Genomic DNA, 113652 nt, shown 5'->3' on the forward strand with positions numbered 1-113652 from the left:
AAAGCTTCAAAACTCAAAATGTAAACGCTTCAAAAAATGCTGGACAAATGGAATGATGGAATGATATATTGTTTCTGTGAGAAACAATATTATTTATAATGGATATTAAAATACAAAAAGGATGGGATATGCGATGACTAGAATCGAAACAACGCTTCAATCTTTTGACGGTACACAGCTTTATTTCAGCAAGGATACTGTGGAGAATGCAAAGGCTGCGGTAGTCATCGTACACGGATTGGCTGAGCATGCCAGCCGGTATGATTATGTGACAGAGAAGCTGAATGCACGCGGATTTAACGTATATCGTTTCGACCATCGGGGTCATGCCAGATCGGAAGGGGCACGCACATTTTATAGTGACTTTCATCATTTGATTGATGATGTGAATGCTGTAGTGGAGGCTGTGCTGCAGGAGATCGGAGATACTCCGCTGTATATTATTGGACATAGCATGGGCGGCTTTGCTTCTTCATCGTTTGGAACGAAATATCCGGGAAAAGTGAAAGGCATCGTGTTGTCGGGAGCACTTACCCGTTACAATACAAAGGTGGCTGGAGAACTTCCGATGGAGCTGCCAGCAGGCACATATTTCCCGAACGAACTCGGCAACGGGGTATGTAGTGACCCGGAAGTGGTATCCGCTTACGCCAATGACCCGCTCGTAGAGAAGCAGATCTCAGTGGATTTGTTTAACAGCCTGGGTTATGGCGTGGAATGGCTTAAAGAGAACGCCAAACAATTTGTTGATCCAGTGCTGGTGATGCATGGAGCGAATGACGGACTCGTAAGCGAAAAGGATTCTCGGGACTTTTACGGAGATATCGCTTCAAAGGATAAAACACTGAAAATCTATGCCCATCTCATGCATGAAATTTTCAATGAAACGGCACGGGATGAAGTCATTGAAGAAGCTATTGCATGGATTGAAAAACGCCTCTGATTTCAGTAGAGTAAAAGAGAGAGAATTTGAGGACGAAAGGGATTACGAATGAAATTAGATTGGATGGGTGAACATCGCGAACTTGTCGAGAAGATCATCAAGTACGGCAATGCTTACTCCAACACCTACAAGCTTCAGCGAAGCTACGGAACAGATATGACGTTCTCTGCTGCTCAGATTCAGACACTCGAATATATTTTAGAGGCAGAGGATCAGGAAGAGAAGATGTCCGAGATGGCCGCGCGTTTGGGCGTTAGCCGCAGTACCTTTTCCAAAAATGTGAAAAACCTGACCGAAAAAGGGCTGCTCGAAAAATATCATTTAAGCGGCAACCGCAAAGATATTTACGTCAAACCTTCGGACAAGGGCCGAGAGGTCTACATGAAATATACTGCGTTTGTGCGTGAGCTGTGTTTCGATGATATTTTCAAGCTGGCAGACCAGATTACGGAGGCTGATAAAAAAAGCTTTATTCGCATCATGGATCTGTTAGCAGATGTGCTGCTCTGGTACGGTGAAAAAGAACAGGAGCCGCGCAAGCTCATTAAGATTGAGCCGGACAACTCATAAGCAGCTATGCCGATTTCGAAGGCGGTTCAGTGAACGCTCACGCTGGACCTGGCTAACGCACTACAACAAAATTAAATTCCCTCAGGCTGTTAGTGGCTCTGGGGGGATTTTTTTGCGTTCTGGCCAGTCTACGCCCATTCCCTCCGCGGATGTCGGTCATACAGTATAAAATGCCTAATGCAGAATTACTGTTAACAATCGACAATGTAAGGAGTGGAATATGTGAAGTCAAAAACAAAATTGACTGGACGTGTCATCTTTAAAGGGGAACCGGGCTATGAAGCAGCGCGGAAAAACTGGGACCCGCATACCGACAGGTATCCTAAAGTATTTGTTTTTGCCCAAAAAACGAAAGATGTCTCCAATGCCATCAAGTGGGCTCGTGAAAATAACGTTCCGATCCGGCCGCGAAGTGGCAGACATGCGCTTGAGGTTAATCTGTCGCAGGTCAACGGTGGGATCGTCATTGATGTTAGTGATTTGAATACAATCAAGCTGGACAAAAAAAATGGAACGGTTGTTGTTGGAACAGGAAACCGAGTGGGAAGGATTGCAAATACTCTCGCCAAGCAAGGATTCATTGCTCCTTTTGGTGACAGCCCAACCGTCGGAATCGGGGGAATTACCTTGGGCGGGGGAATTGGACCACTCCAGCGCACCATAGGTCTCATCAGTGATAATCTGCTTGAGGTGGAGATGGTGGATGCGAACGGAAAAGTGATTCGGGCCAATAAACATCGCAATGCTGATCTTTTCTGGGCCTCACGGGGAGGCGGCGGCGGTAACTTTGGAGTGTATACCCGTTACAAATTCAAGGTGCGTCGTGCTCCAGCGAAGGCTACTGTATTTAAAATCACCTGGCCGTGGGCTCAATTCGAGAAGGTACTTAAAGTATGGCAGAAATGGGCTCCATCGGTGGATACCAGATTGGGCAGCGAATTGTCCATCGGACCGAAAAAGGGTGGCAATGTCATCATGGAGGGGCTGTTCTTGGGCTCCAAAACAGAGGCACTCAGGCTATTGCAGCCAATTACGAGTGTTGGCACACCGACGAGCTCCATTGTTCGGTTGTTACCGTATACGGAAGTTGTAAAGTTTTTATTGCTTCCTGATCCAATCGAGACTCAAAGGTTCAGCAACCAGTTCTCGTCCGGTTTTGGACGAAAACCATTCCCCGACAAAGCGTTTAAATCCATGCGAGCATTTTTGGAAAATCTGGAAGAGGGACCAGGCGGATTCTATTTCCTCAACTGGGGCGGAGCGGTAAGCCGCAAATCACCTAGATCAACAGCGTTCTTCTGGCGCAAAGAGAAGTTCTACGTGGAATGGAACAGTACGTGGCTCAAGCCATCCCATGCCGCTAAAAATATCGCACTTGTTCGTCAAACTCGCAAGAAATTACAGCCGTATATCGAGGGTTCTTACATCAACGTTCCCGATCAGGGGATTAAAAATTCAGGGCAGGTATACTATGGTGCCAACTACGCCAGATTACGTAGGGTGAAAGCCAAATATGATCCGAAAAATGTGTTCAACAATCCGCAAAGCATCCCTCCGGCACGCGGTCTGTAGTGATGCAATAAGCAGAAGCCGGTATAGTGGAAAAGGAGCCGCATATGCGGCTCCCGGACTCTACTCGACGATCTTGCGTCCCATTTTACGTACAATATTTTGTGCTGCTAGCCCCTTCTTCGCATCCTGCTAGCTGGACAAGCACTTGCCTGTTATTTCTTCTGATTAGCCAGCCACCCCATCAGCGTTACGGCTTTACCTTTCATTTTGACAGGTTTGCCATTGAAGTCCTTGGAGATGTCGTTGTTTAACACAGGAATCCAGGACCAGTGTCCGTTGTACTCATACGGAGCGTTGTCGCCGTTGCCTTTGGAGTACACCCCACTCATATCCAACACTTTATCAAAATAGGAGTAATGAACATTTTTGGCTCCCGCAGCGATCAAGCGTTTGTAGGTAGCTGTTGACGTTTTGGATGTATCCACCGTCTGATCTGCTCCTGCAGCTGTGAACCAGATCGGAATATTTTTCAGCTTGGCTATATCCTGTTTGGTTAACCAGGAATCGTCGTATGCTTCAGCGGAAGGATAAGCAGCCGCGAAGTAATCGGGGTTGGCCAGCAGCATGTTCAGGGTCATAAATCCGCCGTTGGAGCACCCGCCAATGTAAATGCGATCCGTATCAATATCTGCAGCATGCTGTTTAACATATTGTTTGATCAAAGCAGTTAGTGACTTGGTATACATACTCTTTCCATCCTTGGTGTACTGCCCTGTGCCGTCATTCATCCAGAAGGTCGGGGTTTGAGGAACCAGCACAGCGGCATCCCCAAAATATTTCTGGATCGATTCATCAGCTAATGCGGTTACTTTGTTGCCAAGCAGAGCAATTCTCGGGTCGGTTCCACCTTCACCTGCACCGTGAAGCCAGATGATCAACGGTTTTTTCTTGCTGGTCTCAGGCATATATGAGGCATAAGTCAGCTGAATCTCACCGTATTTGGAGTCCTTGTATTTGAACTTGCCTGTCAGGTCAAACGGCTCAACACCTTGCTCAATCATCGTGTGAGGTGTATCCGGTCTTGTTGTCAAATAATCAATAACATTTCCTGCCTGATCCTGAAGGGATTTTTGCTGAATGATCGTATATTGCAGGTCAACATATCGATTGGTAAAGGACTGCAGATCGAACATAAACGGGCTGGCGGTCATCAGATCGGGATGCACTTTCATCTCAATTGTAATGTATTGGCCGCTGGACATGGAGATTGGATTGCCATTTTTATCGGAAAGGAAGGCTTTCTCTATCGTTCGGCTGCTGCTATCCGATCCATCATACGTTTGCTGTGTTTGAAAATTAATCATCGGATAACTCCGTTCTGCGAGTACCTTAAATGTGTCTTTGGTCAGTGAATTTCCTTGAATGGTGGTACCTGTATCCAAAATGATCTTGTAAACACCAGGCCCCCAATCATATCCTTTGGTTACGAGAGAGTAGGAGAGTGGAGAGCTTGATTCAGCAGAATTGTTTGCGCTTACATTAGTGGAGACGAGCAGGGAGGAAGTTAGAGCCAGAGCCAGAAAACCTGACAGCAAGCTTTTTTTCATATTCATCAGCATATACCTCCAGATGGTTAATTGTATGTAGATGCTAACATTGTATCATTTCAGGAGGGACATGGGAAATACGAGCACCTTTTCCAGCTTTATATTACGCAAAATCGCCTGAAACTCACCCTATGGTGAATTCCAAGCGATTCTGCAAGATGTGAGGCTTTGTATTTCGTAGATTTCTTTAAGACGATTACTGTTTAACTGCTTCGCCTGCAAATACTTCTACGTTCATCGGTGCAGCCATAAATGCTGCAGCTTGTTGAACAAAAGCCTGGAAGTGAGCACTTGAGTTATGAGCCGCTGTTGCAGCTTCATCTTTCCACAGCTCGATCATCGTGTAGCTTTGTTCACGTTCTGTGCTTTTAACAAGATCATAGCTGATGTTGCCTTCTTCTTGGCGTGTTGCAGCAATCAATTCTTTGGCAGCGTTCAGAAAAGCTTGCTCTTGAGCGGCTTGTACTTGCAGATGTGCATGAATGATAATCATGGTGAAAAACCTCCATTGAATTGAAATAAGTGAAGCTGGTTATTGGTAATAAGAGCAGCTCTGAATTTGAACAATGATCAGTGTGCTTTAATCCGGGTCTTTCTAGAAAAAATGTACTTTTGAACTTATGCCCAGGTTGTAATTGTGTCTACTGGCAGACGGTAAGAAGGGTGACCTTCTTTGGCCGATTTACCAATCGAGATCAGCATTACCGGCTGATAGCGGTCTTTGTCCATGCCAAACGTTTCAGCGATTTGAGCTTTTTCGTAACCACCGATTGGATTGGTGTCATAACCGTGAGCACGTGCAGCGAGCATCAATTGCATGGAAACCAGACCAGCATCAATCAGGTTCACGTCACGCAGATCGGAAGCAGGCATATTGTCATAATAAGGTTTAACCACTTTTACTTGCTGTTCTGCAACTTCTTTTGGCATAAATCCGTGCTCAACGGCTTTACCAAAAATCTCTTCCAGATACTCGCCATTGTTCATGTCGATGAATACACCGATCACTGCAGCAGAAGTCAGCACTTGATTTTGGTTAAAGCGTGCGAGCGGGGCAAGCTTCTCTTTACCTTCAGGTGAATCTACTACAAGAAAACGCCAAGGCTGCATGTTCACGGAAGATGGGGCACGGGAAGCCTCTGCCAAAATTTCCGTCATTTCTTCACGGCTGATTTTCACTTCTGGATCATACAATTTGACGGAACGACGGCCGTAGGTAATTTCATTAAAATCATTTGTTTTTTGGAATTTGCTTTGTGTTGTAGACATGGAAATCTCTCCTCTATATATGGTTTAAAAATTGTTTTGCATACGTTCCAAGAAATCGGCGAGCGCATGAATCTCATCTTCACTGAAACCGTCCAGAATCTGATGAATATAATTGGTTTTCTCTGCTTTATATCCTTCAATCTGTTTGCGCCCATGGTCTGTCAGACGGACAAAAGTTACCCGATTATCCTCAGGATTTTTGCGTCTTGTAACCATCTGGTCGGCTTCGAGTTGTTTCAGGTGGCGAGTAATAGCAGCACTGTCGATGTTAATGATCTTCTGAAGCATAGACTGGTTAATCTCGTCAACCTGATCCAGCTCATGCAGAATTTCAAAGCGAGAGGAACTGATCCCGGTGCAGCGTTCAAACTTGGGACTGATTTTGTTCCCCAGCACATTCAGCAGATTAATGATCTGCTCTTCTTTGGAAACCATACGTGTCATGACTAGACCTCCCGGGTGAATCCAATCAACAACGGCGTATGTTAACAAATAATTAAAGTTGCCAGTATACAATGCCATTGCCTCATGATTCTGTAGCTACGCTCAATCGTTGATGGATCAATATTTGATACGTCAATCATTGATGGCTCAATTAATATATCATGTGATTTATCATTTTGCAACAGGTTTGTGGAAAGAATATTGCTTCTATAAGGTTAACCTTAGATGTATATTTTACTCTCTCCGGCGGTAAACGCGGTCGCCGTGAATTTCAATTCAACTTATGAGTGGTTCTCTATTTCTCTTTTGCGTTGCTGATGTGATTTCGATATACTTCTAGTTATTGATCAATTCATAACATATTGCAAAAAAAAAGGGGATTGCGAGATGGCAAAAGAAAAAACGACATCAATAAACCGGAGAGATGACATGATCTCGGCAGCAATCGAAGTGTTCGCGGAAACAGGATATTACCGGGCTACTACGGCTCAGGTGGCAGAGCGTGCACAGATCTCACAGCCGTATATATTCCGTTTTTTCAAAACAAAAGAAGAACTGTTATTATCGGCGCTGGAAGTATCATGGACTCGGGTGATTGACTCGTTCCGGAAGGTTGTCGAGACGGCTGAGCCTGAGCGGCTGGAGGCCGATTTGATTCGTGCTTATGAACAGATTATTGAATCCCATAAAAGTGAGATTTTGCTTCAGACCCAGGCTCAGACCATTCGGGAAGACGTCATTCGTCAGGCCATGCAAAAAGGGATTGGAGAGGTCAGAGCGATGGTACTGAAAGCTTTCATGGACGCGGGCATTGCTGAAGCTGAAGAGAGAACCAAAATTTTTCTAGCTGTTGGACTGCTTTGTAATATGTCTACTGCATTGGATATGCCGGAATTAATGGGCAAATAAAGGGGCAAGCCCTTTTTCTAAAATAGTTATTGATCAATCACTAAATATAGTTTATATTATTTTCATAGTAATTGATTGATCAATAATTATACGAAAGAGGTTGATTGAATGAAGCGAGCAATTGTCATCGGAGCAACAGGTGGAACAGGTGAGGCCATTACGAGGGAATTGGTGAAGCAGGGCATTCACACCGTTGCTTTGGGTCGTTCCAGATCCAAACTGGAGCAGCTTGGAAGGAAGCTCGGTTCACCAGCATGTCTGGAGATGGTACTTGGTGACGCAATGCATCCTGATGATCTGATCGAAGCTGCCCGTGACGTGGATGTAATGTTTCATTGTGCCAATGTACCTTATCAAGATATGGAAACCAGGTTAATTCCACTGGGCGAATCAGTGATGAAAGCAGCGGAAGATCTCGGCAAGAAATTGGTTGTGATTGATGGAATCTACCCGTATGGCAGAAGGCAAATGGACGAAGTAACGGAGGAGCACCCGAAGCAGCCCCATACACGCAAAGGTAAAACACGGCTTGCCTATGAGCAGATGTTGTTTAGTGACAGATGGAGCAGAGCACAGGTCATGATCGTTCGTTTACCCGACTATTATGGTCCTTCAGCCAATGAAGCCTCTTATCTCGGTTCGACTCTTGAAGCGATAGCCAAAGGAAAAATGGCCTTTTTTATCGGTAACATGAAGGTTGCAAGGGAATATGTGTATTTGCCTGATGCTGCAGATATGGTAGTGAAACTGGCTGGAAGAGATTCAGCATATGGACAGAACTGGAACATTCCAGGTACAGGTCTCATATCCGGTCAAAATATCGTACGAATTGCGCAGAAAGCTGCGGGAAGAAGGAAGCCTGTGATTGCACTTGGAAAAGTAGGATTGTCACTGCTGGGATTGGGCGTACCGGTGATGAAAGAGATTGTAGAGATGCTGTATCTGACCGAAGAGCCGCTGATTTTAAGCAGACGCAAATATGAGGAGCAGATTGGTCCAATTACGGCAACGTCTTTTGAAGAGGGCATCACGAAAACAATTCAGGCGATTCAGGAAATATAGAGAGGTGATGTTTATATATGTTTTTTCGGTGCCGTAGTAATTGATCAATCAATAACTACCTTTGAATAAAGGATGAAAAGGAAAACGTGATAATGCCCGTAGAGGTCGATGGTCAGCTCATATATCTTTGTTTTCGTGCGGACAAACAAGGACGCCCCCTATTTTTGGCTTTCATGACAATAAAGCTCCCATCACCTTCAATTGAGCAGGCTGTGCTCATATAATAACGCTAATAGTTCTTTAGTATTAAACCTGACAAGTGATTCATCGTCACGAAAGGATTGGTCTTCATGAGTCTGGAAGCATTGAATGAACGTGTGAGAAATGACTTGACGTTTCTGTCTTATGGCGGGGCCAGTTGGGTGCGAGCCAAAGAGCAGGCAGAGGGCCATGTGTATGATGTCGTTATTGTGGGCGGTGGTCAGAGTGGCCTTGGCGCTGCATTTGGTCTTCTGCGTGAACGGATATCGAACATCCTGATCATTGACGAGAATCCGGCTGGACAAGAGGGGCCTTGGGAAACCTATGCCCGAATGGTAACCTTGCGGACTCCCAAACATCTGACCTCCATTGATCTGGGCATTCCATCCTTGACATTCAGATCGTGGTGGGAGGCTCAGAACGGACGTGAGGCATGGGAAAAGCTTGACAAAATACCGCGCGGAGAATGGATGAACTATTTACGCTGGTATCGGGAGGTGCTGGAGCTTCCTGTGCGCAACGAGGTCAGGCTGAAGCTGATCGAACCCGCTGTTCATGCTCATGTGGAAAACGGTCTGATGGAAAAAAATATCGGGATTCATCGCCTTCATATCGAAGAACCAAGCACAATGAATAACGAAGGACCGGGCACAAAAAATAACGTTATCCTTGCTCGAAAAGTGGTGCTTGCAACCGGCATCCAGGGAGGGGGCGAATGGCATGTGCCTTCCATGATTGCTGACCGATTACCGAAGGAGATGTACGCCCATACTTCGGAAGTGATTGATTTTGAACGTTTAAAAGGTAAAAAGATTGCTGTCCTTGGCGGCGGGGCCTCCGCCTTCGATAATGCAAGTTATGCATTAGCCTCAGGAGTACAGGAGGCACATGTATTTGTACGGCGGGAACAGCTGCCTAGCGTTAATCCGATACGCCAGATGGAACAATCTGGCATGATTGAACGTTTTCACGCGCTGCCTGTCGCTGATAAATATCAGGTGATCTCCCATTTCTTCAAATATAATCAGCCGCCGACCAATGATACGTTTAATCGCGCAGCCGCCTGGCCCGGGTTTGTTCTGCATCTTCACTCTCCATGGCTGAGCGTGGATGCGAAGGAACAAGGAGTTCAGGTGCAGACGCCCCATGGGCAGTTTATGTATGATTATCTCATCATCAGCACCGGGCTGCTTAGTGATCCTGCGTTAAGGCCAGAGCTTGGACTGGTAGAGAAACATATCGCACGCTGGAAGGATTGTTTTGATGCTCCAGAGGAATATCGCAGTGCCTTGTTGGATGCTCATCCATTTTTAAGTCCTGGCTTTGCTATGACAAGCAGAACGGAGCAAGGGAAGCAGGTACTGCATGGACTGTTTGTTTTCAATTATTCGGCACTCGCGAGCTGCGGCTTATCCGCTTCTGCCATTTCGGGCACCAGAGCTGCCATTCCCAAGCTGGTTACTGCTATAGCAGATCAATTGTTTCTGGATGATCGTGAGGACATCTTACAGCAGTTTTATACCTATGCAGAGCAAGAATTCACGGCAGTCTGGAATCCGAATAACGTTCTTGCTGAGTAAAGACGCATGTGTTTAATAAACTTACCGTACAGTGTCAGAGCTGTGCGGTTTTTTGTTTTTGTAAACACCGTTTTGCAGGAGGCTTTAATTTATTGTAAAATGTCGTTTGGAACATGTTAAAGGCAGGGATCAGGAATGGAACTAATGAAACAAACCAAACAGATGAGTTATGATCAATTCAGAGCACATGTGAAAAGAGCATCGCGTTTACGCAATGTACCTTTGATCAAAATTGTAGCTTTTCAAGAAAAGTATATGAAGATTGAAGAAATGCAGTTTTTTGATGTGGAACAGAATTATATGAGTGTTCAGGCTTGTAACACGTTATGGATGAATCTGAAGGACAAATCGTTTCGTACGGTGGTGTCTCAATCGCTTCAGTTTTATCAGCAGATGACAAATCTTGGACGGCATTCTCTTGAGAATCTGATCCGGGAGTTATATGATACGGCTGTTCCGATTCTGCTGGATTATGATCCGTCCAGGTATTATACCCTGGAACAACTGGTCGAGATTTTGGCAACCGACGAGGATAAGCTGATTGAGCAGCTTGAGATGGGACGTTTCAAAGGAGCTTTCATTAATGAAGAGGGGAAATGGCTCAAGCCAAAACCGGAATAGTGAGCAACGAACTGCTGTAACTGTCAAAAATCCTGCAGCACTGCCGTCAGTAGCGGCGGTTGCTGCAGGATTTTTTCGAGCAGAGAACCTGTTTCTGGCAACTAACTGCAGGATACACGCCGAACGGCAAAACCATCCTTGCAGCGATTGGCAGGACCGGGAACAGCAAGCACTCGTTTGCCTTGCATCATGATGCCTTTGAGATTGGAACATAATTGAGGAGAACGTCCATTCAACCGGCAATGGCGGAACTGGATGGGGGTAAATCTGGACAAAGCAGCAGTAAAACCATCAACAGTAGGTGCCTCAACAATCCATTCTGCCGAGGCTTGTGGGCCGGAATAACGTTGTACCGTGCGGAATGTCCAGCTTTTACTTACGTTTTTCAACGTGATGCACCAGGTTTTACGTGTGATTTTCGTAATCGCCGCCTGCATTTTATCTCCCGGTGATACAGGGGAAGAAATCATTGTCTCCGCGGCGGGAAGTATCTCCCACCAGGCATAATATACCGGCTTGCCGTTAACCCAGTCATGACTGGTTCCGGTCTGAATCAGATCTGTATTATTGTAGCCATCAATGCCAATCCAGGCAGAGGAGTAAGAGTTCATGCGGGAGGGAAGCACATAAGGGACTATCCATTCTGCAGAAATTCGCTTATAGCTGCGGGGTGATCCACTCTTTGCATAACCGCTCCAGTTGGAGGAGATCCACCCGGGGTGAAGCGATGTGCTTTTTTGGGGCTGTTTGGGTTCACAAGGTTGTCGCCGTTTACGAATACGATCGGTCATCTCATGCATCACCTTTCATTAATCACTTCCAGGGTTTAGTGCAGTTGAGGCTTCTCATGCCAAATGCGATTGCGGGTTGTAATATCTAATGCATCTCTGTTGGCACGTGAAAGGTACAGCTGCTCAAGAAAACAAGTCGAATGGATGAAAGGTTTTGAAGGTTTTTAAATTATTTTGAATGAAAATGATTGTTTTTTACGGGATTTATGATACTATAGAAGCAGTTGGAGGAATGAATATGCTGACTGAAGAACGATATGCTGCAATTGTAGAGCGCTTACATTTACAGGGAATTGTGAAATTGCAAGAGCTGGTAGATGTGCTTGGCGTTTCTGAATCCACAATTAGAAGAGATTTGATTGATCTGGAAAGCCGTCAGATGCTCAAACGTATTCATGGTGGTGCTTCACTGGTGAATGAGAAATCATTAGAACCAGGCATGGAGGAGAAAACGTTCAAAAACATTCAGCAAAAAACAGTCATTGCCCGTTTGGCAGCACAGGAGATTCAGAATGGTGAATGTATTTACCTGGATGCTGGCACGACAACGCTGGCTATGATTCCTTTTATCGAAGCCAGAGATGTTACGGTTGTAACCAACGGACTTTCCCATGTAGAGGCACTGGTGAGCAAGCGAATTCGCAGCTACCTGCTTGGCGGTATGATGAAAATTCATACGAAAGCGGTCATCGGCAGCATTGCGCTGCAGAACATGGATAATTTCCGATTTGACAAGTGTTTTCTCGGAAGTAACGGGGTAGACCCAGAGATGGGGTATACAACGCCTGATCCGGAGGAAGCCTTGATTAAGAGGCGTGCACATCAATTGTCAGGAAAATCCTATGTGCTGGCTGATTCCAGCAAAATTGGGGATATTACTTTTGCCAAATTGTTTGATTTGGAGGAGGCGGATCTGATTACAGAACGAATGCCTGAACATTGGCGGACGGTAATCACCCAGAAAACTAAAATAATTGAGGGATAGCGATGATATATACGATAACACTCAACCCGTCCATTGATTACATCGTAGAAGTGGACGATCTGAAGCTAGGCGGACTTAACCGCATGAATCGGGACTTGAAACTCCCTGGCGGCAAAGGCATCAACGTTTCCCGTATTCTGAATCAGCTTGGGGCAGCCAATACGGCCATCGGATTTTTGGGTGGTTTTACAGGTCGCTTCATTAACGACAAGCTGCAGGAAGAAGCCATTCAAACCGACTTTGTCACCATTGCTGATGATACTCGCATTAACATCAAGCTGAAGCATGGGGACGAAACCGAGATTAATGGTCTTGGACCAGCCATTCGTGCAGAGGAGGCTGATCAGCTGCTGCATAAGTTATCTTCCTTGCAAAAAGAAGATATTGTCATTCTGTCCGGCAGTGTTCCGCCATCACTCGGTTCAGATTTCTATGATCGTCTCATTCATGTCTGCAAGCAGACGGGAGCCGAGTTCGTCATTGATACTACAGGACCTGCACTGATGGAAGCACTCATTCATCAACCATTGCTGGTCAAACCAAATCATCATGAATTAGCCGAATTGTTTGGCGTAACCATCGAGACTCGTGAGGAACTCGTTTCTTACGGTAGAAAATTGCTCGAAGCAGGTGCCAAGCATGTTCTGATCTCCATGGCCGGAGAAGGGGCATTGTTCATCACCGGGACAGATGTATATCATGCAACCGTGCCGAAAGGAAAGGTCAAAAATTCAGTTGGCGCGGGTGATTCCATGATTGGCGGATTTGTAGGTACGTATGTATTACAGGCAAACTTGTATGAAGCATTCCGCACAGGGGTTGCATCCGGCAGTGCGACGGCTTTTTCGGATGACCTCGCAGCGCGTGAATTGATTGAGGAATTGCGTGAGCAGGTAACGATTACCAAGCTGTAAACAGCAAGGTCATACCAGTGTACAAACTATTAACACATGAATAACGATCAAGAACAGTTACGGGCATGGCCTGCTGCTGCAGGCCAACCGAACTCAAGGGAGTGTTCCAAGATGAAAATCACTGATTTAATGATCCGGGAAGCGATGATCATGGATCTGCAAGCAACCACCAAAGATGAAGCCATTGATGAACTGATTGCGAGTTTGAACCGGAGCGGAAGAATTAATGATCCGGTGCTGTTTAAGGAAATGATCTACAAAAGAGAAGCGGAATCCAGCACAGGCATCGGTGGCGGTATCGCTATGCCGCACGCCAAAACAAAAGCGGTGAACGAACCAACGGTCGTTTTTGCGAAAAGCAGCAAAGGTCTTGATTTCGAAGCGCTGGACGATCAGCCTGCTCACATCTTTTTTATGATTGCAGCTCCTGAAGGCGCTGGCAACACCCATCTCCGCACACTCGCGGCTCTTTCAAGGCTGCTAGTTGATAGCGATTTCATCTCGGAGCTGATGAATACGAATACGCCTCAAGAAGTTAGCGCTTTGTTTGATGCAAAGCAGGCAGAGGCTGCTGCGAAGGAAGCTGAGAAAGAGAAAGCCAAAGCGGAGAAAGAAGCACAGGGGGCCGGGGCATCGAGTAGTGCTAACAACATAAAAAGCAACGCTGGTGTCATTGTTGGTAATGCAAATTCCGAGGATTTTGTTGTTGCTGTTACAGCCTGCCCTACCGGTATTGCTCATACGTATATGGCTGAGGATGCGTTGAAGAAAAAGGCTCAGGAAATGGGAATCAACATTCGTGTTGAGACCAACGGCTCTGAAGGAGCACAGAATGTACTGACTGCCGATGAGATTGCTCGTGCCAAAGGGGTTATCGTCGCAGCTGACAAAAATGTTGAGATGGATCGTTTTGACGGCAAACCTGTGCTGCAAAGACCTGTAAGTGATGGTATCCGAAAATCCGAAGAGCTGATTCGCAAGGCAGTCAACGGAGATGCACCGATCTATCGCAGTCAAGGCGGAAGCTCCAAGGGTGAAGCTGCAAGTGCTGGAAAAATGAGCGTGGGCAGCAAAATCTACAAGGATTTGATGAACGGTATTTCACACATGCTGCCATTCGTTGTTGGCGGTGGTATCCTGCTGGCGATCTCGTTCCTGTTTGAGCAGATTGCAAGTCCTGACAATCCCATTGTGAAGCTGCTGCAAACGATTGGTGGCGGAGACGGAGCGTTCCACTTCCTGATCCCTGTGCTTGCCGGATTCATTGCAATGAGTATCGGTGACCGTCCGGCCCTGATGCCGGGTATGGTCGGCGGTTTGATGGCTGTCAATTCCAATGCCGGTTTCCTTGGCGGTCTGGCTGCCGGTTTCCTCGCAGGTTATGTAATCCTTGGTCTGCGTAAAGCGCTGAAAGGTCTGCCTAAAGCGATTGATGGCTTGAAGCCCATTCTGATCTATCCAGTGCTTGGTTTGCTGATCGTCGGTGCAATTGCATATTACATTTTTGATCCGATTTTCGGTTCCCTGAACACATGGCTTGTAGATGCACTTGGTAATCTGGGGACAGGTAACAAAGTATTGCTTGGTCTGCTGCTCGGCGGTATGATGGCGATCGATATGGGTGGTCCTTTTAACAAAGCGGCTTATACCTTTGCCATTGGTGTATTTACCTCCAGCGGCAATACAGACGGCGCATGGATGGCAGCGGTCATGGCAGGCGGTATGGCTCCTCCGCTGGCGATTGCACTGGCTACAACATTTTTCAAATCCAAATTCACGGAGCAAGAACGTAAATCCGGTTTGACGAACTATGTACTCGGCTTGTCCTTCATTACCGAAGGTGCCATTCCATTTGCAGCGGCTGACCCGCTTCGTGTCCTGACATCCTGTATTATCGGTTCTGCGGTAGCAGGTGGACTTACACAGCTGTGGAGCATTAACGTACCTGCTCCTCACGGTGGTATTTTCGTAGCAGCACTGGCTAACCATGCCTTGCTCTTCCTGCTCGCGGTGGCTATTGGTTCCGTTATTTCCGGTCTCATTCTGGGATTGTGGAAAAAGGCACCGACACTTGTAAAATAAGAATTGATGATCTCATCAACAAATAAATGATGGCTCTCTAGCATCTCTCCAATCGAAAATCGATGGAGAGATGCTTTCTTTATATTTTCATACGACAGGCCATTTCACTTTACGCAAGGCATCCAGCAGCTCAGCAGGGGCATTCAGATTGTCACGTACCAGATCACGCGGTGTTAGAGCCATCCATTGGTTGAGAGATACATCCTCAAAACGGTCGCTGCGGAAGATTTCCAGAAACCATAACGTGTCTTTACCGGTATTCTGTATATAGTGTCCCATCGCTAAGGGAACATAGCCGACATCTCCGGCCCGGTAATCAAACGTACGTGCATTGCCTTCTCCGCCAAAAACCGTCATCCTGCCTTCACCTGTCAGATAATACTGCCATTCATCCGCATTGGGATGCCAGTGCAATTCACGCATCGCTCCGGGTTTGATCTCGACAAGGGCTGCAGCGACCGTGGTTGAGGCAGGAAAGTTGGTGGAGTCCACAATACGTACGCTTCCTCCGGGTGTAATCAGAGGCTCCTGGGCAAGCAAAGAATAGGTGAATGAAAGGGGAACCGTGCCGTAGGGAGATTCAACCTCCTGGCTTTCGAGTGAACCGGGTACAGTATCCTGGAAAATGTAAACCTGTTCCTTGGGCATGGACTGAAAAGCCGATTCAGGAACTCCAAAATTTAACGATAATACCTCTGGCGGAGTGTGAGCAAACCAGTCGGTGATTGAGAGTGTATTCAGGTCTGAGAAGCTCCCGTCATCAAACACTAATAAAAATTCACATCCGTTCTCCAGCCCCTGAATGGAATGAGGCAGACCTTTAGGGAAAAACCAAAGGTCACCCTGACCGACATCGGCAATAAAATTGCGCCCGTTCTGATCCACGGAAGTAATCCGGGCTGTTCCCCAAATCATATAGGCCCATTCGGATTGCTGATGCCAGTGCAGTTCCCTTACCCCACCTGGAGTCAGACTCATATTCACACCTGCGAGGGTGGTGGCAATGGGCAGATCACGCACGGTAATCTCACGTGACCAGCCGCCATGATTTAACTGCATGTGGGTATCGGAGAAGGACATTCTCATATTAGGTAACAAGCCATGATCCGTCTTGGGGGGCACAAGCATATCTGGATTCTGAATGTCTCGCAGCACGTCCCTTGGTCCGTAATCGGGCCCTCCTGCACCATCACTGCGAATGGGCTGCGGTATGATGAAAGGCTGGCCGCTGGGCTGTTTTCCTTTGCTCATGATATAACTCCTTCCGCTGTTGGCCTCAATCCTTTGAGACACGGCATTTTCACTATGATTACACCTATGAGCAGGGGCTTGGCAATTATGATGGACTTTGGAACTTATGCTTATAGATGTGCTCTACACGGTGCAGCACAGCAGCACTCTGCTCGGTAAAACGCAGGCGAGCTGGTTTATTGTTGACAAGATAACTGCCCGAGTCATGCGTGGTGTTTCCGAGCCCGGCGGCATATAGCAGGGATGCACCTCGCGTTGGAGGAGGGAAAAACAATTTCATGACAGGTTTGATATAGAAGGGTATGCCCGATAATTTATTAGCTCTTAATGTATTGTTCCCGCCAGGGTCCACACTTAGAAGATGTATACCGTCTGCCTTGGCAGCAGCTGCAGCTTCTTGAGTCCAAAGCGAAAGTGCGAGCTTGGATGCAGCATAGGGACCAAACAGCTTTTTAAAGGATGCAGGCTGTTCCAGAGTTTGAAGATTGAATGATTTCAGCATGCGAAAAGCAGTTGTGGAGGTGTTGACAACGGTTTTCATCCGTCCTTCACGCAGCAGAGGGTAAAGCTCTCGATAGATGATGTAAGGAACGACGGTCTGAAGCTCAAAATGAAGTTCATGACCTTGGGCTGAGTACAGAAGTCTGGGCGTGCTTCCCCCGGCATTGTTAAACAGGACATCAATGGCTTTGGTCTTGAAACGAATATGCTCAAGTGCAGCGTGAAGGCTGCTGTAGTTCGTCAGATCGGCTTGTACGGCGTACAGCTGGCCTGAGGCCAATGCGGCTTGAATGTCGGGGTGTTCAGGAAAGGCAGAGCGGTTCAGACCGATAACCTGCCACTGATCTGTCAGGAGCTTTCGTGTGAGCTCCAGGCCGATTCCTGATGTGGAGCCTGTAACAAGGGCTGTGCGTAACAAGTGAGTATTGTTCATAATAACCTCCATGAAGAATGTATTGTTATTTCGAAATACACTCTATAATTTGGAGTCGACTCCAAGTCAAGAGACAATTTTCGACTTGACTTGGAGCTGGCTCCAAATTGTATGATAGAGAGAACTATGTTTACAGGAGGGCTGATAATGAGTGGTCATATGATGTTTTCCATTCATGAGACGTCAGAACGGTCGGGTTTATCCAAGGATACCATTCGTTATTATGAGAAGATCGGGCTTCTTCCCCGTGCCGAGCGGAAGGCGAGCCGCCACCGCGTCTATTCCGAACAGGATATCCAGACGATGAGTCTGATTACTTGTTTGAAGAAAACAGGCATGTCACTGGAAGAAATGAAGCCATTTTTGCATATGTCGCTGGAGTCGGATCTTGATGATTTCCCGGATGAGCGGGAGATGCTGATCAATTATCAGCAAAAAGTAAAGGCACAGATCACATCGCTGCAGCAGGTGATTGATTTTATTGACGATAAGCTCGCTCAGCGCAGTATGTTCCCTGAGAAATGCGAAATCAATGATGAGCATTTGCTAACGGGATTGGAGAAAAAGAACACATTTTCTTAACTGAAAAAGGGGGCAGGCCATGACATTACAACAGCTGAAGTATGTGATTGAAGTTGCTACACACGGTTCCATGAATGAGGCAGCCAAACGGCTCTTCATCTCTCAGCCCAGTTTATCCAATGCGATTCGCGATCTGGAGCAGGAGATGCGTATAACGATATTTGAGCGCACGAATAAAGGCATTACCCTTTCCAAGGAGGGGGTAGAATTTTTGAGTTATGCACGACAGGTTGTAGAGCAGGCAGAGCTGCTGGAAAATAGATATTTGAATGCCAAGCCTTCTCCTCAGCATTTCTCGGTATCTACGCAGCATTATGCTTTTGCAGTGAATGCATTTGTACAGCTTGTTCAACAATATGGTCATGATGAATATGAACTTGCCCTGCGCGAGACAAAAACGTATGAGATTATTCAGGATGTGAAAAGCCTTCGCAGCGAGATTGGCATTCTATATCTGAATGAATTCAATGCCAAGGTCATTAACAAATTGCTGAAGGACGCGGGACTTGTGTTTACGAGCCTGTTTACAGCCAAACCACATATCTTCATCAGTGTCAACAATCCGCTCGCCAGACAGGCATCTGTGGCTATAGAACAGCTTCAGGATTATCCTTACCTGTCCTTCGATCAGGGGGAGTATAATTCTTTTCATTTTTCAGAGGAAATTCTAAGCACGTTATCCCATCCGAAAAGCATTCAGGTCAATGATCGGGCAACATTGTTCAATCTGTTAATCGGTCTCAATGGATATACCATCTCCACAGGAGTGCTCAGTGCAGATCTGAACGGTAACGAGATTATTCCGGTTCCGCTTGAATGTGAGGAGTCCATTAATGTCGGCTGGATCAGTCATAAGAGCACGTCACTTTCCAATCTTGGTGTTGCCTATGTGCAGGCATTACATGAGGCTACCCGGTCGCAGATATGATTCGCAAGTTAGTGGTAAGGATTGTAAGAATTCAGATTGTTTGAATAGAAGGGAGGTTAGAGGTTGAAAGTGTTATATCGGGATAAAAGTGAACAGCATGAGCTAACGGTATATGATACAAGGAGACTCTACGGGGAACAGGGGCAGTTCCGTGTACTGCAGTTCTCGGACGACGCGGTTCAAGGAGCGCTTGATCTGGAGCGGCCTTCAAGAATTGTGCTGGAGTATCCGCGGGCGATGCTGCATCTAATGGAACGCAATGATCCGCAGTATCATCGTGTTTTTGTGGTGGGGCACGGGATCGGCACCATCCCTTCTTATCTATCTGATCGACAGGTCAAGGTGGCTGAGCTTGATGCCGAGGTTGTCCGGCTGAGCCAACACTTTTTTGGCTATACAGGTCCGGATGTATGGATAGGGGATGGTCGCGAGTTGCTGGAGCAGGAAGAGTCGGGAACATATGATTATGTAGTCATTGATGCTTTTTCTGCAGCTGGCACACCAGAGCAGTTTACGAATCAATCCTTTTTTGCAATGGTCAAGGACAAGCTTGATGCAGATGGTGCTGTGCTGCTTAATGTGTTTGGCCGTTCTGGAAATGACAAGCTGGTCAATGCGATCTACACAACGCTTGGTACGCACTTTAACTACACTCGTGCCTTTGCACTTCCTGCGGAGCCGAATGAAGTACAGAATCGCATTCTGATCGGCAGCCACCGTCCGATTGATGTTCAACTGAGGCATATGGCCGGTTTTGTGGAACAACGTCTTGAGGAAGGTTATATCATTGAGGGGTGAGTGATACTCTAGTCAGGGGTGAGCGAGTCTTGGTCATTGGTGAGAGGCCCGGATTGTAATTTGTCATGAAATTGTCAATCGTATAAATAATATGTGAAGATATCATATGTTCTTTATTGATTCTTAACAACTTTAATATAAGATAGAATGGATATGCCTTTTTATGAAAATCCGGGGGAAGCAAACATGATTGTGAACAAAACAATATCCAGATTAAGCAGAAAAGTCAAAAGATTCAAAAAACTCAAAAAAATCAGTCTTACCGTTTTGCTGAGCGGGCTCGTCACGATTTCGGTGTTGATGACGTTGACCATCATGGTGATTACGTCATATACCACTCAGAAACAGGCGCTGATTGACAGCACTCTTTCGCTGAATTATGCAAGTGCAGTACAGATGAGTCAAACGTTAAACTCCTTGTTTGAATCGATGCAAAAGAGCTTGAAGCAGGGAGCAGACTATCTTAAAAATGTGGATTATACGGATAAGGAGCAATTAAACAACACATTGGATCTAATCCGCAAAAGCAGTGATTATTTCAACGCTGTTTCACTAATAGATGAGACTGGGCTGATGTTATCCATGTCACCGTACTCTCAGGTTAGTGTGGGTAAATATGTTAGCTCTGAAGCCGCCAAAGCGGCCGTTAAAGCAGAAGCCTCATACATATCAGATGCTTATCTGACACCGCGTACAAAGCGGAGAATCGTCTTTCTCAGCGAACCGGTCTTTGAAAAGACAGGAAAATATAAAGGCACGCTTAGTGGAAGCATATATTTGCAGGAGAATAATATACTCGATTTATTGTTTGGAAGTCAACTGAAAACCAACAACGGATCATACTTCTTTATTGTTGATCATAGGGGAAACACGTTGTTTCATCCAAATATTAGCAGAATCGGAACAAATATTAGTGAAAACACAGTGGTCCGTAAACTCCTGCAAGGTCAGACTGGCAAGGAGCAGTATATAAATCTGGAGGGGGTTAGCTCTCTGGCGGGGTACTACAAAGTTCCTGCAACCGATTGGGGAGTAGTTATCGTATCGCCAACTCAAATGGTATATGACCAGTTGAATCGTCAGATCGGACTGATGCTGCTCTACACCTCTATACCGTTTGTATTGCTGGCTCTCATTGTGCTGAGGGTTGCCCGCAAGCTTGTACAGCCTTTTGTGTTTCTGGCTGATCTGGTGCATCAGGTAGACAAGGGACAGACAGAATTACCTGTTGTAAAGCCGCACTGGAACCGGGAGGCTGATTTGATTACCCGTGCCATGCTCGGAGCTATAGCTAACTTCAGAAATAAAACTGATCAGCTCGTGTATGACGCGAGAACGGACATGTTAACCGGTCTGAATAATCGGAGAACCTTCGAAGAGGTTATACAAAACTGGATTCATGAGCACATTTCATTTGCCATCGTTGTGCTGGATATTGATCGTTTTAAGTTAATTAATGATACCTTTGGTCATTCAACCGGAGATGAGGTTTTGAAACAGATCGCCAGACTGATCCAGCTGTCTGTTCGACCTGAGGATGTTTGTTCCCGCTTTGGCGGGGAAGAATTTGTCGTGCTGCTGCGGAATTATGATTCGAAGATGGCCTATGAGACAGCTGAACGCATCCGAATTTCTGTTGAAGAAAGTGTACTGGCAGTTGATCGCACCGTAACTATATCGGCAGGTATTGCTGAATTTCCGCTGCATGCCCGGTCTGAAACCGAATTGTTCCACTTGGCGGATAATGCGTTGTATATGGCGAAGGAAGAGGGGCGTAATCGTACGGTTGTGATTCAGTCGGTAGAAAAATAGAACACAGATAAGCAGCAAACAGAAGTAGAAGCAGGCCCTTAATGCAGGGTCTGCTTCTATTTGTAAACTCTCCTGAGAAGAGTGTGCAAGAACATTAGATGAAAGAGGATAGAATTCGATCACATAAAGCCATGGTATGCACATTATCCCGGGCACTGGAGAGAGGAGTGGATTTTTCCTGACAGCAGGCGATAAAATGAGCCATTTCGCCAACGAATCCTCTAAGGTAAAGATCTCTCAATGCACCGGACATCGGGCTGTTTGAGGGGGTATATACTGAATCATGCTCCTCAAGAGATTTCCATGGCAGCAAATCTCCCTTACGGGAAGTATGCACTGTGAGTTTGTTAATCTCATCGGCCAGGGCAAATCCATTTTCAAATGTTACGAGCACACTTTCGCTTTCACGTGACCAAGCACTCATACCGGTAAAATAAGCGCTGCCTGTTATCCCTTTATCAAATATGAAGGAAATGCTCTGGTTTATATTTTTTCCGTCACGCACAGTCGTTCCCGTTACCTGCAGGGCTTCTCCAAACAGATAACGCATCAGATCAACCATATGTATGGCGGCAAGCTTCATAAACTGTTCCTCATTTTCACAGAAGGGCGTGCTGTCTACAGCGAATTTAATCTGGAATGAACGGACTTTGCCAAGCGTTTCGTCATCGATCAGTGCCTTGAGCTGCTGGTAAATCGGTGCATACCTTTTCATAAAACCAACCATGACGATAACTCCTGCTTGTTCTGCCGCGTTGGCAACCATCAAGGCTTCTTTCTCATTCCAGCCAAGCGGTTTGTCCACATATACATTGTGACCCGCTTGTATACATTCCATAACAAGTCTGGTTTGATCTGCAGGCTGCGCAACAACAACGACACCGTCACATGTTTCACGTTCCAGCATGAGCCCTGCATCATCGTAGGCGTGACCGGAACTGCCAAACCGGACCAGGGCAGCCTGAGAGCGCTCGTGGTGGCGTGTAGCTACAGCCTGAATGTATGCGCCTGCTTCAACTGCGGCGGGGAAAATATTTGTGGAGGCGTGAAAGCCTGCTCCGACAAAGCAAAGTTGTGATTTCATCTCATGCAAGCCTCCTATCCTTTTTTCTCAATTAGATCAAACTGTACGTTCCTAAACATAGGCGGTTTGCAAAGAACAAAAAAGGACAAATGTCCCATTAAGACAGGTGTATAAAAAAGTTGTTGCAATATATTTACGGAACATGTATACTCTGAATTACGGTAAAACAAGGAATTGCTTCACCGGATGCAATTTTCATCGTTGATGAGAAGCTGCAATATATGCGGTCGTGGCGGAATTGGCAGACGCGCACGGTTCAGGTCCGTGTGGGCTAACCCCCCGTGGAGGTTCGAGTCCTCTCGACCGCATCAGATAAAAAAGGTTTGTACAATACCCAATGTGGTGGTGTACAAACCTTTTTTTGTTTTCATGGCCTATACTCCTCGGTACGGCTCTGCCGAATAATGGTGGTGAGCAAGCCAAATAACATTCCAGCCACGCCACATAAGGAAACACACCACATCAGAGGCGACGGGGCGAAGCGAAACAGAAACGCAATACCGCTTCCGAATGTGGTACCTGCAAGGAAGCCGAGTGAGAGTCCGATCGGTTTGAGTGACTTCATGGTTTCACCTGTTTCTTTGGATAGGAGTATACAGCAACTGCACAATCTTCTGACTTATATGTGGAGGCGTGGAGAATATGTAAGCAGACATTCGCTGTATGATATCATTTTGTGGTATTTGCGGGAAAACTATGCATCAGTTATATCTATAAGTCTTCGAAATTAAGCGGGCTAATCTGGAGCGTTTGAACTGCTTGTATTTAAAAAGGCTTTGTCTTCCCTGAGGGAGACAAAGCCTTTTGGCTGTTCGCTGTTTTTGTAATTATTGGTTCCGGTGATCTTTCAGAATGATATCTGCGAACAAAATAGTTTTCGGAATGCGGAAAAATTGCTCCGCTTGTTCCTGAAACGCGGCAGAAGGCAGCGTTCCCTGATGCAGCCATTTGCGGAAAGTGCCGGGGTGAACCCCGATCCAGTGGCTGACATCTGTCACCGACAAATCATGGACCATACACAAGCCAGTCAGAATACGGTTGCTCACCGGGGAGCGGGTGACCGTTCGCTTCATAAAGCGCGATGGCTCGGGTTGACAGATAACAGGACTGTTACGCACGACTTCTTCATTGAAGAGAATATGGCGCGGATAGCCAAGCAACTGACAGGTTTTGTCCAGATTGGTGCTGCCGGGTATTCGCCCTTCATACACCCACGCGCTTACACTGCGTGAGGAGATCGAGAGATCTTCGGCGAGCTGAGACAATTTAATATCGTTGGCCATCAGCACGGCAAGAAGAACACGATTGCGGATTTGACAGCGTGTCGGTTTACGGAACCGCTTGACACGGACACCTTTTCCCAAATATTTACGGTTGATCAGAGACCACGCCTGGATGGAATGTTGTTCTGGTTGATTAGGCATATTTCCTCCGATTTTTTTTAACCAAATACTACAATAAAAAAAGAGGCACTTCAAGTGTCCCAGTTACCTGATTTAAAACCGAAAGTGCGTGATGTCAGATGAAAGAGGGAACTATGAACTAGACTTCACGCTAAACACATCCTAGTATATTCCTAGATTACAATGATTCACTAAAAATGATGGAATGATTTGTGCGGTATTTAAGGATAAATGATTCTGAAGAACTATTTATGGGTCTTTGGGACTTTTATGTGTTTTTTGCTGACATCACGCTGTTTTTGTCTCGGTATTCTCATTCGTAAACATGCTTTTTTTTAATTTGAAATGACTCTGATATGCGCAAATCTGAAATGATAAATCCGCATCCTCAGTAAGGCAGTTGAACTGTCACAATCTCTCATTCTCACATATATTGTAGAGTACTCCAAGCGAAGTTGAAGGGTACCTCGGAGAAAAGAAAACAAGGGAGAGGTGAGGAACGTGAGTCCAGCGGTGAGTACGTTTACTGCCATTTCAGGCGCGTTTATAACATTTGCTTTTGGAGGCTGGGATCAGCTGCTTAGTTTGCTTGCAATCGCTATGGCTGTTGATTATGTTACAGGTCTGGCGGCGGCTGTGAGGACGGGAACGGGACTCAATAGCAAGATTGGCTTCTGGGGGATCGCGCGTAAGGGATTGATGTTGACGGTTGTTCTGCTGGCTCACCGAATTGATCTGATCATGGGAACCGACATTATCAAAGGAGGGGCTATTTACTTTTATCTGGTGAATGAATTGATCTCAATTACTGAAAATTACGCCAAAATAGGATTGCCCCTGCCGAACAAGCTTAGACAGGCCATAGCTGTGCTTAAAAAACAGGAGGAACAAGGGCGTTTGCCTGACCGCGAATGGGCCAAGCCGGGGCCGTCTTCCACAAATCCTTCTTCAAATACAGAAACGGATACAGAACATGTTGTTGGAGCACCCCCCAATGAAGGGGAGAAACAGAGAAATGAAGAGGAAAAACCAGAGAACGGGAAGGCGCCTTCTGCTGCGCAGCCGGAATCCAGGAAGGGATCGCCGGATTAAATTTGTTGGTGTCAGGAAAACGCATGCAGGCATCCTTTCGTATTAGAGAGTGTTATGATATATTTTGGATACACGAAACATTGCAAGAACATCCAACTATATCAAATCAAACGAGGTGTTTGGCCAGATGATTAAACATATTGTCCTGTTCAAAATGAAAGATCGCTCTGCGGAAAGTATTGAAGCTGCTGCTCAGGTTCTTCGTAATCTGGAAGGCAAGATTGATGTGCTGATCTCACTTGATGTAGGGATTGACGTCCTGCGCTCAGACAGATCATTCGACATTTCTTTAACTGCGGAGTTTGCTTCACTGGAAGATCTTCAGGCGTACCAGGTTCACCCGCTTCATCAGGATGTGATCAAGTATATGAACGAGGTTAGAGAGCAATCCATTGCTGTTGATTATGAGTTCTGATCAGTCAGACATCTTACTACGGGTTTAAAGGGGAATCTGCATGAGCGATTTAAGAGACGTTATGGAATTTCTATATATTTTTATCGTGTTTCTGATCGCTTGCCCTGTTATGATCTTCTGGCTCAAGCGCAGAGGCAAACGAAATCGATAACTCACTGAACGGGAAGTGAATGAATGTATTATGTGAACAGGGAACAGATCGCCCGCCGGCTTCAGGCCGTACCTGAGGTGGCTGAAGGCCTCAGGCATGCTGTACAGGCATGGGACGGTGGTCTGGTGTTAGGAATGGTACAGGAGCGCTGTCTGCATCTGGCTATCGAAATTGTGACCGATGTGGGCAGTTATCTCATTGACGGCTTCATTATGAGAGATGCGAGCAGTTATGATGATATCATTCAAATTAACTACGAAGAAAAGGTGTTTGATGAATCTACGTATGACGTTTTGCGCGAGCTTGTCTTATTGCGTAAACCGCTCGTACAAGATTATTTCAGCTGGCAGCGTGAAGTGCTGCATCCGCTAAGCGCAGTTTTGCCGGAAATTTTGGAACAATTTTCTGACCAGGTCAGCGTTTATGTGGAAAAAGAACTTGGTCCTTTTCAGGGAAAAGAAGGCCAAGGGCCAGAGTAAGGAATGAGGGAAGCAGTATGGGAAATGAAGAATTCAAAGAAACCAAGGAATCTAAAGAATCCAAGGAATCGAAAGAAACCATCTCAGGTCGTGAAGGGGATGAGCTGTCTTCAGGTTTTCACCCCGTATACATGGTTGAATTTCTGTTCAGAGAGCAGCCGGAAATAAATCGGGATGTGCTGCAGGAGGCATTGATTAAACGCACAGGACAAGGCCGACTGGATGTCAAGCAGGGGGAGAACGAGCAGGACTCGCAAGAGATGCTCCTTTTCTATCATATGGCCCATAAGGTTGCTTTTCAGGAAGGCAGCATTCCGGCTCAGACCTGTATTCTTCCGGTACATGAGATTAAAGAGCGCAAGCGTTTTGCCGGGGCACTGCAGCAAGCCTGGCATTGGCCTGAGGCGGGACAAGCTGTAGCTTCTGCGAGGTACGCCATTCGTATTCACGATTTGTTTACGGCTGCCATGCCGCGCAAGAAACGTTTGGCTCTTTTCCAGAAGGCGGTACTGGCTGTATTGGATACGTTAGATTGTGATGCACTTTACTGGTATGGCAGCGACAAGCTCGTTGAGCCTGCAAGTTATGTCGAGTCGCAGGAACGTGAGGAGCACCTCTATGCAGCGATGAATGTGCGGATGTATCAGGCCGGAGGTACGGAAGAGCAGCGTGAATTAGTGATGGACACGGTAGGTTTATCAGCTCTCGGTGTGCCGGATGTGCAATGCCACTTCACGGGCCTTGAGCCGGATACAGTCGCTCAGACGCTGCTTGGCGCTGCATATTACATATTTGATCAGGGAGATGTGCTTCAGGATGGTCAGACATTAGGCTCATCCGGTGGACGTCGCTGGCGCTGTGAGCATCAGAGTGCTTTAATCGCACCAGGGAGATATGTCATTGATCTGGATCCGGGAGAAGAGCATGCTGTGCCTGTACAGCAGTCAGCCCGATAAAATGAAATAGCAATGGGCAGTCTAAGTCAGAGCAGGATAAGTTCACTTTTTTTCCAATTCAGAGTGTCAGATCAAGCCCTTCATGCTTATAATGCATCAACAGGGTAGGCATTAGCCCAGGGAAGCGGTACGTTGTGCTGCTGTGCAGACCGATGCCTAAATCAAACTTGAAGGAGAGATGAATCATGAAAGATTCGAACAAAAGCTTGTTATGGGGTGCTTTGATTGGCTCGGTTGTTGGTTCAGTCACTGCACTGCTGCTTGCACCGAAAACAGGACGTGAGCTTCGCAAGGACATCACGGACGGCGCTCGCCAAGTATCGGATAAAGGGCAGGAGCTGGCTTTCAAAGTTGGGGAGCAAAGCTCGCACCTCGTATCCAAAGTCAAGGAAACAGCAGATGTGGTTATCAAGGATATTCAGTCCTGGCGCTGTTCTTCGGATGGCAAGGAAATCCGGATCTCGGCCACAATTACGGATACAGACAAAGTAGAAGAGCATGCGCAAGGTCAAGCTCGGTCTGAGGAGATTCAGTCTCAGGAACAGGCGCAAAATCTGGCTCCAGAAGCTGTATCGGAAGAGCGGGAAACGGGTAATGTTGTTCAGCTTCCTGTAACTGACGAGTCCAAAGCCGAGAATTAAGAAGCTTGATTGGATATGAGCAGGCTTTCCCCGTTGCGGAGGAAAGCCTGCTTTGTTGTGTGTCCATTGCCCTGCATGACAGCAGGCTGTACGGATTGAAATTTGAACACGACGATGAAATCGGGTAAGATGTAGGTACCTTTTTGCCGATAATTTCATAGATTAGTCAGAAAGCTTTTGTGGTGAGTAATATAGGTAGAAGGCTTTTGGCATGTGTAACAGGTGCAAGTTTTTTTGATATGTGTTATGACTCAGAATGAATTTAATGAAGAAGGAAGCGGTGTGTTCGTGCAGCAAGCTATTGCTATATTAGACTCCGGTGTAGGGGGATTGACGGTTGCAAAGGAAGTGATGCGTCAGCTCCCGCGGGAAAAGATCATTTATTTTGGGGATACTGCCCGAACACCGTACGGACCCCGTTCGTCCGAACAAGTGAAACAATTTACGGAGCAAATCGTTGATTTTTTGATCCAGTTCAATCCGAAAGTGATCGTTATCGCCTGCAATACCGCGACAGCCGCCGCACTGGAATATATTCGGGCCAAGGTGAATGTGCCTGTGATCGGTGTGATCCACCCAGGGGCAAGAGCGGCCATTATGGCAACCCGGACCGGGCGAATTGGCGTGATTGGAACGGTAGGTACCATCGGAAGTGGAGCATATACATCGGCACTCAAGCAGCTGTCTCCATATGTGGATGTGGTCAGTCAGGCTTGTCCGGCGCTGGTGCCGCTGGTGGAGCAGGGTGAATTTCGTTCCGAACACACAACCCGTACGGTGGATCAGGCGCTAGGAGATATTAAAGGGCAGCCGATTGACTGTCTGATTCTTGGCTGTACACATTATCCGTTTCTGATGGATACCATTCAGGATGTGATGGGGCAGGACGTGAAGCTTATTAGCTCAGCTGATGAAACAGCAAGGGAAATCAGTACGATATTGTATGATAAACGCAAACTGGCCAGTGGGGATGAAACGCCTGTGCATCAATTTTTCTGTACAGGTGATCCACGGATGTTCCAGAACATTACAAAGCAATGGCTCGGGGAACAGATTTCCAAGACACCTGTCGTCTGGCAGGTTACGCAACTGTAATAATATGTTTTTGATACGTGCTTCAGCTATTTTCGGACCTGTCCTTACAGGTCCGTTTTTTTGTTTTCCAGTGGTGCTCATGTTTTCTGTATTCGTAATGTGATCGCCCCAAAGAAGTCTGCGAACGATGTCACATGACGGACAACCGGGCATGCATACGTATAATACAGACACGGTCAGGCAAGAACCAGGCAGGGAGAGTCGAGTCCGTGGGAAGGGGAAAAATATGGAACTGCAATGGATTATCGTGAACACAGGAGATACACTGCCGCGGATTGCTTCCGCATATCGGATGACCGAGGAATTGTTATGTGCACTGAATCCTGAAGCTGCTGCTCAGCCCTATCTGCTTGCTGGTCAGATGCTGCGTGTGCTGCCAGGGACGGGACGCAGATATGCTGTGCCCCCTGGAGAGTCTGTACACCAAACTGCGCAGCGTTTCGGGTTAACGGAGCATGAGCTGCGTGAGCAGAACCCCGAACTTGCGGGTATACAGGATTGGAGCGGCTGCTGCATCCATATTCCTGAAGCCGGGGGAGACAGAGTTGTGAATATCAAGGGCGAATATGGATATCGTGAACTGATGCAAGACATACAGCGATTGGAGGCGCGTTATTCCTGCATTAAATCAGGCTCGATCGGTACAAGTGTGATGGGGAAAGAGCTGCCTTATGTACGAATCGGCAATGGCCCGCGTCACATTCATGTGAATGCCTCTGTGCATGCCAATGAATGGTTGACTTCACCGGTGCTGATGAGATGTATCGAAGAATATGCTGCTGCCTATCATTCAGATGAAATGTGGCATTCATCCGATCCGAAGCGCTGGATGCAGGAAACGACGTTGTGGGCCGTGCCTATGGTCAATCCAGATGGGGTGGAGCTGGTTCAGGAGGGTGTGGTGAATCATCATATGTATGCGTCCCGATTACTCGAATGGAACGGCGGTCGTGCACACTTCACGCATTGGAAGGCTAATATCCGCGGAGTGGATCTTAATGATCAGTTCCCGGCTTATTGGGAAGAGGAGGTTGCGCGCAGAGGGGTTACTTCGCCTGGACCTCGGGATTATGCGGGAACCGCACCGCTAACGGAACCGGAGGCACAGGCGCTTGTGCAGTGGACACAGCAGCATGATTTTGCAGCAGTGGTTTCCCTGCATAGTCAGGGGCAGGAGATCTATTGGAATTACAGGGATCTGGAGCCGAGAGAGAGTGCGCCACTGTCGCGCAAGCTTGCCAAAGCTTCAGGTTATAAAGCCGTGAAGCTTGGCAGCAGCGATGCCGGGTATAAGGACTGGTTCATTCAGGCATTTGGAAAGCCAGGTTTTACGGTAGAAGTAGGTCTCGGTGTGAATCCGCTGCCTGTGGAGCAGTTCGATGACATCTGTGTGGAAGTAGGCAGGCTGCTGACAGCCCTGTTATCCCACGGGTCACGTGAAGAAGGGAGCTCTGATAGGAGATGAGCGGGGAAAGAGGTGTATTGGCTTGGACAACAACGGACGCCGTGAACGGTGTTCGTTGTTTGTTTTTTTTATAACAAGTGGCATTCTGTAGGTTATTCACATCAATGTTATTGCGATTAGCTGCAACTTTCTTTACAATAGATGCTGGAGTCTAAATGAATGCTGAAATTGTTGAAACCAGCAATGACAATATAGGAGATGAATCGAATGAACTGCAAAATTACTCGTAACGCAGCGAAAGTGTTGAAGCTTGAACTGGACAAGCCGGAGAACGAAGGTAAATTATTGCGTGTTGTAATTACACATGCACACGGAGATCACGCTCACTACGGACTTGATCTGGATACGCCTGGAGATAACGATACCGTGGTGTCTACAGATAAAGGCATTGACGTTATTTTGGAAAATGGTCAGCCTATGCTGGATGGCGTCAAAATTGATTACCTCTACTTGCCTCAGGAAGGGTTTGTGATCACAAATCCATCCAAAGGTAACCACGGCGACCACTAAGGGAGCAAAGAAGGGGAAATCATGGCTAACGATATCCGCGTATGCGAAAAATGTAATTATATTCGATTGAAGTCGATCGTGCCCAAGCTGGAGAAAATGGCGCCAGGCACAGAGATCAAGATCGGCTGTAAATCTTATTGCGGCCCGTGTGCGAAGCGTGCTTTTGTTTTCATCAATGGCCGGTATATCAGTGCTCCTACAGAAGAAGAAGTGCTGACGAAGGTTGCAAAGTTCATTAAGTAACCCAAAATCGGATATGCTGGATTCACCGGGGTATCAGCAATAAGTGGATGTTCCATATCTCGCGAAGGAGGGGCTTATGCCTCTCCTTTTTTTGCATTGTGGCTTTGTTTTTTCAGCCTCTGTTTTGATGGACATCTTCATCGGAATGGAGCAAAAATAGCTGAAAGGTATTCTCCCGAATTTCGATGGCAACTCTGATATCTCCTTTGTTCAGAATGTGCATATGGCCCAGGCGTTCCTCCTTCAGTTCCACCCAACCAGCGTCATGCAGCTTTTGGAAATAATCAACTGGAGGATACAGCCCCTGCTCACCTCCAATATGTTTCAATTCATAAGTTTCGCTAAGTTCCAGTGTGGGGTGATCGGAATATGCTTTGGATTCAATGAGTTTGGCATTGGCGGGTACGGGAATATCCTTATGCAGAGCTGATGAGGTGTACCCTTTAATCTCGTAAGTTGAGGCTGCGGGGCGCTGAGTCCAAAATATAAAAAATAAAAATAACAAAATGAACAGTATCGATACAGTTAGCAGACGTAAACGAAATCCTCTTGTGCTCAAGCTGCATTCCTCCTTGTTCTTGTTCTCATACACTCTTCTGTCTTTTTAACGCATTTTTGCCGGATAAAGTTTGATCAAGATTTCAAAAAAAGAATAAGGGAGGCTTATACAACCCATGCTAAAAGGGTAACAGGAATATGATTCCGAGGAGGAATAACTCATGCCAAAGCGTTATGATTCCAGTTTGCAGGCAGATACGACCGTATCTCAGGCGCAAAATGCGGTGAACAAGCTTCACTATGCGGTTTCTCAGGCCATGTCACATCCGACACTGCAGACCATTGTGCAAGCAGAGCAGCGCCTTGCACATACCGAGCAGGCGATGCGTCAGGCAGAGCTCTCCCTGGGAGGGCAGGGTTTTGAGTTGGCACAGGAAATGTTCATTGAGGAGAAGAAGAGATTGAATTCTATCCAGAATCAGCACGGGCAAGGGGAAAAATAAAATGTTTCTGTTACAACGAACCTGCAGGCCATTGGCCTGCAGGTTTTCTTTTTTTATTGGGGACATACGCTTAAATTTTTGTCAGAAGGTTAATAGAGCAGAGAGCAGGCAAAAATCAATACGGGAGGTACAGGATGACAAAACATATCACGGATTGTACAATTCTGAACAACGGAGTGACGATGCCATGGCTTGGAATAGGGACGTATAAGGCAAAGGGGAAGGAAGTTCAGCAGGCGGTAGAGACTGCGCTGGAGGTTGGCTATCGGAGCATTGATACCGCGTCGGTCTATGGGAATGAAGAGGAAGTGGGACAAGCTATCGCGAGCAGTGGCGTTGCCCGTAACGAGCTCTTTGTAACGACAAAGCTATGGAATGATGACCAGGGCTTCGATTCCACGCTACGAGCTTTTGAAGCCAGCCAGAAGGCGCTTGGCCTGAATGTCATTGACTTGTATCTGATTCACTGGCCTGGGCGGGATCAGTACAAAGAGACGTGGAGAGCATTTGAACGTTTATATAGTGAAGGAAGTGTGCGTGCTATTGGTGTAAGTAATTTTCAGGTGCACCATCTGCGCGATCTGATAGATGAGGGCGGTACGGTGCCTGCAGTGAATCAGGTGGAATTGCATCCGGGCCTGATTCAGCAGGAATTACAGGATTTCTGCGGAGAACAGGGGATACAGCTGGAGGCTTGGAGCCCGATTATGAAAGGCAAGCTGAATCAGGATTCGACACTCAAGGGTCTGGCCCAGAAGTATGGCAAAACACCAGCTCAAATCATTTTACGCTGGGACATTCAGAATCGGATTGTGACCATTCCCAAATCGGTAACGCCTGAACGGATACGGGAGAATGCAGATATTTTTGATTTTGAGCTGACGCCGGATGAGCTGAGACAGATTGATGCGCTGGATGCAGACAAGCGTACAGGACCGCACCCGGATCAGTTATTCTGGGATTAAGGGGCGAAGTTAATTATCTAATATGGATGGACGTTGGTGGAGGCCCCGGTCACGAATTGTTCTTTCGATCGCTGTTGTATTCAAATTTCCTTGATTGAAGTTTATTGAGGGTTGGAAATTGAGCTTCTGAAGGTAGGGAGCAGGAACAAAACGGAGGGCTTCGCTTTCTGTTTTGTTCTGCTTGGGGCGCTTGATAGCAAATATTAAGGACAGCTACACAGCAAATTAATAATATAAGAAAAAGCAGTAGGGTCATGAAGATATATCTCATGATCCTGCTGCTTTTTTAGTTATATAAGTTGAACGATTTATTTACACGTGAACGGAGAGGACAGAAAAAACCTGAAAAAGCGGAGCGGTCGCCTTTATCACCGGATTTTCCCTTTGGAAAAGGGAATCCAAAAAAATCTGGGGATAACAGCGATTGGAAGGTTGTTCTGTCATCGGAGTGGATTGTATAAAATTTTTAGTTCAACTTAATTAGATGGTTTGTTTGGCGGGATTTCGCAGCCCTCGTCTGTGCATACACCGCCATCTGTAGTGGCATCTGCAGATTCAACGATCGTGAATGGGGAGTGCTCATCCCATGCTTTCTGCAGCGCATTCAGGAACACTTCATCGGGCTGTGCGCCGGAAACGGCAAATTTGCGATCCAGTACGAAAAACGGGACACCTTGAATGCCGAGCTGTGCACCTTCTGCTTGATCAGCACGAACATTTTCAGTGAACTCGTCACTGGACAAGACGGCAGCTGCGGCATCGCGATCCAGTCCCACTTCCTGAGCCAGATCAGCTAATACCTTATGGTCCCCTGCGTGTTTTCCTTCAATAAATATGGCCTTGAACAAGCGTTCACTCAGTTCAAGTGCTTTGCCTTGCGTGTCCGCCCAATGAGTCAAGCGATGAGCCGCAAAGGAGTTCGTAGGAATCATGGCATCAATGTTGTATTCCAGACCAGCAGTACGGGCGTTGGCATTCATCTGTGCGTTCATTCCCCGAGCCTGCTCCTCGGTAATGTTGTACTTGGAAGAAAGGTACTCTGTGTTTGTTTTACCGCTGTTCACTTCCGCATTGGGATCAAGCTCAAAGCTTTTGAACTGCAGCTTCACTTTGTCCCGGTGAGGGAATTGCTCCAGCACATTTTCCAGACGGCGTTTGCCAATATAACAGAAAGGGCACATAAAATCGGACCATACTTCAATATTCATTATATTTATAACCTCCATTATGTTCAAAAATGAAACAATTATAGTTACAATTATAAAGTGGCTTTCAACAATTCGCAAGTTAATCGTGTTTATTGTGATAAGCCTTGGACCAATGATCAGGCTGGAGTTCATTTAGTGTTTTGAAAATAAGCTGTCCGTCGGGGTCGTATACTGCCGCTTTAACTTCCTCCCCCCAGTAAAAGAGGCGCTCCTGACAGATGCCGCAAGGTGTGAGTACCTTGAATGCGGAATGCTCATCATCACGTGCAATGCAGAGGGAGTGAGTAACGCGCTCATTTAATTTGTGAGCCTCCAGGTAAGCTCCGGTTTCCATACATAGATGTACAGCATCATTGATGACTTCCGGTGCCACGCTAATAAGCAATGAACCGGCATCTGTGTATACAGCACCCGCTCCACCCCATCCCTGGGGATAACGCTGCTGAACAAATTCGGCGGCGGCATCAAACAGTTTCTGTTCTATATCATGTGAATGGGTATTGGATGTCATGTAGTGATATACTCTCCTTTTTGTTGCGTATTAATGGTTTTCCTCGCGAAATTGTTGAATCAGGTCATAGGTAATCAGAGTGTCGGAAACATGCAGACGCTTCGAGGCCTGATCGAAACCAGCTTTGCAGGCGTTGATATCCGTAGTTTCGTGTGTAGACAGATCATAACAGGCCCCGCTTGTGTAGATGTAATCATCTGAGGGAATGTAGAATACCTTGCCATCCGTGAACGAGCCGTTACGCAGTACGACCATGCGTTCTGAGCCATCGTACACGTTGTTCCCCATATGGTAATAGGATTCATCGGATATTCCAAGCAAATGCAGCACTGACGGTGTAATATCCAGCTGTCCGGCGGGTTGTTCGAACGTGCCTGCTTCCGCTCCGTCCGGTAAATGTACCAGCAGGGGTACTTCGTTCATAATCTGGGCCATATCCAGATCATTCAGCTGGCGTCCGAGAAATTGTTCGTATAAAGGTTTGTCTTTGATGGAGTTGTCGTGGTCACCGTAGAACATGAAGATCGTTTTCTCCCATAATCCGCGATTCTTCAAGTCCTCTACCATACCGCCTAGCGCCGCATCTACGTAATGAACGGACTGCAGATAATCCCCAAACATAGTGCCCTGGAATTCACCCACATCAAGCTGCTGCTTATCCTTGGGAAGAGAGTAAGGGTGATGACTGCTTAGTGTGATGAGGAACGAGTAAAAGGGCTCCTGGACCTCACTGCTCATTTTCTCTACAGATTGACGGAAAAAGGATACGTCCGATAAAGACCAGCCAAGCGGGTCGTCTTCAACAAAATCATTTTTACTGTAGAACTTGTCGTACTTCATATTTTGATACATCGTATATCGGTTCCAGAAGCTGCTCTCATAGGCGTGAAATGCATTGGTGCTGTACCCCTGATCCTTCAAAATAGAAGGCAGCGAGTCATACGTATGATCCGGATAACGAACAAACGCAGATCCTGCCGAAAGAGGATGCAGCGAGATGTTGGCACCAAAGTCAGCATCCGATGTTCTGCCCTGTCCGGTCTGATGATAGAAGTGACTGTAATATTGGCTTTCTTTCATCAATTCATTAAAATGCGGAGTAATCTCCTGACCGCCAATGCTTTGGCCGATCATGAAATTCATAAAGGCTTCGCCCTGCACAATAATGACATTGCTGTCTTTATATTTTCCAAACAAGGCCTGACTGTGCTGTGATGCATTTGACTTCTGTCGATCTGCAAAATAAGCCTGCACCTGTTCAACATCGGCTGGATCAGCTTCAGTGCCGGAACCAATGTTGTCCTTGACATAAGAATATACATCGTAGCCATGAAACGCGAGCAGTCCGGTCACATTGTACATGGATACATTCCACCAGTTGTTATCAAACAGGCCTTTGGCCCAGGTTTTGCCGGAATAATAGATGGGTCCTGCGCCAAGGCTCAGTCCCAATACAAGTGTTATGCTGCCTGCGAGCAGGCGGCGGTGAAGACGTTTCTTGCGAGAAGCAGAGGATGCATATGTTGCAGAAGAGTTGTCTCTATATCCTCCGTTATAGCTGCTCGTGTACATTCCTGAGTTTTGACCAGAACGAACGCGTTTGCTGAACAGCATGATGACTGCAAATGGAATGACTAGCAGAAGGTCGGCAAAAAACCAAACATCACGCGCATAGATCAACGTTGCGATACTCTCGCCAAGGGAGTCCACCTGCCGGGCCTGTAACAACACCGGGACCGTAAGGAAATCCTGAAAGTAGCGATAATAGACCATATCGGCATAGATTAGAGCGGTGAGAAGCAGATGAAGGACAGCAAGGGCTGCAATCATGCCTCTACGCGGCAGCCACCAGACCCAGAATGACAGGAGCATAATGGATCCGATCGCAATGACTTTATCAAGTAGCCCCATCGTAATGTTGTAGGCATGCAGATTATGATGCAGCAGCATCAGTTTAAGCAGAATGAGTATGGTGAAGATGACATATAACGTCAATGGATGACGCAGAAGCCCGCGCGTTCCGGAGCTGCGCATCGGCCGAGTAACAACCATGTTATTTCCCCCTTGAGTAGATAGGATAAGTGGATAAGATATGATAAGTAGATTGAGCAAGTTTATAGGATGAGTAGGTAGAATAAGTAAATAGAATAATGCCGGATGTAAATGAAAATAAAAGAGAAACATGTTCGCTTGTTTTGTTAACGCAGTGTAAAACAGGACTTCATATATTATAGCGTGACCGCCTGGCATTTCAACTAGGCTTGTCATAACCGCCGCCTTTTCACGAACAAAGCAAAAAACGCCCGGGCCGACAAAGGCCTGAGCGTTTCGACATATAGTTTGTTCTAGGCTTGGGTTGTTTTGTTGCGCGGAGGCAATGGACCCAGGTATTGATAATATTGGGTTTCGATCCGTCCGTTAAACAGCTTGCGGCGCTTGTCCGCTTTGTGTCCGAAGTATTCTTCAAATGCTTTGGTGGAAGTGATTGCAAAAAATGACCATGTCGGCATTTCCAGATAAGTACGTCCGAGGGAACGGAGCAGCTTCTGTACTTCCTTTTCTTCACTCAAACGTTCGCCATAAGGCGGGTTGGTAATAATAACGCCATACTCTCCCTGAGGTCTGGCCCGGTGTGCAGGCAGTACGCTGACTTCAATATCTTTGGCAAAGCCTGCGCTTTTGATTGCGGCCTGCGCAATCTCAATAGCTTCAGGATCAATGTCACTGCCAGCGATCTGAAGTGGAACGTCGTCACGAACGGCATCAAATGCTTCTTCCCGTGCTTGTTCCCACAGCTCCGCAGGAATGATGTCCCAGTTCTCTGAATTGAAGGTGCGGCGAAGACCTGGTGCGATGTTCCACCCAATCATAGCTGCTTCAATCAACATAGTACCTGAACCGCAGCATGGATCGTAGAACGGGCGGGACACATTCCAGCGGCTGAGCTGAATCAATGCTGCTGCGAGCGTTTCTTTCAGCGGAGCTTCTGTAACGAGTTTGCGGTATCCGCGTTTGTGAAGTCCCGGCCCTGTCGTGTCCAGCGTGATGAGCGCGCGATCATTCAGCAGAATGACCTCGACGACATAACGTGCACCATTTTCAGGAAACCATTCCGTGTGATGTGTCAGCTTGAGCTTCTCGACAATCGCTTTTTTGACGATACCTTGAGATGCAGGTACACTGCTCAGCTGGGACTTCTGAGAGCGTCCTTCCACCGGGAACTCACCGTTCGCGGGAATCCATTCTTCCCAAGGCAGTGCTTTGGTACCCTCAAACAATTCATCGAAGGTGGTTGCAGGGAATTCACCCATGTTGACTAATACGCGGTCCGAGCTTCGCAGCCACAGGTTACAGCGGCAAATATCAATGTAATCTCCTGTGAAAAATACTCGGCCGTTATCGACCTTGACATCGTCATACCCCAGCTGCTTCAATTCTCGGGCAACAACGGCCTCAAGTCCCATCGCAGAGGTTGCAATCAGTTGCAATCGAGCCATGTGATTCATTCAACTCCATTTCGCGCCGCAGCAGGCTTACCCTCTGGCAGCGATATAGTAACGGTGCGGCCTTGCCGCTTTCCGTGAAAAAACTTACAATGAGTAATGCGGTCTGCGCCGCATCAATTTCAATGCAGGTGATGCCGTGTTCATTATTCTGTGTTGGATAACAAACATTCATTATAAAACATTGGCAACCATATGAAAAGCAGTACCAAGGTATTTATATAAACAACAGTACCAGGGTATTGATATGGAAAGCTGTCCAAGTATCCAAGGAGGAACTTCGTGGTGAATCTGACCCCTGACGAATATGTAAATCAATTATTTCAAGAGGATGAGCTTTTGTTAAAAGTAAAAGAAGCTATTCGGGCGAATGGCATGCCCGAGGTTTCAGTTGCGGCGGCTTACGGTCGTCTGTTAACCTTTCTGGCCAAAACCTCGAAGGCTGAAGCGGTGCTCGAAATCGGTGTGCTGGGCGGGTACAGCGGCATCTGTCTGGCTCGTGGATTAAGTGATGGAGGAACCCTGACCTCTCTCGAACTGAAAGAAGAGTACGCAGCGATGGCTCGCGGACATCTGGAGGAGGGAGGTTTTGGTGATAAAGTGGAGTACCGGATCGGGCCTGCAGCAGACAGTCTGGAGCAATTGGCACAGGAGGGACGCACCTTCGATTTTTTCTTTATTGATGCAGATAAAGAAAATTATCCGGTGTATCTGGATTACGCGATTCGGCTTGCGCGTCCAGGCGCAGTTATCGTAGGTGACAACTGCTTCCTGCGCGGGCGCACGCTCAATCCGGACAAGCAGGGTCCAGCCGTGCTTGCTGTTCGCCGCTTCAACGAACAGATGGCGAGTGATCCACGTCTCGTCACGACTATGCTGCCTGACTACGATGGCTTGGCACTCGCTTGGGTGAAGTGAATTTTGGGTTAATTTACTTAGAATAGTTTACAAAAAATCCTTTGATATATCCTACAAACCTGAACAACGATTATTGTGTCATAAATCTCCTTTTTTTACAGGGGGACTCCAAACGATAAGGGACCGACATTGATACTGTCGGTCCCTTGATATATTTGTTACTTTAAACTTATTTAATTCTTTTTATTAATACTTAACTCCATACGAAGAAACAATTATCTGCTTCCAGTGGTAACAGCTTCTTTAATTTTAGGAAAGAATGTTCTAGCGTGTTTCTCCCCATCTTGCGTCCGGAACACCGTAATATCCAGTTTCTCTCCATTCAATTCTGTAGGAATGTCTTGTCTTCCATCTAGAAAAGCCACTGTGCCGAGAGCCATTAAACCTTCCGCGCTTGTGCCTACGAAGAAGCCTCCGACTTTTTTGTTAAGCTTCGTTTTATTTCCGTTTTGATCCTTTTCCTCTAACGAGTATTGTATTGTTATAACTTCTGCTAATTGACTCGCTTCAATTTTATTAACCATGACATGTCTAATAAACACGATAGAGTCTTCCTTTTTTAATTGTACGTATGGACCGTCATTAATCAGATAGTGATACCAGAAATGGTGTCCACCCAATTTTTTTCGTTGACCTCCTTGCTCGCCCAGAAATACATGTTCAAAATACGAAGTGCTTTTACCTAAAATTAATTTGAACCAGAGTGCTTTAAGCATCTCTATCCATTCTTCATCAGAGCTGCCTGTAGCGAGATGTCCATTAGACTCTGCATATTCACGTGCTAGCTTCATCGGCTTTGTTTCAATCGCAAACTGCAAGAACGTACTAACTTCTTCCTGTTCCTCTAAAGTATTGTTCTCCTTGCCATTTCTTTTCCAATCATAGTTATCGTGAAGTTTTACAAATAAATCGTAGGATTTTTGCTTGGACTGTGGGATAAGAAATTCTTTAAATACAGAAATCTCATCCTTCTCGCTTCCTTGCGTCGTAGCTTCATTCGGCATTGGATTCATATCCACAATTACATAGCCTTGGGCAGCGTTTTTTTTGTTGTCACTTAGTCCATCGATTAACGGAAATATGCCATTCTCGTTCATGTCTGCGTCCCAAATTTGTTGAAAAATCATTATTATCCAACCTTTCTAATTTTTATTTTTTGAACCTTTATTATCTTTTTTATATTTAATTGAAAATATTTATGTAAATATTGTATTTTTAGTTATAATAAGAAAATAATTAACTTGAATAAGAATTTTTGTATTGAGATGACGCTAAAAGCTCTGATATATAAAGAGGTCCACCTTTTTTAGTTATATATGTAATTTAAATAATGTTAATAAGCAGAATTTGAAGAAAATGCAAGATTGTTCGTTGAATGATAAGAAAAATTTGCTTCCTCGCTAAATTGATTGCGCGACTGATGTCTGTTTCATAGAAAAATAGAGAAAGAGAATACTAACCTATAGGGATAAAGATAGGGTGGGATTTACACAATGTGGAGCTCATTAAACATTGAAGACAATCCAAGGATGGGTATGTTTAAAACTGCGTTAACTCTTGAAGTGCCTTGGAAACTAACTCATGTTGACCACGAAAAGAGGATGAGGCCTAGACACTCCAGATGTGCAAGCCAGTATGTCTGTTCAACCGGGCGGGCGTCATGGTAGCGGACAACGGCTGGAATAAACTGCACGTTGGTTTTGAATGGTTCTAACAGCCTTTTGAAAGCGTCTGACACAACTCTCGTTCCCGTAATGGTTTCGAAGTAATCTACCTTTAATCTGCGTACAGACGAAAAAAGCTCGATATCCGCACTGGTGTCATCTGGCAATTGCTCGTTGACAGCTAGATAATTCGTATCCAATTCGGGAAAAAAGGTTGAGCGTGCAGGATAAAAGCTATCTTAACCCAATAGGGAAAGTGACCAGGTAACATGCGTAAAAAAGTAAAAAAAGCAAAAAACAAAAAGCCGAGACAGGATGGAAATCTGCTTCGGCTTTTTGCGTATTCATAACGATGGTTTAGCTGGCTTACACCTGTGGTGTGCCGTAGGTCTCAAACCATTTTTTAATAGTATCAAAATCATCACTGAAGGAGAGTCCGAGCATCAAAAGGATTCTTGCTTGCTGCGGGCTGAGGTTATCCCCGGCAATAATGCCTTTACCGCCGCCATAGACGCTGCCGGAGCCTGTCCGGGTTGTCGTTACGAAAATAACCCCTTCTTCAATTGCCTTGGTCCGGGCTTGTCCCATGGCTCTGGAGATGCCGCCTGCGCCTGTTCCGGAGGTGACAATGCCCTTCACTCCGCTTTTGACAAAGCCTTCAATGGCTCCCCCGCCTGCTTCCTGATAAGAGATTGCAATCTCTACCTTGGCAAGATCGGCTTTGGTAATTTTGCTAAGATCGAATACAGGCTTCGCTGTGCCCTCCGGTTTCATGGCACGTGCAGGAGCACGATAGATTCGAATGTTTTCCTCATCAATGTAACCGACAGCGCCTAGCATTGGTGTTTCAAAGGTATCTGTGCGGTAGTCATTTGTCTTGGTTACGCCGCGCGCAAGCTGAATCGTATCATTAAGCATCAGCACGGTGCCAAAGGATGTGGTCCGGCCGCTGCCTGCAAGTTTGATGGCATTGTACAGGTTGGCTTGGGCATCCGAGCCGATAACCGTCCATGGGCGCATGGAGCCTGTAATGACAACGGGCTTGTCACTTTGAACCGTCATATCCAGGAAGTAGGCAATCTCCTCCATCGTATCTGTACCAGTCGTTACAACAACGCTGTCATATTGAGACAGTGCCTTATCTACCGTTTGAGACAAGTCGTAGAGGTCAGCCATCGAGTAGGAGCCTGAACCGGAGTTGCCGAACTGCAATGTGCTGACGTCTGCAATTTTTTGCTTGTCCGGCAAATCTTTGACCATGTCCGCAATGAGCAGTGTGCCTGCCTTGTAATTTTGGAAGCTGGTGGCGTCTTCGGATTGTCCTGCAATCGTCCCTCCTGTACCAATAACAAGCACATTAGGAAGAGAAGACTGCTTGGAGGATTCCGGCACAGCCGGGATGGTTGTGTTTCGTGCTGGGGTAGTTGGTGCAGGCTGAACGGCGCCTGTCGTGCCTTTCACTTCTACGGTAGCAGCCTGGGCGGCATACGTTCCCACAGGGGAGAGGGATAGGGTGAGGGCTGTTAGTGCGGCGGTACTCCAAACGGCCCAAGGACGAAGGTAAGATGATTTTTTCATGCTGACACGCTCCTTCAAGTGAAATGTGTGTGAGGTATTCTCTTTTTTTATGTATAAAGATTGAGATTATTTTATTTCGTGTCAGTTAATATGACAAGTATTGATTATAATAGAGATAACGGTTACATTCAAAGTTTAAGAGAGTATTATTGCTGTTTATTAAAGAAAATGACCAATTTATTCAACGGATTAGTCTTTGTTTAAAGAAAATAGTAGCGAGTTTAATATAGGGATTATAAATAAAATGTAAATAAATATGACATCAATTGTGTTCGACAATTTCAGAGGATTTTGGAGCAAGGGATGGGCCGTAAGGCTTATTTACTGTGTTTTATTGGAATTAACATCCAGTTATGTGTATAATGAATATGAATTTATATGTAAATAAATATATATATTATTGATTGGAGGAAAACACGATGAAACAAGCGCCCCGAAAATATGCCAATTATATCCCGATTCGGGATTTGCACAGCAAGGAACGGCAGTTATCCCCCTTCCAGGTGTATGCAGAACTTCGTGAGAACACTCCAGTCCGTTATGATGAGCATCGTGAATGCTGGGATGTGTTTCGTTATGAAGATGTGCATTATGTACTAAAAAATCCAAAGCTGTTTTCTTCCGAACGTAACCGTGCGGGTTCCAGTTTGCTGACCACAGACCCGCCCAAGCATAAGCAGCTTCGTGATTTGGTTAATCAGGCGTTTACGCCCAAGGCCATTGAAGCGCTGGCGCCGCGAATTCAGGAGATTACGGATGAATTGCTGGCCCCGCATCTTTCGGGTGAGAAAATGAATCTGATTGATGATCTCGCAGCGCCGCTGCCCGTCATCGTCATTGCTGAACTGATCGGTGTTCCGGCTTCGGATCGCCGGGAATTCAAGGTTTGGTCCGATGTGCTCGTGAAGGGTGCGCGCGATGACAGCGAGCAGGCGTTTCAAGAGTTAACGGATGAAAAGCGACAGAATATCCAGGAGTTATATGCCTATTTCACTGAAATTTTGGAACAGCGTCGTTTAGAGCCGAAGGATGACCTCGTTTCCTTGCTGCTTGCTGCAGAGATTGAAGGGCAGAAGCTGACGGTGGAGGAGGTTGTCAATTTCTGCATTCTCCTGCTGGTCGCAGGGAATGAAACCACAACCAATCTGATTGCCAACGCGGTGCGTATCCTCTCTGAACAACCTGAATTGCAGAACGAGTTGCGTGAGCATCCGGATCGGGTGGCGAGTGCTGTAGAAGAAACATTGCGGTATTATCCGCCAATTGTAGCGATAGGACGTGTAGCAAGGGAAACAGTGGAATTAAACGGACAAACCATTCATGCGGGAGATCAGGTTATTTCCTGGGTAGGGGCGGCAAATCGTGATCCTGCGCAGTTTGAACGTGCTGATGAATTCGTATCGGATCGCAAGCCGAACAGACATCTGGGCTTCGGGTTTGGCATTCATTTCTGCCTTGGTGCACCTTTGGCACGTTTGGAAGCGAGAGTTGTGCTGCATACCCTTCTTCAAAGGGTGGAGCACATAAAGCTGGCTCCTGAAGCGGAGCTGGAGCCGATCCAGAGTGCCTTTGTCTTTGGTGTGAAGGAATATCCTATTCAATTTCACGAACGACAAGCAGAGTAGCGTCGTGTATCTGCTCTGCACACAGAAAGAAAGCCGCTCTCAGACCCTAAAGGGGATGAAGCGGCTTTTTGTTCATGTTATAACCTGTATGTCACTCCCTGAAGGTGAGTGATGTCAGCATTTCGTCCTATTCCTGCTTAACCCCTGTTATCTTCACGGTTCAATGCGCACTGGCCTTTTGTACAGCTTGAACCGGACCCAAACCATATTAAGCAGCAACAGTGAGCCGGAAACGACAAACAGTCCCTCAATGCCGATAAAGCCGGCCAGAAAACCGCCAATGATAGCGCCCAGCATGTTGCCAAGCGCCAGAGTGCTGGTATTAAAGCTGAATGCCCGGCTGATCATGCTGTCAGGCGTATATCCCCGAATCAGCGCATTTACACTTGGAAGCAAACCGCCCATAAATACACCCATGACGAAACGAACCAGAATGAGCTGCCACACGGTTTGAACAAAAGCCTGCGGGATCAGCATAAGACCAGTACCGATCAAGGAGAAGGTAAGCACCCTGTGTGGACCTATTCGGTCACTTAGCTTTCCGAGTACAGGTGACATTGCCATATTGGACAACCCTGTGACTGCACCGACCATTCCAGCCCAGAAGGCTACGTCTACTGCGGTGCCGTGCAGTTTTTGCACGTATAAAGGCAATAGTGACATCGGACTGATCATTGCAAATTGCAGCAGGAACGTCACAGCGAACAGCGCTGGCAGCTGGGGTGATTTGCTAAGCTCTTTCAGACCGGATAAAACGGATTGATCCGGAAGCTTTGCCGCTTTTTGACGGTCGAATTTCTCCCGCACCAGGAACATGGCCAGCAAGGAAGCCGTGAAGATAAGTCCGCCTGTGATATAAAAAATAGGACGAAATCCGACTGCATCCGCCAGCAGTCCGCCAATAAGAGGTCCCAGGATGGTGCCTGCCACCTGCCCGGATTGACTGATGCCCATGGCGAAGCCCATGCGATCCTTCGGCGTTGTACCCGAGATCAGAGCTACCGCTGCCGGATTGAAACCGGAAATGGTGCCGTTCAGCAGCCGTAATAAGAGGAGTTGCCAGGGATTCTGCACAAAGCCCATCAGTGCAATAACGATGGCCATGCCAAATCCGGAACGAAGCAGCATAATTTTGCGTCCGTATTTATCAGACAGCTTGCCCCAGAGTGGTTGGAATATAAAAGAGGTAAGGAAATTGGCTGCAAAAATAAATCCGGCCCAGATGCCAATTTCATGCTCTCCTACGACGCCTAGATCTCTGGCGAGAAATAGCGAGAGAAACGGTGTGATCATGGTCATGCCTGCATTAACCAGAAACTGCCCGAACCAAAGCACAATGAGGTTAACCTTCCATGTTTTCAATGTGCTTTCACTTCCTTTCAAATTTTCTGCAACTCTCGATGCGAAGATTTTTTGCACACTCCATACAAGTGTTTTCTGTAACTTTCAAAAAAGCCATTTTTTTATTATATCACAATTGGCATATTAAAGATGGGTTATTGAATACATCGAAAGCAGGCTAAACCAAAGTATGAAATAGGGTGTAACGAATGTCATAGTATTGTCACTTGGAACACATCCCCAAATGGTTGTTACGGCTGTTTAAAAAGGGCATAATGGTAATTATGAGTCCAAAAACTATTGGAGGCTTCTTAATATGAGCTATAATGATCGTTTGATTCGGGCAAGTTTCAAACAGCAGGTAGATCGTGTGCCGGTTTGGTACATGCGTCAGGCTGGGCGTTACGATCCTGAATATCGCAAAATCAAAGAAAAGTACTCCTTGCTTGAAATATGCCAGCAGCCTGAGCTGGCGGCTGAAGTTACGCTCATGCCCGTACGGAAACTGGGCGTGGATGCGGCTATTTTGTATTCCGATATTATGAATCCGGTTGCTTCACTCGGTATAGATTTTGATATTGTCAAAAATATTGGACCGGTGATTGATAATCCCATTCGTTCCGCAGCAGACGTAGACCGCCTGCGTCCTATTGATGTGGAGGGTGATCTGTCACACATTCTGGAAACGATTCGTATTCTGGACAAGCAGCTCGACGTTCCGCTGATCACGTTTGCGGGTGCTCCGTTTACGATTGCAAGTTATCTGATTGAAGGCCAGCCTTCCAAAGGGTATATCCGGACCAAAACGATGATGTACAGCGAGCCGGAAGTGTGGCATAAACTGATGCAGAAGCTTGGTGATATGGTCATTACATATATCCGTGCCCATATCGCGAATGGCGGTAAGGCATTTCAGTTGTTTGACAGCTGGGTAGGAGCACTCTCTCCCAAAGATTTCAAAACGTATGTACTGCCTACGATTACCCGTATTTTTACCGAATTATCCGATTTGAATGTACCGAAAATTTATTTTCCTGGTGTAGCCTCTGGCGAATTGCTGCCAACCCTGCAGGAGCTGCAGGCTAATGTGATCGGGCTGGACTGGAGAGTTTCCGTCTCGGAAGGTCGCAGACGACTGGGGGGCAAATTTGCAGTACAGGGCAATCTTGATCCGTATATCCTTACGGCGCCAATGGAGGTCATCAAAGAACAGGCCAAAGCCATTATTGATGAAGGAGTCAAGGAGCCAGGATACATTTTCAATCTCGGACATGGGCTGTTCCCTGAAGCTTCTCTAGATAAATTAAAAGAACTAACCGCTTATATTCACGAATATTCAGCAGAAGCCTTGAAGATGGGAGTGACGGCAAGCAATGACTAAGACCGTAGGTGTATTGGTGATGTCGTATGGCACACCTGAAAATATGGAAAGTATTGAAGCATATTACACGCATATCCGCAGAGGGCGGCCGCCTGAGCCGGAACAATTAAAGGAATTGACAGATCGCTACGAAGCGATTGTTGGCGGTGTGTTCCCGCTCCGTGAGAATACGGACAATCAGGTGAAAACACTGCAGGAGACGTTACAGCAGGACGAGCGCCGGAACGGCACCGAGTTTCGTTGTTATCAGGGTCTCAAGCATGCGTATCCTTTTATTGAGGACGGCGTGGAGCAGATGGCCAAGGACGGCATTGAGACTGCAATTGGCATCGTGCTGGCTCCGCACTTCTCTACGATGAGCGTAGGCAGCTATATCAAGCGTGCACGGGAAAAAGCGGAAGAGCATGGCATTCGCATGTCCTTTATTGAAAGCTATCATTTGCACCCGAAGCTTATTCAGGCACTTGCTACACGTGTAAGCGCAAAGCTGGATGCTTTTGAGGAAGCAGGAGCCAAGCGCGGGGACGTGAAGGTGCTGTTCAGCGCACACAGTCTGCCTGCGCGAATTGTAGATATGGGTGATCCATATCCGGATCAACTGCTGGAAACCTCCGAAGCGATTGCTTCCCGCGTGGGCATTTCCAACTGGCAGTTTACTTGGCAAAGTGCAGGGCGCACCGCCGAGCCATGGCTGGGTCCTGACATACTGGACACACTGCAGGAGCTTTCCCGTGAGCAGGTGGAGGATGTGCTTGTGGCGCCGATTGGCTTTGTATCCGATCACCTGGAAGTGCTGTACGATCTCGACATCGAAGCCAAAGCGATTGCAAAGGAAATGGATATGCGCCTGATGCGCATCGACTCGCTTAATAGTGATCCTCTGTACATGGAAACATTAAGCGACTCTATTATAAGCCAATGGCAGCAAGGGTCTGATAACTGATGGAAGACAAGAAACGACGCGTCGTTATTGTCGGCGGAGGCCTTACGGGTCTCAGCGCGGCATTTTATATTCGCAAGCATTACCGGGCGGCAGGTGTTGAGCCAGCGATTACCCTGCTTGAGAAAAGTTCATTCATGGGCGGCATCATTGAAACGCTGCATCGGGACGGATTCGTGATTGAGAAAGGGCCTGACTCCTTCCTGGCTCGTAAAACAGCCATGATTGATCTGGCGAAGGAACTGGAGATGGATCATGAACTGGTCAGTCAAAATCCGGAGTCGAAAAAAACATATATCATGCAGCGTGGCAAGCTTCATCCGATGCCGGCAGGACTGGTTCTCGGGATTCCGACAGAGCTGAGACCTTTTCTGAGAAGTGGACTTGTCTCTCCCGCGGGCAAGCTGCGGGCGCTGATGGACTTTATTATTCCACCCAAGCGTACGACAGAGGATGAATCACTTGGTTATATGATTGAGCGCAGACTGGGAGCGGAAGTGCTCGAGAACCTGACCGAGCCGCTACTGGCAGGCATTTACGCAGGAGATATGCGTAAGCTGAGCCTGCAAGCTACCTTTCCGCAGTTTGGAGAGGTAGAGCGGGATTATGGCAGCCTGATTCGAGGTATGATGACGGGGCGTAAACCGACCGAGACACATACTGGCACGAAGCGAAGTGCCTTTCTGAACTTCCGCCAGGGGCTGCAAAGTCTGGTGCATGCTCTGGTGCATGAACTGGATGATGTGGACCAGCGTTTGAATACTGCTGCTATATCTTTGCAGAGATCGGAACAGCAAGACGCAAGATATCGTGTTGAGCTGCACAATGGCGAATGGCTGGATGCGGATGATGTTGTTATTACCGTTCCAACTTATGTTGCATCATCTCTGCTTAAACCTCATGTAGATACCTCGGCACTGGATGCCATCAATTATGTTTCGGTCGCGAATGTTGTTCTCGCTTTTGAGAAAAAAGAGATTCAACATGTGTTTGACGGATCCGGATTTCTTGTGCCCCGCAAGGAGGGGCGCAACATTACGGCCTGCACATGGACATCCACCAAATGGCTTCACACCAGTCCGGAGGATAAAGTGCTGCTTCGCTGTTATGTTGGCCGTTCGGGGGATGAGCAGAATGTCGAGCTTCCTGATGAGGCGCTCACGGAACTTGTCATGAAAGACTTAAGGGAAACGATGGGCATTGATGCGAGTCCAATCTTCTCCGAGATTACAAGAATGCGCAGAGCGATGCCGCAGTATCCTGTCGGTCATCTCCAGCATCTTGCCGATCTTCGCAAAGAGCTTGGAACTAAAGTTCCGGGCGTTTATATTGCGGGTGCTGGTTATGAAGGGGTAGGTTTGCCAGACTGTGTCCGTCAAGCCAAAGAGATGTCTATGCAGGCAGTGACACAGCTTGCTGCGAATTAAAGGCATACCCATTTACTTTAATACCCGTATTCAATTTGCCGTCTCTAATGTAGCAGTATCTACAGCAGAGATGGCTTTTTTGTATAAATGTGCTTGAAGTGAAACCGTTTTAGATGTATTGAGAAACATTAAAAAGGAAAGATGCATATCCAGAATATGCTTGTTATAATGGTATGCATATGGATTGTTTGTAAAGAAGAGGAGTGGCTTATGTATCCCCCAAGATCGCAGCGAAGCTCAGTAAAGAAGAAAGCAAGACGTGCACGTAATGTCAAGATCAGAGTTGTCAATCTCATGCTTGTTGCAGCGATTGGTCTGGTCGGTGTGTATTATATCCTCAACACACGTGAACAGCAGTCAGGGCAGCCGGTTCCTCAAGAGGCAGCACAGCAGGAGCAGGAGCCGTCTTCAGCAACGGACAATCAGGGCGGCGGTGCAGTCAATGAGCCTGATGCCGATCCGGCTGAAACACCGGATGAGGAGGCTGATCCTGTAGATGGGAAGCCAGATGCAGGGACGGACAGTTCAGATGATCCTGCATCATCTGGAGCAAGTGATCCGACAGAGAATAACGGTGGGAAAAAAGACACAGGCACAAAGACTTCTGATTCGGATCAAGGCAATTCTGGCAAAGTTGAAAACAGTGGAAGCACCAAGGCTCCTGACCCGAAAAATGATGTTACCATTCATTTTGTTGGCGATATTCAATTTTCCGGTAAAGTTGCGGAGCTGCTGGAGAAGAACGGTTATAGCTATCCTTTCGCCAAGCTTGGCAGCATGTTCAAGGATGACGATTTAACCATTGGTAATCTGGAGACACCGGTAACTCACGGAGGTACGAGCGCAGAAGACAAATCGTTTGTATACAAATCTTCCCCAAAGGCTCTGCAAGCTATGGCGGCAGCCGGATTTGATGCGGTTAATCTGGCAAACAATCACATTCTGGATCAGGGTGTGGAAGGTTTGGTGGATACGCTGGCATATCTTGAGCAGTATGGCATTGCTCATGCCGGTGCAGGCATGAATGGCGCAGAGGCTTACGAGCCTGCTTATTTTGAACGTAAAGGCATGAAGATTGCCTTGCTTGGTTTCAGCCGGGTTGTTCCTGTAGCAAGCTGGAAGGCAGACGGAAATCGGGCAGGGGTGGCGGAAGCGTATGATTCCACAAGAGCGGTTGAAGCGATTCGGACGGCCCGGAAGAAGGCGGATCTGGTCATCGTTGTAGCCCATTGGGGAGAAGAGCGTGTCAGTACCCCGAATGCAGATCAAACAAAACTGGCCCATGAGTTTGTGGATGCCGGAGCCGATCTGATTGTTGGTGGTCATCCTCATGTTTTACAAGGTCTCGAAAACTATAAAGGGAAATGGATTGCATACAGTACAGGCAATTTTATTTTCACAAGATCTACTACGGAAGAAACCTGGAAGACAGCTGTGTTTCAGGCTAGCTGCAGCCGGGAGGCGAAATGCAGTATGAAAGTGATCCCGTATGAAGCGGCTCTGGGGCAGGCTGTGCCGATGCTTGATGATGCAAACCGGCTCCTGCTGGAGCAGATGGAAAAAATGTCGCCAGGGATTCGCATTAACACCAATGGAGTTGCTACGCTTAACTAAACCAGCCTGCTGCTGAGGAGAGATAAACTATGAATAATCTGTGTGTAGCCCATCGTGGATTCTCATCACTTGCACCCGAGAACACGATGGCAGCATTTAATATGGCAATGGAAAGACCGGAAGTTCAATGGATAGAGCTGGATGTGCAGTTGTCGCGAGATGGTGTGCCAGTTGTCATTCATGACTTTACGCTGGAGCGAACCACCAACGGCAAGGGGCGAGTCAAGGACACGGACTGGGCTGCTCTGAAACTGCTGGATGCAGGATCGTGGAAGGGCAATAATTACAAAGGCGAGCGTATTCCTTCACTTCGTGAGGTTTTGGATCGCTGTTGCGGCAAGGTTAGATTAAACATCGAATTGAAGACGCAAGGGGATATGTATCCGGGCTTGCCCGCAGCGGTCATTTACGAAATTAGAAAAAGACATATGCAGCATGATGTGGTTATTACTTCCTTTGAACCGGCAGCGCTGGTTGAAGTGAAGAAACTTGCCCCGGAATTGCAAACGGGACTGATTATTGATGCCAAACCGGGTGATTTGCTTGCTGCGTTGCAGCAGATGCATTGTACTTTTCTATCAATCGGCTACACCAATGTAGATAAAGCATTAATGAAACAAATGCATGGGGCGGGCATTCAAGTGATGGCATGGACGGTGGATGACAAGGCTTCGATGAAAAAGCTTGCTGCCATTGATCCTGATGTGATGATCTGTACCAATCGGCCGGATGTGTGGGAAGAGGCCTTTGAGGAAGCAAGCAGCCGTTTCTTCAGACCATAAAGATCTATATTCCAGGATGATAATCGAAGCAATGAATCCAGCAAAGGTGGTTACAACTCATGTTAACGAATATCTGTAATGTATACTGTGTAGGACGCAATTATAAACTTCATGCCGAGGAGCTTGGCAATGAGATTCCGGATGAACCGATGATTTTTATGAAACCTTCCCATGCTGTTGTGCCTCTGAATGGGGAAGCGCTGGAGCTGCCAGCTTCCAAGGGAGAGGTTCATTATGAGGCTGAGTTGGTTATCCGAATTGGTCGGAATTATGAGCCGGGAGTGCGTGTAGATGAGCTGGTGGATGCCTATGCCTTCGGGATTGATTTTACACTGCGTGATGTACAGACCGTAATCAAGAAAAAGGGCCATCCATGGACTGCGGCCAAAGGATTCAAAAATTCCGCGCCTGTAAGTGGTTTTCAGTCCTTTTCAGGCAAGGAAGCATTGCTAGAAAAGGACTTTACGCTGACCAAAAATGGCGTTGAAGTGCAACGAGGCAACATTCGCAACATGATTTTTGACCTTCAACACATTGTTGATTATGTAGGATATCATTATGGTCTTGGCGCAGGCGATATTATCTTCACCGGAACACCGGAGGGTGTGGGACCAGCCGTAGAGGGAGATGTGCTTGAGCTCGCCTGGGATGGTCAATCCGTCGGGAAATGTACTATTGCAGCAGCGAAATAATCCTGTAAATTCCGTATGAATTATAATGGTACAGTCATGCATTCAGGGGCGGGAAACCGCTCCTTTTTGACGTGATTATAGAAAATAAGTGAACACGCATCTCTACACATTAAAGTTTAAGCCCATTCATAAGAGGTACGGGCGCTTTCAAGAACAATTTGTTCGAGTTCCGCATGCTGTGCCTCATATTGCTCTTGAGTGATGCTTCCCTTTGCCAGACGATCATTCAGCTGCTGCCTCAGTTGATTGACCTGCAGAGCCACGACCTCACTGAAATCTCCGTTATTCTCGTCCGTAATGGTTTTAAGTGATTTGCCTGCGTACAGATCCTGATACAGATCTTCCTCAGAGGAGAGGTTAAGTGCACTCAGCAGCTCATCCTTGTTATCATCTTTGGAATTTAAACTTACGATGGACCACTCCGTTAAGGGAATCGGCGAAATGGCTGATTTGCTCCAGGCGGTTCCTGCAAAAGACATGGTTACAATCATCGTACCCACAAACATTACACGTTTTATATTCATTCTTGTCATCCTCGCTTCTGTATTTAAGTACGAAGGGAATCGTAGCTTAATCTTGTTGTTTGATCTGAGATTAGTTTAACCGGCGAAGCTGAAGTGAAACTTAAAATGGCATAAATAATTCCTGACAGGCAAAAAAAGAATAAATAACTTTTAATTCTTACTTGACAGGTTGGGTTAGTTGGTTATATGATGAACTCAATTATTTTAACGCTAATTAAATGAACAGTGAAATAAATTTGAATACGGATGCGAGCTGATTGGACCACCAAAGGCTCCCGGGACTACTCCATATGGAATGTCTTCGGGAGCCTTTTTGCGTACTTGCTAACGTTTCGGTTGAATAGGAGGATATGGAATGAACGAGGCAGATTGGGATGCGTTGGAGAAGACGGATTGGCTCTTTCGCAAAATGGTCAGACGATTCGTCAAGGAGCGGGATCGGATAACGGTGGAAGGCATTAGTCTGCCGGGTATGCTTATTTTGCACAAAATCATTCGTGAAGGAGAACAGCGGCTCGGGGACCTGGCCGATCAATTGGACTTCACTTCCGGCGCCATTACTGCACTGACTGACAAGCTTGAGAAAAAGGGATTAACGATCCGCAGACGCAAGGAAGACGATCGCCGTACCGTCCTGCTTGATATAACCGCCAAAGGTAGGGAGATGTATACCCGCAATAGCAATATCGGTGCCCGATGTATCACGCTTCTGTTTGAGGGATTTACCACTGCGGAACTGGAGCAGCAAAGCCAATTGTATGAGCGGGTGATTGCGAATCTGGAGGGGTTCTCGGATACACTGCTGGAGCTTGCCGAGAGCAATATGAGAGATAAGAGAGAGCCGTCCGTGGACAACGACCTTGAACAGAAGCGAAAGGGGAATTCCGGAAAGAACAATTATCTAAGTTATTAAATGCTTGTATCGCAGTTATTAATGCTTGAACGATCGTGAATGAATTTGACAATCCAAGGGAGAGATGAGAACGATGGGACACTCAACAATTTATCCAACGGGAGCAACGCTGTATAATCCGGAAAAAGCCTGGGGTGGCTACACCGTGTATCAGGCAGGAGAAGAAGGCGTTGTATTAATTGATATGAACGGTAAGGAAGTTCACCTCTGGAAAGGACTGCTCGGATTTCCTGCCAAGATTTTCCCCGGAGGTTATGTGCTGGGAAGCACGGGCAGAAGAGACCCGAAATTCGGTATTCAGGATAATGTGGACCTGGTTCAGGTGGACTGGGATGGCAACATCGTGTGGAAATACAATAGCTACGAACATATTGAAGATCCGGGATACGAGCCATTGTGGTACGCCCGTCAGCACCATGATTATCAGCGTGAGGGCAATCCGGTAGGGTATTATGCTCCTGGTCTGGCTCCAAAAACACAGGGTGGCAAGACTTTGATCCTGGCGCACAAAAATGTAAGCAATCCGCAAATCTCGGATAAACCTTTGCTTGATGATGCCATTATTGAAGTGGATTGGGAAGGCAATGTGTTGTGGGAATGGCTTCCGAACGAGCATTTTGAAGAACTGGGCTTTGACGAGGCAGCACGCAATGTATTGTACCGTGACCCGAATACGCGTTCATTTGGTCACCTTGGTGGGGGTGTAGGTGATTGGCTGCATATTAACTCAGCTTCCTATGTTGGCCCCAACCGATTCTATGAAGCGGGAGACGAGCGCTTTAACCCGGATAACATCATATGGGATGCCAGAGAAGCCAATATTATTGCCATTACGGACAGACAGAGCGGCAAAATTGTTTGGAAACTCGGGCCGGATTATTCCTCTCCTGAAGCGAGGCATATCGGCACCATTATCGGACAGCATCATGCGCATATCATTCCTCAAGGACTGCCGGGTGAGGGCAATCTTCTCGTGTTTGATAATGGAGGATGGGCAGGTTACGGTCTTCCGAATCCGGCTTCTCCATATGGCTTGAAACATGCGGTTCGTGATCATTCGCGCGTGCTTGAGATCGACCCGTTGACACTGGAGATTGTGTGGCAGTATACCTCTGCCGAAGCAGGCTTTTCCGTTCCAACCGATTCGTATAAATTTTACAGCCCGTATATTAGCTCAGCCCAGCGCTTGCCTAACGGTAATACGTTGATCACTGAAGGCTCCAATGGCAGATTGTTTGAAGTTACAGCAGAGCACGAGCTGGTGTGGGAGTATATTTCTCCATACAAAGACGGGCGTAATACCAATATGGTTTACCGTTCGTATCGGGTTCCATATCAATGGGTTCCTCAACTGGAGAAGCCGGAAGAGGTGGCGATCGAAGCCATTGATGTATCGGTCTACAGAGTGCCGGGAGCAGCAGCCAAAGGCTCTGATTCGGTAGTTAATGTAGAGACAACACTGCCTTTTGTTGAGGGTGCAGCTTGCGTGGCAACATCAGATGAAGGAAAACAAGGCAGTTAACAGTAGCCGATAATACATGGATTGAACGGGGTGTATGTTGTGAAAAAAACAACCATTTTAAAGGGAGCATTCATGCTGCTCCTCTCCTTAACAATTATAATCTACGGATGTTCTTCAAACGGAGCAAAGTCCGAAGTGAAAGGTAGCTCCGCAAGTGGTGCCGCCAAGGTAAAGATCCGCATAGCGGATACGAGCACAAACCCGACGTTCAGGGTAGCCTTTGCCAAAGGGTTCTTTGAAAGCCAAGGCATTGATGCAGAGATTGTCACGTTTGGTTCTCCGGCAGAAGGCGTGAATGCGCTGTTTATCAAGCAGGTGGATATTGCCTACGGTGCTGACTTCCCGGTGTTGAACGCTCTGGCCAAAGGAGATTATTCGATCATCGCTTCTGCGGGTCAGACAACGGATGAAGCAGCAGCGGCATGGAAGTTGTATGCCAGGGATGAGATCCGGACGGGTGCAGACCTGAAGGGCAAGAGTGTAAGCTTTATTCGAGGCACATTTATTCCGTATCTGTGGGATGAGTATTTGAAGGCTCAGGGGCTTACGCTTGGGGATGTCAAGCAGATTGGGCAAGGAGCCTTCGATGAATCCTATATCGCATTGAAGCAAGGAGAACTGGATGCCGCCTGGGTTATCGGCTCTGCATTAACCGACAAGTTCGATAAGCTTGAAGGCGTGCATCAGCTGACAGATATGTCCCAGACTCCAGTGAGGCTTGGCATGGGGCTGGTCGCAAGTAATGAGTTCATCGAGGCTAATCCGGACACGATAAAGGGTTTTCTTGTAGCCCTCGATGAAGCTTCAACATATGCCCAGGCTCATCCTGATGAGGTAGCGGATCTGATGTATAAGGAGACAAAACAACCCAAGGAAGCAACCTTGAAGGATCTTCCGATCAATCCGTGGGTCGTTGGATTTACCCGGGAAGCGTATGAAAGTTTGGCGGGACAGAAGCAATACATGGTGGATAACGGAATCATTGAGCAGGATTTTGATCTCAAAGGCAAGTTAAACCTCGAACCTCTGAAACAGGCATTGCCGGATAAAGTAACATATACCGAATAACCCAAAACGTACTGGAGGTGTCTCTATGTCCTTACCCGCAGATCGTCACACGATTCATATTGAACAGCTTCGAAAAACCTACAACGCTCCCGCAAATGGAGAAGTGCATTACATTATCAAGGATGTTGATCTGGTGATCAGGGGTGGCGAATTTTTTGTTCTGCTCGGTCCCAGCGGCTGCGGAAAATCAACGTTACTTAACATGATCGCGGGTTTTATCTCCAAGTCGGGCGGGCAGCTTAAAGTGAATAACAAAGAGATCGACAGACCTGGAAGGGATCGTGCAATGGTGTTCCAACAGGCGGATTCCTCGCTTTTCCCATGGCTTACCGTAAGGGAAAACGTTGAATTCGGGCTTCGAATGTCCAAGGTGCCCAAATCTGAACGCCGTACGATTTCGGACCGTTACATTCAGCTCGTGGGTTTGGGAGGACATGAAGGGAAGTATCCGAAGGAACTGTCTGGAGGCATGAAGCAGCGGGTCCAACTGGCACGAGTGCTGGCTAATGATTCGGCGATTCTTCTCATGGATGAACCTTTCGGTGCGCTGGATGCCATGACTCGAAGAGTCATGCAGAAGGAGCTGGTGAATATCTGGAGGGAAACGAATAAGACGATTATATTTGTTACTCATGACATCCAGGAGGCTTTATTGCTCGGTGAACGGATCGGAATCATGTCGGTGGGGCCTTCATCGAATATAACGGATATTTATCATAACGTTCAGTCTTATCCGAGAAATATTGCTTCGGCTGAATTTAATTCCCTATACGATCAGATTCAAAGTCATTTTGAAGAATAACCGAGGTGATCCGGATCATGAAATGGTTGGAGAAAAAATGGGTGTCTGTACCACTGCTATGGGTTACAGTCATTCTGATATGGCAGCTTGGTGCATTGCTCTATGGGCCGGACGTGATTCCTGGTCCATGGGATACTGTGCAGGGGGCTCGCGAATTAATTGCTGATGGCACGCTAATGCATTATATCGGGATCAGCTTCTCGCGTGTACTGGCCGGATGGGTACTGGGAAGTGTCATTGCCATTCCGGTAGGACTTCTCATCGGCAAGGTTCACATCATTCGTCTGTTTGCCGAACCCTTTCTTAATTTTATTCGATTTATACCGCCGATTGCTTTCATTACATTATTCCTGGTCTGGTTCGGCATCGGGGAACAGTCCAAGATTGCACTGATCATGTATGCGACATTCTTCATCGTTGTACTGAATACACTGACGGGCGTCTTGTCCATTGAAGAGGATAAGATTCGTTCAGCCCGCAGTATGGGTGCGAATGAGTGGCAGATTTTATTGCATGTTGTTGTCCCTGCTACGACCCCGTACATTTTCACAGGTGTTCGATTGGCGATGGGAACTTCCTATATGGCTATTATCGGCGCAGAGATGATTGCCTCGAATGAAGGCGTGGGTTATCTGATCTGGAATTCACGGCTGTTTTTCCGAACGGACTGGATTTTTGTTGGACTAATCTCCTTGGGATTTATGGGTTTTCTCACGGATCGTTTGTTCAATTGGTTTGGTCGCCGTGTGTTGTATCGTTATGGCGTCATCGGCGGGGTCAAGCGAGGCTGACATTATACGGAGCGAACGACGCGATGTTTAGTTGCAAAAGGACAGTTATAATCATTATATTTCGTCCAGCAGACCTGGTTCGCAGCTTTCTAAGCTGCCGGATCAGGTTTTTGTTATGCCTGCAACGGGAGTTTCGGCATTGGGCTCAAACCGTGGTATAATTGAATTTCAAAAATAACATAAACGTCATGTGGACCATAGATGCTGCCACATGCAGGAGAGATTATGGACTGGATTATCGGCGCGGTATGCGCTTTTATTGTGGCGGGTGCAGCCTACGGGAAGAAGTCGCTAACCCTGTCCGGTTGCTTGGCAGCTGTGTTGATGGGAACGATCTATTACGGGGCAGGCAATCTGTTTTGGTTTGGCACACTGTTGTTGTTTTTCATAACTTCAACCCTGTTGTCCAAGTATCGTAAGGAACGCAAACAGGAGCTGGAGAAATCGTATGCCAAGACAGGCAATCGGGATGCAGGGCAAGTGTTTGCCAACGGCGGGATGGGCATGCTTTTATGTTTGGGATACTGGATATTTCCACACCCGGTCTGGATCTATGCTTTCATTGGTGTAATGGCAACTGTTACATCCGATACCTGGGCTACCGAACTCGGCAGCCTGAGCCGTAAGCCACCGCGTTCTGTCGTGAATTGGAAGGTGCTGACCCCGGGTGCTTCCGGTGGTGTGTCGTTACTTGGAACAACAGCGGCGGCGATAGGCGGAGCTTTGATTGGAGCAGGGGCATTTATCTTTTCTTGGGTCGCAGACTTTGAGACGCTGGGATTTTTGAGCTGGATGTGTGTTGGTCTTGCAGGTGGACTCGCTGGAGCATTCGCCGATTCCTATCTGGGAGCAACCGTCCAGTTGATGTATCGCTGCACCGAATGCGGTCGTGAAGTTGAGGTCAGTGAACACTGTGGCCACCGGACCGTTCGTGCACGGGGCTGGACGTGGATGAGCAACGATCTGGTCAATGTGCTGAGCTCGGTGATCGGAGGCTGTGTGGCGATCGGTTTGGGGAATATTTTGGCGTTGTAGGGAGGGAGTGCAAATGAGCACTGTGCAGGGAGACAAGTCGGAGGCTATTTTGGATGCGGCTTATGGTATTTTTGGATCAAAAGGATTTTATGAGACGAAAATGTCGGATATTGCTGATGAAGCCGGCATTGCAAAAGGCACCATTTATTTATATTTCAAGAGCAAGGAGCAGCTATTTATTGCTGTGTCCATGCGGGATTGTAACAGCTTTATAAGTCGATTGGAATACGCATTGCAGGCAAACGACAATACCGGTGACAAGCTTGCCGCTATTGCGAAGACACATTTGACGTATTATTATGAGCGCCGCAATCATACCAAGTTATTTTTTATGGCACCGAATAATGATCCGGACCTGATGAAATTTATGAAAGCCTTTATGAATGAATACATGAGCATCGTGCGCAGTGTTCTTGAGAGCGCCGGAGTGCCTGAGCCTGTCCTGCTGGCCGAAGCATATATCGGTATTCTGGACCGTCTGAAAATGGATATAATGCTGAATCCGGAATTTAATGAGACCGATCTGAATAAACGAATTTCGTTTGCAGCAGCGCTGTTTCTGGACGGATGTCGCTCCTTTTTGCAAGTATAAGAAGCTATGGGAGCGAGCGTAATATGCGTAATAATAGAGGATAGAGCATTTCAAACTATAGAGAAGTGTGGGTAACGGGCAATGAACATAATGACAGTAGAACAAATTGCAAAAAGTTATGGCGAGAAAATTTTATTCAAAGATGCTTCATTCGGGATGGAGGATCAGGATAAAATCGGCGTCGTCGGTGTGAACGGCACCGGGAAATCTACGTTTTTGCGAGTGATTGCAGGTCTGGAGCCGGCAGATGAGGGTCAGATCGCCATCGGGAATGATGTACGTGTGCAGTTTCTGGCCCAGAATCCGGAGTTTAATCCGAATAATACGGTGTTGCAGCAGGTGTTTGAAGGTGAAGGCGCCGAGATGAGAACGGTACGGGAGTATACAGAAACGATGGAGCTGCTGGAGTTGAATCCGTCAGATACCGAGCTGACTGAGCGACTGTTGCGTCTGAATCAACAGATGGAGCAGCTTCAGCTCTGGCAGATGGAGAGTGAAGCCAAAAGCATTTTGTCCAAGCTGGGCATACAGCAGTTCGATGCATTAATGGGCACTTTGTCAGGCGGACAGCGGAAACGGGTTGCTTTGGCGGCAGCGTTAATTCACCCTTGCGAGCTGCTCATTCTGGACGAGCCGACGAACCATATTGATAATGATTCAGTCGTGTGGCTGGAGCAGTATCTGCAGAAGCGGCGCGGCGCATTGCTTATGATTACGCATGATCGCTATTTCCTAGATCGGGTAGCCAATGTCATGCTGGAGCTTGATCATGGACGCTTGTTCCGATATGAGGCGAACTATACACGTTTTCTGGAGCTGAAGGCTGAACGGGAGGAACGAGAGGCTGCTTCAGAACAGAAACGTCAAAATCTGCTGCGTACCGAGCTTGCCTGGATTCGCCGGGGAGCGAAGGCGCGCACGACGAAACAGAAGGCGCGGATTGATCGTTTTGAACAGCTTAAAGACCAGCAAGGGGTTCAGCGTTCCGGTTCGCTTGAGGTGTCCGTAGGTTCGACACGTCTAGGGAAAAAAATACTGGAGATCGAGCATCTCTCCAAGTCGGTCGGTGACCGCAAGCTGATTGAGGATCTGAGCTACATTGCCGTGCCGGGTGATCGTGTAGGCATTGTTGGTCCGAATGGCAGCGGTAAATCCACCCTGCTGCAGATGATTTCGGGCAGATTACAGCCGGATGCCGGAGAGGTTGTGCTTGGACCAACCGTCAATCTGGGTTATTTCACGCAGGAGCATCAGGAAATGGACGAGACGATGCGTGTCATTGAATATATCAAGGAAGTGGCCGAAAATATTAAAACTGCTGACGGATCGCTTATTACAGCTTCACAGATGCTTGAGCGCTTTTTATTCAGTCCAACCGCACAATGGACGCCAATAGCCCGATTGTCCGGGGGAGAGAAACGGCGACTATACCTGCTTCGAATTCTGATGGCGGCTCCCAATGTACTGCTGCTGGATGAGCCAACGAATGATCTGGACATTCAGACGCTTGCGGTGCTGGAAGACTATCTGGATGATTTCCCGGGGGTTGTGTTTGTCGTATCGCATGATCGCTATTTCCTGGATCGTACGGTAGATAAGGTACTTGCGTTCGAAGGCGATGGGGCTATCCGTGTGCACGTAGGTGATTACAGCGAATATGCGGAATGGATGCTGAAAAATGCGCCTGTCAATCAGCAGAGTGGTGCTGGAACTGCCGCCAAAAAACAGGCGAGTGAAAAAACGTCCGAGGCCGCTGCTCCTGCCTCCTCTGCGTCGGCAAAGCCTAAACTGAAATTCAGTTTTAAAGAGCAGCGTGAATTTGATCAGATTGATGAGAACATTGAGAAGGCCGAAGCGAATCTTGCCCGGATTAACCAAGAGATGGAAGCCGCCTTCAGTGATTCTGCTCGTTTGCAGGAGTTAATGGCCGAACAGGCAGAGGCCGAGCGTCATCTGGATGAATTGATGGAGCGCTGGACTGTACTGAATGAGATCGCTGAGCAGATTGAACAAAATAAATCCTAACTTGCTTGATGTAAGCAAACCATAATAATGTCTTTCTTCATAAAGCGGCTACATGTCGTTTTGAAGGAGGGCATTTTTGGTTTACATGATGATGATAAATTAGATGTCGAAGATAAAAGATGAAACGTTATCCTTGATTATTACGTTTTACTAGTAAAGAATTCCATAGAAGGGAGAGAGCGTGAAGTTGATCAATAATGAAATCAATGAACAACTCGCCATACTTAAGGAAAAAGGAAGAATTTATGAAAAATGGGCGAAACGCCTTCATAAGCTCCAGAAGGAGGAAAAGCAGTGGGAAGCAAAGGTGCAGCATTGCAGCACAGCTCTTCAGAAGGAACAAAGGGATGTTGATCAGCTGAACGGCATGAGTTTGGCTTCGTTTTTCTATAATTTAATAGGGAAGAAGACAGAACGTCTGGAGAAAGAAGAGCTGGAATTGCTGGAGAGCAAGGCAGCTCACGATACGGCATGCCAAATGTTACAGGATGTTCATGAGCAACGGATTCAAGTCGAGCAGGAGCTTCAAAGACAATCTCAGCATCAGTTCTGGGAGAGTGACTATCAGGTTTTATGGAAAAAAAAAGAACAACACTTGCTTAAGCAGGATGAAGAACTGCAACAATTGGCTGAAGAACAGGAACATCTGGCGAGCAAACTACAGGAGCTTAACGAAGCTCTCAGAGAAGGAGATTATCTGGTGTATGCGCTTGAACGTGCAGAGAAGGCTTTGGAATCAGCAGGAAATTGGGGGATCTATGACATGATGGGTGGAGGTACAATCTCCACGCATATCAAGCGCAGACGTATGGATGATGCACAAGTTGCTATTATGGATGCGGGCAAGCGTCTGCGTCGTTTTCAGAAGGAGTTAGAAGATGTAGAGATGGCCGTAAGTGCTGATTTGAATTTGGGCGGTCTACTGTCCTTTGCGGACTATTTCTTTGACAACTTCTTTGTAGATTGGATGATTCAGGACAAAATTCGCAGCGCTGAAAAACAGGTCAAACATGGACTTAGCATGGTACGACAGACAGTACAGATTTTACAGGTTGAAATTAATGATCACGAAGCCAGGCTTCAGGTTCAGGAACGTCGATATCGCGAATATGTGGAACAGGCCTGATCAATGATTGTATTTGTGTTGCTGCATATACCAATAATAGAGGACACATCTTTTCACACGCTGATTATGCGCTGAGAGGATGTGTCCTTTTTAACCAAGTAAATGAAGTAAAAGAAGTGGTAAGCTGCTTTAATTTCTTACTTTGTAGTAATGTATGCGGCAAGCAGACGTGCTGTATTGATTACCGCTTTGGTGTGCGTGCGTTCCATGGAGTGAGAAGCGTGCACACCAGGACCGATTAAAGCCGCACGAATGTTGTTGCCTCCGCGCAAGGCAGCAGTACCGTCCGAGCTATATTGAGGGTAAATGTCCACGACATAATCCATGCCATCCTGTTTAGCCAGCTCAATGAGGCGGCTTGTCATATCGTAGTCGTAAGGACCGGAAGAGTCTTTGGCACATATGGATACATCGGTTTCTTTGCAGCTGAGATCATCTCCCATAGCTCCCATATCTACAGCAATCAGTTCACTGATCTCGGCCGGGATGTAAGCAGCTCCGTGTCCAACTTCTTCGTAGTTTGAGATAAGCAGGGTGACGTTATGTACGGGTTTCCAGCCTTCCCGATGCGCAGATTCGAGAATGCCAAACAGGGCGGCTACGCTGGCTTTATCATCGAGATGACGTGATTTGATATAACCGCTAGGTGTAATGACAGCACGGGCATCAAACGAGATAAAGTCACCCACACTGATTCCGAGCTTCAAAACATCCTCTTTGGAAGAAACAAGCTCATCAATGCGAACCTCCATATGGTTCTCTGAACGTTCAAACGTGCGAGCGTCAGGATAGACATGCACAGAAGGATGCAGGGACAGAATGGTTCCCGTGTAGACCTTGCCATCTCGTGTATGAATGGAGCAGTATTCGTTCTCAATGCTGTGCATCGTAAAACCGCCAACTGAGGTCAGTTTCAGCGTACCGTAAGGTGTAATTGAACGTACCATCGCACCAAGTGTGTCTACATGTGCACTAAGGGCGATTGTTTTGGAGGAGTCCTGGCCGGGCCAAGTGAGCACAGCACCGCCTTTATTATTCAGCTCCCAGGAAACGTTCAGGGACTCTGCTTCTTGGCAGATCATCTCCATGATCTGGCGGGTATACCCGCTCGGGCTCGGGGTATCAAGTAATTTTTTGAGAAAAGACAGAACGTAGGATTCATTAATGGTAAAGCTCATTTGATCTTCCTCCTTGATTATGCTGCTTGCCAGCATGGCTTCAGTAATAAAACGGCTTCAGTAAAAGAATACAGCCTGACTGGAAAGGGAATGCGTGTCCATTCCTTAATCGCAAGCAGGCTGTTTCTGATTTTACAATGTCCCTGGAGAATTACCTTTATGCTGACTGCCAATGGAATCATTGTGCAGCTGGTCATCAGGCTCAGGTTCATTAGAACCGATAGAATCGATGCTGTCGTACGAAACAGGTACAGCAGTGCTGGCTGCAGAAGCTTCCAGTTCAGTAATGCGCAATTTCAGACGTTTGTTTTCGCGCTGCAATCGGTATTGACGGTAGATTCCGTAAGAGCCGACGATTATTCCACCAATCAGCGTACAGCCTAGAATGAGTAGAATTAACGGCACACGAACGGTATTAAACAGCAGGTTAACTTGTACGGAATCGACATTAATGACTGCGAAGATGCCTGTAAGCAGTGCAAAAACAAGACCCGCTATAAGTGCCCATTGCATTTTCATGATGCTGCCTCCTTGTTGAACGTATGCGAACTAGAATGCATTACCCTTTTTGAAGCGAACTGCATCTTGCTTGATTATAAAATCCCTTGCCCGCCTGGACAAGGGATATAGATTACAGGGGAACATATCCTTATTTGGTTAATTGCTCCATCTGCTCGATTAAATCCTTAAATACACTCATAGCTTCACGAATCGGCTGAGGTGTAGACATATCGACTCCGGCTTTTTTCAAAATATTGATGGAGTAATCACTTCCACCGCTTTTCAGGAAGCCAATATAGCGATCCACGGCTGGCTGACCTTCCTCCAGAATTTGCTTGGAGAAGCTGGTTGCTGCCGAGAAGCCTGTAGCGTATTTATATACATAGAAGCTGTTATAGAAGTGGGGAATACGCGCCCATTCCATCTCGATGTCTTTGTCAACGACCATGTTTTTGCCATGATACTGCACATTCAGGTCATAATAAATTTCAGATAGCAGTTGTGGCGTAAGGGCTTCTCCCTGTTCGGCACGTTCATGAATAATTTTCTCGAACTCGGCAAACATCGTTTGACGGAATACGGTGGTGCGGAACTGATCCGCATAATACGTAAGCAGGTACAGTTTTTCCTTCGGATCTGTAGACTTGTTCAGCATATAGTCCATAAGCAGGGCTTCATTGGTAGTCGAAGCAACCTCGGCCAGGAAAATAGTATACTGTGCATCCCGATATGAAAGTGCTGTATCCGAATAATGTGAATGCAGCGCATGACCCATCTCATGGGCGAGTGTGAACATGCTGTTCAGATTGTCCTTATGGTTAAGCAAAACATACGGGTGAGTACCGTAAGCGCCCCAGGCATATGCGCCAGAGCGTTTATTTTCATTTTCATATACGTCGATCCAGCGGTTGTCATAACCGGACTGAAGTGCTTCTGCATAATCTTTGCCAAGTGGTGCCAATCCTTCTTTTACCGTCTGCTTGGCTTCTTCGTACGTGATGTCCATTTTGTATTCATCCACAAGTGGAGCGAACAGGTCATACATATGCAGTTGATCTACGCCAAGCAATTTTTTTCGAAGATCCATGTAGCGGTGCAGCAAAGGAAGGCTTTCATGAATCGTATCTACCAGATTGTTATACACATCAGTCGGAATATTGTCACCATAGAGGTTCATTTCCATGACAGAAGGATATTTCCGGACATTGGCATAGAACATATTTTTCGTTACATTGGCATTCAGTGCTGCTGCAATCGTATTTTTTTGTTTGGCGTACGTTTCGTATACTGCTTTGAAGGCACGCTCGCGAACCTCGCGATTAGGGTTTTCCAGAAATTGAATGTAGCTGCCATGAGTCAGTTCAACCTCGTTGCCATTCTCATCCTTGATTCGTGGAAACTTGAGATCGGCATTGTTCAGCATGCCAAAAATCGTTTGGGGAGCCTGGGACAGATTGCCCACCTGTGCGAGCAGAGCTTCTTCTGCTTGGCTTAATACATGGGCCTTCTCGCGTTTCATCTCTTCCAGTGTGAAGGTATAAGCGGCGAGTTTTTCATTTTTAATAAAAGCGTCCAGTTCTGCATCTGGCAAAGACAGAATTTCAGGTGTAACAAAAGAGAGTGCTTCACCCACGTTTACACCCAGCTTTTGCGCTTTTTGGGACAGGCTTTGATATGTAGGGTTAGCTGTGTCTTCATCCTGATGCATACGAGCATATACGAAAAGTCGTTCAAGCTTGAGACCGATTTCGTCTTCAAATTCGAAGCAGGCTTTAAGTGTGTCAGGCTGATTCAGTTTACCTTGGAATTCGGAGGCTTTTTTCATCATAGAAGATACTTCTTCATATTCCTGATCCCAGGCTTTCTGATCGGCAAATAAATCTTCCAGTTTCCATGTATGCTCGGCTGGTACTTCGGAACGTTTCAATAGTTTACTCATGGGAATCCTCCTTTGATTGTGGGCTGAAAAAATGGGCATAGCCGTCTTCGTCTCCTGTGCCTGAGCGGAAGGAGACGAAGAGAGCAGGCTAAGAGCCAGTAGAATAGATAAGGTTTTCCGATATTTCAACAGCCTTCCTCCTTGCTATACGAATCACTTCATATAGTATGGCCTGAGCACAGTTGAAATATTTGAGAGCCTTGAACCATGTGAATGTGCAAGCAAGCACCGTTGTAAGCTTCAGGCTCCCATATTAATGAGGTAATAAACGATTAAAAAAAAGGCGAAACAGATCATCAGGGTAGCGATCAGGGCCATTCCTCGTCTCAGTCGGTCCGGGATGGAGTTGCGTCCCAGAATCAAAACGATCCCGAGTGAGAAAGCCAGAATGATAAAAATTACGACATTGCCTGAATCCAGCTGCATCGTTCTATACTCCTTTGAAGGCTGCCATCAATGCACGCCATTCTTCTTCGCGATTCTCGAAATCCTCCTTCGGAAAACGGCGCTCGGCCCAATGCATCAAAGCAGGGCGGCTTAGGAAGGTGTGGCATTCCTCGCCCCACTCTTCAGAAATTTCCCGCAGAACGAGATATTTGCCTTGTACTTCTACAGTCATCATATTCCACTTGTCTGTTTTGTATATTTCGTGTTTTTTTATCATAGGTAGTCTCCAAACTAACGGTTTTGGTAAAATGATACCGTACCCTACGTTGCAAAGCAAATTTTTTCTATATTTATGGAAAAGATAAATTGCAAATTGGAAGCCCATACAGTATAATGAGGGTATTCGCCATAGATGGCGATATTTTTAGGAGGTTGTTCATTTGAAAGGTACAGTTAAATGGTTTAACGCAGAAAAAGGCTATGGCTTTATTTCAGTTGAAGGCGGCGAGGACGTATTCGTACATTTCTCCGCAATCCAAGGCGACGGCTTCAAAACATTGGAAGAAGGTCAAGCGGTAGAATTCGAAATCACTGACGGAAACCGTGGTCCTCAAGCAGCTAACGTAATTAAATTGTAAGATTTTTCCGTTTTGTACGGACTTCTTATAAATGATTGTTTATAGCTGAATACAAACAACACAAGCACAGTCCCCTTGCGGAGACTGTGCTTTTTTTGGTTCTGTATAAGGGTCAGGCAGAATGCAGATTGCTGCTCAGGATGAACTGCTGGTAAGGCTGCCAAGCAGCTTGATGCCAAATCCGATCAGACCCGCCAAGGCAAAGGCCATCGCTGTAAGATAAAACGACTGACGTCCAGTATGCTCCAGCAGCAGCCCGCCTAAAGTTCCGCTCAGCAGCCCGGAAGCGCTGGACCAGACAATAGTGAAGAGAGCCATGCCTGTTGCCCGATAACTATCAGGTACAAGTCGTGTTATATATCGAACTGCAGTGACATAGAAGATGCCAAAGGTGACGCTGTGCATCGTTTGAATAACTACAACCGCTGCAGGTGTATCAGAAAACGACATGAACAGCAGACGAATGGTATACATCAAGGCCGCCAGGGTGAGAAGCGGCAACTCCTTGTATCGATTTCCATACTTGCTGAGCAGTAAAAATATCGGGATTTCACTCACAGAAGAAATCAGCAGGGACCAGCCAATCAAACCTTCGCTTGCCCCCAAGTCCTTCAGTGTGATGGTCAGAAACGCTTCATTCATCCGATGCCCCATAGCCAGCAGAAATACACATCCGAAGAAGGTGAACACCTCTCGGCGTTTGAGGATATCCCATACCCCGGATAATTGCATCTTTCCTCCGCCGCCGGAAGGCTGATCTTTCAGCTGGAAGCTGATGAGCAATGTTACAGCAGCAAGACTGATGCAAATGCCCATCGTCCATTCGGGACCAAATGAGCCAAGCACATATCCGATGCTGAGCGCAAAGAAGGCATATCCGATTGAGCCGAAGACCCGAATAGACGTGAAGTTACGGCCATATTTACTTGCGGTTGTAATAGCCATCGTATCCGAAAGCGGATAAACCGGATAATAGAAAAAGTAAAATAAGGTCACCAGAACAAATACTTCTCCAAAGGTGGTTGCATTAGCCAGCAGCACCCCTGTAATCAGCTGGCCGCCCAGAAGTATGATCATTATTTTTCGCACCGTTTTGTATTTGTCGCTCGCCATACTCCAGAACATATTGGAGAATACAGAGATGAGTGGACCGATGCCGTACAGATAACCAATTTCAGCCGCACTGAAGCCGAGGTGACTGAAGTAAAGCTGGAAGTAGGATACGACCAGGGCGGTCGAACCAAAGATGGTGAACATTAGTGCCCGAAGCCAGTTCTGATCTGGACGGGCGGCAAGACTTAATTTCATGATGTGATACTCCATTCTTGAATCAAGTTCGTTTTTATAGAGACGCCGACCCGCGGGTTGGGGGAACAGTCATCGTTGGTTCTTTTTGCGTGCGCCGGATGACCATCCAGACAATAATAAGTTCTGCAAGCAATCCGAGAGACTGTGCCGCTGCTCCAATCATACCGTTCCAAGCCGGGAAAATGCTGACCAGAATCAGCAGAACGATAACGGTGCAGATGGCGTTTGCGCTTTGCGAGCGAAACATCGTCTTGGTCTGCCCGCGGAGCAGGATGAGACCGTTACTGAAATCGAGAAACGGAGAGATTAGCGGAAACAGCACGAAGGCACGAAGAGTCCAGAGACTTTGCTCCAGCAGCTGGCCTTGAACACTCATCACGTTCTCAAATACCCACGGACCGAGAGGGGTATATGCGATAGATACCGTCATGGCAAACGGAATAAAGCCAGTAACCAGAGCGAATTTCTTGACGAGTTTGGCATCAATCAGATAGAAGTTGAGCACAATCTGATGAATATAGGTGAAAAAGCTTAACATGAGCTGCATCAGACTGCTTGCTACAGCAAACGAAGAGATGGCGAGAGCAATCCCGGTTGTTTTGCCGAGCACAATGTTGATAACAGGACCTATAAAAAGGGCTACAAAGCTGGATAAAAGCAGTGGTTTGTAAAAACGAAACACATCCCCCTTGCTTTCCACAGGATGCTCTTCAAGCTTGGCTGGCATCTTTCGCATAATGCTTCTGCCTTCCAAGTAGCTGACAAGGGCTTCGATCATCATTCCCGCTGCAAATATGATAGCGCCTACACGACCACTGTTAATGGAGTCGGTATAGATGAAATATAGAGATAGACCATACATACCTGCCAGCCTGAAAATCATGCCGATGGTAAGCCATTTGGTTCGGTTATTTGTAATAATAATGCCCTGATATATGTTCCGAATGACCGAAAAAATACTTACGTACATCAGGATCTCGTAAACGTCGATCACTTTGCTTAACAAATCCGGGCTTACTCCAAATAGATATTTGAACACTCCGGTGCCGACGGGAGAATATACGATGAGGAAACCGATCAGCAGCACACAGGCCAGAAATATTTTGGTAACAAACGTCAATGCCTGAAAGGAGAGCCGGTCACGTACCAGTGCAGAGCAGGTCTGGCGAAGCAGCGTAGAGGGACGCTCCGTGAGGGTAAGCAGACTTCCGGCAATAGCATAGCTCGCAATCACCGTCTCAGGATGGTCAGATCGGGCAAGTGTACTGTTGATAATTACATGTGATATCGTGACGAGAGAGGCGGAAATGCCAAGCGGCACAAAAAAAGAAAATAACCGACTCCACGAAAGTGGTTCACCTGACGACATGTCAACGACTCCTTTGATGGATAGAAATATGCATAGTATAACATAAACTATCGGCGGGAGATGCGATATTTTGTGCGGTTTGTGCGGCAGATCATTTGTACAATTAAGGGGATCATATTATAATAGGAATGGTTAAAAACAGCTCTAATACGTATTCAACCAAGTGGAGGCACATTTATTTTGAGCCAATCAAATCGAAAACGTCATCAGTACCCGCGTGGACCGCTGGCATTGATGAGAGGGGTGTACAAATACACCATTCCGGAAACGCGTAATGCATTGAATGGATGGCGTGCTCAGGCTGAAGCGATTCCTGATGAAGAATTGCGAACACAGGCACTTGCCAGCATAAGAGATAAGCAATTTCATTGTGAAGGTGGAACTGTTTATGCTTTGGCTGACCTGCCAAACCGCCATATTCTGATTCCGTTAATTGTTTCTTATCAAACCATAAGTGATTATTTGGACAATCTGTGCGACCGCAGCACTTCGATGGACCCGGATGATTTCCGGCTGCTCCATCAATCCATGCTTGATGCGGTAGATCCGGAGGCTGTTCCTGTCAACTATTATGCTCTTCGTGAGGAGCAGGATGATGGCGGATATCTTCGGAATCTGGTGACAACTTGTCAGGAGCTGACCCGTCAGCTGCCGGGATATGCGTCAGCCAAGCCCCAAATACAGGATCTGGCAGGCCTATACACGGACCTGCAGGTATATAAGCACATCAAACCGGAACTGAGAGAAACGGCCTTGCTCGAATGGTGGTCGGAGCATCGCCACCGCACACCTCAGTTCCGCTGGAATGAATTTGCCGCAGCTACTGGCTCTACTCTGGGTGTATTTATGCTGTTCCTTGCTGCAAGTGACGAACAGTTGACCGAAGAGCAGGCGGCTTCAATTCATAAGGCCTATTTCCCGCACGTATGCGCATTACACATCATGCTCGATTATTTGATCGATCAGGGTGAGGATCGTGTCGAAGGGGATCTCAACTTCTGCAACTACTACGAAAATGTAGAGACGATGCTGGGCCGAATTGCGTTTATTGTGGAGATGGCTCGTAGTGATGTGCAGAAGATTCCGGGAACTGCGTTTCACCGGATGATTATTGAAGGACTAATAGCCATTTACCTGTCTGATCCCAAAGTCAGCGAACAGCAGGAGGTTCGCGATGTGTCCAAACGACTGATGAAGAAAAGCCCGATTACACGTGTGTTTTTCTTCATATTCAGCCGCTGGATACGCAAGCATATGTAAGTCAGGTGTGTTGTTGCGGGAGCCTGAAGTGAAACCAGAGGAGGAAGAAACATCATGACAGCAGTAAAGAAAATTGCAGTGTTAACGAGCGGTGGTGATTCACAGGGGATGAACGCGGCTGTTCGTGCGGTTGTTCGCAGCGGACTATATCACGGATTGGAAGTTTTCGGTATTCAACGCGGATACCAAGGGCTTTTGAACAATGACATTTTCCCAATGGATCTGCGGAGTGTCGGAGATATTATCCAGCGCGGGGGCACCGTTCTGCAATCTGCACGTTGTAAAGAATTTTATACCGCCGAAGGCCAGCAAAGAGGCGCAGATATTTTGCGCGCACGCGGTATTGACGGTCTCATTGTGATCGGGGGAGACGGTTCATATAATGGTGCGAACAAACTGAGCAAGCTCGGCATTAACACGATGGGGCTGCCAGGCACGATTGATAATGATATTTCGTTTACGGATTACACCATTGGATTTGATACCTCGGTAAGCGTTGTGGTGGATGCGGTAAACAAGCTGCGTGACACGATGTCTTCCCATGAGCGTTCTTCCATCGTTGAGGTTATGGGCCGTCACTGCGGTGATATCGCGCTGCATGCCGGACTTGCTTCGGGAGCAGAAACGATCCTGGTGCCGGAAGTTCCGTTTGACATGGATGAAGTGGCTGAACGGATGAAAGCCAACTTTGCACATGGCAAACGCCACAGTATCATCATCGTCGCTGAAGGCGTAGGTAAAGGTGAAGATGTAGCCAAAGAACTGATGGAACGTTGCCCGACATATGAGCCGCGTGTTACCGTTCTTGGACACATTCAGCGTGGCGGTACGCCGACACCGTTTGACCGCAACCTGGCAAGCCGCCTCGGTGACTTCGCAGTGCGTAGTCTGATTGCAGGCGAAACGGATAAAGGCTGCGGAATTATCAAAGGTGAGCTGGTTCTTACGGACATCGACAAAGTGGTAAATACGAAAAAAGCATTTGATATGGAAACATATGAGTTGGCGCAACGTTTGTCCCAATAATAGATGTTTAATCAAGAAAGAGCACAGTTCCGTTGATACGGACTGTGCTCTTTTTTTAGTGTTCTAATGTAATTTACATTGAATAGCTCAATCTGATGAAGGTCGAAGGGCAGCCTGCTGCTGCACTCGGAAAAGTCTCCATAGAAGTGTAGCTGCGCCTACTGCCAATCCGGCAATAAGACCGATCCAATATCCAAACGCGCCTAGTGAAGTATAGGTAGCTGTGATATATCCTGTAGGTAGACCGATAATCCAGTAAGCAACAAAAGTAATGATCAAGGCCGGGTTCACATCTTTATATCCGCGCAGCGCCCCTTGAGTCGGGGTAGCAATTGCATCTGAAATCTGGAAGAAAATCGCATAGATCAGGAAATGCTGAGTCAGGGTGATAACTTCACGTTCATTGGAGTAAACACCAGCGATCTGTTCCCCGAACACCAGCAGGATAACGGCTGTAATCAAGGAAAGAGCAACAGCACCTCCGATTCCTAGCACACTGTACTGCTTGGCATCTTTCAATCGTCCGGCTCCGTTCTCGAAACCGACCAGAATTGTGAGGGCCATGCAGATGCTCAAAGGCAGCATATAGAGTGTGGAAGCAAAATTCAGCGCCGCTTGATGGGCTGCGATGGTAACGGTATCAAATCGGCTCATCAGCAGCGTAACGGCAGCAAAAATAGACGTTTCAAAAAAGGTTGCAAAGCCAATCGGCACACCGATGAGCAGCAGCTCTTTCCATTTGCGGAAGGAGACAGATGACCACTGGCGGAAAATACCATACTGGGCGAAAGGGTCAATGCGATGAACAAAAAACAAACTGATCAGGAAAATAAGCCAGTATGTACAAGCTGTGGCCACGCCGGCGCCAACCCCGCCTAATTGCGGAAATCCCCAGCGTCCGAAGATCAGCACATAGTTGAGTAAAATATTTACCGGCAGGGAGACCAGGGTAATCAGCATTGTGATCCTTGTCTGTCCAAGAGCGTCCATGAAGCTGCGCAGCACGGTGTATCCGAATAGCGGCATGATACCGAACGCGAGCGCACATAGAAAATAAAATGCGACATTGGCGACATGCGGCTCCAGAGGCATTCCGTTCAGGACAGGGCCGAGCAACAGTGCGCCTGCACCCAGCACCACAAGGCCTACGGCTATGCCAAGATATAAGGCCTGAATGACGCTGTGCCCAATCTGATCGTGGCGGCGGGAGCCGAGCAGATGAGAAACGACAGGAGTTATGCCCATCAAAATGCCGCTAAGACCGGTTTGTACGGGCATCCACAGGCTTGTGCCGATGGCTACCCCTGCAAGATCAGCGGGGGAGAACTTTCCAGACATGTTGGTATCAAAAAAGGACATGGCTGAGAGGGCGATCTGTGTAGTGAAGATCGGCAGAAATATAATCAGAAACTGTTTAATTTTTTGTGAAAAGCTCGTTGTGTTCATATTCACCTGAGGTTGCCTCGCGATCTGTAAAGTTATCATGATGATGTCATGTCAGACAGCTATTTATTGTAGAGGATTTTGGTTGGTTTGAACAGTATATAGTAAAAAACCGCCTCCTGACGTAGGTTCTCCTCGTCAAGAAGCGGCGTGATCCATCTTCGAAAAAAATTATTGAATATACACATCATTCTGATGCTCGCAAATACTGTACTGAATGATTTCCATTGCATCTCCCTGTTCCAGGATGCCCAGCCCATCCCGGAGCACAATCAGCGAGTCGAGTTCATTCGGTTTCAAGAAAGGGAGCATTTCCGGGCACCATTTGTTGACAATTTCAAACAGTTTTACCGTTTCCATATCCACAATAATCACCCTTTCCTACTCGAATTCCAAAATGGTAAGTCATTCGGCGCGAATCGGGAAAGCATATGGCTTGTGAAAAGTAAAGGTCAGAACCTGCTTACAACATATTTAAGAGCGGTGCACCATTATTATACCACAAACTTGTGAATTGTTAACGGGCATATGCCTAACTGCGACGGAAGGAGCCCATAACGCCTACCGTTTCTACAATGTTAACAAATGCCTTAGGATCGGTTTCCTTGATGATGCGTTTAATCTCGACCAGTTCGTAACGTGTTGTCACAGTCATTAACATATCCTTATCAATGTCGGTATATGCCCCTTGCGTTTTAATTTTTGTAACCCCGCGCGGACGAACCAGCAGCTTTTTCAGCATCGCTTCGGTTTCATTCGTAATAATGTACAGCGTGACCTTGACGTGACTGATATGAATGAGATCCAGCACTTTACCGGTAACATAGATGGAAACCATGGAGGCCAGTGCGATGTTCCAGTTATTGTTCAGATAACCGGCTAGCAGAATAATTGCCCCATTCATACCTGCCATTACGGTACCGATCGGAAAATCGCGATTCCGGGTGAAAATAGAACCTATAATATCCAGTCCTCCCGTGGAACCGCCAACTCTGAATGATAAACCAGTGCCGATTCCAACGAGCACACCCCCAAACACACAGCTTAACAGCGGATCAGTGGCGACAGCAGAAACAGGCAGCAGGGCGATGAACCAGGAGGTGGCTGCTACCGAAACAATGCTCAATATAATGAAACGACGTCCGAGAATAAACCAACCTGCAACAAGCAGGGGAATGTTAAGAACGAAATACATTACACTAAGGTTCAAATTTGTAAAATAACCCAGAAGCATGGAAATACCGGATACCCCGCCGCTTAGCAGCTGATGGGGAACCAAAAACCAGTTAAAGCCGCAAGCAATCGCTGCAGCACCCAAAATGATCACTAAAGAGTGCCAAATTATTTTGGGCAATTTAATCACCTCATTTTTATTTAAAACCAGATTGCTGGTAATCTTGAATAGTTTTATGATATAATGATTTGTGGATATTCTTGAGTAGGAAACTTTTCCCAAATCGAAAGCTAAAATTTGAAATGTTTCAAACGCATGATTGTAGTTTTAGTCTTATGTTGGGGACCCATTCATGGAATTATGTTCGTTCGTGAAAATAATTCGTCCCGTTGGGATACCCTATAAATATTAACGCTACTTAAGAATACAGACAACAAAGTGGATTGTCCACCATGTCCACCATATAAAAGGAGTATGAATAATTTTGACAAATTTAAATTTCTCAGATTTCAATCTTGAACCACTGGTGCTGCAAGCCATCACTGAGCTCGGGTTTGAAGAAGCAACACCGATTCAATCCAAGTCGATTCCTATCGCTCTTGAAGGCAAAGACTTGATTGGTCAAGCTCAAACGGGTACAGGTAAAACAGCAGCATTCGGTATTCCGTTGATTAGCAAAATCTCCAAAACGGATGATAAAATCCGCGCCCTCATTATGGCACCTACACGTGAACTTGCGATCCAAGTCGCTGAAGAGATCGAAAAACTTACTCGCTTCAAAGGTCTGCGCTCCCTGCCAATCTACGGCGGACAAGATATCGTACGCCAGATTCGTGCACTGAAAAGAAAACCACAGATTATCATCGGTACACCAGGACGTCTCCTTGACCACATCAACCGCAAAACCATCAAACTTGATGATGTACAAACTGTTGTACTGGACGAAGCAGATGAAATGCTCGACATGGGCTTCATGGAGGATATTCAATCCATCCTGAAACAGGTCCCAGACGATCGTCAAACGATGCTGTTCTCTGCAACAATGCCTCCTAACATTCAAAAACTGGCTCAACAATTCTTGACTAATCCAGAACACGTTTCTGTTATTCCTAAACAAGTCAGCGCTCCGTTGATTGATCAGGCGTATATCGAAGTGCCTGAGCGTCAAAAATTCGAAGCACTCAGCCGTTTGCTGGATATGGAATCTCCTGAACTGGCAATTGTATTCGGACGTACGAAGCGTCGTGTAGACGAATTGGCTGAAGCTTTGCAAAAACGCGGATATTCTGCTGACGGCCTGCATGGTGACTTGTCTCAAAACCAACGTGATACCGTAATGCGTAAGTTCCGTGACGGCAGCATTGATGTACTCGTTGCAACAGACGTAGCCGCTCGTGGTCTCGATGTATCAGGCGTAACACACGTAGTGAACTTCGACCTTCCGCAAGACCCTGAGAGTTATGTTCACCGTATTGGTCGTACAGGCCGTGCGGGTAAAGAGGGTGCAGCATGGTCTTTCGTTACACCGCGTGAGATTGATCACCTGCACTTCATCGAGCGTGTAACTCGTCACCGTATTCCACGTAAACCACTGCCAACGATGGCTGAAGCGGTTGAAGGAAAACAACGTGTAACTGCTGAACGTCTCCTGGAGATTGTTCAATCCGGTGAACTGAACGAGTACAAAGGCATCGCAATTCAAATGCTTGAGCAGTATGACTCCGTGCAATTGCTGTCTGCAGCTTTGAAACTTCTGACAGGCGACAAGAAAGATGCTCAGATCGATCTGACTCCAGAAGATCCGATCCGTGCAAAACGTCGCAGACCAGATGTTCGTTCCGGTGGACGCAAACCATCAGGCTACAACGGCAACCGCAGTGGTGGCGGTGGCGGCTACAACCGCGATCGCAACAGCAGTGGTGGTGGACGTGGCGGTTACAACCGTGACCGTAACAGCGGTGGAAGCGGCAGCAGAGAAGGCGGCTACAACCGTGATCGCAAACCTCGCCCAAGCAACAATGAAGGACGTCGTCCAGCTAGAGACACTTCTTTCGAATAAGCATACGAGTTAATGAGGATGGAGCAGGAAGCTGCTCCATCCTTTTTGCTTTTGTAATAACTTTCCATTTGTTAACAGGTTGCATGTTCTCGAAAGTGATCTTCTTTCGGGAAGTGCTGGCTTTTCCTATATATAATAAGGTATATTAATATTAGACTTGAGGTTATAGGCAAGGTACGGAGGGGGAGAATTGTTTGGAGTTTAAAGGAGCTATGGGCGGGATATACCGGCTGACAGAGTGGATTACGAGACTGGCTGCAACCAATCTATTGTGGGCGATCTGTTCGTCACCATTCCTGTTTTTCATGATCATGAAACTGCTTGTGATGCAGCAAAATCTCGCCAATGAATCATTACAAATGAACTGGGCTATAGCCATTGTGGCACCGCTTACACTTTTTCCGGCTACAGCGGCGTTGTTCACGGTTGTTCGTAAATGGAATATGGGAGATACCGATGTGCCGATCTTCCGTACATTCTTCGCAGGTTACAAGGAAAACTACAAGCAAAGCTTAATCGGGGGTATTTTCTACACACTGCTGTTTGCTATTATGTACCTGGACTATACAGTGTATATGACGCAGTTCCGCAACATGCAGCTTGTTGGTATCATTATGCTTGTGCTGCTCCTGCTGCTGTTTGTGTCCTTGTTTAACTTCTTTTCAATGGTTGTTCACTATCATATGTCGATTGGGCTTATTATCAAAAATGCCGTGCTTCTGACGCTGATCCGGCCTTTCCGCGTGTTCTCCACATTGCTGGGCAGCGGATTGCTGTTCTATATCGGACTGCGTTATCCGGTACTGTTTATCTTTTTCATTATGAGCATTATAGCCTGGTTTGCGTTCTTTAACTTCTATGCAACCTACAACAAAATGCAGGAGCAGATGCAAAAGCTTCAATTGCAAAAGGAAGAAGAGGAGGCTGCTGCGCTGGCTGAGAAGTCCGATGATGCTAATGAAGAGGTTAAGGGTGCTGAAGTGGCTGACCAAAAGGATTTTACACAGTCTAAATAAAACGTGGTGCTTCGGCATTTACTTTTTACACAGTTAGGGATATAATAATTGTACATCCTGCGATGTACGTTTCGGTTATTCGTTGTTTTGAACCAATGATGATGTCTTTGGGAGATTAATACAAAATGTTGCTGAAAAGCCCTGTCTATACGACAAGGGGACTTCAAATGCATTTTTGCAGTCACCCACCTGCCAAGCAGGTTCATAAGACAATGTAGCCGGACGGCATAGGCGGGTTCCTAATGTTACAATGTACAGCACCCTGACTTTTCCTTCAGCGAAGGAAGCCGGGGTGTTTTTACGTTGTTTTACTGGCTGATGTGATGAATAGTTAAGCCTGGCAGGCATTTAGCATTCTATTTTTGTTAAATATGATGCTTTCCCTTTTGTTACTACAAGAACAATGTTACACTAGAATACATAAATGGAACGGTTACACTTAAAGGAGGAAGGGTCTTGACCTTAAAGAGAACGCTCGTCGGTATCATCCGCAGCATGGAGGGAACCAGCGATCGAGCCAAGGATCCCAAATTAAAAACACGATATTACAATCTATCTAAGGATAAGGCCTGGGAAGAGATTTCTTCAACACTCAAAAAAATTCCGGGTTACAAAGTGCTGCATGAAGTGCACTCGGTAGGTGAGATCATACTGGAGAAGCGTACAACGTTTGGACGCACGATGGATATTACAGTTTCCATTATTTCGGTAAGTCCTGTGCGGAGCGCAGTAGATATGTACTCGGCTTCCCGTGGTTCAATGGGAGACTTGGGTTCAAATTATCGTACAATTATGAACTTGTTCTCTGTATTGGATAAAAAGCTGAGCAAATACAAGGTGAATGAGTAAACATAAAGGATGGCATATAAAAAGCGAGAGAAGGCGGACCTTCCTCGCTTTTATTCTGCACATATGAAACCTGTTTTACAGCAAAGCTTTTACAGCAGCAATGGCTTGCTCGAAGTTAGGGGAGTCTGTCATCTCAGGCAGGTACTCCACATATGTAATTTTGTCTTCGGCATCCAGTACAAAAATAGAGCGCATGTCGAGCTGGAATTCTTTGATCAGAACGCCATAGTTCTCGCCAAAAGAGCGCGTTTTATAGTCAGAGAGGGTTACTACGCGGTCAACGCCCGCTGCACCGCACCAACGTTCCTGTGCGAATGGAAGGTCAACGCTGACAGTCAGAACAACAACGTTCTCTCCGAGATCTGCTGCTTCCACATTGAAGCGGCGAGTCTGTGCATCACATACGCCAGTGTCCAGAGAAGGAACAACGCTGATTAATTTGATTTTGCCTGCAAAGTCTTTCAGAGATGCGTCTTCAAGCAGGTTTTTGCTTACAGTGAAGTCTGGAGCTTGATCGCCCACTTTCAATTCAGGTCCGATCAAGGTAATAGGGTTGCCTTTAAATGTGGCTGCGCCTGTACGTTCTTGTGTCATAAATAATGTTCCTCCTTATAAATTGGTGATCCGTGCCAAAATCCATTATAATCTTTTATGAAAGGCATTGTCCAATCCGGACGTGCGCATTACGATGGATCTGAGAAGGTATGTCTGATCTTGACAGGGTGGAGTGAAAGCAAAAAGTCTATGATATTTATTCGTTATGAAAATTGGAAAAGTTATTTGAAGTTCTTTCCTTTGACATCACTGTTATTAATTGCGAATGTAATTATGTTTCTTGTGTTAACATTTAATGGGGGTTCGACGAACAGTCTGGTGCTGCTACAGTATGGAGCGCTGACAAACTATGATTTGTTATCCAACGAGTGGTGGCGTTATGTGACGTCTATCTTTCTGCACGCAGGATTCAGTCATCTTCTGTTTAACAGCTTTGCTTTGATTGTGTTTGCTCCGCCGATGGAGCGGCTGCTTGGCTCGTTAAGATACGGAGTATTGTATCTGGGCGGAGGCGTAGTCGGTAATATTCTTGCGATTGCGTATTACAATTCAATTGACAAGATTACCATTTCGGTTGGAGCATCCGGGGCGATCTATGCCGTATATGGGGCGTTTCTCTATGTGGCATTGTTCCAGCGCGCTCTAATGGATGAGACATCACGCAAGACGTTGTATACCCTGCTGTTGTTCGGGATCATTTTCTCCTTTGCGATGTCAGGCATCAACTGGATGGCTCATTTAGGTGGTTTGCTGGGTGGTTTCTTTATTTACGGTTTGATCATTCGTTTATGGAAGCCGCGTATGTTCAAGAAATAGTCGGAACGTGCTCAAGATGGAATGCGTTTGAGGATAGAGAAGGGTATAACAGATTGGAGCGATCAGGCAAGTGGAATTAAGACAGTTGCATTATTTTTTAAAGGTGGCCCAGAAGGAACACGTCACACAAGCGGCTGAAGAGCTTCATGTGGCGCAGTCTGCGGTCAGCAGGCAGATTCATCAGCTTGAAGAAGAGCTGGGTGTGGATCTATTTATGCAAAAAGGAAGAAATCTGCAGTTAACTGCGGTCGGTCAGCTTTTCTGCAAACGGGTAGAAGGCATACTGAAAGACCTCGACAAAGCTGTTGGAGAAGTGCATGAGTTTCTTGACCCGGAACACGGGGAGATTCGTATCGGTTTTCCCCACAGTCTGGGAATCCATCTGATTCCTTCCGTGGTGGCTGCTTTTCGTCAGCGTTACCCGAATGTGAAATTCAGGTTCAAACAGGGGATGTATCCAACATTAATCCGCGATGTGTTATCTGCTGAAGTGGATTTGGCGTTTATCTCACCATTTCCCGAAAAGCATGATCAGGTAGCGGGAGATGTCGTTCTGACCGAGGAGCTGCATGCCATTTTGCCGCCCAATCATCCGCTCGCGGGTGAAGAAAAGATTGCGCTGGAGCAATTGAAGGATGACAAGTTTGTGCTCTTTAGCAAAGGCTACTCACTTCGTCCGATTGTGTGGCATGCCTGTCTGGAGGCAGGGTTTACACCTAAGATTGCATTTGAGGGCGAAGAGACGGATACGATCCGGGGTTTGGTTGCCGCGGGTATGGGTGTCAGTCTGCTGCCGGAAATGGCGTTATTTCAGACCAATCCGTTACAGCCAGCCCATGTGGAGATTTCTCATCCGAAAGTAACCAGGACGATTGGATTAATTCATCGTGCAGATGATAAGCTTCCGCTGGTTGCCCAGTCCTTCCGCTCGTTTTTGCTTCATTATTTTGGTTTACAGCAAAACAATACCCCATCCGAATAAACGGTGGGGTATTGTTTTTTCTATTATAGTAATGTATAAGTGGTTGAATTAATCACGGTTGTTGAAGATACCGATATAACGAATCAATTCAAGCAGCGAGATCAATGCAGCGGCCACATAAGTTAAAGCTGCGGCATTCAACACTTTAGCTACGCCTTTTTCCTCTTCGTTACGGATATAACCCTCGGATACCATAATCTCACGAGCGCGGTTGCTGGCATTGAACTCAACCGGCAAGGTGATCAATTGAAAGGCGACCGTCACCGAGAAGAAGATGATGCCAACGCCGACCAGGTTCATTGCGTTAAAAATGAAACCTGCAATCAACAAGAGCGGTGCGATTCCGGATGCAAAGTTTACAATCGGGAAGATCCGGTGACGCAGTGCGAGCATCGGGTAACTTTCTTTATGCTGGATCGCATGGCCAACCTCGTGACAAGCAACGGATAAGGCCGAGATGGATCTTTCGTAGTATACAGGCTCAGACAAACGAACAACCCGATTAATGGGATCGTAGTGGTCAGAGAGTGAACCGCGAACCGGTTCAATCGGTACATCATGCAAACCGTTCGCATCAAGCATGTGACGAGCTGCATCATAACCGGTCATTCCGCTCAGGTTAGGAACTTCCGACCAGCGTCTGAAGGTGCCTTTGACCCGGAATTGCGCCCATAAAGAGAGCAAAAAGGCGATAATGATCAGTACGAACATACCATTATTAAAACTCATATTCATTCCTCCGCTTTCATAATAAGCTACATCATGGTGTTTTCAAGCAGGATTTTTAATGCCTCCATCGTGCCTGCACTTTTGGTGAGCAGTCCTGCCATCATCTTGCGAGCTTGTACAGGTTTCATCTCTCCAAGAAGTGGTTTAAGTTCATTCACCTCTCGTTCAAGCTGCTGTACATGTAGTTCAAGTGTTGTCAGTTTGCTTGCTACCTGTTCCTCTGTGCTGACCAGACGCCATTTCTCAAGAGATTGTTTGATCTCTTCGAGACTATACTTCTCCTGTTTCATCTGTACAATACGTTCAAGTCTGGTTAAGGTTTCATGACTATAGAGACGATAATTCTTTTGAGTTCTTTCTTCAGGAGCAATGAGCCCAAGTTTTGTGTAATAGTCAATTGTGCGTTCACTTACACCAGCGTTCTTGGCGAGTTCGCCAATCCGAAAAAGTTTCATATCCCCAATGATATTCACCTCGCTTGCAAGTTCAAATGTAGGGAAATGTAGTTTCCACAAGCGCCTCATTAAAATGCGCCCAGTTATTATTACTAATAAGTATGATACATGATCATGAACCGTACAGTCAAACGTTATGCTTTGTTATAGCTTGCCTCCATTTCTATATCTATGTGCTTACATGATAAGAATATGTACTTAAGTGCAAGAAAAAGACGTAAGACTTTATTCCCATAAATTATTTTGAAAAATGATGAAAATACTCTTGTCAACTTTCCTGTCTTCTGCTTATAATGACATTAAGAGTTTCACGATATGTGAAGAAACATAACATAAGAGGGAGTGGGGTTTATGAGAAAGAAATGGTTGGTTTCAATGTTAGCAATGCTTACTTTATTGGCTTTTCCGATGAGTGCATTCGCTGCTGCTGAGGGCCCAAGTACGATAGAGCTTCAAAGCGGTCTGAATTCAGCGTTTACGTTCCTTGCTGTAGTACTGGTATTCTTTATGCAAGGGGGATTTGCGCTTCTGGAGGCAGGTTCTACTCGAATGAAAAATGCAGGACATATTGCGGGTAAAACAGTCCTGACATTGGGCATTTCAGTTATCGCGTTCTGGGCACTTGGATTTGGCCTAGGGTTTGGTAATGGTAACGGATTCTTTGGAACAACAGGTTTCTTCATGAGTGGAGATAACATGGCTGCTTCCTTCGAATCACTAGCTTTCTCCGATGTTCCACTGACTATTAAATTTGTATTCCACCTTGCATTTGCTGCTGTGTCTCTGGCGATTGCCTGCGGCGGTATGGCAGAACGTGCAAAAATGAGCGTATATATCGTATTTGGTACACTGTACACCATTATTATGTATCCGGTTGTTGCTCACTGGGTATGGGGCGGCGGCTGGCTCGCTGAGCTGGGCATGCAAGACTTTGCAGGTTCTACAGTTGTTCACTTGACTGGTGCGACTGCAGCGCTCGTAGCTACGATTTTGCTCAAACCTCGTATCGGTAAATACAACAAGGATGGCAAACCTAACATCATTCCGGGTCATAACCAAGTGTATTCTGTACTCGGTGTAATCATCCTCTGGATCGGCTGGTTCGGTTTCAACCCAGGTAGTACGTTGTCTGCAATGGGAGAAGGTTTCTTCGGATATGTGGCATTAACTACAAACGTAGCTGCTGCTGCAGGTGGTGTTGCTGCGCTGTTGATCTCCTGGGCAGTTCTTGGAAAATCGGATATTCCTAGTATGCTGAACGGTGTGCTTGCAGCACTCGTAGCGATTACTGGTGCATGTGCTTTCGTAGAACCTTGGGCAGCTCTGGTAATCGGTGCACTGGCGGGTATTATTACATTCTTCACCGCACAATATTTCGATCGCAAAGGCATTGATGATCCAATCTATGCATTCTCCGTTCACGGTATTGCTGGTATGTGGGGCGCAATCTCCACTGGTTTGTTCGCTACACCTGAACTGGCTGAAAAAGTAGGTGTAGGTCAAGCGGGTCTGTTCTATGGTGGTGGATTCCACCAACTGGGTGTACAACTGTTAGGTCTTGTAGGCGCATTTGCCTTTGTACTCGTCATGTCCTTCATTATTCTGGGCGGTATGAAAGCAATCATGGGTATCCGCGTTACTGAAGAAGAAGAAACCATGGGTCTGGATCTCAGTGAACATGGCACGTATGGCTATCCTGAGCAAATGAAGCATGCAGAATCCAAATCGGGCGGTACGTTCAGCTCCTGAGGTGAATCATGATTGAAATTGCTTCAAGGAGGCTGGATATGATGGAACCTATCTCGACAACAAATCCTTTCTGGTCTTATCATGGCATCGATGGCGCGGCCTCTGTGTATGAGCTGCGCCAGGTACGCGTCGCTTTACAGAGAGAGCTCCAGCAATCGATGTTTGCTTCCTTGTCGGCTATGGAATGGTACGAAACGGTAAATGAGCTGCATGACCGAATTGCTCGAAAAGCAGTTGAGTTATGCATTGAGGGGATGGTAGAGGATGGCTTCGGTCAGCCTCCCGTCCCCTATGCCTTTATCGTATTCGGAAGCTCTGGCAGGGAAGAGGCAACATTATGGAGTGATCAGGATAATGGCATGATCATCAGTGATGCTCCGCATGAAGGGAAAGAAGCCTACTTTGACGAGTTTGGCGGACGGATGGCAGATTTGTTAGAGCAGCTTGGTTATGCGAAATGTGAAGGCAAGGTGATGTGTTCAGAGCCGTTGTGGTGCAAAACACTCACAGCCTGGAAGAATCAGCTCCTGGAGTGGAGTTCAGACCTGAGCTGGGAGCCAATCCGTAATCTGATCATCGCGTCGGATATGCGCTTTATTGCAGGTGAGAGCAGCCTTGCCGATGAATGGCTAGCAAGCTTTTATGAGCAATTCCGCCGAGTGCCTGAGCTTTCAGATGCAGTGTTACGTAATACGGTGAAGCATAAGGCTACATTAAATATACTCGGCCGTGTCGTTACGGAGCGATTCGGTGAGCACGCGGGCGGTTTTGATGTCAAATACGGGGTATACATCCCGCTTGTAAACAGCGCCAGGTTTCTGGCCTTGCATCATGGAATTCAGGAATCGTCAACGGTAAAACGGATGGAAAGACTCACTTCGCTTGAGGCGGTGCCTTTTCCGTTAATGGATGCATGTCAGCGCGCATTTACAGCTGCATTGAAGCTGCGCCGAAGTACACCGATCGTTATGCAGCAGGAGCTGCAGCAGAGCAGTGGATTTCTGGATGAGAAACAGATGAAGCAAAAGCAGATTCATTATGATCTGAGGGAGACATTAGGCTTGGTCAAGCGGGTTCATCGTGCTTTGCAAAGACAGTTGCGTTTTGCAGAAAGGAGACGTCCATGAGAGAGCCGGCAAGGGGCAATACAGGATTTTGGAATTCGCTGCGTCAGGGAGGGGTTCCTTCCGCCATCGCTTCCATTATGGGAGCCCCTACGGCGCAACATATGGCGTTTATCCGTTCGATGATGAGGGAGCAGCGCAGACCTGAAGTGCTGCATACGCCTTTGAATGAGCTGGATGCAGTTGTGTTTGATCTGGAAACGACGGGGTTTTCACCCCAGCATGGGGATGAGATTTTGTCCTTTGGTGCGGTGCGCATTCGAGGGGGCGTCGTGCTGGAAGAGGAGCAGTTCTACACGGTAGTGCAGTCCAAAACCACAGTACCCAAGCATATTACCGAGCTTACCGGAATTACACAGCAGATGACGGAGGAGGCTCCAACGCTGCTTGAGGGGCTGCATGATTTTATGTCTTTTGTCGGCGGCAATGTTCTGGTTGCACATGCAAGTGCGCATGATCGTGCGTTCCTCAATGCGGCCTTGTGGCGAACCTCTAAGGTAAGGCTGACACATCGGTTGATCGATACAATGATGCTTGCCCGCTGGCTTGAGCCAACCAGAACCGGATATGGTCTGGATGAATTGCTGGAATCGAGGGGCATTCCGATCTATGGTCGGCATCATGCGCTCGAAGATGCCAAGATGACAGCACAATTATGGTCCTGTTATCTGGAAGATATGAAACATAAAAATATTGAAACGTTGGGCGACCTGTATACACGGCTAAGTCACGCGTAGCTGCATAGGTATCAGGTGATATGAAGGGTGTTCAGGCGATACGCTGTGTGGCTGTTGTTCATCGGTCTTTGCAATCTGATAGGCATTCAGAAGCATACAGGATATCGAGTTGTTTGTGTCCAAAGACTTCATGCCAAGTGTAAAATCCGGAGACTTCATGTCAAGCGTTGAATCCGAAGATTCCGCATTAATCCTTGAGTCTGCAGAGTTGATCTCCAGATTCGGTGATCCGATGAGATATACCTGGACCATTCCGGCAAAGTCAGGCAGGGCTTGCAGGTCCTCGTATGAAGGAATGGGCAGGGTATGCGGATGTGTGTGAAAGATACCAACGATGATGGAGCCGGAAAAAATACATCGAATCCATTCTGTTTGATCCAGTGCGAAGTGATGCAGCGGGTCAGGCGCTACGTTACGAATGGGCTGAAACCGACTGATTCGTATGCCGCCCGCTGCGGATTCACCCAGCACAACCCCGCAGGCTTCCTGCGGCAGCGAAAGATGCATGTGCCTGGACATTTCCTGTTCCACCGAGCGGGGGATGGTTAAGGGTTTTTGCTGCCCGTGAAGTGCTGCCATTTGTATTCACCCCTCTCTCTTTTGGCTCCTGTTCAGGCAGGAGTCCTTTTTCATTTTATTTTGCTTTAGGCAGATTGTAAAATTTTTAAGGAAAAGGGTACAATATAACAGAGGTGCATTGTGTGCAGTAAAGCTCAGAGACATTTTGAATGTTCAAAAGAGGGTGGCGAGTGATGAAACGTAACAAATACATAATGCTTGGGGTTGTCCTGCTTGTTACATTGACTATGGCCCGAAATACAGAGGGAGGCATTACTGCTGTTTTCAAACAGGAGGAGCCTATGCCAACAGAGACTGGAGCGAAGGCTGGTTTACTGGCCCCTCCGTTCAGTCTGACGGGACTTGATGGTAAAACGTACAGCGTGGGTGGCGCAAAAGAAAAAGCGACATTTGTCAGTTTCTGGGCCTCGTGGTGTGATCCGTGCAAGCAGGAAGCGCCTGAACTGAACAAGTTAGCGGAGAAATATAAAGATAAGATGGATCTCTATGGTGTGAACGTGACTTCATACGATAAATTGAAGGATGCCAAAGCTTTTGTTGACGAATACAAGCTGACCTTTCCGATTCCGCTCGATGAAAAGGGGACTGTGTATGCGCTGTATAATGGCATGGCATTTCCAACAAATGTGTTGATCGATTCCAGAGGAGTCATTCAAGAGATCGTTTTGGGCATCATGCCGGAAAAAGAGCTTGAGAAAAAGATTAAAAAGTTAATTGCAAATTAAAATATCGGCTGTCACTTGCGAATACAAGATTGCTTGCATTCGCTGCATTCACAAAAAAAGCTTCTGCACCATGAGAAATGGCTGCAGAAGCTTTAATATTTTCCGGGAAATAAGGAAAAGGGTTGGGCTATTAATGGTTAACTAAACCGTGAGTGGGGAGTGAATGTGCATCTGGCTCGTCCAGCATACGCTCCTGAAGCAGGGCATATCGGAAACTGTGAACAAGTGCTTCCCAGCTGGCTTCAATGACGTTCTCGGATACACCAACCGTGTTCCAGGTGTTTTCTGTATTTTTGGACTCAATCAATACACGAACCTTGGCTGCGGTAGCATCCTTCTCATCAAGTACACGTACCTTATAGTCAGACAAATGCATGTGAGCAAGTGAAGGGAAGTACTGGACCAATGCTTTACGAAGTGCATTATCCAGTGCGTTAACCGGCCCATTGCCCTCAGCTGCGGTGTATACACTTGTTCCGGCCACATTCAGCTTCACAAAAGCCTCGGAAACAACCGATTTGCCTGCTGTTTTTTCTACAAGCATTTTAAAGGATTCGAACGTAAACAGTTCCTTCATGTCTCCATTTGCTTCGCGGATTAACAATTCCAGTGAAGCATCTGCGCCTTCGAACTGATAACCTTGATGCTCCAGATCCTTTATTTTCTCGATAATCTGGCGTGAGTTGGCGCTGTTCGGGTCGAATTCCAGTCCCATCTCCTGAGCTTTGGAAACAATATTGCTCTGTCCTGCCAGCTCGGAGACCAGTACCCGCTGCTTGTTGCCGACAAGCTCAGGGACAATGTGTTCATAGGTGCGTGAATCCCGCAAAATGGCGGATACGTGGATACCGCCTTTGTGTGCAAAGGCTGCATTTCCGACATATGGTTGATTGATCGGCATATTCACATTGGCGATCTCGCTGATATAGCGAGCAACATTGGTAAGCTGCTTCATGGAATCCTCAGCCACACACTCGTACCCCAGCTTCAGCTGCAGGTTCGGAATAATGGAAGCGAGATTGGCATTGCCGCAGCGCTCGCCATAACCGTTCATGGTGCCTTGCACCTGACGTGCTCCGGCTTGTACAGCGCTGAGGGTGTTAGCAACAGCAAGTTCGCAGTCATTGTGCGTATGAATGCCGAGGTGTGCCTGCGGCAGCAAGAGGTGCAGACTGGATACGATCTCGTGCACTTCATGCGGCATTGTCCCGCCGTTGGTGTCACACATCACAAGCCAGTCAGCCCCGGCTTCGTGGGCTTTGCTCATGACAGCCTGCGCATACTCGGGATTATGCTTGAAGCCGTCGAAGAAATGCTCTGCATCAAAGATGACCTCCATGCCGCTTTGTTTCAGATAGGCGATGGAATCATAGATCATCGACAGATTTTCCTCAAGCGTTGTCTGCAGGGCAGTGTGCACATGGAAGTCCCATGACTTTCCGACGAGTGTGGCTGCCTGTGCCCCGGATTCAAGAATACGCTTGAGATTGGCATCCTCGCTGGCAATGCTGCCTTTGCGGCGAGTGCTTCCGAATGCAACAACCTTGGCGTTGAGCTTCAGTTCCTTGACTCTTTTAAAAAACTCGATGTCCTTGGTGTTGCTGCCGGGAATTCCGCCTTCAATATAATGAGCACCCAGGTCATCCAGCTTTTTGGCAATTTTGAGTTTGTCGTCTGCGGACAGGCTGACACCCTCTCCTTGCGTGCCGTCACGTAAAGTCGTATCGAAGATGGAAATGGCCTTTGACATGAAGATCCTCCTTTAAGGTAAAGCGCTTTTTTATAAGTTTGATGGAAGGGTTAAAAAGCAGGTAAAGATATTAATGGATAAATCCTTCGATTCAGCAACGCTACACTGTGTTAAATTCGTTGAATGGATTTGTCCCAAACTCGTGAATTTGTATAATTAATTATTATAGCATCATTATAGCCAAATGCTACATAGAATTCGCAGGTTAGTGGAACAATTGCAGATTGCAGGTTGAAAAAGCGCCAGCAACATATGGAAAAGGCAGTATGTTATAATTATCCAAACGTTGCATGAGGTATGTAATACAGGTTGCAAGGGATATAAACGATAGGTAGCATGAGAGAGGATACGATAAGTTGTATGAGGTTGTGTGAGCGTATATATATGGAAGGGAAGTGATTGTTGTGACGATTGTATGGGAAAATGTGCTTCTTGCAGTGCTATTCCTGATTGGCATTTGTCTTGTATGTACAGCCATTTTTCGCAGCATAACAAGAACGGGCCGGAAATAATGAACTCAGCGCGAAGCCTGAATTTATACTCTACTTTTGATATACTATATAAACAGGTTGACCCAGATCAATGAATCGTGAGGATAGAAAGGGTGGGGGGCGTGAAGTCTTCAGACAGCAATCCTCCAGTGGATGTAAGCGAGTATTATCCGGCAGCGGGCAGAGTTATTTTGCATGTGGATATGAATGCCTTTTATTGTTCTGTACATGAGGCCGAGGAGCCCGAGTTATATAAAGGAAGAGCAACGGCTGTTGCAGGCAGCAGCGAGCTTCGCAAAGGAGTAATTGTAACCTGTTCCTATACAGCGAGAAGCAGGGGCATATCAACAGGAATGGTCGTGCATCAGGCCATGAAGAAATGCCCGGATCTGATTGTTATACGTCCGGATTTTCACTTATATCGCCAATACTCCAGAGCTTTTATGCAGATTGCATACAGCTACACCCCTCAACTCGAGGCGACTTCGATTGATGAGTGTTATCTGGATATCACAGGATCGAAGCAATTCGGTACACCAGTGGAGATCGCTGAAGAGATTCAGCGGAGAATCAAGGACGAACTCGGCCTGCCTTGTTCTATTGGGATTGCACCAAATAAACTGCTGGCCAAAATGGCATCGGACCTCAAAAAGCCAAACGGCATATCGATCCTGCGGATGAGGGACGTTCCCCGCATCTTATGGGATAGACCTTGTAATGAGATGTTTGGAATTGGAAGGAAAACGGCCGAGAAGCTAAAAAAAATCGGCATTGATACGATTGGTCAGCTGGCTAAATCGGATGAAAAAATGTTGACAGACCTGTTCGGTATTAACGGAACGTGGCTTAAAAACTCGGCAAATGGCATTCATCACTCCCCTGTCGTTGCCGAACGGGAAGCGAATAAATCTATTGGTCATACGACCACATTGCCTGCCGATGTTTCGGAGAACCATGATATTCACCGGGTGTTCCTGAATATTAGCGATCAGGTGGCCCGAAGATTACGTAAGCACGAAATGTTAAGTCAAGGCATTCAGATTACGATTCGTACACCTGACATGAAAACAATCACCAGATCACGCATGATGGACATACCAACCGAGGATGCCGCAGTCATCTACCGGGAGGCCTGCCAGCTCTTTGCGAAACACTGGGGGAACGGCAAGCCGGTACGCATGCTTGGCATCACGCTGCAGAGTTTGATTCCGCGAGAGGAATCAGCTGTGCAGATGGATTTGTTTGAATACGAGCAAAAGCCGAAAAAGGAAAGTCTGATTCGGATCATGGATGAACTGCGTGATAAGTTTGGTGAGAATGCAGTTGTGACCGCAGGCATGCTTGGCGATGATCCTTCCACATTACTCCGCAACCATAAGGTGCGAGGAACTTCACTGCAAAAAGATAACTTGCAAAGTCTGGACTGAATAGGGGATAATAAAGACTTGCGGGTGCAATTTTATTTGTAATTATTCTTGCTTTGTATTAATATGTTTCTAGATAAAAACACTGTACGTGGTGAATCCTAGGAGGAGAGATTGTAAAATGAGCAAATATACTTGGGTAGAAAAAGATACATGTATTGCATGCGGCGCATGCGGAGCAACAGCGCCAGACATCTATGATTATGACGATGAGGGCTTGGCAGAAGTAATCTTTGACGGCGACGCTAACCAAGGCATCAAAGCTATTCCTGAAGATCTGTTTGATGATATGCAGGATGCATGCGATGGCTGCCCGACCGACTCCATTAAAGTAGCGGACGAGCCTTTTAATAAAGAGGGTTAATTTTTTTCATACATGAGATCGAAGCGCACGTTTTGTCTTAACGACAAGAGGTGTGCTTTTTTGTGTCAGCAACGCGAGAATTTATTGATGACTTGGTGAGTGAGAGCTGCTTGTTTACAGCGTATTGATTAGTACCAGGTGCTGTAGTCCTATGCAATTTTAACTGTTGTCTGCCGATATATTAATTTATAAGCTCAAGGCGGAATAGTGGAGGATCAGATGCAGAACACGGATCTAAGATCATATGTGAAGAAACATCCAGATAATAAAATGGCCTGGTATCTGCTTGGCAAAGAATATCTGGCGGAGGGACAGGAAGCGAAGGCCAATTATTGTTTTCAACAAGCGGGCGAAATATATGAGGCGTTTGAACGCAGTAAAGCTCCTGCCGACATATGGATGGATTATCAGGATAAGCTGGTAGAGATGTCTGCGCATAAGGAGAAAAAGAAGCGCAGACGTAAAATGTGGCTGACGTTGCTTATGTTACTGCTGTTGGCAGGACTTCCACCCGCTGATGCGCCTGGTGCCAATCAGGGGGTAACTGATGCCCTGGCCTCGGTTCTGGATTCCGTGGATGATCTGCAGGAGGTAAAGCCGGAAGCAAATGAGAAGAAAGGGGCAGATGCATCGTCAGTGAAGCAGGGCAATGTGTTCACTGCAGCGGCATTCGGTGGTGAAAATGATGGGGGAGGAGCACTTGCAGCAGCTTGGGCAGGTGCTGGTAATGGTGTTCAAACGACGGCTGTGCTGGGAATGCAGACTTCCGAGGCCTGGGCCATCTGGCAACGGGATATGCCGGTTAAATACATAATGCAGACGAATTCAAAAGGAAAACTCACCGCCCAGAGTTACGACGCCAAGCAGTGTAACTGTGAACCTCCTGAAGTGTCCGCCAAAATTAAACGCATGGCGCTTGCCTGGACGGCCAGGCAGGAGACGGCAGCAGCATTGTCCAGTGCCATTGTCTCGTATCATAAACAACATAAAACTTGGCCTAAAAGTGTTACAGCACTCGCTCAGCCGTTCCCGGACAATATTCTGGGAGAAACTTCGGCTGAAATGAGCGAGATGTTTCCACAGCTGCTGGCAATGCATCAGAGCAAGGCTCAAGTTATAACTACGGGGGATATCGGAAAGGGAGAGTCGCAGGCTTCAAAGACACCTGACACCAAAAAGGCATCGTTTGCCGATACCGTGGGTGGACAGCCCTTCTTTTCAAAGCCGCTTGAGATTGTCATAGACAAGAATAACCACAGGCTGGCGCTCATTAGCGGCAGTACAATCCTTCGTATGTATGAGGTAGGTCTTGGCGGTGAGCGCACGCCTGAGGGTTCATATGTCATTACCGACAAGGTGGTGAATCCGAATGGTCGCTCCAATGGAGAGTTTGGAAGCAGGGGAATGCAGCTTTCGGACACCAATTATGCCATCCACGGGACCAATGAGCCGAGCAGCATCGGACAGGATGAGTCCCTTGGATGTGTGAGAATGCGTAAAGATGATGTGGAGGAGCTGTTCGCTCTTGCTCCGCAAGGCACGCCAGTGCGAATCGGGAAAAATCTTCTGCCTGCGTTAATGTCTGTACCAGAAGCAAAGGAGCGGTATACACACAAGCTTGTCCCGAAACAGAGCAATCCGGGCAAAACATATCACTGGTTGAATTAATCCGATCTTCATTGGAAGTCTGATTAAAATTCGGTCAGTGGAGGGCTGGCCGGAATCCTCACCTCTACATGTTGGCAATAATAATCAAAGCGCCAATAATAATAATCAGGCCGCCTACGCTGGCTGCTGTCCATGCGATGGCTTTGCGGTTAACCTCTTCCTTTTTTTGCTGCAATGCGGGTGGTTTACGTTTCTGAGCCATAATTACTTCCTCCTTATCAGGTATATGACTGGTCAAGAACTGGTTTATGTAACCATGCTCTCATTGTAAAGAATTCAACTCGTCTTTTCCAGTAGGCGGGTTGATTTCTTGTGCATATACAGCTTGATTTGAAATTTACTTGTCTATGCGCAAATGACTTTCTTTTTGCAGAAGAAACCGCTAGACTTGTGTGTAGAGTTTTTTACATATCGAGACGGAGAGCGGCCATATCGCATGCCGGACCAGAACGGAGTGAGTGATTTGTTATACAAAAGTCTTGCTAAACCTTTATTGTTCAAAATGGACCCAGAGCAGGCCCATCATCTGATTATTGGCGGCCTTAGCGGTGTGGGCAAGGTGCGACCGGTTCCGTCCGGGCTGCGTGTCATGTATGGAGTGCGTGAAACCCCTGACCTGGCGGTGGACATGTTTGGTTGCCACTTTCCTACCCCTGTTGGTCTTGCAGCAGGCCTGGACAAAAATGGTCAGGCTGTAACCGGCTTTTCCTCCATCGGATTTGGATTTATGGAAGTGGGCACGGTGACTCCGCTGGCACAGTCGGGCAACGAGCAGCCGCGTCTGTTCCGCTTGCCGCCAGATGAAGCGCTGGTGAACCGGATGGGCTTTAACAATCTGGGTGCAGAAGCGATGGCAGGCGAGCTTGCCCGTCTTCAGGAGCGGCGTATTCCCGTGGCGGTGAATATCGGTAAAAATAAAACAACACCCAATGAGGAAGCTCATCTGGATTATGAGAAATGCATTCAGGCGTTGTATAATTATGCTGACCTGTTTGTTGTGAATATCAGTTCACCAAATACACCGGATTTGCGTAATCTGCAGCATGGGAATGAATTGAAGGAATTGCTGGCAGCGGTTATGAGTGAGATGAATCGTCAGCAGGCTCAGCACGGAGGGGCGTCCAAGTCTGTGCTTGTCAAAATTGCGCCTGATGTGAATGATCAGGAGCTTGAATATATGGTCAGTACGATTGCGGCGAGTGGGGTGTCGGGCATCATCGCGACCAATACAACGATCAGCCGTGAAGGTCTCTCCCATCAGCATGCGAAGGAAACGGGAGGACTAAGCGGCAAGCCGCTGCGCGAACGTTCAACCGAGATCATTCGTCAGGTCTACAGACAGACTGAGGGTAAACTTCCTATTATCGGATCGGGCGGTATTTTTACAAGTGAGGATGCTTATGAGAAAATTAAAGCCGGGGCAAGTCTGGTGGAAATCTATACAGCCCTGATCTATGAAGGACCAGAGGTTAACCGGCGTATTCATGCAGGACTGCGTGAACTGCTGCGCAAGGACGGTTATCATCATATTTCAGAGGCGGTTGGTGCAGAGCACCGCTAAAAAAGCAGGATGAATCCCCAGAGCACTAATATAGAAGCATGGAAGAGTGTATAATGGAACGGGACTCTTCCCCCCGGCAAACATCATGTATAATGGATAAGAACAGGGGATGCTATAGAGACAGGAGGCTTTAACCATGGACGGTAGAGACTGGGGTACATTTTTACTTCCTTATGAACAAGCGGTAGAGGAATTGAAGGTCAAGTTCAAAACGATGAGGGCCGAATTGAAAAAACGGGAAGAATATGCCCCGATTGAATTCGTTACTGGCCGTGTCAAAAAAATCTCCAGCATTCTGGAAAAATCAAGACGTTTGAACGTAGCACTCGATGATGTGGAGACAGGTATAGAAGATATTGCCGGTATTCGTATCATGTGTCAGTTCGTGGATGATATTCGCCGTGTGGCAGAGTACATCAGAGCACGTAAGGATCTGACGGTGCTGATTGAGAAGGATTATATTACCAACTTCAAGGAAAGCGGTTATCGCAGCTTCCATATGATTATTGAATATCCGGTTCAAACGGCGCTGGGACAGAAAAAGGTGCTTGCCGAGATTCAGATTCGAACGCTGGCGATGAATTTCTGGGCAACGATTGAGCATTCCTTGAGTTATAAATATCGGGAAAGCCTGCCGGATGACATGCGGGCAAGGTTGAAGAAAACAGCAGAGGCCGCTTTCGTGCTGGATAACGAGATGTCAGCGATTCGTCTGCAGATTCTCGAAGCACAGAAGGCGTTTGAGGACGATTCCAATATCGTGTCAAGGACACTTAGCATCATTCATCAGCTATATTTCTATCATCTGGTCCATGAGGCGATTGAAGCACAGAAACGATTTAACGATTGCTGGGAGCGTCATGATATGGAAGGACTCAAAGTGCTGCTGGATGATGTGAAGCAGCTTCTGGGCAACGCCAGAAAGGGCGAGAATCCGGATGAACAGCTATGAGCCGCTCTACATTGACTATCTGATCTATTTCAATCGGGATCAGGACTATTTCGAGTGCCACGAGGTGCTTGAAGAGCTGTGGCTGGAAAGGGATCGTGATCCGCTCTATAAGGGGCTGCTGCAGGTAGCGGTTGGATTGTACCATTACAGGAATGGCAATCTTCGCGGAGGGTTTAAGATGCTGCAAAGCTCACTTGAATTAATGGAGCCCTATCAAGACGTGATGCTTGGCATCAGGCTTGGCGAGTTGAAGGAGCAGGTACGTGGACTTGTGAAGCAATTACAGGAAAGTGAACCAGAAGCGCCGGCATATCGAGATTTGTCTATCGAGATTGAGGATGAATCGCTGATACAGCAAATACAAATCAGGTCAGCCGAGCTGAAACCAAACATTCCACAGCGGCGAAGTCCAACCCGGGGACGAATCTATGAAGAGAAAATGAGAGAGCAACAGCGACAGGCTCAAGCGGTGGAGCACCGTAACAATGTGAAGCTTAACAATCATGCAAATAACTAGGATGAACTGTCCTATGTCTTGTATACAAAACACCCCGACCATTCCGTTCACGGAATAGTCGGGGTGTTTTTGGCAGGCATGCTGCCTAGCTTTTCTCAGGTGTAATATTGCCTTTATATTTGTCAAAAAATTGCTTGTAGTCGTCCAGTGTATAACCGTTGTCGCTTCCATTTTCTTTCAAACCGCCAACCATGCGATCCTTCTCTACGCCGTCCTGGTAAAAGACGAGTGTAGGCGTGAACTCAATGTTGTAATCCGTCCAGCCTGATTCAAATTCACGCAGATTAAACTGCGGAAGCTTGATGCCTTCACTATCGACTAGTGGCATCAATTGCGGTGTCGTTGCACGGCAGTGGGAACAGTCAGAAGCGAAGAAGTATACAAAGAAGCTATCCTTCTTATCAATTCTGGCTTTCAGATCGGCTGGCAGAATAATCTGCTGATAGTTAGGATCACTCAGAAGTTCACGTGTAGCCGGATTAAGCTTGGAAGCCGCGATGCCATAAGCGTTGGGCACAGAATCGCTCTGTTTCTTGGACTGTTGGTTCACAAACACCAGAGCAGCAAGCATAACAACTAAAATGCCGAGAAATATAAGGATTGTGGCACTTTTCTTTTTCTTCTTGGAATTCATTGTTCATCCCCCAATATTGATATCAAGATATAATTACAGCAAAAATAGAGGTTGGGATAATATGCATAAACAACCGAATTTTTGCTTGTCAAACAATCTATTAGCATTATACTACATTACACGCTGTAGTGGAATACACATGATAGGATAGGCAAGTAAAAACAGGATATGATAACATAGAGCAATATGTCATTTTAACAGGATGGGATGAGTGGAAATATGGCTGTACAGCTGCCTCACATGTTTACTGAACGGATGAATCGTCTGCTCGGTGACCAATTTGAATCTTTTATGCAATCGTATGAACAATCCCCGCATGCCGGGCTTCGCGTAAATACACTGAAAATATCAATGGAACAATTCAAAGAAATAGCTCCGTTTGACTTGAGACCCATACCGTGGTGTGAAACCGGTTTTTATGTGCCGCATGGGGTAAAGCCCGGACTGCATCCTTATTACCATGCAGGCCTGTATTATATTCAGGAACCGAGTGCAATGGCTCCCGTCGAGCAGCTGCAGGTACAGCCGGGAGACCGTGTACTGGACCTGTGTGCTGCTCCCGGGGGGAAATCGACCCAGATCGCTGCCAAGCTGCAGGGTAGAGGTGTGCTTGTCACCAATGATATTCATGCCGAGCGAACCAAGGCACTTGCCAAAAATATTGAACTTTATGGTGTAAGAAATGCAGTGGTATTAAATGAGTCGCCTGAACGGATTGCCGAAGCATTCCCTCATTATTTTAATAAAGTATTAATTGATGCGCCTTGTTCAGGGGAAGGCATGTTCCGCAAGGATGAGGATATGGTGAAGTCGTGGGAGCATCATTCCGTGGAGAAGTGTGTGCTGATGCAGCGCGACATTCTGGAAACAGCAGCACAGCTGTTGGCCCCGGGAGGCACGATTGTGTATTCAACCTGCACCTTTGCCCCGGAGGAGAATGAAGCGATGATTGCAGCGTTTTTGAAGAAGAATCGTGACTTTACCATTGTAAATATTGCAGATACCGCAGGGTTTGCCCCGGGACGTCCGGACTGGGTGCGTGAGATGCTGCCGGCACAGGCAGAAGAGACAGAAGAGGTGCTGGAGCAGACGCGAGGCACGGCGAGATTGTGGCCCCATCTTCTGGAGGGAGAAGGACATTACGTTGCAGTGTTAAAACATATGGAAGCAGCTCAAAGTGACAGTGATGCAAAATTGTCTGAAAATGTGATTGATGAGTCTGCGCTGCTGAATGAATCGAGTGAGGATCGTTCCTTTTTACGATCGGCTTCGTATCCATTGACCAAAGCCGATCGTAAAAAGGAACGTTTGTTACGGATCGAATCAAGAGACGGCAGTGACAGGCATGCACGCTCTGGCAAACCCTCAGGCAAAGCGGGCAGAAAAGCTAAAGAGGCCGGTGGACGCAAATCGGAGCGGGGGCAGGCGCGGGCAACTGACTCAGGAACTATTGATCCGTTGGCCGTTTACAGCCAGTTTGTAAAAGAGAATCTGGATATGCCGCTGCACGGGGAAACGGTGTGTTACGGAGATCGGGTATACCAGTCAGCGGTTGGCGCTTCCCGTCTGGAGGGACTGAAGGTGGTTCGCCCTGGATGGTTTGTCGGTACGATCAAAAATGGACGTTTTGTTCCTTCTCATCCACTGGCTTGTGCCTTGCGTACATCGGAGGCACGCCGCAGTGTGAATCTGTCCTCTGCAGATGGAGAGGCGGTAAGGTACTTGAAGGGGGAAACGTTGAACATTGAACAGGAGCGCATTATGATTCATGGAGAAACCCTGTTGAAAGGGTATGTTCTCGTATGTATTGATGGATATGCCGCAGGTTGGGGGAAATGGCTGGACGGTGTGTTGAAAAATGAATATCCTGCGGGATGGAGGTGGACATCGAGATGAGTGGGAAAGGCAAACAAACGCAGCGTTTGGACAAAATTTTGAGTCATATGGGTGTCGGAACACGCAGTGAACTCAAAAAAATGGTGAAACAGGGACGTATTTATGTGGATGGCAAGGTGGTCAAGGATAGCGGTATCCAGGTTAACCCGGAGATTAATGTCATTGAAGCAGATGGAGAGCGGATTATGTACCGTGAAATGATCTATCTGATGCTGCACAAACCGCCGGGTGTGGTATCTGCTACAGAAGATGCACGGGACAAGACGGTGCTGGATTTACTGCGTAAGGAGGACCGAATCTTTCAACCTTTTCCGGTAGGGCGACTGGATAAGGATACAGAGGGGCTTCTTATTTTGACGAATGATGGTCCACTCGCCCATGAACTGTTATCTCCCCGCAAACATGTGCCCAAAACGTATGAAGCACGGGTGCTCGGTAAAGTGGACGCAGAGGACGTTGAGCAATTTGCCGCCGGGGTGCGGCTGGATGACGGGTATGAGACAATGCCGGCAGAGCTTACCCTGCTTGGACATGAGGAAACGGACGAAGGTACGGTATCGCTGATCTCCCTCATTATCCATGAAGGCAAGTTTCATCAGGTCAAGCGTATGTTTCAGGCTGTCGGTAAACGTGTGCTGTACCTGAAGCGTGTAGCTATGGGGGAATTGAAGCTCGCTTCTGATCTGGCGATCGGAAGTTACCGTGAATTAACGGAAGAGGAGTTAAATCTTTTGCGGAATGATAACGCGGCTAACTAAAATGAACAGATGGGGATGAAATCATATGACTTACAAACTGATTGCACTGGATGTAGACGGTACTTTGCTGAATGATGATCATGAGCTGACCGAACGGACGCAGGAAACGTTGATTCAAGCCTCGCGCCAAGGGGCAGAGATTGTGCTTTGCTCCGGACGTGGGCCAGGCAACACGATTCCTTTTATGAAACAGATGGGTCTGGATGGTTATGTCATTACGCATAATGGTGCGGTTACAGCGCAGGTAGAGACACGGGAGGTTATTCATCAATTTGCACTGGACACGCAAGGGCTGGAGCCGATTATGACGTACTGTCGTGAGAATGGGGTACATTTTGACATCAATACGGCGTTTGGACTGTATGTGGATCAGCCAGAAGGTTTGGAGCTTCAGGTCAGACAGATGTATTATAATTTCCTCGCAGAGCCGCTCAAGCTGCCTCGCTGGGCTGATATGCACGAACCACTCGCCAAGTTTACGGCATTTGGCCCGATAGAGCAGATGGACGAGGTTCAACGTGAATGGACGGCCTGGAACCTTCCCTATTATATGACACGCAGCGGGGATTTCTTCATTGATCTGATGCATCCGGAAGCTTCCAAGGGAGCGGCGCTCAAGAGATTGGCTGATTCGAAAGGCATTGCGTCCTCCGAGATTATGGCGATAGGCAATTATTATAATGATATAACGATGCTTACTTTCGCAGGTAAGGGCATAGCGATGGATAACTCTCCTGAAGAGGTCAAAGCCGCCTCCGACGAAGTGACATTGTCCAACAACGATGAAGGGGTTGCGCACGCCATCCATAAGTATATTTTGTCGGTATAGTTCTGTTTCCTCATAAACTACTGCTTCCCAGGACATCCTAAGAGGACACGTTAGAAATGAGGAGGACTGGCAATGAAGCAGGTAGAACTGACGACGGATTTGCGTACAGCAGGTGGTGAAGTGCAGGACATTATGGTGGATGGCCGCTATGCAGGCACACTTGTGCTTGTATACAGGGAGGGAGAGCGGCTGTCGGGCAGCCTGCAGCTGGATCAGGAAGTGATAGATGATCAGGCTGAGTCGTTTATTACGGATAAAGTAGAAGGTTATATTCGTATGCTTGCCGATGCGGTGGGGGCTTCTCATTATGAAGTGTTAGTGAGCTCCGGTATACTGCATACTGTTCTAGAGCAGCCAGATATGAACACCGGCGCATCGGCTGGAAACGCTCTGGCGCTTGATGAGAATGCTCATGAAGATGGAGTATTTGCCGAAGTGAACAGAATACCTGCCTATCGGGATGAATCTTTTACATATGAAGATCCGAAGCATCTTTTGGAGATGGAGATGGTTAGTGCAGGACGCAGTGTATCCACCTATGTGTTCAATGACGCCGAGGGCGAAGAAATGGCAGAAGCGGCGCTGAAGCAGTATGGAGCGGATGCACAGGGAGAAATCCACTGGTACGAGGAGCCAAATGAAGCGCTGCAGGAAGCTGCGGCCGAGCTGCTTGTCAGGGAGCTGGACGAGGAGATCATTGATACGATTACGATTCGCATGTGGTATCAGGGGAATGAACTGGAGAACCTTGAGTGGGTACACCGTGATTTTGAAGAAGAATACGATAATAATCATTTTGACGTCGACGATGATGAAAATGACGAAAAAGATTTTGAAGATGAAGACGAATATGACGAAAGAAATTTCGAACAATCGTTGAGTGTATCCGGGATGGAAGAAGCCGAGGAAGCATGTTATGTCATGCTCAGAAGCAGGGACCGGGAGTTCAGAGTTTACGATCTGTTCGTTCAGGAGCGTGGGGGGCTTCCGGTAGGCACAGCAACAATTGATATGTCTCAAGCGGATCTCACCGGTTTCATGGACTATGATGTGCCTGGAACAAGTGTGCAGCGCCAAACGCTGGTGGATGTGCTGATGCGGGAGCTGAACAAGGAGATCGAATTCGACACATTACATCTGACCATGTTATATCGCAATCAGATTATAGATGAAGCCAGAATGGAAGGATAAGGGGCGCAGGCCTTTTATCCTTTTTTTATTGATTTTGACGGACTATGGATTTCCCGGTATAGTACGATTAGTTTAATTTTACATGAAAAGAATCGCCGGGAAGTGGAGGGGTATGATGACACACGCATTCAACATTTACAGTGAATCGATTAATGACCATTTTCAAGTGGTGCAGGCTGGGCCAGAGGATACGGAAGAGGTGCTATCCCTGCTTGCAGAGACCGCGTTATGGCTGCAAAGTCAGGGCTCGTCCCAATGGAGCGCGCTTCTGCACGGGGAGGATTCTCATAATACACCTGCGGCTATTCGGCGTGGAGACGTTTTTGTTTTTAAAAAAGAGGCGGAAATCGCCGGGATGGTCATTCTGATGCAGAAGCCCAGTCCGTGGGATTACAAGTTATGGGGCGACAAGGCTCACGCGCAGGATGGGGCGCTTTACCTGCACCGGCTCGCCATTCGCAGAAAATATGCGCATACAGGTTTGGGGAAATCCATTCTGCTGTGGTCCATTAACGGCATTAAATTCGATCATAAATCTCTCGTGCGGCTGGATTGCGGAGCAAGCAATAGTACATTAAATGCTTTTTATGCAAGGAATGGGTTCAGTCATGTCGGTGAAACAGATGGATTCAGCATTTATGAACGAGCAGTCGAGCTTTAAGGGATACAAGTAGTTGAAATTTGAGGCTGAAAATGGATGCAAGGGCGTCTTTATAAAGAGCTACATGAATATCATGTATATACGACTTCATAATTGTTGTGCAGAAACAGTAGATGTTCAAGCTTTTATATGTCATAATGGACAATGATAATATTCATTAAAATGCATGAAAATACATTATTCATGTGAAGAACTGAGTTGACTACTTTGCACTGGTTTTGCTTTACTGAACATATGTTCTGATATATCATAAATACATGTGGAAGAAAAGAAATGAAGCTGGAAAGGGGGATAATCACGTTGAAGTTGCTACAAGCGCTATTCTTTCCTCCGGAGCAGCCCGGAGGGGTATCCTCTATGATTCCTTACCTGCAGGAGCGATTTACAAGCCCGAGGTGGGAGATGGATTTGTTTTCCTTACCGAAACGCATCCGGAATAAAGGTCAGGAGGAAGTACAGTTTGAAACGTTTGATTGGACCGTCTATGGAGATAGTCCTGTTGTGCAAAAATATATTCAGACGTATCGCGATTATTTATGGTGGACCCGGCTTCGTATTCAGAAGCCCTATGATCTGATTCATGCACATCACCCGATTGCAGGGCTTGCCATGAAGTCAGTCTTTCCCGATATTCCACTTATTCAGACCATTCACTCCAGTTACGAACGAGAGCTGATTCTTAACGGACGTATTGAGCCGAACGGGCTGGAGCATCAGTTCCTGTTATCGATCTATGGTGAGCTTGAGCATCGAGCTGAGCGTCTGTTAACGGTATCGGATTCCTTCCGCCGGTACCTGGACCCGTATGTTAAACATCCAGACCGGATCGGAATTATTCCCAACGGCTTTGATGAGAAGCGCTTCAAGCCGATTCCCCATGACAATGCTGTGCCGCAGCTGGTAACGGTCTGCCGTCTCGTTCCTGCTAAAGGTTTGGACATTTTATTCAAGGCTTGTGCAGAGCTCAAGGACAAAGGTCATGACTATGTGCTGCACATCATCGGAGATGGACCGATTCGTCCTGATCTGGAGGAGCTGGCCCAGCGTCTTGGCATTTATAATGAGACTATTTTCTATGGATATACGTTGCATCCTGAAGAGTTTATGCCATTCTTTGATGTGTTTGTGTTGCCATCGCGTGCAGAAGCCTTCGGTTCAGTGTTTGCTGAAGCGGCTTTGAGCTGTCTGGCTCTCGTAGGCACAGAGGTGGGAGGTATACCCGAACAGATTGAGGACGGCATTAACGGTCTGCTAGTACCGCCTGAAGACCCTTCTGCCTTGGCGGACGCTTTGGAAAAGGTGATGCTTGATCCGGCTTACCGTTATGAACTGGCTCGTTCCGCTTGTGAAAAAGCCAAAACACACTATTCGCTGGGAAGATCGGTGAATGAATTGAAAAAGATGTATCTGCAGTTCCGGGTGGAAGCCTGAGAATGGTCAGAGCGATGAAAGATGCCGCTGTAGGTGATACAGCGGCTTTTTGGTTGGTCCAAATATATTGATGAGGGTATCAGAAAATACAATTGTTCGGATGGTGTGCCAGTTCCTGAACGGAGTTCATAAACAAGCCTGCGTGGTAACCGTCACAGACTGCATGATGGAGCTGTAATGAAATTGGCAGATAGATTAAATCTCCTTTATGAATCAATCGCCCTGCAGTAATAATAGGCAAAAGGTAACGACTGTTGTTATTGATATTCAAGTTAAAGCTGGTAAACGAGGTCCACGGAATAACCGAAAAAGAAAACGTATTTTCGGGTACAGGTGTTTTGGGAAACAGCCTGCCTGAACCATTATAATTTTCTGCATCGGCAGTATAAGCCGTATGAAACGTCTCGAAATCGTTAGTGACGCTAGTCCAAACAGCAGAGAATGATTCAGAACGGCGATCAAAGATGGTGTACAGCGGATCTAGCCTGTCCCAGTAACCCAGCTCCCCTTCACAATTGTAGCTCGTTCTAAAAGCCGGATGTGAATTCACTACAGTGGTGATCAAGAAGATCAAAGCTGGAGTAAACCGATATTTGTGTTGCTTTGTGAACCGATATAAGACACTGACATCTATTTCCCGGGTTAAACTGAAGGACGTATTTTGGTTCATATAATGGTTAAATGCCTCTGTTCTGTTCCAAACGTCAAAATTGATGCGATTAAAATTCATTGGATGTGCCTCCTAAATTGATATTAGCGCGAATTCAGGAGGCGAGCTTGTCTGTTTTTTTCATAAAGAACCAATCCTTTAATTCTTTTTTAAAGTCATTTTTATTGTAACATAACGATGGCCGCATAAAACGACTTTACACCAGGCATGTATATTTAGATGTAAAACGTAGTAAAACTCCTGAATGAAAGTCAAAGGACAGTAAGACCTTCGAATGAAAGGTAACTGTTAGTCAATTACCTTATATATTATTTCGACCCCGAAACGTGCCCCACCGATTCAAAAGTAACTTTCCAGCCCAGAACATTGCCATACAGCCAAAGATCGGATACAGGATGGACAACAGGGAGCTGAAGCCGAATTGACTGAGTGAGTAACACAGCAGCATGATGGTTAATGTGATTAATCGGGGATGTACGCTGAGATGCTGTCTGAGGTGTAATGTCATACCATAGATGTCGGCAACAAATGTCGTGAAGATTTCCATGAAAATCAGTGAAACATAGATCGATTGAACAACCCAGCCTAATTGAAAAGCAATGCTGCCCATCGGGATTTCGAACTGGGTGATGCCAGGCATATATGCCGACATAGCAAAGTGAGCTGCCATAAGCATAAAACCTACGCCGATCCCGCCTGCGATTCCACCCCATTTCAGCGTATTGCGATTACGAATCTGATTGCCAACAGGGACAAGCACTGCTTGAGCAAGAGCAAGGTTGAAAGCAGCATATAGCAGCGGTGATACCCAGACCTGGATAGGGTTGTTATCTGTTGTAAGGGTGATAAAACGTAGTGCACCAGGGTGATGGACTGTGCTGAAAATCATCAGCAGTGATAACAGGAGCATCATCGGAACGACAATGCTGTTCATTTGCAAAATAGCCTGCATCCCGCGTCCCAGAAGCAAATACGTGCCAATGAGGGTAATGATCAGGCCCGTTTGATAATGCAGACCCAGATGTTCCATAAAAACAGAGCCTGCTCCCGCAAGCATCACGCTGTTTACACCGATCAGCACAATAAGGGTTACCCAGGTAATCCACCCGCCAGCCTTGGGACCAAACAGATGTTTATTCAGGTCTTCATATGAACGGGAACCTGTATCATGAGCGATCAGCATCATTTTGGTGCCAAGCCAGACAAAAAGCATGGTGGACAATCCGATGGTGATGGTAGCCCACTTGCCATACTGTGTGAAAAATTGCAGTATTTCCTGCCCGGTGGCAAAGCCGGCGCCTACAACGGTTCCGATATAAGTGAATGCAATCTGCAGCACCCGGAATGCCTGTTTCATGTGTTTCCCCTTTCAGGTCCCGGGATTTATTGGACATGCGGGTACCATAGTACAAGGTATGCTTGACCCATAAAAGTCATGACAGCAGGATGAGTCAGATTATGAATTAGCACTGTTATACGGAGGTGTGCCGGATTTCGCTTGAACTTGCAGCCGGATATATGATACTTTAAACCTCATAGGATAGGCTTGGGAGGTCAAATCATGGATATATTAAAACAACGAATTTTAGAAGAAGGAGTCGTCATCTCGGATCAGGTGTTGAAGCTGGATGGACTTCTGAACCATCAGATTGATCCTGCATTAACGATGGAGATGGGACGGCGGTTTGCTGCGCGTTTTCGCGAGAGTGGTGTGACACGAGTGATTACAGTAGAGTCCTCAGGCATTCCAGTTGCTTTTGCCGCAGCGCATGAGCTGGGGGTACCTTTGGTATTTGCCCGTCGCAAAAAAACGCTCTTGGCCGATCCTGATGCCTACTGCGAACGTGTACCCTCCTTTACAAAGGGCATCGTTACGGACATTATGGTGTCTCGCGAATTTATTCATGAAAATGACCGAATTCTGTTCATCGATGATATTATTGCGAATGGAGACGCTGCTCGCGGTGTCATCAAAATTATCGAACGTTCCGGTGCGGAGCTGGTTGGCTTCGGTGTAGTTGTGGAGAAGTGCTTCCAGGCTGGAGCGCGTACGATTCGGGAGCAGGGTATTCCGGTGGAAGCCCTTGTACGCATTCGTTCACTAAATAACGGCACCGTGCAATTTGACGATAACGAAATGTGACATTTTGAAGGAAATAGGGCCTAATTTTCGAACTTTGCCTTTGCATGGCTGCGGATTTCCTTTATAATGAGGGTATGTTAGGGAGAGGAGGCAACACCATGGGGAACCAACCGGCAACAGAACAATTTTTTATTGATAAGCTGGCGGAATCGAAAGTTCATTTTGAACGTGCCCTGGATTGTAAACATACGGAATTCGATGACCTTTATCCCTATATGATTGAACATCCTCAATTTTTCTGGTACAAACGCTATGTTGCCTGGTCAGAACTGCTGACGATTGTAGGCTTGTGTGAAGAGTTGTCCTTCTCTTGGAAAGAACAATTTACACCGCACCAAGTAGAGTACCTTGAAGAACGTGTGATGTCCGCCAAAGTGCTTGATTTTTGGTTCGAGAAGAACGACAGCAAAGAGCACGCGCAGCGGTAACTCTCAGTCGGGACATTTTCTTCGAATGACATGACAGTCCAATACAGTCACGTGAGACCTAAATGAATTTTCATTTAGGTCTCTTTTTGTAAACGAATTTGAATATAGGAGTTTAAAACATGATCAGTGATTCAGAGTTGGATGCCCTGCGATTGTCAGGTGAAAAGGTAAGAGTTGTACGGGACGAGCTGGAGTCTAACGATGTGACTGGCATTGTGGTGGCCTGGGATGATGAACAGGTGCTGATTCGCCGTCAGAATCGTCGTGTGGTGAAGCTGGACCGCCGTTATCGGTATCAGCTGTTCAGTGAGCCTCGTCAAAGTGTTCTGGAGGAATAAAGAAGTTGATTAAGTAAACGATATGCTTGGAATTACCATCATGACCTGGCATAATTGCTGCACGGCCGAGAGAAGATAGGTACAGTGGAAAAATTCGCTGTATTGACAGCCGAAAGGGTGTGCTGCAAGCCATGACATTGATGAATGATAAAGTTCATGCGTACAAGGATCAGATTGGCGCATTAAGTGATGTACTGCCGGATGTGGTGAGATCGTATCACGAGTTTACAGGGGAGTGCTTTCAGCCAGGTGTGCTTGATGCCAAAACAAAGCAGCTGATTGCGCTGGGCATCGGCCTGTTTGCCAACAATGAAGTATGCACGTTCTATCATGTACAGGAGGCCCGCTCCAAGGGAGCGACCGATCAGGAGATTATGGAGACGGTAGCTGTCGCTGGGGCTGTTGGAGGCGGACATGCCTTGTCGCAAGGGGCTATGCGTGTGCAGAAGGCGCTGCATTAGTCCATTATAGACATGTACATGTTCCGAAAATAGAAAGGAGGCTCTGGCATATACCAGGGCCTCTCTTTTGTATGAGATGGATTTTAGATTTTTCCAATCATTTTGTTATACATAAATTGACCTGTAACCCGTCTGGCTGTCACATAACGATCGTTAAAGTAAGGGTTGGAGAGCTTGGTGACGCTGACCCCTTTGCTGCTGGACGCGTGCGCGAATTGACCTCCACCGATGTATACACCTGTATGTGAAATGCCTTTGCCTGTTGTGTTGAAAAATACCAGGTCGCCTGTACGAATATTGGTTTTGGCTACCGGTGTGCCTGCTTTGGCCTGCTGCTGTGAAGTGCGTGGCAGTTCAATGCTGTATTTGTTAAAAAGATATCTCAAGAACCCGGAACAATCGAAGCCAGCCATGGTTGTGCCGCCCCATTTGTAAGGGATGCCTGTCATATTGTTAACAACGGAATTGATTGAGCTTGCCTCTGTGCTTGTTGCCCCGGATGTGAATAGTACAGCAGCTCCAAAAATGGAAATAATCAGTTTTTTCAAAATCAATGTTCTCCCTTCGATGCCTACGGAGTTAGCTAAGGGTTCGGTAGAAGGTTCCCTATATTTCCTATGTATAAGAATAATTCACCCAAAATGGTTCCCCCGTTTTCAATCCTGAAACTCGGCAAATGAATAATTAAGTTTTTGTAACTATTTGAAACTATATTGCATAAATGCGTAAATGTCAAACCCATTTGTAAAGCTTCTTTTCGATTCAATGTTAGCGGAATTATTGATTTTCGTCATAATTTTGTTGAAATTTCGACAGTAAAGATTACAAAAAAGTCATTAATGTTTAAACAGGTTCCGAGTTGGTTATTAAACCGATTTGTCAAGTGTTAAAAGTTGGATGGGTGAATATTAGTATAAAGTGAAATTTGAGCTTTGTTGCATATATTGACAAAATTTATTTTATTGCATATCATAAATTTATTCATACAAATTATGTATTTAATTAGATTTTATTGGTTTGTTCTTGGGGTGCATCAAAGCATACCATGAAATATAAGCCAGTAGGTAGACATGTGAGAGAGCGATCATATTTGTGAATTGGGGAGCGTGTTGTCTTTTGAAAGCAAAAAAATGGGTCACGTTTGTGCTCGCGTGTTCGATGGTTTTTTCTGGAGTGGGAATGGCAATTTTGCCTACAGCAACCGTATCTGCTGCGGATGCCTCAGGTACAACGGCAAGTATGTCTGATATTTTGAAAAACCAACGTCCCGATGGGGGGTGGAGAAAGGATTACAGCCAGACATCAGGTGAGTGGGCCAAATCAACAATTGATAACAAAGCTACATACTCAGAGATTAGAAGACTTGCAAATGAATTCAAAAAAACAAATGATCCGCGATACTCGGCTGCAGCAATCAAGGGCATTAACTTTTTGCTGAACATGCAGTATTCGAATGGCGGGTGGCCGCAGGTTTACCAGAGCTCCGGTTATCATAAACATATTACGTATAATGACGACGCTATGATTAATGTAATGTACATGCTCGATGAGGTCGCGGGGCGCAAAGGAGACTTCTCCTTTATCGACAGTTCACTTGCAAATCGCAGTAAAAATGCGGTGTCCAAAGGTGTGGATGCCATCCTGAATACACAGGTAGTATCCGGTGGCAAGCTTACGGCATGGGGCCAGCAGCATGATTCGAGCTCACTTAAACCAGCGGGAGCCAGAATTTATGAAGTACCTTCATTAACGGCAGCGGAAAGTGTAAACATTGTGAAATTTCTGAAGACCAGACCGGCCAATTCCAGAATTACGGCATCTATCAAAGGTGCAGAAGCCTGGTTTAATAAAGTGAAAATTACAGGTTATCGCTATGAAAGAGCAAATGGGGACAGCCGGATTATTGCGGATTCAAGTGCAGCACCAATCTGGGCGCGTTTTTATGAGCTTGGCACAGACAAACCGATCTTTGTAGGCCGGGACGGGATTGTGAAATACAAGCTTAGTGATATTGAAAAAGAAAGAAGAGGCGGGTATGCATGGTATGGCAGCTGGCCGTCCAAGCTATAATCATGCGGCCGTGAGCTAATCCAGCCCCTGATAAATCTAGCCAGATAATATAAGTGCGAACCGGATATGAACCTGGTTCGCACTTTTGGTTTTATTTTAGTGTTGACAAGAGAAAAGGTGCATGATATATTATTTCTTGTCGCTGATATTAGTTGGTGAGACACAAAATATGCGGTCGTGGCGGAATTGGCAGACGCGCACGGTTCAGGTCCGTGTGGGCTAACCCCCCGTGGAGGTTCGAGTCCTCTCGACCGCATTACGAAAAGGCTCTTTCAGGATCATCCTGAAAGAGCCTTTTATTTTTTGGATCAAGGAATCTTGATTATTCTATGTTCCTGGCTTCCATTTGGGCGTCGTTATACTGTCAGAAATGTAGCAAACGGTGGCGTTTTATAAGGAGGGCGTTATTGTAATGTTATCCATATTCGGACCCTCTGTCCCTGTTGTGACAATTCGAAGGGTGTTCATCCCTGAGTTCATAGGGACTTGAACGGTTTTCTCACCCCATGTAGACCAGCTGCCGGTTGCACTGAAGGGTTCATTGCTAAGCATTTTGGTACCATTCACATAAATGTCGACAGTGCGTGTGCCGCTTTCCAATGCGTAACGAAACTTTACGTTTTTAGTGCCAGTCGTCATGTTAGTAATGTTATTCCATTCAATGGATGAGCCTGTTAGAGCGTTGAAGTTTACATATCCGGTACCCGTGTAACCGGGATAGAGGGCTTCGATAACTGCATTTGTCAGCTGAGTGCTGCTCTCCGCTTCATAGGTTGTGCCTGTGCCTGTAGACGAAGAAGTGTTAGAGAACTGCCAGTAATCGAAGTTGAAAAGCTGACCTGATCCGCTGCCGGTAAAGACTAGAAAGACATTTCGGACCCCTGTTGCCCCGCTAACGGCGGTTTCGACTTCCAGCCAGTTCTGTGCACCGCCAGTAGGCGGGACATTAAGTGTGCCAGCAAGAGGACCGGAGACATTATCCAGACGAATCTCGATTTTCCCTCCACCTGATACAGAAGCAACATGGGCTTTAAAAGTCTGAGCTCCGCTGGAACCAAAATCCGCTTTACTTACCGCGACCCAATCCCCATTGTGTATTTGGGTTACCTGCTGATTGTTTACTGGACCGCCAGGTGCATTCGACTTTTCCGTCTGAATTCCGCCATTCCAGGCAAAGGTCTCTGCTTCGACACGGGTATATGGATTCAGATTGGATAGCTGGGGAACTCCAGCATAATTCGCAGTCACTTCCTGAATTGTACCATTGGTATTGTGCTGCAATTTGTTAATATGTGGTGAGCGATAACCTTTTCCTGAACCATATAGAGCCAGACTGACGGTTTGAGCGTGATACACGACATACCACTCATTATTGAATTGAAAAACCGAATGGTGGTTGTTGCCGCCTGCACCAAAGAATACCCCGGGGTTCTTCAGAAAATGTCCTTCATATGTAAAGGGGCCCATGGGGCTGGAACTTACCATATATCCAATTTCACCTGGTGGAATGTTGGATGGGTGTACGCCGCCAAAGTTAATACAATAGGAGTAATAATACCTGCCATTGTATTTATGAATGCCCGAGTCCTCCAGAATGAAGGGTGCATCAATCGTTGATGCACTGCCAACTACACTGGTCATATCGGCACCGAGTTTGATAACCCGGGCTGTTTTGGGATTGGCTCGTTGCTCCTGAGTGGGGTTCGAGCCGCCGGGAATTCCACCACCTGCATATAAATATCCTGTCCCATCGTCGTCCACGAAAACTGCAGGGTCGAAAAGCCAAACCACGCCTGACATGCCGGGGGTATTCGTTGTTAAAAGAGCTTTGCCAATCGGATCTGTCCATGGCCCGACAGGACTATCTGCCGTTAGTACGCCGATACCGCCAGTACCGTTAGCGAAGTAAAGGAAAAACTTGTCTTTGCCATTTATGTTTTTGACAGCAGCTGCAGGGGCCCAGGATGCGCCAGCCCATTTGGCTATCCCCTGACCACCGTTTGCTCCGTTCGCACCGGCAACGGGAATAGCTCCGTGATCCGTCCAGTTCACCATGTCGGCAGACGAGATAACAAATACGCTTTTTAGATTAGCGAAGGTGTTATCCTTGATGGAGCCATCGCTGTTGTACTCATAATTGTCACTGGACATGTAGAGGTAGACACGTCCGTTATAGGTTAAGGCAAAAGGATCGGCACCGAGATGATGATCGATTAACGGATTTGCATTTCCGATCTGTTTGGCGATAGTGGAGCTTGCAGCAGATGCCTGGTTCATTGGCACACAACTTAGAATTAGTGCAATGACAAGAAACATGATTCCACATAATCTGTGCATCAGGTTTATCCTCCTTGAAAAACGAGTTGATATGTAATAAATAAACCCCGTGCTTCAGCTGATCGGTAAGTAATACCTGCTGAAAACACGGGGCTTGGCTAATTATTGCCTTGATTAAAAAGGGAGAATCCAATGCGGGTTATCAGACTTGTCCTAAACAACACAGTAAAATAAAGAATGATTGCTGTATTTAGGAGGCAGCCGTTACTGTAATATTATCAATATTCGGTCCTTCAGTACCTGTGGTAACGATTCGAAGGGTATTTACACCCGCATTCATAGGAACCTGAATGGTTTTCTCACTCCAGGTGGACCAGCTTCCTGTTGCAGTGAAGGGTTCATTGCTGAGCACTTTGGTGCCATTCACGTAGATATCCAGATTACGAGTACCACTCTCCTGGGCGTAACGGAACTTTATGTTTTTGGTACCTGTTATCGTGTTGTTGATGTTATTCCATTGAATGGCCGAGCCTGTATACGCGTTAAAGTTCACATATCCTGATCCCGTATATCCCGGGTAGAGTGTTTCGATGACTGCATCTGTCAACGTTGTCCCCGTCTCAGCTTCATATGTGGTGCCAGTGCCTACATTCCCGCCTCCAGTGCCACCAGAGAGATTAGCAACAAATGTAGTTACACTCTGTGCAGGAAGCTGAGCTGTGAACGCACCATTGGAAACATTAATGGGTGCAAGACTTGCCAGATTACGACTGCTGTCCGTCACATACGAGGATACAGTGGAGGCATTGCCATTTTGCAGAACAAACCGCTGACTGGTTGCTGAATTGCCGCGGTTAATCGCGACGATGACAACTTTGTTGTCTCCTTTATAAGCCGAAACGTAAGTGTTGGTATCCGGGTTTTTGGTTGCATCTACACGAACATAGCCTGGACGAACAAATTTGGAGAAATGGGCCATGTTGTAACCACGTTTACTGATCGTGCCATCTTCCTTCATAGGTCCGTATTGTCTGCGGATGTACCACCATACATAAGCCTGGAAATCGCCTTCAACCATCGCATTGTGCATATGATAGGAGACCTCCAGAGACTCTGGCCAGCGGTCAGCGGAGTTGTTGTCACTGTTTGGTACGTACACTTCAGTCATCCACAGCTCTTTACCCGCCCCTTTTTGCTTGAAAAGAGGGTATGCGAAGTCTTTGATCTGAGTTCCATACGTATGTGCGCCCAGAATGTCCATGTTGGCAAGAGCCTGAGGATCATTCAGAATGGGGTCGGAAATATTTTTTAAGTATTGGAAGGATTCCGGAGCCATAACTCTGGTGCCCTGGATGCTGCCCGCATTTTCTTTCATAAAACGAAGAATTTCCTGTGGTGTCCACCAGGTCCAGTCATGAGCATAATCCGGCTCGTTTTGCACCGAGATGGCATACAGGTCTACACCATTGTTTTTCATATACGTAACGAAGTCATTCAAATGCTGCGCGTACGCGGCATATTTGTCGTATTTCAAGCGTTTCGCGCTTGCACCGTTGCGGTTAAAGGTTTCAACCATATCACTTGGCGGATTCCACGGCGATGCGAAGACGATAGCTCCTTGCTCAATAGCCCGTTTCGCGGTAGCTACTTCGCGATACCAGTT

General features: G+C 46.8%; 113 protein-coding genes, 2 tRNA genes, 1 other RNA gene, 1 pseudogene and 1 riboswitch (1 of these 118 cut by a window edge). Of the genes and pseudogenes, 74 read left to right on the forward strand and 43 right to left on the reverse strand.

All coding sequences use genetic code 11. The features are described from left to right. Positions 1 to 133 precede the first annotated feature (133 nt). From ACQSGY_RS15030 to ACQSGY_RS15040, 3 genes are all read left to right on the forward strand, one after another. Positions 134 to 943 (forward strand): lysophospholipase, encoded by an 810-nt coding sequence (locus ACQSGY_RS15030; RefSeq protein WP_427052481.1) that lies wholly within the window; start codon positions 134 to 136, stop codon positions 941 to 943. A 48-nt stretch (positions 944 to 991) separates the two neighbouring features. Further along, a complete protein-coding gene (locus tag ACQSGY_RS15035; protein ID WP_145402934.1) occupies positions 992 to 1513 on the forward strand; it encodes a MarR family winged helix-turn-helix transcriptional regulator in 522 nt (173 codons plus the stop codon). Positions 1514 to 1735: 222 nt separating this feature from the next. Then, positions 1736 to 3085 carry an FAD-binding protein gene (locus ACQSGY_RS15040; RefSeq protein ID WP_145402933.1) on the forward strand — a complete coding sequence of 450 codons (1350 nt, stop codon included), beginning with the start codon at positions 1736 to 1738 and terminating at the stop codon, positions 3083 to 3085. Between the two features lie 152 nt (positions 3086 to 3237). On the opposite strand, the gene ACQSGY_RS15045 is transcribed toward ACQSGY_RS15040, so the two are convergent. From ACQSGY_RS15045 to ACQSGY_RS15060, 4 genes are all read right to left on the reverse strand, one after another. Further along, positions 3238 to 4638 carry a prolyl oligopeptidase family serine peptidase gene (locus ACQSGY_RS15045; RefSeq protein WP_427052482.1) on the reverse strand — a complete coding sequence of 467 codons (1401 nt, stop codon included), beginning with the start codon at positions 4636 to 4638 and terminating at the stop codon, positions 3238 to 3240. 190 nt (positions 4639 to 4828) lie between these two features. After that, positions 4829 to 5125 (reverse strand): putative quinol monooxygenase, encoded by a 297-nt coding sequence (locus ACQSGY_RS15050; protein ID WP_111273008.1) that lies wholly within the window; start codon positions 5123 to 5125, stop codon positions 4829 to 4831. Between the two features lie 125 nt (positions 5126 to 5250). Beyond that, entirely contained in the window at positions 5251 to 5901 is a 651-nt protein-coding gene (locus ACQSGY_RS15055) for a nitroreductase family protein (RefSeq protein ID WP_111273009.1), read from the reverse strand. Between the two features lie 24 nt (positions 5902 to 5925). Then, positions 5926 to 6345 (reverse strand): MarR family winged helix-turn-helix transcriptional regulator, encoded by a 420-nt coding sequence (locus ACQSGY_RS15060; RefSeq protein ID WP_188593007.1) that lies wholly within the window; start codon positions 6343 to 6345, stop codon positions 5926 to 5928. 387 nt (positions 6346 to 6732) lie between these two features. Here ACQSGY_RS15060 and ACQSGY_RS15065 point away from each other — a divergent pair, with 387 nt between their 5' ends. From ACQSGY_RS15065 to ACQSGY_RS15080, 4 genes are all read left to right on the forward strand, one after another. Continuing rightward, positions 6733 to 7254 carry a TetR/AcrR family transcriptional regulator gene (locus ACQSGY_RS15065; RefSeq protein WP_427052483.1) on the forward strand — a complete coding sequence of 174 codons (522 nt, stop codon included), beginning with the start codon at positions 6733 to 6735 and terminating at the stop codon, positions 7252 to 7254. A gap of 108 nt (positions 7255 to 7362) precedes the next feature. Beyond that, positions 7363 to 8316, forward strand: coding sequence for an SDR family NAD(P)-dependent oxidoreductase (locus ACQSGY_RS15070; RefSeq protein ID WP_427052484.1), 954 nt, complete (start codon positions 7363 to 7365; stop codon positions 8314 to 8316). A gap of 290 nt (positions 8317 to 8606) precedes the next feature. After that, a complete protein-coding gene (locus tag ACQSGY_RS15075) occupies positions 8607 to 10097 on the forward strand; it encodes an FAD/NAD(P)-binding protein (RefSeq protein ID WP_427052485.1) in 1491 nt (496 codons plus the stop codon). A gap of 144 nt (positions 10098 to 10241) precedes the next feature. Beyond that, the gene (locus ACQSGY_RS15080; protein ID WP_216513221.1) at positions 10242 to 10718 is read left to right on the forward strand and encodes a hypothetical protein; all 477 of its coding nucleotides are present in this window, start codon (positions 10242 to 10244) and stop codon (positions 10716 to 10718) included. 101 nt (positions 10719 to 10819) lie between these two features. Here the strand turns inward: ACQSGY_RS15080 and ACQSGY_RS15085 are convergent, their stop codons facing one another. After that, entirely contained in the window at positions 10820 to 11509 is a 690-nt protein-coding gene (locus tag ACQSGY_RS15085) for a G1 family glutamic endopeptidase (protein WP_427052486.1), read from the reverse strand. Between the two features lie 238 nt (positions 11510 to 11747). Between ACQSGY_RS15085 and ACQSGY_RS15090 the strand changes: the two genes are divergently transcribed. The 3 genes from ACQSGY_RS15090 to ACQSGY_RS15100 all read left to right on the forward strand — a co-directional run bounded on the left by ACQSGY_RS15090 (position 11748) and on the right by ACQSGY_RS15100 (position 15490). Then, complete coding sequence (locus ACQSGY_RS15090; protein WP_111273017.1) at positions 11748 to 12494, forward strand: DeoR/GlpR family DNA-binding transcription regulator; 747 nt, start codon at positions 11748 to 11750, stop codon at positions 12492 to 12494. A 2-nt stretch (positions 12495 to 12496) separates the two neighbouring features. Then, positions 12497 to 13408, forward strand: coding sequence for a 1-phosphofructokinase (pfkB, locus tag ACQSGY_RS15095; protein ID WP_216513223.1), 912 nt, complete (start codon positions 12497 to 12499; stop codon positions 13406 to 13408). 111 nt (positions 13409 to 13519) lie between these two features. After that, a complete protein-coding gene (locus tag ACQSGY_RS15100; RefSeq protein WP_427052487.1) occupies positions 13520 to 15490 on the forward strand; it encodes a PTS fructose transporter subunit IIABC in 1971 nt (656 codons plus the stop codon). Between the two features lie 87 nt (positions 15491 to 15577). Here ACQSGY_RS15100 and ACQSGY_RS15105 read toward each other — a convergent pair whose 3' ends face one another. Together ACQSGY_RS15105 and ACQSGY_RS15110 are read right to left on the reverse strand one after the other, a co-directional pair. Next, positions 15578 to 16741 carry an oxalate decarboxylase family bicupin gene (locus ACQSGY_RS15105; RefSeq protein ID WP_427052488.1) on the reverse strand — a complete coding sequence of 388 codons (1164 nt, stop codon included), beginning with the start codon at positions 16739 to 16741 and terminating at the stop codon, positions 15578 to 15580. Between the two features lie 85 nt (positions 16742 to 16826). Continuing rightward, positions 16827 to 17675, reverse strand: a complete 849-nt coding sequence (locus tag ACQSGY_RS15110; protein WP_427052489.1) for an SDR family NAD(P)-dependent oxidoreductase — start codon at positions 17673 to 17675, stop codon at positions 16827 to 16829. A gap of 147 nt (positions 17676 to 17822) precedes the next feature. Here ACQSGY_RS15110 and ACQSGY_RS15115 point away from each other — a divergent pair, with 147 nt between their 5' ends. The 4 genes from ACQSGY_RS15115 to ACQSGY_RS15130 all read left to right on the forward strand — a co-directional run bounded on the left by ACQSGY_RS15115 (position 17823) and on the right by ACQSGY_RS15130 (position 21795). Then, positions 17823 to 18257, forward strand: a complete 435-nt coding sequence (locus tag ACQSGY_RS15115) for a MerR family transcriptional regulator (protein WP_427052490.1) — start codon at positions 17823 to 17825, stop codon at positions 18255 to 18257. 19 nt (positions 18258 to 18276) lie between these two features. After that, positions 18277 to 19185 (forward strand): LysR family transcriptional regulator, encoded by a 909-nt coding sequence (locus tag ACQSGY_RS15120; protein ID WP_427052491.1) that lies wholly within the window; start codon positions 18277 to 18279, stop codon positions 19183 to 19185. 63 nt (positions 19186 to 19248) lie between these two features. Next, the gene (locus ACQSGY_RS15125) at positions 19249 to 19983 is read left to right on the forward strand and encodes a spermidine synthase (protein ID WP_427052493.1); all 735 of its coding nucleotides are present in this window, start codon (positions 19249 to 19251) and stop codon (positions 19981 to 19983) included. Between the two features lie 186 nt (positions 19984 to 20169). Next, a complete protein-coding gene (locus ACQSGY_RS15130; protein WP_427052494.1) occupies positions 20170 to 21795 on the forward strand; it encodes a sensor domain-containing diguanylate cyclase in 1626 nt (541 codons plus the stop codon). A 94-nt stretch (positions 21796 to 21889) separates the two neighbouring features. On the opposite strand, the gene ACQSGY_RS15135 is transcribed toward ACQSGY_RS15130, so the two are convergent. Then, positions 21890 to 22879, reverse strand: a complete 990-nt coding sequence (locus ACQSGY_RS15135; RefSeq protein ID WP_427052495.1) for a Gfo/Idh/MocA family protein — start codon at positions 22877 to 22879, stop codon at positions 21890 to 21892. Positions 22880 to 23102: 223 nt separating this feature from the next. On the opposite strand from ACQSGY_RS15135, the gene ACQSGY_RS15140 reads away from it, so the two are divergent. Then, positions 23103 to 23187: transfer RNA gene (locus ACQSGY_RS15140), tRNA-Leu, on the forward strand. Between the two features lie 59 nt (positions 23188 to 23246). Here ACQSGY_RS15140 and ACQSGY_RS15145 read toward each other — a convergent pair. Together ACQSGY_RS15145 and ACQSGY_RS15150 are read right to left on the reverse strand one after the other, a co-directional pair. Next, on the reverse strand, positions 23247 to 23444 hold the full coding sequence (locus ACQSGY_RS15145; protein WP_427052496.1) for a hypothetical protein: 198 nt from the start codon (positions 23442 to 23444) through the stop codon (positions 23247 to 23249). 262 nt (positions 23445 to 23706) lie between these two features. Then, a complete protein-coding gene (locus ACQSGY_RS15150) occupies positions 23707 to 24303 on the reverse strand; it encodes a helix-turn-helix domain-containing protein (RefSeq protein WP_184179785.1) in 597 nt (198 codons plus the stop codon). Positions 24304 to 24774: 471 nt separating this feature from the next. Here ACQSGY_RS15150 and ACQSGY_RS15155 point away from each other — a divergent pair. The 4 genes and pseudogenes from ACQSGY_RS15155 to ACQSGY_RS15170 all read left to right on the forward strand — a co-directional run. Further along, positions 24775 to 25179: pseudogene (locus ACQSGY_RS15155) on the forward strand (phage holin family protein); the annotation flags it as partial. A gap of 322 nt (positions 25180 to 25501) precedes the next feature. Then, the gene (locus tag ACQSGY_RS15160; protein WP_111273028.1) at positions 25502 to 25789 is read left to right on the forward strand and encodes a Dabb family protein; all 288 of its coding nucleotides are present in this window, start codon (positions 25502 to 25504) and stop codon (positions 25787 to 25789) included. Positions 25790 to 25963: 174 nt separating this feature from the next. Then, positions 25964 to 26419, forward strand: coding sequence for a DUF86 domain-containing protein (locus ACQSGY_RS15165; protein WP_427052497.1), 456 nt, complete (start codon positions 25964 to 25966; stop codon positions 26417 to 26419). Between the two features lie 17 nt (positions 26420 to 26436). After that, entirely contained in the window at positions 26437 to 27375 is a 939-nt protein-coding gene (locus tag ACQSGY_RS15170; RefSeq protein WP_427052498.1) for a DUF4261 domain-containing protein, read from the forward strand. Positions 27376 to 27433: 58 nt separating this feature from the next. On the opposite strand, the gene ACQSGY_RS15175 is transcribed toward ACQSGY_RS15170, so the two are convergent. Further along, a complete protein-coding gene (locus ACQSGY_RS15175) occupies positions 27434 to 27562 on the reverse strand; it encodes a hypothetical protein (protein ID WP_427052499.1) in 129 nt (42 codons plus the stop codon). Here ACQSGY_RS15175 and ACQSGY_RS15180 point away from each other — a divergent pair. From ACQSGY_RS15180 to ACQSGY_RS15200, 5 genes are all read left to right on the forward strand, one after another. After that, a complete protein-coding gene (locus ACQSGY_RS15180) occupies positions 27561 to 28016 on the forward strand; it encodes a YtxH domain-containing protein (protein ID WP_427052500.1) in 456 nt (151 codons plus the stop codon). The two genes, ACQSGY_RS15175 and ACQSGY_RS15180, sit on opposite strands and share 2 nt — an antisense overlap. A 288-nt stretch (positions 28017 to 28304) precedes the next feature. Continuing rightward, complete coding sequence (racE, locus tag ACQSGY_RS15185) at positions 28305 to 29111, forward strand: glutamate racemase (protein WP_289374267.1); 807 nt, start codon at positions 28305 to 28307, stop codon at positions 29109 to 29111. A gap of 226 nt (positions 29112 to 29337) precedes the next feature. Continuing rightward, on the forward strand, positions 29338 to 30576 hold the full coding sequence (locus ACQSGY_RS15190; RefSeq protein ID WP_427052633.1) for a M14 family metallopeptidase: 1239 nt from the start codon (positions 29338 to 29340) through the stop codon (positions 30574 to 30576). Positions 30577 to 30783: 207 nt separating this feature from the next. Beyond that, positions 30784 to 31086 carry a heme biosynthesis protein HemY gene (locus ACQSGY_RS15195; protein WP_090920458.1) on the forward strand — a complete coding sequence of 101 codons (303 nt, stop codon included), beginning with the start codon at positions 30784 to 30786 and terminating at the stop codon, positions 31084 to 31086. A 21-nt stretch (positions 31087 to 31107) separates the two neighbouring features. Beyond that, positions 31108 to 31329 (forward strand): DUF1450 domain-containing protein, encoded by a 222-nt coding sequence (locus ACQSGY_RS15200; RefSeq protein ID WP_427052501.1) that lies wholly within the window; start codon positions 31108 to 31110, stop codon positions 31327 to 31329. 112 nt (positions 31330 to 31441) lie between these two features. Here the strand turns inward: ACQSGY_RS15200 and ACQSGY_RS15205 are convergent, their stop codons facing one another. Beyond that, positions 31442 to 31888: a hypothetical protein gene (locus ACQSGY_RS15205; RefSeq protein WP_427052502.1), complete on the reverse strand. Its 447-nt coding sequence runs from the start codon at positions 31886 to 31888 to the stop codon at positions 31442 to 31444. Positions 31889 to 32048: 160 nt separating this feature from the next. Between ACQSGY_RS15205 and ACQSGY_RS15210 the strand changes: the two genes are divergently transcribed. Together ACQSGY_RS15210 and ACQSGY_RS15215 are read left to right on the forward strand one after the other, a co-directional pair. Continuing rightward, the gene (locus ACQSGY_RS15210; RefSeq protein ID WP_289374261.1) at positions 32049 to 32330 is read left to right on the forward strand and encodes a hypothetical protein; all 282 of its coding nucleotides are present in this window, start codon (positions 32049 to 32051) and stop codon (positions 32328 to 32330) included. A 134-nt stretch (positions 32331 to 32464) separates the two neighbouring features. Continuing rightward, positions 32465 to 33295 (forward strand): aldo/keto reductase, encoded by an 831-nt coding sequence (locus tag ACQSGY_RS15215; RefSeq protein ID WP_427052503.1) that lies wholly within the window; start codon positions 32465 to 32467, stop codon positions 33293 to 33295. 476 nt (positions 33296 to 33771) lie between these two features. On the opposite strand, the gene ACQSGY_RS15220 is transcribed toward ACQSGY_RS15215, so the two are convergent. From ACQSGY_RS15220 to ACQSGY_RS15235, 4 genes are all read right to left on the reverse strand, one after another. Further along, a complete protein-coding gene (locus ACQSGY_RS15220; protein ID WP_427052504.1) occupies positions 33772 to 34503 on the reverse strand; it encodes a DsbA family oxidoreductase in 732 nt (243 codons plus the stop codon). A gap of 79 nt (positions 34504 to 34582) precedes the next feature. Further along, entirely contained in the window at positions 34583 to 35014 is a 432-nt protein-coding gene (locus ACQSGY_RS15225) for a cytidine deaminase (RefSeq protein WP_427052505.1), read from the reverse strand. A 30-nt stretch (positions 35015 to 35044) separates the two neighbouring features. Then, on the reverse strand, positions 35045 to 37066 hold the full coding sequence (locus ACQSGY_RS15230; protein WP_427052506.1) for an LTA synthase family protein: 2022 nt from the start codon (positions 37064 to 37066) through the stop codon (positions 35045 to 35047). Positions 37067 to 37359: 293 nt separating this feature from the next. Further along, positions 37360 to 38511 carry a THUMP domain-containing class I SAM-dependent RNA methyltransferase gene (locus tag ACQSGY_RS15235; protein WP_188593297.1) on the reverse strand — a complete coding sequence of 384 codons (1152 nt, stop codon included), beginning with the start codon at positions 38509 to 38511 and terminating at the stop codon, positions 37360 to 37362. 291 nt (positions 38512 to 38802) lie between these two features. Here ACQSGY_RS15235 and ACQSGY_RS15240 point away from each other — a divergent pair, with 291 nt between their 5' ends. Next, positions 38803 to 39435 (forward strand): O-methyltransferase, encoded by a 633-nt coding sequence (locus ACQSGY_RS15240; RefSeq protein WP_216513242.1) that lies wholly within the window; start codon positions 38803 to 38805, stop codon positions 39433 to 39435. A 215-nt stretch (positions 39436 to 39650) separates the two neighbouring features. Here ACQSGY_RS15240 and ACQSGY_RS15245 read toward each other — a convergent pair whose 3' ends face one another. The 3 genes from ACQSGY_RS15245 to ACQSGY_RS15255 all read right to left on the reverse strand — a co-directional run bounded on the left by ACQSGY_RS15245 (position 39651) and on the right by ACQSGY_RS15255 (position 42677). After that, positions 39651 to 40562: a hypothetical protein gene (locus ACQSGY_RS15245; RefSeq protein ID WP_427052507.1), complete on the reverse strand. Its 912-nt coding sequence runs from the start codon at positions 40560 to 40562 to the stop codon at positions 39651 to 39653. Between the two features lie 452 nt (positions 40563 to 41014). Then, entirely contained in the window at positions 41015 to 41299 is a 285-nt protein-coding gene (locus tag ACQSGY_RS15250; protein WP_427052508.1) for an imm11 family protein, read from the reverse strand. A 166-nt stretch (positions 41300 to 41465) separates the two neighbouring features. Further along, positions 41466 to 42677 carry an asparaginase gene (locus ACQSGY_RS15255; RefSeq protein ID WP_216513246.1) on the reverse strand — a complete coding sequence of 404 codons (1212 nt, stop codon included), beginning with the start codon at positions 42675 to 42677 and terminating at the stop codon, positions 41466 to 41468. A gap of 419 nt (positions 42678 to 43096) precedes the next feature. On the opposite strand from ACQSGY_RS15255, the gene ACQSGY_RS15260 reads away from it, so the two are divergent. Beyond that, complete coding sequence (locus ACQSGY_RS15260; RefSeq protein ID WP_427052509.1) at positions 43097 to 44302, forward strand: cytochrome P450; 1206 nt, start codon at positions 43097 to 43099, stop codon at positions 44300 to 44302. Between the two features lie 153 nt (positions 44303 to 44455). On the opposite strand, the gene ACQSGY_RS15265 is transcribed toward ACQSGY_RS15260, so the two are convergent. After that, positions 44456 to 45664, reverse strand: coding sequence for an MFS transporter (locus ACQSGY_RS15265; protein ID WP_427052510.1), 1209 nt, complete (start codon positions 45662 to 45664; stop codon positions 44456 to 44458). Positions 45665 to 45959: 295 nt separating this feature from the next. On the opposite strand from ACQSGY_RS15265, the gene hemE reads away from it, so the two are divergent. From hemE to ACQSGY_RS15295, 6 genes are all read left to right on the forward strand, one after another. After that, positions 45960 to 47024: a uroporphyrinogen decarboxylase gene (hemE, locus tag ACQSGY_RS15270; RefSeq protein WP_427052512.1), complete on the forward strand. Its 1065-nt coding sequence runs from the start codon at positions 45960 to 45962 to the stop codon at positions 47022 to 47024. Continuing rightward, entirely contained in the window at positions 47017 to 47967 is a 951-nt protein-coding gene (gene hemH / locus ACQSGY_RS15275) for a ferrochelatase (RefSeq protein ID WP_145402907.1), read from the forward strand. The genes hemE and hemH overlap by 8 nt, the downstream gene beginning before the upstream one ends. Next, on the forward strand, positions 47967 to 49391 hold the full coding sequence (gene hemY, locus ACQSGY_RS15280; protein ID WP_427052513.1) for a protoporphyrinogen oxidase: 1425 nt from the start codon (positions 47967 to 47969) through the stop codon (positions 49389 to 49391). The genes hemH and hemY overlap by 1 nt, the downstream gene beginning before the upstream one ends. Before the next feature lie 210 nt (positions 49392 to 49601). Beyond that, on the forward strand, positions 49602 to 51005 hold the full coding sequence (locus ACQSGY_RS15285) for a CapA family protein (RefSeq protein ID WP_427052514.1): 1404 nt from the start codon (positions 49602 to 49604) through the stop codon (positions 51003 to 51005). 29 nt (positions 51006 to 51034) lie between these two features. After that, positions 51035 to 51787, forward strand: coding sequence for a glycerophosphodiester phosphodiesterase (locus tag ACQSGY_RS15290; protein ID WP_427052515.1), 753 nt, complete (start codon positions 51035 to 51037; stop codon positions 51785 to 51787). A gap of 59 nt (positions 51788 to 51846) precedes the next feature. Beyond that, entirely contained in the window at positions 51847 to 52479 is a 633-nt protein-coding gene (locus tag ACQSGY_RS15295; RefSeq protein ID WP_427052516.1) for a fumarylacetoacetate hydrolase family protein, read from the forward strand. A gap of 116 nt (positions 52480 to 52595) precedes the next feature. Here ACQSGY_RS15295 and ACQSGY_RS15300 read toward each other — a convergent pair whose 3' ends face one another. Next, positions 52596 to 53003, reverse strand: a complete 408-nt coding sequence (locus tag ACQSGY_RS15300; RefSeq protein ID WP_145402902.1) for an SHOCT domain-containing protein — start codon at positions 53001 to 53003, stop codon at positions 52596 to 52598. A gap of 355 nt (positions 53004 to 53358) precedes the next feature. On the opposite strand from ACQSGY_RS15300, the gene ACQSGY_RS15305 reads away from it, so the two are divergent. The 9 genes from ACQSGY_RS15305 (at position 53359) to ACQSGY_RS15345 (ending at position 62877) form a co-directional block, all read left to right on the forward strand. Further along, positions 53359 to 53916, forward strand: coding sequence for a MarR family winged helix-turn-helix transcriptional regulator (locus ACQSGY_RS15305; RefSeq protein WP_427052517.1), 558 nt, complete (start codon positions 53359 to 53361; stop codon positions 53914 to 53916). 73 nt (positions 53917 to 53989) lie between these two features. Next, positions 53990 to 55438: an aryl-sulfate sulfotransferase gene (locus tag ACQSGY_RS15310; protein WP_427052518.1), complete on the forward strand. Its 1449-nt coding sequence runs from the start codon at positions 53990 to 53992 to the stop codon at positions 55436 to 55438. Positions 55439 to 55573: 135 nt separating this feature from the next. After that, complete coding sequence (locus ACQSGY_RS15315) at positions 55574 to 56506, forward strand: ABC transporter substrate-binding protein (RefSeq protein ID WP_427052520.1); 933 nt, start codon at positions 55574 to 55576, stop codon at positions 56504 to 56506. A gap of 25 nt (positions 56507 to 56531) precedes the next feature. Further along, positions 56532 to 57308, forward strand: coding sequence for an ABC transporter ATP-binding protein (locus ACQSGY_RS15320; protein ID WP_427052521.1), 777 nt, complete (start codon positions 56532 to 56534; stop codon positions 57306 to 57308). A 17-nt stretch (positions 57309 to 57325) separates the two neighbouring features. After that, positions 57326 to 58099, forward strand: coding sequence for an ABC transporter permease (locus ACQSGY_RS15325; RefSeq protein WP_216513258.1), 774 nt, complete (start codon positions 57326 to 57328; stop codon positions 58097 to 58099). A gap of 225 nt (positions 58100 to 58324) precedes the next feature. Further along, complete coding sequence (locus tag ACQSGY_RS15330) at positions 58325 to 59134, forward strand: DUF92 domain-containing protein (RefSeq protein WP_427052634.1); 810 nt, start codon at positions 58325 to 58327, stop codon at positions 59132 to 59134. 13 nt (positions 59135 to 59147) lie between these two features. After that, complete coding sequence (locus ACQSGY_RS15335; protein WP_216513259.1) at positions 59148 to 59726, forward strand: TetR/AcrR family transcriptional regulator; 579 nt, start codon at positions 59148 to 59150, stop codon at positions 59724 to 59726. Positions 59727 to 59807: 81 nt separating this feature from the next. After that, positions 59808 to 61751 carry an ABC-F family ATP-binding cassette domain-containing protein gene (locus ACQSGY_RS15340; protein WP_289374217.1) on the forward strand — a complete coding sequence of 648 codons (1944 nt, stop codon included), beginning with the start codon at positions 59808 to 59810 and terminating at the stop codon, positions 61749 to 61751. A gap of 181 nt (positions 61752 to 61932) precedes the next feature. After that, complete coding sequence (locus ACQSGY_RS15345) at positions 61933 to 62877, forward strand: hypothetical protein (protein ID WP_427052522.1); 945 nt, start codon at positions 61933 to 61935, stop codon at positions 62875 to 62877. Positions 62878 to 63014: 137 nt separating this feature from the next. Here ACQSGY_RS15345 and ACQSGY_RS15350 read toward each other — a convergent pair whose 3' ends face one another. The 5 genes from ACQSGY_RS15350 to ACQSGY_RS15370 all read right to left on the reverse strand — a co-directional run bounded on the left by ACQSGY_RS15350 (position 63015) and on the right by ACQSGY_RS15370 (position 67159). Further along, on the reverse strand, positions 63015 to 64055 hold the full coding sequence (locus ACQSGY_RS15350) for a M42 family metallopeptidase (RefSeq protein ID WP_427052523.1): 1041 nt from the start codon (positions 64053 to 64055) through the stop codon (positions 63015 to 63017). A 132-nt stretch (positions 64056 to 64187) separates the two neighbouring features. Next, positions 64188 to 64574: a LapA family protein gene (locus tag ACQSGY_RS15355; RefSeq protein WP_427052524.1), complete on the reverse strand. Its 387-nt coding sequence runs from the start codon at positions 64572 to 64574 to the stop codon at positions 64188 to 64190. A gap of 130 nt (positions 64575 to 64704) precedes the next feature. After that, complete coding sequence (gene pepF / locus ACQSGY_RS15360) at positions 64705 to 66495, reverse strand: oligoendopeptidase F (protein WP_145402893.1); 1791 nt, start codon at positions 66493 to 66495, stop codon at positions 64705 to 64707. Between the two features lie 240 nt (positions 66496 to 66735). Continuing rightward, complete coding sequence (locus ACQSGY_RS15365) at positions 66736 to 66921, reverse strand: hypothetical protein (protein WP_397365871.1); 186 nt, start codon at positions 66919 to 66921, stop codon at positions 66736 to 66738. 4 nt (positions 66922 to 66925) lie between these two features. Then, positions 66926 to 67159, reverse strand: coding sequence for a hypothetical protein (locus ACQSGY_RS15370; RefSeq protein WP_090924721.1), 234 nt, complete (start codon positions 67157 to 67159; stop codon positions 66926 to 66928). A 163-nt stretch (positions 67160 to 67322) separates the two neighbouring features. Between ACQSGY_RS15370 and ACQSGY_RS15375 the strand changes: the two genes are divergently transcribed. Further along, a complete protein-coding gene (locus ACQSGY_RS15375; RefSeq protein ID WP_095288023.1) occupies positions 67323 to 67520 on the forward strand; it encodes a cold shock domain-containing protein in 198 nt (65 codons plus the stop codon). A gap of 135 nt (positions 67521 to 67655) precedes the next feature. Here the strand turns inward: ACQSGY_RS15375 and ACQSGY_RS15380 are convergent, their stop codons facing one another. Both ACQSGY_RS15380 and ACQSGY_RS15385 read right to left on the reverse strand, forming a co-directional pair. After that, positions 67656 to 68828, reverse strand: coding sequence for an MFS transporter (locus tag ACQSGY_RS15380; protein WP_427052525.1), 1173 nt, complete (start codon positions 68826 to 68828; stop codon positions 67656 to 67658). Positions 68829 to 68862: 34 nt separating this feature from the next. Next, positions 68863 to 70197, reverse strand: a complete 1335-nt coding sequence (locus ACQSGY_RS15385; RefSeq protein ID WP_427052526.1) for a multi antimicrobial extrusion protein MatE — start codon at positions 70195 to 70197, stop codon at positions 68863 to 68865. A gap of 180 nt (positions 70198 to 70377) precedes the next feature. On the opposite strand from ACQSGY_RS15385, the gene ACQSGY_RS15390 reads away from it, so the two are divergent. Together ACQSGY_RS15390 and pfkA are read left to right on the forward strand one after the other, a co-directional pair. After that, entirely contained in the window at positions 70378 to 71457 is a 1080-nt protein-coding gene (locus tag ACQSGY_RS15390) for a tetraprenyl-beta-curcumene synthase family protein (protein WP_427052527.1), read from the forward strand. A 54-nt stretch (positions 71458 to 71511) separates the two neighbouring features. Continuing rightward, complete coding sequence (gene pfkA, locus ACQSGY_RS15395) at positions 71512 to 72483, forward strand: 6-phosphofructokinase (protein ID WP_111272739.1); 972 nt, start codon at positions 71512 to 71514, stop codon at positions 72481 to 72483. Between the two features lie 87 nt (positions 72484 to 72570). On the opposite strand, the gene ACQSGY_RS15400 is transcribed toward pfkA, so the two are convergent. From ACQSGY_RS15400 to ACQSGY_RS15410, 3 genes are all read right to left on the reverse strand, one after another. Beyond that, positions 72571 to 73968, reverse strand: coding sequence for an MATE family efflux transporter (locus tag ACQSGY_RS15400; protein ID WP_427052528.1), 1398 nt, complete (start codon positions 73966 to 73968; stop codon positions 72571 to 72573). 129 nt (positions 73969 to 74097) lie between these two features. Beyond that, positions 74098 to 74286, reverse strand: a complete 189-nt coding sequence (locus tag ACQSGY_RS15405) for a hypothetical protein (protein WP_174812284.1) — start codon at positions 74284 to 74286, stop codon at positions 74098 to 74100. A 172-nt stretch (positions 74287 to 74458) separates the two neighbouring features. Then, on the reverse strand, positions 74459 to 75280 hold the full coding sequence (locus tag ACQSGY_RS15410) for a YitT family protein (protein ID WP_427052530.1): 822 nt from the start codon (positions 75278 to 75280) through the stop codon (positions 74459 to 74461). 304 nt (positions 75281 to 75584) lie between these two features. Between ACQSGY_RS15410 and ACQSGY_RS15415 the strand changes: the two genes are divergently transcribed. From ACQSGY_RS15415 to ACQSGY_RS15430, 4 genes are all read left to right on the forward strand, one after another. Further along, positions 75585 to 77159, forward strand: a complete 1575-nt coding sequence (locus tag ACQSGY_RS15415) for a DEAD/DEAH box helicase (protein WP_427052531.1) — start codon at positions 75585 to 75587, stop codon at positions 77157 to 77159. Between the two features lie 194 nt (positions 77160 to 77353). Further along, positions 77354 to 78175 (forward strand): YesL family protein, encoded by an 822-nt coding sequence (locus tag ACQSGY_RS15420; protein ID WP_427052532.1) that lies wholly within the window; start codon positions 77354 to 77356, stop codon positions 78173 to 78175. Between the two features lie 51 nt (positions 78176 to 78226). Further along, a non-coding RNA gene (gene ssrS / locus ACQSGY_RS15425) (6S RNA) lies at positions 78227 to 78417 on the forward strand. A gap of 214 nt (positions 78418 to 78631) precedes the next feature. Continuing rightward, positions 78632 to 79024 (forward strand): DUF1499 domain-containing protein, encoded by a 393-nt coding sequence (locus tag ACQSGY_RS15430; protein WP_111273102.1) that lies wholly within the window; start codon positions 78632 to 78634, stop codon positions 79022 to 79024. Positions 79025 to 79099: 75 nt separating this feature from the next. On the opposite strand, the gene tpx is transcribed toward ACQSGY_RS15430, so the two are convergent. Continuing rightward, positions 79100 to 79618 (reverse strand): thiol peroxidase, encoded by a 519-nt coding sequence (gene tpx / locus ACQSGY_RS15435; protein ID WP_216513272.1) that lies wholly within the window; start codon positions 79616 to 79618, stop codon positions 79100 to 79102. A gap of 150 nt (positions 79619 to 79768) precedes the next feature. On the opposite strand from tpx, the gene ACQSGY_RS15440 reads away from it, so the two are divergent. Beyond that, entirely contained in the window at positions 79769 to 80395 is a 627-nt protein-coding gene (locus ACQSGY_RS15440; protein ID WP_427052635.1) for a rhomboid family intramembrane serine protease, read from the forward strand. Between the two features lie 70 nt (positions 80396 to 80465). Continuing rightward, complete coding sequence (locus tag ACQSGY_RS15445; protein WP_427052533.1) at positions 80466 to 81377, forward strand: LysR family transcriptional regulator; 912 nt, start codon at positions 80466 to 80468, stop codon at positions 81375 to 81377. A 48-nt stretch (positions 81378 to 81425) separates the two neighbouring features. On the opposite strand, the gene ACQSGY_RS15450 is transcribed toward ACQSGY_RS15445, so the two are convergent. Both ACQSGY_RS15450 and ACQSGY_RS15455 read right to left on the reverse strand, forming a co-directional pair. Beyond that, on the reverse strand, positions 81426 to 82106 hold the full coding sequence (locus tag ACQSGY_RS15450) for a zinc metallopeptidase (RefSeq protein ID WP_289374186.1): 681 nt from the start codon (positions 82104 to 82106) through the stop codon (positions 81426 to 81428). A gap of 26 nt (positions 82107 to 82132) precedes the next feature. Continuing rightward, positions 82133 to 82561 (reverse strand): MerR family transcriptional regulator, encoded by a 429-nt coding sequence (locus tag ACQSGY_RS15455; RefSeq protein ID WP_111273109.1) that lies wholly within the window; start codon positions 82559 to 82561, stop codon positions 82133 to 82135. A 351-nt stretch (positions 82562 to 82912) separates the two neighbouring features. On the opposite strand from ACQSGY_RS15455, the gene ACQSGY_RS15460 reads away from it, so the two are divergent. Genes ACQSGY_RS15460 through ACQSGY_RS15470 form a run of 3 tightly spaced genes read left to right on the forward strand, consistent with a single transcriptional unit; the run spans position 82913 to position 86171 of the window. Next, positions 82913 to 84310, forward strand: a complete 1398-nt coding sequence (locus tag ACQSGY_RS15460; protein ID WP_216513274.1) for an ammonium transporter — start codon at positions 82913 to 82915, stop codon at positions 84308 to 84310. 41 nt (positions 84311 to 84351) lie between these two features. Then, positions 84352 to 85437: a DUF294 nucleotidyltransferase-like domain-containing protein gene (locus ACQSGY_RS15465; RefSeq protein ID WP_427052636.1), complete on the forward strand. Its 1086-nt coding sequence runs from the start codon at positions 84352 to 84354 to the stop codon at positions 85435 to 85437. After that, complete coding sequence (locus ACQSGY_RS15470) at positions 85434 to 86171, forward strand: exonuclease domain-containing protein (RefSeq protein WP_427052535.1); 738 nt, start codon at positions 85434 to 85436, stop codon at positions 86169 to 86171. The genes ACQSGY_RS15465 and ACQSGY_RS15470 overlap by 4 nt, the downstream gene beginning before the upstream one ends. On the opposite strand, the gene ACQSGY_RS15475 is transcribed toward ACQSGY_RS15470, so the two are convergent. Then, positions 86157 to 86750 (reverse strand): Mov34/MPN/PAD-1 family protein, encoded by a 594-nt coding sequence (locus ACQSGY_RS15475; RefSeq protein ID WP_427052536.1) that lies wholly within the window; start codon positions 86748 to 86750, stop codon positions 86157 to 86159. The two genes, ACQSGY_RS15470 and ACQSGY_RS15475, sit on opposite strands and share 15 nt — an antisense overlap. A gap of 173 nt (positions 86751 to 86923) precedes the next feature. On the opposite strand from ACQSGY_RS15475, the gene ACQSGY_RS15480 reads away from it, so the two are divergent. Further along, positions 86924 to 87475 carry a TlpA disulfide reductase family protein gene (locus ACQSGY_RS15480; RefSeq protein ID WP_145402887.1) on the forward strand — a complete coding sequence of 184 codons (552 nt, stop codon included), beginning with the start codon at positions 86924 to 86926 and terminating at the stop codon, positions 87473 to 87475. Positions 87476 to 87605: 130 nt separating this feature from the next. Here ACQSGY_RS15480 and cimA read toward each other — a convergent pair whose 3' ends face one another. Next, complete coding sequence (gene cimA, locus ACQSGY_RS15485) at positions 87606 to 89225, reverse strand: citramalate synthase (protein ID WP_427052537.1); 1620 nt, start codon at positions 89223 to 89225, stop codon at positions 87606 to 87608. 613 nt (positions 89226 to 89838) lie between these two features. Here cimA and ACQSGY_RS15490 point away from each other — a divergent pair. The 3 genes from ACQSGY_RS15490 (at position 89839) to ACQSGY_RS15500 (ending at position 93172) form a co-directional block, all read left to right on the forward strand. After that, the gene (locus ACQSGY_RS15490; protein ID WP_427052538.1) at positions 89839 to 91143 is read left to right on the forward strand and encodes a DNA polymerase IV; all 1305 of its coding nucleotides are present in this window, start codon (positions 89839 to 89841) and stop codon (positions 91141 to 91143) included. A gap of 118 nt (positions 91144 to 91261) precedes the next feature. Beyond that, on the forward strand, positions 91262 to 91504 hold the full coding sequence (locus ACQSGY_RS15495) for a ferredoxin (RefSeq protein WP_111273095.1): 243 nt from the start codon (positions 91262 to 91264) through the stop codon (positions 91502 to 91504). Positions 91505 to 91723: 219 nt separating this feature from the next. After that, positions 91724 to 93172: a L,D-transpeptidase family protein gene (locus ACQSGY_RS15500; protein ID WP_427052539.1), complete on the forward strand. Its 1449-nt coding sequence runs from the start codon at positions 91724 to 91726 to the stop codon at positions 93170 to 93172. A 64-nt stretch (positions 93173 to 93236) separates the two neighbouring features. Here ACQSGY_RS15500 and ACQSGY_RS15505 read toward each other — a convergent pair whose 3' ends face one another. Further along, positions 93237 to 93374, reverse strand: coding sequence for a hypothetical protein (locus ACQSGY_RS15505; RefSeq protein WP_167434145.1), 138 nt, complete (start codon positions 93372 to 93374; stop codon positions 93237 to 93239). Positions 93375 to 93635: 261 nt separating this feature from the next. On the opposite strand from ACQSGY_RS15505, the gene ACQSGY_RS15510 reads away from it, so the two are divergent. The 3 genes from ACQSGY_RS15510 to ACQSGY_RS15520 all read left to right on the forward strand — a co-directional run bounded on the left by ACQSGY_RS15510 (position 93636) and on the right by ACQSGY_RS15520 (position 96202). Beyond that, on the forward strand, positions 93636 to 94733 hold the full coding sequence (locus tag ACQSGY_RS15510; protein ID WP_427052637.1) for a quinone-dependent dihydroorotate dehydrogenase: 1098 nt from the start codon (positions 93636 to 93638) through the stop codon (positions 94731 to 94733). A 136-nt stretch (positions 94734 to 94869) separates the two neighbouring features. Beyond that, positions 94870 to 95685 (forward strand): GTP pyrophosphokinase, encoded by an 816-nt coding sequence (locus ACQSGY_RS15515; protein WP_111273092.1) that lies wholly within the window; start codon positions 94870 to 94872, stop codon positions 95683 to 95685. Then, positions 95672 to 96202: a DUF309 domain-containing protein gene (locus tag ACQSGY_RS15520; RefSeq protein WP_427052540.1), complete on the forward strand. Its 531-nt coding sequence runs from the start codon at positions 95672 to 95674 to the stop codon at positions 96200 to 96202. The genes ACQSGY_RS15515 and ACQSGY_RS15520 overlap by 14 nt, the downstream gene beginning before the upstream one ends. An 85-nt stretch (positions 96203 to 96287) precedes the next feature. On the opposite strand, the gene ACQSGY_RS15525 is transcribed toward ACQSGY_RS15520, so the two are convergent. After that, positions 96288 to 96836 carry a thioredoxin family protein gene (locus ACQSGY_RS15525; protein ID WP_111273090.1) on the reverse strand — a complete coding sequence of 183 codons (549 nt, stop codon included), beginning with the start codon at positions 96834 to 96836 and terminating at the stop codon, positions 96288 to 96290. A 219-nt stretch (positions 96837 to 97055) separates the two neighbouring features. Between ACQSGY_RS15525 and ACQSGY_RS15530 the strand changes: the two genes are divergently transcribed. The 6 genes from ACQSGY_RS15530 to ACQSGY_RS15555 all read left to right on the forward strand — a co-directional run bounded on the left by ACQSGY_RS15530 (position 97056) and on the right by ACQSGY_RS15555 (position 103602). Next, the gene (locus tag ACQSGY_RS15530; protein WP_427052541.1) at positions 97056 to 98732 is read left to right on the forward strand and encodes an RsmB/NOP family class I SAM-dependent RNA methyltransferase; all 1677 of its coding nucleotides are present in this window, start codon (positions 97056 to 97058) and stop codon (positions 98730 to 98732) included. Further along, entirely contained in the window at positions 98729 to 99490 is a 762-nt protein-coding gene (locus ACQSGY_RS15535; protein WP_427052542.1) for a pseudouridine synthase, read from the forward strand. The genes ACQSGY_RS15530 and ACQSGY_RS15535 overlap by 4 nt, the downstream gene beginning before the upstream one ends. A 25-nt stretch (positions 99491 to 99515) precedes the next feature. After that, a complete protein-coding gene (locus ACQSGY_RS15540) occupies positions 99516 to 100319 on the forward strand; it encodes a Cof-type HAD-IIB family hydrolase (RefSeq protein WP_184179922.1) in 804 nt (267 codons plus the stop codon). Positions 100320 to 100391: 72 nt separating this feature from the next. Further along, entirely contained in the window at positions 100392 to 101510 is a 1119-nt protein-coding gene (locus tag ACQSGY_RS15545) for a hypothetical protein (RefSeq protein ID WP_427052543.1), read from the forward strand. 112 nt (positions 101511 to 101622) lie between these two features. Beyond that, positions 101623 to 102171, forward strand: coding sequence for a GNAT family N-acetyltransferase (locus ACQSGY_RS15550; RefSeq protein WP_427052544.1), 549 nt, complete (start codon positions 101623 to 101625; stop codon positions 102169 to 102171). A 300-nt stretch (positions 102172 to 102471) separates the two neighbouring features. Continuing rightward, positions 102472 to 103602 (forward strand): glycosyltransferase family 4 protein, encoded by a 1131-nt coding sequence (locus tag ACQSGY_RS15555; protein ID WP_427052545.1) that lies wholly within the window; start codon positions 102472 to 102474, stop codon positions 103600 to 103602. 79 nt (positions 103603 to 103681) lie between these two features. Here the strand turns inward: ACQSGY_RS15555 and catA are convergent, their stop codons facing one another. Next, positions 103682 to 104332 (reverse strand): type A chloramphenicol O-acetyltransferase, encoded by a 651-nt coding sequence (gene catA / locus ACQSGY_RS15560; RefSeq protein ID WP_427052546.1) that lies wholly within the window; start codon positions 104330 to 104332, stop codon positions 103682 to 103684. 241 nt (positions 104333 to 104573) lie between these two features. Next, positions 104574 to 105629 (reverse strand): YkvI family membrane protein, encoded by a 1056-nt coding sequence (locus tag ACQSGY_RS15565; RefSeq protein ID WP_427052547.1) that lies wholly within the window; start codon positions 105627 to 105629, stop codon positions 104574 to 104576. A 204-nt stretch (positions 105630 to 105833) separates the two neighbouring features. Here ACQSGY_RS15565 and ACQSGY_RS15570 point away from each other — a divergent pair, with 204 nt between their 5' ends. The 4 genes from ACQSGY_RS15570 (at position 105834) to ACQSGY_RS15585 (ending at position 107642) form a co-directional block, all read left to right on the forward strand. Beyond that, positions 105834 to 106415 (forward strand): xanthine phosphoribosyltransferase, encoded by a 582-nt coding sequence (locus ACQSGY_RS15570; protein ID WP_110893403.1) that lies wholly within the window; start codon positions 105834 to 105836, stop codon positions 106413 to 106415. A 98-nt stretch (positions 106416 to 106513) separates the two neighbouring features. Beyond that, positions 106514 to 106843, forward strand: coding sequence for a hypothetical protein (locus ACQSGY_RS15575; protein WP_024629266.1), 330 nt, complete (start codon positions 106514 to 106516; stop codon positions 106841 to 106843). Between the two features lie 119 nt (positions 106844 to 106962). Then, positions 106963 to 107181 carry a hypothetical protein gene (locus tag ACQSGY_RS15580; RefSeq protein WP_111269877.1) on the forward strand — a complete coding sequence of 73 codons (219 nt, stop codon included), beginning with the start codon at positions 106963 to 106965 and terminating at the stop codon, positions 107179 to 107181. Positions 107182 to 107312: 131 nt separating this feature from the next. After that, positions 107313 to 107642 (forward strand): carboxymuconolactone decarboxylase family protein, encoded by a 330-nt coding sequence (locus tag ACQSGY_RS15585; protein WP_111269878.1) that lies wholly within the window; start codon positions 107313 to 107315, stop codon positions 107640 to 107642. 83 nt (positions 107643 to 107725) lie between these two features. On the opposite strand, the gene ACQSGY_RS15590 is transcribed toward ACQSGY_RS15585, so the two are convergent. Next, positions 107726 to 108190, reverse strand: coding sequence for a C40 family peptidase (locus ACQSGY_RS15590; protein WP_427052548.1), 465 nt, complete (start codon positions 108188 to 108190; stop codon positions 107726 to 107728). A 5-nt stretch (positions 108191 to 108195) separates the two neighbouring features. Next, positions 108196 to 108327: riboswitch (cyclic di-AMP (ydaO/yuaA leader) on the reverse strand. Positions 108328 to 108821: 494 nt separating this feature from the next. On the opposite strand from ACQSGY_RS15590, the gene pelA reads away from it, so the two are divergent. After that, positions 108822 to 109712, forward strand: a complete 891-nt coding sequence (gene pelA, locus ACQSGY_RS15595; protein WP_427052549.1) for a pectate lyase — start codon at positions 108822 to 108824, stop codon at positions 109710 to 109712. A 171-nt stretch (positions 109713 to 109883) separates the two neighbouring features. After that, positions 109884 to 109968, forward strand: a tRNA-Leu gene (locus tag ACQSGY_RS15600). A gap of 134 nt (positions 109969 to 110102) precedes the next feature. Here the strand turns inward: ACQSGY_RS15600 and ACQSGY_RS15605 are convergent. Beyond that, positions 110103 to 112028, reverse strand: a complete 1926-nt coding sequence (locus ACQSGY_RS15605; protein WP_427052638.1) for a carbohydrate-binding protein — start codon at positions 112026 to 112028, stop codon at positions 110103 to 110105. 211 nt (positions 112029 to 112239) lie between these two features. Next, positions 112240 to 113652, reverse strand: partial view of a carbohydrate-binding protein gene (locus ACQSGY_RS15610; RefSeq protein WP_427052639.1) — the 3' portion only. Its footprint extends 270 nt past the window's final position; 1413 of the gene's 1683 nt are visible here — the last part of the coding sequence; its start codon lies beyond the right edge, outside the window — the gene reads right to left on this strand; it ends in the stop codon at positions 112240 to 112242.

It is taken from the genome of Paenibacillus sp. TC-CSREp1 (genome assembly GCF_050171015.1).
Classification (GTDB): Bacteria; Bacillota; Bacilli; order Paenibacillales; family Paenibacillaceae; genus Paenibacillus; species Paenibacillus silvae.

What these genes read in the sequence shown, in the direction of transcription:
- ACQSGY_RS15030 (WP_427052481.1), top strand. Translation starts at nt 134, where the DNA reads ATGACTAGAATCGAAACAACGCTTCAATCTTTTGACGGTACACAGCTT.
- ACQSGY_RS15035 (WP_145402934.1), top strand. Translation starts at nt 992, where the DNA reads ATGAAATTAGATTGGATGGGTGAACATCGCGAACTTGTCGAGAAGATC.
- ACQSGY_RS15045 (WP_427052482.1), bottom strand. Translation starts at nt 4,638, where the DNA reads ATGAATATGAAAAAAAGCTTGCTGTCAGGTTTTCTGGCTCTGGCTCTA.
- ACQSGY_RS15050 (WP_111273008.1), bottom strand. Translation starts at nt 5,125, where the DNA reads ATGATTATCATTCATGCACATCTGCAAGTACAAGCCGCTCAAGAGCAA.
- ACQSGY_RS15055 (WP_111273009.1), bottom strand. Translation starts at nt 5,901, where the DNA reads ATGTCTACAACACAAAGCAAATTCCAAAAAACAAATGATTTTAATGAA.
- ACQSGY_RS15060 (WP_188593007.1), bottom strand. Translation starts at nt 6,345, where the DNA reads ATGACACGTATGGTTTCCAAAGAAGAGCAGATCATTAATCTGCTGAAT.
- ACQSGY_RS15065 (WP_427052483.1), top strand. Translation starts at nt 6,733, where the DNA reads ATGGCAAAAGAAAAAACGACATCAATAAACCGGAGAGATGACATGATC.
- ACQSGY_RS15070 (WP_427052484.1), top strand. Translation starts at nt 7,363, where the DNA reads ATGAAGCGAGCAATTGTCATCGGAGCAACAGGTGGAACAGGTGAGGCC.
- ACQSGY_RS15075 (WP_427052485.1), top strand. Translation starts at nt 8,607, where the DNA reads ATGAGTCTGGAAGCATTGAATGAACGTGTGAGAAATGACTTGACGTTT.
- ACQSGY_RS15080 (WP_216513221.1), top strand. Translation starts at nt 10,242, where the DNA reads ATGAAACAAACCAAACAGATGAGTTATGATCAATTCAGAGCACATGTG.
- ACQSGY_RS15085 (WP_427052486.1), bottom strand. Translation starts at nt 11,509, where the DNA reads ATGACCGATCGTATTCGTAAACGGCGACAACCTTGTGAACCCAAACAG.
- ACQSGY_RS15090 (WP_111273017.1), top strand. Translation starts at nt 11,748, where the DNA reads ATGCTGACTGAAGAACGATATGCTGCAATTGTAGAGCGCTTACATTTA.
- pfkB (WP_216513223.1), top strand. Translation starts at nt 12,497, where the DNA reads ATGATATATACGATAACACTCAACCCGTCCATTGATTACATCGTAGAA.
- ACQSGY_RS15100 (WP_427052487.1), top strand. Translation starts at nt 13,520, where the DNA reads ATGAAAATCACTGATTTAATGATCCGGGAAGCGATGATCATGGATCTG.
- ACQSGY_RS15105 (WP_427052488.1), bottom strand. Translation starts at nt 16,741, where the DNA reads ATGAGCAAAGGAAAACAGCCCAGCGGCCAGCCTTTCATCATACCGCAG.
- ACQSGY_RS15110 (WP_427052489.1), bottom strand. Translation starts at nt 17,675, where the DNA reads ATGAACAATACTCACTTGTTACGCACAGCCCTTGTTACAGGCTCCACA.
- ACQSGY_RS15115 (WP_427052490.1), top strand. Translation starts at nt 17,823, where the DNA reads ATGAGTGGTCATATGATGTTTTCCATTCATGAGACGTCAGAACGGTCG.
- ACQSGY_RS15120 (WP_427052491.1), top strand. Translation starts at nt 18,277, where the DNA reads ATGACATTACAACAGCTGAAGTATGTGATTGAAGTTGCTACACACGGT.
- ACQSGY_RS15130 (WP_427052494.1), top strand. Translation starts at nt 20,170, where the DNA reads ATGATTGTGAACAAAACAATATCCAGATTAAGCAGAAAAGTCAAAAGA.
- ACQSGY_RS15135 (WP_427052495.1), bottom strand. Translation starts at nt 22,879, where the DNA reads ATGAAATCACAACTTTGCTTTGTCGGAGCAGGCTTTCACGCCTCCACA.
- ACQSGY_RS15145 (WP_427052496.1), bottom strand. Translation starts at nt 23,444, where the DNA reads ATGAAGTCACTCAAACCGATCGGACTCTCACTCGGCTTCCTTGCAGGT.
- ACQSGY_RS15150 (WP_184179785.1), bottom strand. Translation starts at nt 24,303, where the DNA reads ATGCCTAATCAACCAGAACAACATTCCATCCAGGCGTGGTCTCTGATC.
- ACQSGY_RS15160 (WP_111273028.1), top strand. Translation starts at nt 25,502, where the DNA reads ATGATTAAACATATTGTCCTGTTCAAAATGAAAGATCGCTCTGCGGAA.
- ACQSGY_RS15165 (WP_427052497.1), top strand. Translation starts at nt 25,964, where the DNA reads ATGTATTATGTGAACAGGGAACAGATCGCCCGCCGGCTTCAGGCCGTA.
- ACQSGY_RS15170 (WP_427052498.1), top strand. Translation starts at nt 26,437, where the DNA reads ATGGGAAATGAAGAATTCAAAGAAACCAAGGAATCTAAAGAATCCAAG.
- ACQSGY_RS15180 (WP_427052500.1), top strand. Translation starts at nt 27,561, where the DNA reads ATGAAAGATTCGAACAAAAGCTTGTTATGGGGTGCTTTGATTGGCTCG.
- ACQSGY_RS15175 (WP_427052499.1), bottom strand. Translation starts at nt 27,562, where the DNA reads ATGATTCATCTCTCCTTCAAGTTTGATTTAGGCATCGGTCTGCACAGC.
- ACQSGY_RS15190 (WP_427052633.1), top strand. Translation starts at nt 29,338, where the DNA reads ATGGAACTGCAATGGATTATCGTGAACACAGGAGATACACTGCCGCGG.
- ACQSGY_RS15195 (WP_090920458.1), top strand. Translation starts at nt 30,784, where the DNA reads ATGAACTGCAAAATTACTCGTAACGCAGCGAAAGTGTTGAAGCTTGAA.
- ACQSGY_RS15200 (WP_427052501.1), top strand. Translation starts at nt 31,108, where the DNA reads ATGGCTAACGATATCCGCGTATGCGAAAAATGTAATTATATTCGATTG.
- ACQSGY_RS15210 (WP_289374261.1), top strand. Translation starts at nt 32,049, where the DNA reads ATGCCAAAGCGTTATGATTCCAGTTTGCAGGCAGATACGACCGTATCT.
- ACQSGY_RS15215 (WP_427052503.1), top strand. Translation starts at nt 32,465, where the DNA reads ATGACAAAACATATCACGGATTGTACAATTCTGAACAACGGAGTGACG.
- ACQSGY_RS15220 (WP_427052504.1), bottom strand. Translation starts at nt 34,503, where the DNA reads ATGAATATTGAAGTATGGTCCGATTTTATGTGCCCTTTCTGTTATATT.
- ACQSGY_RS15225 (WP_427052505.1), bottom strand. Translation starts at nt 35,014, where the DNA reads ATGACATCCAATACCCATTCACATGATATAGAACAGAAACTGTTTGAT.
- ACQSGY_RS15230 (WP_427052506.1), bottom strand. Translation starts at nt 37,066, where the DNA reads ATGGTTGTTACTCGGCCGATGCGCAGCTCCGGAACGCGCGGGCTTCTG.
- ACQSGY_RS15235 (WP_188593297.1), bottom strand. Translation starts at nt 38,511, where the DNA reads ATGGCTCGATTGCAACTGATTGCAACCTCTGCGATGGGACTTGAGGCC.
- ACQSGY_RS15245 (WP_427052507.1), bottom strand. Translation starts at nt 40,562, where the DNA reads ATGATTTTTCAACAAATTTGGGACGCAGACATGAACGAGAATGGCATA.
- ACQSGY_RS15255 (WP_216513246.1), bottom strand. Translation starts at nt 42,677, where the DNA reads ATGAAAAAATCATCTTACCTTCGTCCTTGGGCCGTTTGGAGTACCGCC.
- ACQSGY_RS15260 (WP_427052509.1), top strand. Translation starts at nt 43,097, where the DNA reads ATGAAACAAGCGCCCCGAAAATATGCCAATTATATCCCGATTCGGGAT.
- hemE (WP_427052512.1), top strand. Translation starts at nt 45,960, where the DNA reads ATGAGCTATAATGATCGTTTGATTCGGGCAAGTTTCAAACAGCAGGTA.
- hemH (WP_145402907.1), top strand. Translation starts at nt 47,017, where the DNA reads ATGACTAAGACCGTAGGTGTATTGGTGATGTCGTATGGCACACCTGAA.
- hemY (WP_427052513.1), top strand. Translation starts at nt 47,967, where the DNA reads ATGGAAGACAAGAAACGACGCGTCGTTATTGTCGGCGGAGGCCTTACG.
- ACQSGY_RS15285 (WP_427052514.1), top strand. Translation starts at nt 49,602, where the DNA reads ATGTATCCCCCAAGATCGCAGCGAAGCTCAGTAAAGAAGAAAGCAAGA.
- ACQSGY_RS15290 (WP_427052515.1), top strand. Translation starts at nt 51,035, where the DNA reads ATGAATAATCTGTGTGTAGCCCATCGTGGATTCTCATCACTTGCACCC.
- ACQSGY_RS15295 (WP_427052516.1), top strand. Translation starts at nt 51,847, where the DNA reads ATGTTAACGAATATCTGTAATGTATACTGTGTAGGACGCAATTATAAA.
- ACQSGY_RS15300 (WP_145402902.1), bottom strand. Translation starts at nt 53,003, where the DNA reads ATGAATATAAAACGTGTAATGTTTGTGGGTACGATGATTGTAACCATG.
- ACQSGY_RS15305 (WP_427052517.1), top strand. Translation starts at nt 53,359, where the DNA reads ATGAACGAGGCAGATTGGGATGCGTTGGAGAAGACGGATTGGCTCTTT.
- ACQSGY_RS15310 (WP_427052518.1), top strand. Translation starts at nt 53,990, where the DNA reads ATGGGACACTCAACAATTTATCCAACGGGAGCAACGCTGTATAATCCG.
- ACQSGY_RS15320 (WP_427052521.1), top strand. Translation starts at nt 56,532, where the DNA reads ATGTCCTTACCCGCAGATCGTCACACGATTCATATTGAACAGCTTCGA.
- ACQSGY_RS15325 (WP_216513258.1), top strand. Translation starts at nt 57,326, where the DNA reads ATGAAATGGTTGGAGAAAAAATGGGTGTCTGTACCACTGCTATGGGTT.
- ACQSGY_RS15330 (WP_427052634.1), top strand. Translation starts at nt 58,325, where the DNA reads ATGGACTGGATTATCGGCGCGGTATGCGCTTTTATTGTGGCGGGTGCA.
- ACQSGY_RS15335 (WP_216513259.1), top strand. Translation starts at nt 59,148, where the DNA reads ATGAGCACTGTGCAGGGAGACAAGTCGGAGGCTATTTTGGATGCGGCT.
- ACQSGY_RS15340 (WP_289374217.1), top strand. Translation starts at nt 59,808, where the DNA reads ATGAACATAATGACAGTAGAACAAATTGCAAAAAGTTATGGCGAGAAA.
- ACQSGY_RS15350 (WP_427052523.1), bottom strand. Translation starts at nt 64,055, where the DNA reads ATGAGCTTTACCATTAATGAATCCTACGTTCTGTCTTTTCTCAAAAAA.
- ACQSGY_RS15355 (WP_427052524.1), bottom strand. Translation starts at nt 64,574, where the DNA reads ATGAAAATGCAATGGGCACTTATAGCGGGTCTTGTTTTTGCACTGCTT.
- pepF (WP_145402893.1), bottom strand. Translation starts at nt 66,495, where the DNA reads ATGAGTAAACTATTGAAACGTTCCGAAGTACCAGCCGAGCATACATGG.
- ACQSGY_RS15365 (WP_397365871.1), bottom strand. Translation starts at nt 66,921, where the DNA reads ATGCAGCTGGATTCAGGCAATGTCGTAATTTTTATCATTCTGGCTTTC.
- ACQSGY_RS15370 (WP_090924721.1), bottom strand. Translation starts at nt 67,159, where the DNA reads ATGATAAAAAAACACGAAATATACAAAACAGACAAGTGGAATATGATG.
- ACQSGY_RS15380 (WP_427052525.1), bottom strand. Translation starts at nt 68,828, where the DNA reads ATGAAATTAAGTCTTGCCGCCCGTCCAGATCAGAACTGGCTTCGGGCA.
- ACQSGY_RS15385 (WP_427052526.1), bottom strand. Translation starts at nt 70,197, where the DNA reads ATGTCGTCAGGTGAACCACTTTCGTGGAGTCGGTTATTTTCTTTTTTT.
- pfkA (WP_111272739.1), top strand. Translation starts at nt 71,512, where the DNA reads ATGACAGCAGTAAAGAAAATTGCAGTGTTAACGAGCGGTGGTGATTCA.
- ACQSGY_RS15400 (WP_427052528.1), bottom strand. Translation starts at nt 73,968, where the DNA reads ATGATAACTTTACAGATCGCGAGGCAACCTCAGGTGAATATGAACACA.
- ACQSGY_RS15405 (WP_174812284.1), bottom strand. Translation starts at nt 74,286, where the DNA reads ATGGAAACGGTAAAACTGTTTGAAATTGTCAACAAATGGTGCCCGGAA.
- tpx (WP_216513272.1), bottom strand. Translation starts at nt 79,618, where the DNA reads ATGACACAAGAACGTACAGGCGCAGCCACATTTAAAGGCAACCCTATT.
- ACQSGY_RS15440 (WP_427052635.1), top strand. Translation starts at nt 79,769, where the DNA reads ATGATATTTATTCGTTATGAAAATTGGAAAAGTTATTTGAAGTTCTTT.
- ACQSGY_RS15450 (WP_289374186.1), bottom strand. Translation starts at nt 82,106, where the DNA reads ATGAGTTTTAATAATGGTATGTTCGTACTGATCATTATCGCCTTTTTG.
- ACQSGY_RS15455 (WP_111273109.1), bottom strand. Translation starts at nt 82,561, where the DNA reads ATGAAACTTTTTCGGATTGGCGAACTCGCCAAGAACGCTGGTGTAAGT.
- ACQSGY_RS15460 (WP_216513274.1), top strand. Translation starts at nt 82,913, where the DNA reads ATGAGAAAGAAATGGTTGGTTTCAATGTTAGCAATGCTTACTTTATTG.
- ACQSGY_RS15465 (WP_427052636.1), top strand. Translation starts at nt 84,352, where the DNA reads ATGGAACCTATCTCGACAACAAATCCTTTCTGGTCTTATCATGGCATC.
- ACQSGY_RS15470 (WP_427052535.1), top strand. Translation starts at nt 85,434, where the DNA reads ATGAGAGAGCCGGCAAGGGGCAATACAGGATTTTGGAATTCGCTGCGT.
- ACQSGY_RS15475 (WP_427052536.1), bottom strand. Translation starts at nt 86,750, where the DNA reads ATGGCAGCACTTCACGGGCAGCAAAAACCCTTAACCATCCCCCGCTCG.
- ACQSGY_RS15480 (WP_145402887.1), top strand. Translation starts at nt 86,924, where the DNA reads ATGAAACGTAACAAATACATAATGCTTGGGGTTGTCCTGCTTGTTACA.
- cimA (WP_427052537.1), bottom strand. Translation starts at nt 89,225, where the DNA reads ATGTCAAAGGCCATTTCCATCTTCGATACGACTTTACGTGACGGCACG.
- ACQSGY_RS15495 (WP_111273095.1), top strand. Translation starts at nt 91,262, where the DNA reads ATGAGCAAATATACTTGGGTAGAAAAAGATACATGTATTGCATGCGGC.
- ACQSGY_RS15500 (WP_427052539.1), top strand. Translation starts at nt 91,724, where the DNA reads ATGCAGAACACGGATCTAAGATCATATGTGAAGAAACATCCAGATAAT.
- ACQSGY_RS15505 (WP_167434145.1), bottom strand. Translation starts at nt 93,374, where the DNA reads ATGGCTCAGAAACGTAAACCACCCGCATTGCAGCAAAAAAAGGAAGAG.
- ACQSGY_RS15515 (WP_111273092.1), top strand. Translation starts at nt 94,870, where the DNA reads ATGGACGGTAGAGACTGGGGTACATTTTTACTTCCTTATGAACAAGCG.
- ACQSGY_RS15520 (WP_427052540.1), top strand. Translation starts at nt 95,672, where the DNA reads ATGAACAGCTATGAGCCGCTCTACATTGACTATCTGATCTATTTCAAT.
- ACQSGY_RS15525 (WP_111273090.1), bottom strand. Translation starts at nt 96,836, where the DNA reads ATGAATTCCAAGAAGAAAAAGAAAAGTGCCACAATCCTTATATTTCTC.
- ACQSGY_RS15530 (WP_427052541.1), top strand. Translation starts at nt 97,056, where the DNA reads ATGGCTGTACAGCTGCCTCACATGTTTACTGAACGGATGAATCGTCTG.
- ACQSGY_RS15535 (WP_427052542.1), top strand. Translation starts at nt 98,729, where the DNA reads ATGAGTGGGAAAGGCAAACAAACGCAGCGTTTGGACAAAATTTTGAGT.
- ACQSGY_RS15540 (WP_184179922.1), top strand. Translation starts at nt 99,516, where the DNA reads ATGACTTACAAACTGATTGCACTGGATGTAGACGGTACTTTGCTGAAT.
- ACQSGY_RS15545 (WP_427052543.1), top strand. Translation starts at nt 100,392, where the DNA reads ATGAAGCAGGTAGAACTGACGACGGATTTGCGTACAGCAGGTGGTGAA.
- ACQSGY_RS15550 (WP_427052544.1), top strand. Translation starts at nt 101,623, where the DNA reads ATGATGACACACGCATTCAACATTTACAGTGAATCGATTAATGACCAT.
- catA (WP_427052546.1), bottom strand. Translation starts at nt 104,332, where the DNA reads ATGAATTTTAATCGCATCAATTTTGACGTTTGGAACAGAACAGAGGCA.
- ACQSGY_RS15565 (WP_427052547.1), bottom strand. Translation starts at nt 105,629, where the DNA reads ATGAAACAGGCATTCCGGGTGCTGCAGATTGCATTCACTTATATCGGA.
- ACQSGY_RS15570 (WP_110893403.1), top strand. Translation starts at nt 105,834, where the DNA reads ATGGATATATTAAAACAACGAATTTTAGAAGAAGGAGTCGTCATCTCG.
- ACQSGY_RS15575 (WP_024629266.1), top strand. Translation starts at nt 106,514, where the DNA reads ATGGGGAACCAACCGGCAACAGAACAATTTTTTATTGATAAGCTGGCG.
- ACQSGY_RS15580 (WP_111269877.1), top strand. Translation starts at nt 106,963, where the DNA reads ATGATCAGTGATTCAGAGTTGGATGCCCTGCGATTGTCAGGTGAAAAG.
- ACQSGY_RS15585 (WP_111269878.1), top strand. Translation starts at nt 107,313, where the DNA reads ATGACATTGATGAATGATAAAGTTCATGCGTACAAGGATCAGATTGGC.
- pelA (WP_427052549.1), top strand. Translation starts at nt 108,822, where the DNA reads ATGGCAATTTTGCCTACAGCAACCGTATCTGCTGCGGATGCCTCAGGT.
- ACQSGY_RS15605 (WP_427052638.1), bottom strand. Translation starts at nt 112,028, where the DNA reads ATGTTTCTTGTCATTGCACTAATTCTAAGTTGTGTGCCAATGAACCAG.